Source organism: Fluviirhizobium alvei (assembly GCF_030551875.1).
GTDB lineage: Bacteria > Pseudomonadota > Alphaproteobacteria > Rhizobiales > Rhizobiaceae > Rhizobium_E > Rhizobium_E alvei.
Genome location: NZ_JAUOZU010000014.1, coordinates 56,211 through 165,607, shown reverse-complemented (window position 1 = coordinate 165,607; position 109,397 = coordinate 56,211). Strand labels below are relative to the sequence as shown.

The window sequence follows — 109,397 nt, the reverse complement described above, 5'->3', positions numbered from 1 at the left end:
CCGGCCTCCTGCTCCTTCAATATCCCGATAATCTGTTCTTCCGTGAACCGTGAACGCTTCATGCCGTCCGTCTCCTGGTTATGACGGACTCTACCAAAATTTGGAGGAAGTTCAGGGGCTCAGGTCATTCGTTCTAACTGCATTGAGTCTATTTGGAGCGAATTCGGTAATTTAGAAAATCGTAATAAGCAATGAAAAGTTGTCCTGATTGCTCATAAGTTGTTTTAAATCGATTAAGTAGGTTAAGTTGAAAGAGCTCGCCCGGCTTTATCACGGAAGGTGGTGAATCCGGGCGCCCGGGACGATCCGTTCGGCAATGTCGCAGAGATGGCGGTGATGGGTCAGATAGATGACCTGGCCAATGCGGCTGACATCGCCCAGTAGCCGGAAAACCTGCTCCGAACGCGGATCGTCAAACGTTTCCATGATGTCGTCGGCGATGAAGGGCACAGGCGGGCGCACCTGGGCGAATTCTTCGTATCCCGCCAGCCGAAGCGCAAGATAGAGCTGGAAGCGGGTGCCGGTCGAAAGGCTGTCGGCGCTCTTGGAAGCGCCCTCGCGGCTGAGCCCGATCAGCGTTTCGCTCTCCTTCTCCAGCCGGGCCGCAAGGCCGGAATAGGCGCCGCCGGTGATGGTCTGGAACGCATCGGAAGCCCGCAGCATCATCGAACTGCGGTGGCTTTCCCGGTAGAGATGCAGCGCCTGCTCTGCAGCCATGACGCCGGCGCGGAGTTTGAGATAGGTCTCGGCCCGGTCGGCGATATCAAGGAAAATGGTCCGCCGCCGCGCCTCGATCCGTGCCACGGCATCGTCGCCACCCACTGCCGCCAGCCGGTCGGCCGCGCGCGTCATCTCGGCGAGCTGTTCCCGGCTGCGCTCGGCGAGCGCCTCGATTTCGTCTGTCAGCGCCAGCTGGTCGCGTTCGGTCGCTTCGATATCGAGATCCTGCAGCCGCGCGGCTGCGACTGCAAAATCGCTGACCCGCAGTGCGGCGGTGATCTGGGTTTCCAGTTCCGTCCGGCGCGCAACAAGCGCCTGCCTTTCGCGCACGGTTTCCAGATAGGCGGAGACCCCGGCAAGACTATCCTCACCGGCAAAGGCAAGAAGTTCCGCCTTGGTTCGTTCATGGTCGGCGAGATCGTTGATCAGGCGCCGTTCGGCCTCCCGGAGCTTGTCGCGCTCCGTTTCGAGATCACGACGGCGGGTGCGGTCGCGCAAGCCCGCCTCGCACAATCCGGTGAGCCGATCGGCGATGATGGCCGGATCCGCATCGGGGTCGGTATCGCCGAACTCCTGAGCAATCGTCCTGATGGCTTCGGCGAACAGGGCCTGGTCGCGTTCCATCGTCGCGACGCGCTGGGCGAGCTGGTCGCGTTCGTTCAGAATGATCCGAAGTTCTGCAAGTGCTTCCAACAGGCCCCGGATAGCCGCGGGACTGTCAGCCCGATCGGAAAACCAGGTACCGGCGAGCGCTTTCTCCCAGGCCATGGTCCAGTCGGTGAGCGCTTGTCGGGCACGCGACTGATGGTCAAGGCGGAGTTGGTGGTCCCGTTGCGCTTCCTCGCGCTCGCGCCGCTTGCGTTCGGCATCAGTGCTCTGTTCCCGCGCCAGGCGAATGGCCTTCCGCGCGGTTTCGATACGGTCGGCGGCATCCGACCCTTCGGGGAGCCCTAGACCGGTTTCGGCCATCCGGCGGACCAGCAGCGTCTGTTCGGCCTCTCGCGCTTCCTCGAGTTCCGCAACATCCTGCCGGGCTGTTTCGTAAGCGGTGATCGCATCGAGCGCTTTGTCGCGACGCAGAAGCCATGCCTCCAGCCGCGCCAGGCTTTCACTGGCGCTTTCGTCCGGCGCGACCGGAATGGGGGAGAGCGCCGAGATCCGCGCTTTCAGCGCTTCGCATTCGCGTTTGCCCTCGCCATGCTGGCGTTCCGTTTCCCGCAATAGGGCTGCCTGCTCCGCGAGCGAATGGTCGAGTTCGCGCAGGCTCGCCAGCGCGCGCGATTGCAACAGCCGCAGGTCCGTCAGCCGGTCGTCTTCGCGCATTGCGCTCTCGAACCTGTCGGCGCTGGTTTGGTCGAGGCTCTGTCGATGATCCTGCCAGGCGCTGTCACGGCGGGTTCTGCTGGCGGCAGCCGTCTGATCATCGATGGTGCCCTCGCCGGTCAGGCTCTCCCGTCGGGCCTTGATCCGTGCCATTTCGCCGGCAAGGTCACTCTGCCGTCGGGTAAGATCCGTCAGACTGCGTTCGAGTTCGGCTGCGCGCTGGGCGAGCGGCGTCAGTTGCTGCGCGTCGAGCGCCCGGGTGTCTGTCAGCGCTTCGACACTGCCGTGCCAGGGAATGAGAGCGGCAAGGGCTGCCGCCTGTTCAGCCCGTCTGCGTTCGAGATTGCGTCGTTCGAGCGTGAGCCGACCGGCGAGATCGGCGCCGTCGATGCGGGCCAGCATCCGTTCCAGCGCCTCGATCGCCTCCCGGTCGGGAGCTGCGTCGGGGCTGCCCTGCTCCATTGCGTCGGCAAGAGACTGCAGGCGTTCAGCACTACGGACGGCTTCGGCTTCGGCACTGTCATGGCGAGCGACGATGCCGGAACGGCTCTCGATCAGCGCAGTGATTTCGGCGACCGTCGACGCCGGCAACAGAAGCCGTTCGGCCTGTGGTTCATCCGCCCGGCCAAGGTTGCGCAGGGCGGCGGCGAGCACTGCATTCTGTTCGGCAAAAGCAGCCCGGCGCTTCGGCAGATCGTTGCGCGCCGTGCGATCGCGCGCCCGCAAATCCTCGAGTGCCGCAAGCCGGATGCGGATCTCGTCAAGGCGCGGATCGATGCCGATCGAACCGATACTCTCTTCCAGCCTCGCAATCTCGGCACGGTTCCGCTCGATCAGGGCTTCAAGCCTTGTCTCGTCCTGCATCAGCCTGGGCAGAAGCGAAAACCATTCCGAAGGCGGGCGGGGAAGCTCTGGCTGATCGCCAAGCTCCATCAGCAAACGCCGATGTTCGAGCGCCAGGGGAACCGATCCTAAAAGCCGGTCCAGTTCGGCATGGCGCTGTCGCCGTTCGGCAAGCTGCGCCGAAACCTCTTCATAGGCAGACCGCGCCTGAACATGGGCTGCACTCAGGCTTGCATAGGTACCGGCATGGATATCGAGCGCATCGCGCTCCGCCTTCAAGGCCTGCAACTCGCGCTTCAACTCGGCGATCGCGGTGCTGGAAGCGCGCTTGCGATGAATGGCGCTGGCCTCGTCGGCTGCAGCCGCCAGAGCCTTGTTCAACCCGGAAAGACCGGAGCTGGCCGAGAACAACAGTTCGCCGAGCTCGCCGCGACTGCGGATGATTGCATCGCCGCCCTCTTTCAGCGACTGGTCATCGAGCGAGAACATCGTCCGGTAGGCGTCGCGCCCGATACCGCCGAGTGCGGACGAAAGAAGCGCCTCGTTGACCGGCTGGCCTTGCGGATCGAGAAGGCTTCCCATGCGTTTCTTGACGCGGATCAGCTCGTGGTCGCGTCCGTCGATCGAGAGCGCCGCCCCGATCTGCATCGTGCTGTAGGGATGCAGGAAGCCATAGGGACTTTCATTCCCGATGCCGTAGAGCAGATCGAGATAGGCCGCAAACGTCGTGGATTTGCCTGCCTCATTGAGCCCGTAGATGATGTGGAGATCCGGCGCGCCGGCGATCGGCTCGCCGAAATCGAGGCTGAGATCGGTAAATTTGCCGTAGCGGGTGAGATCCAGTCTTCTGAGTCGCATCAGCCGTCGCTCCGTTCGGCCGTCTTCATGCGGGCGATGATCGTTTCGGTCGCCTCCGTCGACAGCTGGTCGAGAAAGGCGGCAAACGCGCTTTCGTCGCTGCCGGCGAAACTGCGGCTTTCGGGTGGCAGATCATCGAGCAGCTCTTCGGTGAGCTGGCGCAGGCTTTCGCGATAGCCGGGCCCCGTCAGGATCCGGTCGCGCATGAGGGCGGCAAGCTCGGCCACCGGGTCGGCGCTTTGCGCCCCCTCCTCTTCACCGGAATGGGTCTCGAGCTCGATCTTCTCGATCCAGGCCGAGCCGATCTGCTCGGCGCGTTGCTCCGCTTCCGCTAAAAGCAGGTCGGGATCGCGGCGCAGCCGGAAAGAAAGCGGTGTCGCGCCCGTCAGCCTGAGGCGTGCAACCAGATGCGGGCTCACGATCCGGTCTCTTGCCGATGCGACAGCATCGCTAATCCGGCTTATCGCGTCTCTCCAGTCCTCGGTGCCGTTCAGGTCGACTGCGACCCGCTCGAACTGGGCGACCGCGACATGACGTTCTTCGATTGCGATCGTGCGGTCGTCCCGGACAGTTACGAGCGAGACGGATTTGGCACCATCCTCGTTGATATCGCGGCCCTGGGGGATGCCGGCCATGACGATATGGCCGTTGCCATTATGATGCGAACGCTTGTGGATATGGCCGAGCGCCCAGTAATCGAAGCCGTAAGCCTGCAGGTCGGCAACCGAACAGGGCGCATAGGCATCGTGGCCCGGGGCGCCCGCAAGGCTCGTATGCATGAGGCCGATATTGATGAGGCCGGGAACGGGGCTCTTGTAGCGTGGCAGGAGCGATTCCGGCGCCTGCGACTTGGCAAAACTCAGGCCATGAATGGCTATGCCAAGACTGCCGAAACGACGCTCCACAACCTCTGCCTGCCGATCGAACACCATGACCGATGGCGGCAGCAACAGTTCGCGGGTGATCTTGGAAAGCGCATCATGGTTGCCGCGGATGATGAAGGTCTCGATCCCCGCGCGATGCAGCCGTTCCAGTTCGGTTGCCAGGAACCGGGCGGTTTTCATCGAGGTCTGATCGCCATCATAGAGATCGCCGGCGATCAGCACCGCATCGACGCGCTCCTCAAGCGCAAGCTCGACGATTGCCGTCAGCGCCTGACGGCTGGCATCGCCCACGAGTGCGGCAAGCTCAGCATTGCGCAGCGACAGCGAACGCAGCGGCGAATCGAGATGCAGATCGGCAGTGTGAATGAAGCGAAAGGCCATGCGCCTGCTTGCCATGACCGGGGGCGGCAATCAAGCGAAACGGCGGAGCTGTGCGACCCCGCCGTGCATCCCGGTTTTAAGGTCAGGCGGCGACGCTTTCGTTCAGTTCCCGAAGAAAGCGGTCAACCGCACCGGCCTGCTCCTTGCTGAGGTGAAGGCCGAGCTTGGTGCGCCGCCAGAGAATGTCCTCGGCGGATCCCGCCCATTCATGGTCGACGAGATAGCGGATTTCCGCTTCGGTCAGGTCATGGCCGAAATTGCGACCGAGATCGCTCATCGCGCGGGCGGAACCCAGAATCATTCGCGCCCTTGTTCCGTAAAGACGCAGCAGCCTGAGGGACGTGGCGGGCGTCAGGAACGGATAGTCCTTCCGGAAGGACGCAAGCAGAGGTTCAAAATCCTTCTTGTCGAAATCGCCGCCGGGCAGTTTGGCGCCTGCGGTCCAGGGTTTGCCGCGGGTGCCAAGGATTTCCTCGATCTTTTCGAGCATCGATTCCGCCAGCCTGCGGTAGGTGGTGATCTTGCCGCCGAACACGTTGAGAAGCTGCGGCTCTCCGGGTTGCCCGGACGCCTTCAGCACATAGTCACGCGTTGCTTCCTGAGCCATCGAAGCGCCGTCATCATAGAGCGGGCGGACACCGGAATAGGTCCAGACAATATCGTCACGGCCAATCGGTTCGCGGAAATACGCGCTGGCGCCGGCACAGAGATAATCGATTTCCTGTGCGGTGATCTCTACCCGACCCGGATCGCCCTGATAGTCCTGATCCGTGGTGCCGATCAGGGTGAAATCCTGCTCATAGGGAATGGCAAAGAAGATGCGGCCGTCATTGTTCTGGAAGAAATAGGCGCGCGGATCCACGAACTTGCGGCGCACGACGATGTGGCTGCCCTGAACCAGCCGGACATTCTTTGCATTGCTGCCGGCGACAGTGCCGAGCAGATGATCGACCCAGGGGCCTGCCGCATTGACGAGCAGTTTCGCATGCACCAGCTGGCGCTCGCCGCTGTCGACATTCTCCACGGTGATGACCCAGTGACCATCCTTGCGATCGGCGGTCAGGACACGCATGCGGGTTTTGATCGTGGCGCCACGGTCGGCCGCATCGCGGGCGTTGAGAACCACAAGCCGCGCATCGTTGACCCAGCCGTCGGAATATTCGAAGGCTTTGCGGAAGACTGGCTTCAACGGCTCGCCGGCCGGGTCGCGTTCGAGATCGAGCACACGGGTCGCCGGCAGGTCCTTGCGACCGCCGATATGGTCATAGAGAAACAGGCCGAGCCGGATCAGCCAGCCGGGGCGCATGTCCTTGTGCAGCGGCAGAATGAAGCGCATCGGCCAGATGATGTGCGGCGCCATCGACCAGAGCACTTCGCGCTCCATCAGCGCCTCGCGCACCAGACGGAACTCGTAATGTTCGAGATAGCGAAGACCGCCGTGAATGAGCTTGGTGGATGCCGAGGAGGTTCCGGCCGCGAGATCCTTCATTTCGGCGAGATAGACCGAATAGCCGCGTCCAACCGCATCGCGCGCGATGCCGCAGCCATTGATGCCGCCGCCGACAATGAAAATGTCGAAAACCTGTTCGTCGCTCATGGCGCCGCTCCTCAATTATTTCATCTTTGAATGAAAATGATCAAATACGAAAACAATACGAATGTCAATCGAATGAAAACGAAAGTTCACTTTGGTTTCGGTTTTCGATCGAGTGTGACTGGCTTGTCATCGGCTTTCGCCCGTTGCATGAAGGCGGGCTTGAACGATGGGAGGCCGGATGTGGCAGCGCAAATCGCGATCGTCGGTGGAGGGCCTGCCGGTCTGATGGCCGCAGAACGGCTGTCGGCGGCCGGTCATCAGGTCACCGTCTATGATGCGATGCCGACCGTCGGGCGCAAGTTCCTGCTGGCCGGCAAGTCCGGGCTCAACATCACCCATTCCGAAGCCTATGAACTGTTTGCCGAACGGTTCGGATCGGCTTCGCGGCGCCTCAAGCCGGCGCTTGACAGGCTGATGCCGGAAGACATCCGCGCCTGGGCGAAAGAGCACGGCACCGAAACCTTCGTCGGCTCTTCCGGGCGGGTTTTCCCTGAGGTTATGAAGGCTTCGCCGCTGTTGCGGGCCTGGCTAAGGCGGCTGGACGAGCAGGGTGTGACCTTCAAGCTTCGCCATCGCTGGGTCGGCTTTGCGGAAACGGGCGCCCTTCGCTTCGAGACTCCGGATGGCGAGACGTGTTTTCAGGCGGACGCGACGCTTCTGGCGCTTGGCGGCGCGAGCTGGCCGAAGCTCGGCTCCGATGCGGCCTGGACCGCCATTCTGGAAGCTGAAGGTATCGCGTTGGCGCCGTTGTTACCGGCCAATTGCGGTTTCGATTGCGACTGGTCGCTGCATTTCCGTGAACGGTTTGCCGGCGCGCCGGTCAAGTCGGTTCTGGCCCATTCGGATGCCGGCAGCAGCCAGGGCGAATTCGTGATTTCCCGGCATGGGATCGAGGGCAGTCTTGTCTATGCCCATGCCGCGGCACTGCGGGATCGGCTGGCGGAAACGGGCTCGGCGGTTCTGACGCTGGATCTGGCACCGGGCCGCGATGTTGCGCGCATGATCCGGGATCTTGGCCGGCAGGATGGGAAAGCGAGTTTTTCGACCCGATTGCGCAAGGCGACGGGGCTCGATGCGGTAAAGGTGGCTTTGTTGCGGGAAGTTGTGCCGGAGAGTGTCCGCTATGCGCCGGAAGCGTTGGCAGGCATCATCAAGGCGCTGCCATTACGGGTGGTGCGGCCGCGTCCGATTGCAGAGGCGATTTCGACGGCAGGCGGCATTCGTTGGGACGAGATTGATGACAGCTTCATGGTGAAGGCCAGACCGGGCCTGTTCGTCGCCGGCGAGATGATCGATTGGGAAGCACCCACCGGCGGCTATCTGCTCACCGCCTGTATGGCCACCGGCCGCGCCGCGGCCGATGGTATTCTGGACTGGTTGAACCGCAACGGATAACGCCGCGATGCGAAGCGCCGGAAGGGTTCAGGCGTGGCCCTCAAGGTTATGGGCCATCTTGCTCATGACCCGGAAGGCGACTTCGAGTTCATCAGGCTCGATGTCGCGAAGCAGCGTCTCGCTGAAGCGTCCCGCCACTTCGGCCACTTCCGCGGCACGACATCGTCCTGTGTCTGTCAGGACGATCTGCTTGGTGCGCCGATCACCTTCCACGGGCACACGCTTGATGCAACCGGCCTGCTCGAGATGATCGAGCAGCCGCACCAAGGTCGGTCCTTCGATTTCAAGCTCTTCTGCAAGAGCCTTCTGGCTCGCACCGCACCGTCCCAGTCCGAGCTTGCGCAAAATATGCGCACGAGCAAGGGTCATGCCGCGCTCCTTCACCATGCCGTCAAACACGGTGCGCATTCGGCGCGTGACATTCACCACTTCCTCTATGAAGTTTGGCGAACTGCTCAAGGTAGCTCCTTTTCGTTTCTCTTGCCCTATATGTAGGTAAAATCGAACGAAGTGCAAATAACGCGCAGAATCCCACGGTGTTCCGTTTCGGATACCTAGCTTGAATATCGATTGTCCCCTACCGAACAAGATAGCCGCGACCCAGCTTTCGCGCAAGCAGACTTCTGCCTGCCTCTTCAGCCTCATTGAGGCTTGCCGCGACATCGATCTTCATCTGTCCATTTGTGCCGATCCGGCCCCAACGCCGGATGAGGACGGGATTGCAAAAGAGATCGTAGCCCACCTCGATTTCATAGAAGCGCGCCATGTTGCGCGCCGTGTCGACGCGGCTGATCAGGATCGGTTTTGTGAGGTCTTGATACGTCATGGCCCATTGTCAGGGCCGGGCATTGGAAGGTCCAACGCAGAGTTTGAATCGGTTGACGGCAATCGATTCACGTTCGGAATGGGTCGGCTGCGGGCCGAAATGCCGCCGCCCTTGCGAGCGGCGGCAAGGAATGATCAATCGCCGTAGCCGACGATACCCTTGGTCTCGAGGAAGTCGTGAATGCCGAAATCGGCATATTCGCGGCCGTTGCCCGACTGTTTGTAACCGCCGAACGGCGCCATCGTGTCCCAATCCGGATAGTTGAGATAGACCGAACCGGCCCGCATTTCGAGGGCGACCGCGCGCGCATGTTCGATGTTCTGCGACTGAACATAGGCCGCAAGACCATAGACGGTATCGTTGGCGATGCGGATCGCCTCTTCTTCGCTGTCATAGGGCAGGATCGACAGAACCGGTCCGAAGATCTCTTCGCGGGCGATCGTCATGTCGTTGGTGACATTGCCGAACACGGTCGGGCGTACATAATAGCCGCGGTTGAGCCCTTCCGGACGGCCGAGACCGCCGGTGACGAGTGTTGCACCTTCCTTGATGCCGGCTTCGATCAGGCGCTGGATCTTGTCGAACTGCAGCTGGCTGACGACCGGGCCGAGAACCGTATCTTCCGCGGTCGGATTGCCGACCTTGTGGGCCTCGGCAGCCACCTTGGCGATTTCGAGCGCTTCATCATGGCGATCACGCGGCACCAGCATGCGGGTCGGTGCATCGCAGGACTGGCCGGAATTGCCGAAGCAGCCCTGGACGCCGCTGGTGACGGCCGATTGCAGATCGGCATCCGGAAGAATGATGTTGGCGGATTTGCCACCCAGTTCCTGGGCAACGCGCTTGACCGTATCGGCGGCCGTCTTGGCGACGATGATGCCGGCGCGGGTCGAACCGGTAAACGAGACCATGTCGACATCCGGATGACCGGCCATGACCTGGCCGACATCCGGGCCCGTGCCGTTGACGAGGTTGAAGACGCCCTTGGGAACGCCGGCCTCATCCAGGATTTCGGCCCAGACGATGCCCGAGATCGGTGCGATTTCCGACGGCTTGAGCACCACCGTGCAGCCTGCGGCGATGGCGGGTGCGACCTTGCAGACGATCTGGTTGAGCGGCCAGTTCCACGGCGTGATCAGCGCGCAAACGCCGATGGCTTCCTTGACCACGGTGGTGGTGCCGCGCTTTTCGCTGAAGGAATAGGTTTCGAGCGCTGCGATGGTCGATTCCATATGCGCGCGTCCAGCCCAGGCCTGCGCTTCGCGGGCGAAGGAAAGCGGGGCGCCCATTTCGTTCGAAACGGCCTGGGCAATGTCTTCAAAGCGCTTGTTATAGACTTCAAGGATCTTCTTCAAAAGGGCCAGACGCTCGGCAACCGGCTTGCGCGAGAAGGCAGGAAAGGCAGCCTTTGCGGCGGCCACGGCTTTGTCGACATCGGCTTTGGCGCCAAGCGAAATCTGGGTATAGGCCTCTTCGGTCGCCGGATTGATGACGTCGAGCGCGGCAGGGGTGACCGGATCGACCCAGGCACCATCGATATAGAATTTGAGATTGTTGGACATTCGGGTTCGCTCCCGCAGAATGAATGACGTTAATGCGCTTGGCGTCAGGCCGTCGCATAATGAAGGTCTAGCGCATCGGCTGGCGGGTCAGAAGCACTTTCCGCGACAGTCGATGCGCTGGTTTGAACGATCAGGGCAGATAATCCATGTAACGTTCGTGATCCCAGTTGGTCACTTCCTTGAGGAAGCGCTTCCAGTCGTCGCGCTTCATCATGTCGTAGAGTTCATAGAGGCGGCCCGGCATGGCCTCGAGAACGAGATCGTCATCCTTCAGCGCATTGAGCGCATCATTGAGGTTGAGCGGGATAAGATCGACATGACCGCCCTCGCGCATGACTTCAACGACATTGCGATCTTCCGGCGCGCCGGGATCGATCTTGTTGGAAATGCCGTCATCAAGTGCCTTGATGAGGGCGGCGCAGAACAGATGCTGGTTGACCATGGCATCGACGGCGCGGAACTCGAACCGGTCTGGGGCGGAAATGCGGATGGTGCAGGAACGGTTCTGCAGGCCCCAGTTGGCACCGATCGGAGCCCAGAGGCCGACATCGGCAAAGCGGCGGTAGGAGTTGACGGTCGAGGCACCGATGGCGGTCAGGGCACCGATATGCTTGAGGGCGCCGCCAAGCGCATGGTGGCCAAGTTCGGTCGGCAGCCAGCCATCGTCCTTGTTCTCGAATTCGTTGACGCCGCCCTTGGTGTAGGTGAAGACCTCTTCCATGCCGGGCAGCTCGCCGGGAACCAGCGCCTGCACTTCCGGTGCGCCACCGATCCAGATCGAGCAATTGTGGTGGCAGCCATTGGCGGGCACGCCCATCATCGGCTTGGCCATGAAGCAGGCGATCAGCCCGTGCTGGCGCGCCACCTCGTTGCAGATCTGGCGATAGGTGGTGAGGCGGTCGCAGGTCTTCAGCGCATCGTCGAAGGCGAAGTTGAGTTCGAGCAAGCCCGGTGCATCCTCGACATCGCCCTGGATCATGTCGAGACCCATGGCCTGGCCATATTCATAGACCTGTTTCCAGATGTGGCGGGCACTTTCGAACTGGCCGATGTGATAGGCGTAAGGTTCGGTAATGCCGGAATAGGGTGTGGCAGAACCTTCCGGATTCTTCTTGAGCCACAGCATTTCCGGTTCCATGCCGACGCGCAGATGCAGGCCGTTATGCTTTTCGCGGAATTCGCGGTCGAAACGCTTGAGGTTGCCGCGTACGTCGCATTCGAAATAGCCGCCCGGCTTCTTGGCATCTTCGAGACCATAGAACAGGGTGCAGAACACGCGGCCGATCGACTTGTCCCAGGGCAACTGGCAGAAGGTTTCCGGATCCGGCAGCGCCAGCACTTCGCCGTCATTGGCCGAAAAACCGTAAAGGCTGCCGTTCATGTCTGTATCGACATTGGTCACGCCACCCATCCAGGTCTGCACGCCCTTGCGGGCATTGGTCAGCCAGTGGCGGGCCGGGACGGATTTGCCGAGCACGCGGCCGGTGATCGAGACATATTGGTAATAGATATACTGGACACCGAGTGACTTGATCTTCTCCGCCACGCGGGCGACGCGTTCCTGACGCACCGGATCATTGAGTTCGCGGAACAGGTCGCAGTTTTCATTCTTTGCCATAAGGCGTTCTCCTCTTTGATTATTGTTGGGGTTGTTCCGTCAGCCTTCGAGATAGCGGGCAAGCTCGGCGGCGCTGACCGCCTTGGCGAGGCTCGCATGCTCGACATCGCAGGCATGGGCGAAATGGTCTGTGAAAGCGTCGCCGAAAGCCTTGCGGGCCAGCGTGCTCGCTTTCAGCCGGTCGGCGGCATCCTTGAGGTCGCGCGGCAACTTCGTGGCGCCGGGCGGAATGTCGTCGGGGCCGCCGAACGGGGTCGCTTCGGGGGGCTCGATCTTGCCTTCGATCCCGTCGAGACCGCCGGCCAGCATCAGCGCAAGCGCCAGATGCGGGTTGCAATCGGCACCCGGCAAGCGGAATTCGAGACGTGCGCTCTCGGCCGCCGATGGCACCGAGCGGATGGCGGTGGTGAAGGTATATTCGGCCCAGGTGACCGATTTCGGCGCCCAGGAGCCCGGAGCGAAGCGGCGATAGGCATTGACCGTGTGGGCGGCGAGCGCAAAGGCTTCCGGCACCAGCTTGCCCATGCCGCCGATGAAGTTTTTCGCCAGCGCATTGGTGCTGGCCGACGGATCGGAAAACAGGTTGCGGCCGGTGTTGCGATCGATCAGCGACAGGGTCACATGGCCTCCAATGCCCGGGAACGGGCTGCCCATATGGGCCATGAAGCTTGCGGTCATGTTCTGCCGGCGGGCGAAGCTGCGGGCCGCCTGGCGGAAGAAGCAGGCATCATCGGCTGCCTTCATCGGCGTTTCGGCGGCAAGCGTCGCCTCGAAGCAGCCGGGTCCCAGTTCGCCGGCCACCGCAAACAGCGACACGCCGTGATCGAGGATCGCCGCTTCGAGATCGGTGACGAATTCGGCCTGATCGGCGGCGGTCTGCCCGGACCAGCACTTGTTCTCCGGCACGAATGTGCCGAGATCGGCATAGCCCTTGTCGCGCAGGCTGGTCGCATTCTCATCGAGGAAAATGACTTCGAACTCGAAGGCGGCACGAATATCAAAACCCATCGCCCGGGCGCGTTCGACCTGGCGGGCAAGCACCGCGCGCGGCATCAGATCGCGGTTGGGTCCGGCATAGCCGGCCACGATGGCAGCCGAGTTGGCTTCAAACCCCCAGGGCCGGTAGGATTGGAGATCGAGGCTCAGTGCCTCGGTCAGATAGGGGCTGCCGCCGAACAGATTGTCGGCCGAATCCCAGTGCGGAAGCGTGTTCGAAAAGCGCGGATCCTTCGCCCATTCGAGAAACTGTTCGCGGCGAAGCCGGCGTTCGCGGAACATGCTGGCATAGTCGAAAAGGCCGACATGGACGATATCGATACCGTCCTCTTCCAGGCGCTGGGCAAGCTCCTTCAGGTCTTTCATGCGTCTCTCCTGTTGCAGACGGCCCCTCGCCGTCCGGTTCGTTTGTTATGGGTGGTTCAGTAGACGTCGCGCAGGTAGCGCTTCTCGCGCCGCAAGCGTTCGAGATAGAGATCGGCGGCCTCGGCACTCATGGCGCCCTCGCGCTGCAGAATTTCGGAGAGCGCTTCCTCGACATCGGCCGCCATGCGGGTGGCATCGCCGCAGACATAGAGATAGCCGCCCTCCTCCAGCCAGGCGAAGAGATCGCGGCCGTTTTCGCGCATGCGATGCTGGACGTAGATCTTTTCGGCCTGGTCGCGGGAGAAGGCGAGATCCATGCGGGTCAGCAGGCCATCATCCTGCATGCGCTGGAATTCCTCTCCATAGAGGAAGTCATGGGCGCGGCTTCGTTCGCCGAAGAACAGCCAGTTGCGGCCACTTGCGCCCGTGGCGCGACGTTCCTGCAGAAAGGCGCGGAAAGGAGCGACACCGGTGCCCGGACCGATCATGATCATCGGCGCCGCATTGTCCTCCGGAACCCGAAAGGCGCGGTTGGGCGACAGGAAAATCGGCGCCGGATGGCCCTCGCCCACCCGGTCGGCAAGGTAGGTCGAGGCAACACCCTTGCGGGCACGGCCATGCGAAGGATAGCGGATGGTCGCCACCGTCAGATGAAGGCTGTCGGGATACTCCTTCGGGCTCGAGGAGATCGAGTAGGCGCGGTGCTGCAGCGGCTTGAGAAGGCCGATGAACTCGCCGGCCGTGAGCTCCCCGTTCGGCAGCATCTGCAACAGGTCGAGACAATCGCGGCCATAGAGCCAGCTGTCGAGCGCCTGCCGGTCACCATGTTCGAGAATATGGTTGAGCTCGGCATTGCCCGAACGGCGCCCAACCTCGGCGACCAGTTCGCGCGAGGGCACGGCGATCTCGAACTGTTCGGAAAGCAGCGTGCCGAGCGGCTTGTCATGGCCTGCGACCGGAACATGCGCGCAGAGACCGAAATGGCTCATCACCGCATCGACGAGTGCCGGATCGTTGGTGGGGATGACGCCGATGCAATCGCCGGCTTCGTAAGTGAAGCCACTGTCGGTGAGTGCGATTTCGATATGGCGGGTGTCCTTGGAGGAGCCGGATCCCGACAGGCGCCGATTGGTCGCAAGCGTTGCCATCAGCGGGTTGCGGCGGTTCCAGCGGCTGCGGGCGGCTGTGTCCGGGGCGCTGGTCGCGACCTCGTCTTCCGTGCCTTCGACCTTGCGGATTTCACCAAGCGCCCGGTCGACCCAGGCAAAGGCTGTGGCGGCATAGTTGGTGTCGCAATCGACCCGAGCCTCGACCGGACGGGCACCGAGGGCTGCGAGCCGACGGTCGACATCCTGACCGGCCTGGCAGAAGGTTTCGTAGCCGGAATCACCCATGGCCATCACGGAATAGGAAAGTCCGGCAAGATCCGGAGCCTCATCAGAGGCGAGCGCTTCCCAGAAGCCCCGGGCCGTATCCGGCATCTCGCCCTGTCCATAGGTGGAGGTGACGATGAGCAGGCGCTTCAGCCGTGCGAGATCCGCCATTGCCATGGAATCCAGCGGTGCGACGCGCGGCGCAAAACCGCGTGTTTTCGCAATGCCGGCAATGTCGCTGGCCATCTGCTCGGCATTGCCCGTCTGGGTGCCATAGAGAATGGTCAGAGACAGGCTCGGGCCGCTCTGGTTTGCCGATGGCTCGCCATCGGCGGGTGCTGCCGAACTCGGCGGGATGAAGGCCTTGCGCTCGCCACGATCAAAGGCGATCGGCAGCGTGATCGGTCCGGTATTGCCGCTGTCGGGCAGGAAGCGGGCAACACCATCGACGCGCGGATTGCGCATCCGGTGCGCGAGGATGGCGAGTGCTTCGGTCATGTCGCCGCGGGCGATGAAGTGGCCGAGGCAGAAATGGGCGCCGCCGCCGAAGCCGAAATGCGGCTTGCGTTCGAGCGTGATGTTGAAAGACGGATCGGGATAGGCCCGCGGATCGGACGCAGCCGACTGGCCGAACAGGTGAATGGTGGTGCCGCGTTTGATCTCCAGGCCCTGATAGGTGAAATCCTCGACCGCCTCGCGCGTGACCCAGGTAATGGTCGGGCGCATGCGCATCACTTCCTCGACAGCGGATTTGCCGAGTTCCGGATTGTCGCCCAGAAGCGCCCACTGGTCCGGATGGTTCATGAACACATCCATGGCCAGTCCAAGCTGGTTGCGTGTCGTATCGATGCCGCCGAAGATGGCGAGCATGATCATGTCGTAGAGTTCCTGTTCGGAAAGCGCTTCATCGCTTTCGAGATTGGTGCGCACGAGCATGGAGAGGAAATCCTCGCCCAGCGTCTGGCCGCGCAATTCGTTGACGAGCCCCATCACATAGTCGAACAGTTTGGTCGTAGCGGTATCGACGGTATCGAGGTCCTGCTTGAAGGTGACGCCGAGTGCCAGGCCCATGTCGGCGGCAAGATCGGCCAGCTCGCGCCATTTCTCGTGCGGCAGCCCGAGCAACATGCAGATGACGCGGGTCGCATAGGGTTCGGCAAAATCGGCCATGAATTCGCAGGAGCCCTTCTCGACGAACTTGTCGATCAGTTCGTTGGCGAGCTTGGCGAATTCGGGCCTGAGGCTGATCACCAGCTTCGGCGAAAAGGCAGGGTTGGCGAGCCGTCGCAGGCGGGCATGGTTCGGACCCTCCTGGCTCAGAAGCATCCGCTCCCACCAGCCGGCAAAGACGCCGGAGACGCCGTTGAGCTTCGGCCAGGCATAGCTGCCCTGCCGCAGCCGGGCATCGCGCATCAGTTTGTGGACTTCGTCGTAGCGCAGAACGGCCAGGCCATAATTGGTGCGGGCGCACCAGCTCTTTTCGCGGGCTGCATTCACTTCCGCCGAACGAATGGAAAAGTTCGGGTCGGTCATGTCGAGATAGGGGAGGTCCCGCACATCCATCAGGTCATCGGCAATCATGGTTCCCTCATGTGTTTATTTTTCCAAGGGAGCAGCAAAAGCCGTGCCATCTTGATGAAAACGACTAAGTTGCTGGGAAAAATGAGGAAAAATTTCCGTCAAATTCGCTTTTGCCAATTTCGACCGGCTTGTGATGCGATTTCGCCATGGCCTGTTCCTGCATTCCCGCAGCAGGCAGGGCCGGATCGCCGTTCGTCTCCAAGCAGGAGTCAAACAGAGGCGGTTCCAGTCGGTCGTATCGGGTCTCGCTGGATCTCAAGGCAGCCGGTGACGTTGCTTGCAGGTGTGCTGCGCAAACGGCACTTCAGCCAATGCACAACTGCATCACCCGCACCGCATGAAAAAACTATGGTATTGAAAGAAATAGATATTTTCTATGGCATGAAAATTGCTGATTTCCCTATAAACAGCAAGGAATCCCGGCATGCCACGCAAGAAGCTCCTGTTCATCTCCCAGTTTGCCGAACCCGGCACCTATGACAAGTCGGTCTGGCGTCGGCTGCAGGGCGGTGAAGATGAAACGATTGCTATCGATGCGCTGCTCGACAGTGTCGGGCTGCGTTCAGCCATCGATTATCAGGGCATCAAGGCCCATGAAGGCGAAGCGCTGCCGGACGATCCCGCCGCCTTCGACGCCGTCATTCTCGGTGGCAGTTTTGCCTCCGTCGCCGATGGCTATGAATGGCAGTTGCGTATCGCCGATTGGCTCGGCCGCTACCGCCAGACCGGTAAACCCCTGATGGGCATCTGCGGCGGTCATCAGCTGATGTCGAAGACCCTCGGTGGCCGGGTGGAAAAGATCCCGACCGGACCGGAAGTGGGCTCGTTGCCACTTGATGTCAGCGATGCCGGACGCAGCCATTATCTCTTTGATGGTTTCGATCCGGATGCGCCCTTCTTCTTCGGCAATTCCGACCGCGTGGTGGATCTGCCGGAGGGGACCGTTGTGCTGGCGACCCGCCCCAACCTGCCGGCGGCTGCCGTCGATCATGGCGGCAACTGGGTTTCGGTGCAGTTCCATCCCGAGACGACCTGCGACCGCATGGCGACCTGCTGGATGGATCGCGACCCGTCGCAAAGCGCAAAATACCATTTCATTCCGGGCTGCGAACGCATGGTTGCCAATTATCTCAGGGCTGCCGGGTTCGGTGCGTGAGGATGATGCGGAAATGCAGCTCTTGTTTACAATGCCATCGGCCAGCGATATCGGTGTTTGATCAATGATCTGGAGTTTCGACAGTATGGCGGACAGGCAAGAGGTGCGGGAGGCACAGGCGGTCTCGGCAGCCGATGCCGATCCGACATTGTCTGCGGATCTCTTGATCGATATCGTTTCGCAGGATGGTCGCATCCTTTGGGCCAACGAAACCCAGGCCGAACTGCTCGGCATCTATGACGGGCCGATCTCCGGTCTTGATGCTTCGGCATTCTATGCGCCGGATTCCTATGCCCGCATCCAGCAGGCAAGCCGCAATTCCGGTCGTTCCGACCATGCGACGACCTTCGAGCTGACGCTTCTGGCGCGCAGCGGCCGCTCGTTCCGCACGCTTGCCCGCGCCCGTCCGGTCCGCTTCGATGGTCAGGCTGCGCTGCGTCTGGTCAAGATGGATCTCGCCGCCGTCGGAAATGCCTATCGGCGGCTGGAGGAAGATCTCAACACGCTGCAAAGCATGCTCGAGACCGCCAACGAAGCTCATTGGGGCATCCATTTTCTCGAACCTGTCGATACGACCCTGCCGAAAGAGGAAGTGATCCGGCAGGTGTTCGAAAACCAGTCGGTCTGGCGCATGTGCAACCCCGCCATGGCGCGCATCTACCAGCTCCCCGAAACAGTCGATTTCAACGAGCAGGATGTGCGCCTCTATTGGCCGCGCAGTGCGGCCAACGAACGGTTCGTCGACGAGATCATCAATTCCGGCTATGCGATCAACGATGCGCTCAGCGTCGACCGGCGTCATGACGGCACGCTGCAATACATTCTCAACGACGTGCGCGGCGAGATTGTCGATGGCTATCTCAAGCGGCTCTGGGGCAATTGCCGCGACGTGACGGAAAAGCACAATGCCGACGATGAAGCGGCCAATGCGCTGAAACTGACGATGCGCGCCTTCGACGGATTGCCGGATCCGGTGCTGGTTCTCGATGGTGACGGCAAGGTCCTGAGCCGCAACAAGGCCTATGCCGCAGCCTATGCGGCGAGCCGCACGTTCGAAACCCAGCTTCTTGCCTTCATCCGTACCCGCAAGAAGTTCGAAGGCTGGACGGTGTTCAACCATGCTGGCGGCACATCGCAATCGATCCTTCTCGACCTGCATTTGCGACGGATCTCGGGCCTCAACGACGAGGCCTGGACCGTGGCGATGCTGCGCGAACGCCAGAAGCCGGCACCGCGACAGAAAAAACGGACAGGCACATGAAGTCACCGGGCGATATTCCGCAATTCTATCTCGGCATGAGAGGTGCGGAAGCGCTGCCCCGGAATGTCTGGGAAGACAACTTTGCCTCCGCTGGCTTCCAGACCTTCGCTAATCTGTTGACCGATGGTCTCGTCATCGTCGATCCGGATGATGTGGTGATCTTCCTCAATCTGGCTGCTGAGCGAGCCGCCCGGTTGTCGTCGCCGTTCAAGAGCCAGGCGCTTTCCTCCTTCCTCCGGTTTTCCGATTTCGACATGGACGATTTTCTCGCTTCGGTCGAACGCGGCCAGAGCGAGGGTTCGGTCAGGGCGCGCACAACGGGCAAGGTCTATCAGGCCGCTCGCAAGGTTCTGGTCACGTCGGGTGGCGGCGGCAGTTTCAATCTCTATTTCCTGCGCGATCCCGAAAACCAGGACCGCGCCAAACGCGGCGCGACCGCGCGCTCGATTTCGGCCGGCGACCAGCGCGAGAGCGCCAAACTTCTGTTTCCGGAGGATCTTCGTGCGCGCCTCGATCAGGCAAGCCGGGCCTATGCGCGCAATTTCCGCATCCTGCTGCTCGGCGAATCCGGTGTCGGCAAGACAGCAATCGCCAAACATATCCACCTGAGCGGCGGCGATCGCGGCCGTCCGTTCATTCATGTCAATTGCGGCTCGATCCCCGAAACGCTGTTTGAATCCGAGATGTTCGGCTACGAGCGCGGCGCCTTCACCGGCGCGCTGCAGGCCGGCAAGCGCGGCTATATCGAAAGTGCGGCGGGCGGCACGTTGTTTCTCGATGAGGTCGGTGAAATCCCGCTGTCATCGCAGCCCAAGCTCCTGAAATTCCTCGAAGACGGGACAATCCAGCCTGTCGGATCCTCGGTGTCGAAAAAGATCGAGACCCGCGTCATCACCGCCACCAACCGCGACCTGCAGCAGATGACGCGCGAGGGTGCCTTCCGCAAGGATCTGCTCTATCGGCTGTCGACATTCCCGGTCGAGATTCCGCTGCTGCGGAACCGCACCGACAAGGAATTGATCCTCGACATGATGCTCGAACGGGCAAGCCAGGAGCGCGGATCGACGTTGAAACTGTCGGCGGCCTGCCGCGCGATCCTGCTCCGGCACCCATTTCCGGGCAACCTGCGCGAAATGAAGAGCGTGGTGGATTATCTCGATATCGTCGCCACCGATATCGCTACCCCGGAGCATCTGCCGCCGGCTCTCATGCTGCAGGGGCCAGCGGCGGCGATAGCCGAGCCGTCTCTCGCCTCCCCGTCTCTGCCCGCGATCGAGAGTGCCGGCCTGTCGCTCAAAGACATGACGCGCGCCTTTGAGGAAAAGGTGATCAACGAAGCGCTCGACCGTCTCGGTTCCAAGCGTGCGGCTGCCAAGGAGCTTGGCGTCGATATTGCAACGATCGTGCGCAAGACCAACCGCAGCGATAGTTAACCAAAGGTTAATGCATTTCGAGGAGGGGATTTCTCCCCTCCTCTCATCTCATTTCTTCTCACGCAGCATCGAGACGGATGCGAAGATGATCACCAGCGACACCAGCACGATCAGCGCGCCGATGGCGTTGATTTCCGGCGTAATCCCCCGCCTGAGCGTCGAGTAGATATACATCGGCAGGGTAATGTCGCGCCCGGTGAGGAAGTAGGTCACCGGGATTTCATCGAAGGACAGCGTGAAACACAGAAGCCCCGAACCGATGATCGCGGTCTTGATGTTCGGCAGGATCACCCGGAAGAAGGTCTCGAACCCGTCGGCGCCCAAATCGGAGCTTGCCTCGGCGAGGTTGCGATTGACCTTTTCGAGGCGGGCCAGCACCTGGCTGACCACGATGCCGACAAGTGCGGTCGCATGGCCGATCACCACCGCAGTCAGGCTTTGCGGCAGGCCGATCTGCTTGTAGAAGTTCAGCATCGCGATACCGGTAACGATGCCCGGCAGGGAGAGCGGCAACAGGATCGTGTTGCGGAAGATGCTCTTGCCGATGAAGGGATAGCGATCGAGCGCAAGGGCCGCCGGAACCCCGATCACGATGGTGAGGGCTGTTGCCGACACCGCCACGATGAGACTGTTGACCAGCGCCTTCAAGAGATCCTCGTTGGCGAAGACCTTTTCATACCAGCCCCAGGTGAAGCCCGAGAGCGGAAAGGACGTCACCGGACTGTCGTTGAAGGAGAAGAGGATGAGGATGGCGACCGGAACATAGAGGAAGAGCAAGGTTCCGATCGCCACGCCAACCAGGCTTTTCTGCCACCAGAGAAGTTTGTGCATCTCGGTTCTCCTCAACCCATGCTCACCCGACCGGCGCGGTCGAGACGGTTGGATATCTGCAACACCACCAGAACGAGGGTGAAGATGATGACGGCCAGTGCCGAGCCGAGCGGCCAGTTGAGCGCTGCACCGAACTGGCTTTGCAGCACGGTGGCCACCATGGTGCCGCTCGGACCGCCAACCAGCACCGGAGCGACAAAATCGCCGAAGGAAAGGCAGAAGGTCATGGTCGCGCCGGCCACCACGCCGGCTGTGGAAAGCGGCATGATGACCCGGAAGAAGGTTTCGAACGGCCCTGCCCCGAGATCCTGCGAGGCTTCGATGAGAGCTGGCGGAATCCGCTCGAGCGCGGTGAAGATCGGCATCACCATGAAGGGGACGAAGATGTAGGTGAGCGTGATGACCATGGCCGCCTGGTTGTAGAGGAAGATATCGAGCGGCTCGTTGATGATGCCGAGCCAGAGCAGCGCCGAATTGAGGGCGCCATCGGTGCCGAGGATGATTTTCCAGGTATAGGCGCGCAGCAGGTAGGAAACCCAGAGCGGCACCACCACGCCCATATAGAGCAGGGTTCTGAGCCGGGTCGAGCGGATGGTGAAAACCAGGAAGTAGGCAAGCGGGTAACCGAGAGCGACCGAATAAAGCGTCACCAACCCTGCGATTTTCAGCGTCCGGAAGATGACGGTGGAATATTGCGGATCCGAGAACAGCTGGACATAGTTGCCGAACTGGAAATCCGGCACGAACAGCGGGAACTGCCGCGACCAGAAGCTGATCACGCCCATCACACCATAGGGCAGGATCAGGAAGACGAGGGTCCAGAGGAGCGGCAGCGAGAACAGCAGCCAGAAGCCGGCAGCGTGGCGCGTCTTGGCCTTCATGCGTTGGCCTCCGCAGGATAGACCAGAACATCGACGGGAGCGACATAAAGTGCGATCTGGCTGCCGGGTTGCGGCACAGAGCCATCCGCAGCCATGGAACGACGCTGAACCTCGACGAAAACCGGCTCGTCGCGACCGGAAATGCGCGTTTCGAGCTGGAAGCGACCGCCATGGAACAGCTGGTCGACCACCGTTGCCTGTATCTTGGTACTGCCATCCATCGGCACCAACTGGAGCCGTTCCGGGCGGATGGCAATCTGCACGGGCTTGCCTTCGCGAAGACCGGCATCGGTCCGTATCGCCGTGCCGCCGATCAGGGTGCCATCGGGAAGCCGTACCTTGACATGGCTTCCCTCACTGCCGGCGCTGGTTCCGGAAATCAGGTTGGCGGCGCCGATGAAATCGGCGACATAGGGCGTGGCCGGGCGATCATAGAGTTCGGAGGGCGAACCGATCTGGGCGATCCTGCCGCCCTGCATCACCGCGATGCGATTGGACAGCACCAGCGCCTCCTCCTGGTCGTGGGTGACCATGAGGAAGGTGATGCCGAGTTTCTGATGCAGATGTTTCAGTTCCACCTGCATGGCTTCGCGCAATTTCACATCCAGTGCCGAAAGCGGCTCATCAAGCAGCAGCACCTTGGGCTCGCGCACCAGGGCGCGGGCCATGGCGACGCGCTGGCGTTGCCCGCCCGACAGTTGCTGCGGCATGCGGCCGGCCTTGTCGGAGAGCCCGACAAGCTGCAGCGCTTCGGCGACCTTGCGATCGCGCTCGTCGCGGGGGCGGCGGTTGGAGCGGACTGTCAGGCCATAGGCCACGTTTTCCGCCACGGTCATATGCGGAAAGAGCGCATAGTCCTGAAAGACGGTGTTGACGTCGCGCCTGTAGGGCGGCAGTTCGGTGACATCCTTGCCGGCAATGGTGATCGTGCCGCGGTCGGCGGTTTCAAAGCCGCCGATTAGCCGCAGCGTCGTGGTCTTGCCACAGCCGGAGGGGCCGAGGAGGGTTACGAACTCCCCGGCGCCAATTTCGAGATTGATGTCATGAAGTGCTGTGAATGTCCCATAGGACTTCGCCGCACCTTTAAGGGTGACGATCGGTTGCAACGCCATCAGGTATTCCTTGGTCTAGTCGGCAGAAAACGGCAAATGTCACCGCCGGTTTTCCCGGCGGTGATGGAAACGTTCCTCGGACGCCTTACTGGGCGGCCTTCACAGCGTTCCAGACTTCGAGATACTTGTCCAGCCGGGCCGGCATCTGCCACATGACCAGGCTCTTGACGAACTCGATGTTGTTGACCTTCTTGGCTTCCGCTTCCTCGCCCTTCAGGCAGCCCGCAACCGCCTTCGGATTGACCGGGAAATAGCCGGTCGAACCGACAATGCCGCACTGCCCATCCGCCGAGAGCATGAAGGAGAAGAACTTGTAGGCGCAATCCACATTCGGGCTGCCCTTGACCAGCTGCATGGAGTCCATCCAGCCCTCGGCCTTTTCCTTCGGCGTGAATTCGACAACCTCGAAACCCTTCTTGAGATTGTTGATTTCCTTGCTCTGCAGACCGGTCCAGGTGTTGGAGAGCCAGACTTCCTGGTTGGCATAGAGCTCGGTCAGTTCGCCGGCCGTGGCCCAGTATTTGCGGATCAGCGGCTTCTGTTCGATCAGTTTCGCCTGAACGGTTGCGAGCTGTTCATCGGTCAGATCATAGACATTTTCAAAGCCGAGCAGACGGGCGGCCCAATAGATGGACGACTTGTCATCCCACATCGAGACCTTGCCCTTGTACTTCGGATCGAAGAGCGCACCGATGGAATCGGGCTTTGGGTCGACCTTGTCAGGGCGATACATCAGCGAAATCGAGCCCCAGACCAACGGAACCGACCAGGTTTCACCATCGACTGCGACATCGTTGGCCGCGGAGAATTCCGGATAGACATCGGCCCAGCCTTCGATCTTGGACGTATCGATCGGATCGACAAAGTCGGCCTGGCGCATCAGGCCGATCGTGTCGATCGACGGGACGATGATGTCATAGACGCCGCCGCCGGCTGCGAGCTTCGGGGCGAAATCGTCGTTGGAGCCGACATAGGTGGAGTTGGTCTTGCAGCCCGATGCCGCTTCGAACTTGGAAATGAAGGAGGCGTCGGCATAGCCCTCCCAGGTCAGGATATTAAGTTCAGCAGCATTGGCAAAAGCTGGCAGGGCAACCGAAATTGCCGTGGTGATGGCGAGAAGGGTTCTGGCGGACGTCTGAGCTATCTTCATTGTGTTCCCTTTCTGAAGATTGGTCGATGCTTTGCGCCGCTTCTGTTGGCGGCTCTTCGCTCGGGCCCTCGACCCAAGACGATTCAGGGTAAGCAAGAGCCGTGCCATCCCTGCGGATCGATAAAGCCGTTTTGATTCAATGCCCTTTTTTCCGATACATTGCTGCATTGCGGCGTTGATGCTGCATTTCTGCAGCGCAAACCCCGATTTTGTCGACGTTGGAGTGAGAAAACGCATCGCATCGGGCGCTTGCCAGCCTCGGTGAAAATGGCCTAGGACTAGGGATATTGCCGCCCCTGCCCTTTCCTTTCATCGAGTTTCATCATGCCAGACCGCCTCCCGATCGCAGCCATTCTCGCGTTCGGCATCACACAAATCATCGGCTATGGAACGCTCTATTACAGCTTCTCCATTCTGGCGCCCGACATGGCGGCGGACTTCGGCTGGAGCAAGGACAGGATCTTCGGTCTGTTCTCTGCCTCGCTTCTGATCGGCGGCCTGGTGGCTCCGTTCATCGGCCGGGCGATGGATCGACATGGTGCCGGGCGCATCATGGCACTCGGTTCGGCGCTGTCGGCGCTTAGCCTGCTCGCAACCGCGCTTTCGACATCCGACCTTTCCTTCATTGTCTCGGTCGTGGTCATGCAGGTGGTCGCGGCAATGGTGCTCTATCAGGCCGCCTTTGCCACGCTGGTGGAGCTTTCGCCGCTGACCGCCAACCGGAGCATCACATATCTGACGTTGATTGCCGGGTTTGCCTCGACGATCTTCTGGCCGGTCACGAGCCGGTTGCACGAGATCTGGACCTGGCGCGAAGTCTATTATGGCTTTGCCGCTGCCAATGCCCTTCTCTGTTTGCCGCTGCATATTTTGGTCATGCGTTGGCAGAGGACGGCCGCCACCGGCATCGAGCGGTCGGATGAGAACCGGCGTGTGGTTGGGCGCGTGCCGCAGCACCAGCAGATGGGCAGTTTCATCATCATGGCCGCCGGTTTTTCACTGCAGGGCTTTGCACTTTCAGCGATGCTGGTTCACATGGTGCCGATGCTGACCGCGCTTGGGCTTGGTGCGACGGCGGTGACGGTGGGCGCGCTTTTTGGCCCTTCACAGGTCTTCAGCCGTTTCATCAACATGGTGTTCGGCACCGGGCTTGCGCCGGTTCTTCTGGCGGTCGTCTCATCGGGCTTCATCTTCGCTGCGATCCTGCTGTTGCTGCTCGCCGGCACCTGGGTTCCGGGTGCGCTCTCTTTCGTTCTCCTGCTGGGGCTTGGGTCGGGCATATCGAGCATCGTGCAAGGGTCGTTACCGCTCTATCTGTTCGGGTCTGACGGTTATGGCGCACTGACCGGAAAACTTTCGGCGATCCGGTTGACGGCCGGTGCGGCATCGCCTTTCGCCTTTTCGCTTCTGATGGAACGAGCGGGTCTGGATGTCGCCCTCTTCGTGACCGCGCTCTTGGCAGCGGCAGGCGTGGTGGCGTTCGGCATGCTGCGCCATCATCGTTGACAGCTGTCAACAGCTCCACGCCCTGGTGAAGAGAGTGATCGGCACGCGATCTAACCGTCGCGGACGCCCACGCGGCTGCGCCTTATGTTAAGATTTTGTTAACCAAAAAACGCTTGACCCGACTCGTGGAATGCCCCACCGTCTTTACGGAAAATGTTGAACAAAGTTCCGTTCGCCGTAAATGCCCCCGATTTCTGTTAGTTTTTCGGCAGAGCGTATTTCCGTGGGGGATAGAATCGTGAAAGTGGTAACCAATCTGCCGCTCCCGTAGCAGATTTACTCCTTTTATGCGGGAACGGACAGGCATGGAGAATTATGGATGGCGGCTGCATCCGAAAAGAAACTGGATCTGACAGGCGGCGGGCTTCCCCCGGCGGATGAAACGATCGCGGCAGATGCGCGGGCGCTTTCGGCCCAGCTCAAGGCGATGCGCGAACGGCTGTTTCCGCCGGCATCGCAGAAAAGCCTGCGCTCCTTTTCATCTGGTGAGGCCGCACGTCTCATCGGCGTGTCGGATGGATATCTGCGGCAATTGTCGCTTGCCGGCGAAGGGCCGCAGCCGCAGATCGGGGCCGGTGGCCGCCGCTACTATTCGCTCAAGGATATCGATGCGCTCCGGCATTATCTCGCCGACCAGGCGCTTGCCAAAGGCAACGAGGCGAAAGCGCGTTCCTATGTGAAATGGCGTGATCCCGCGCGCGGCGAACATCTGCAGGTCATTTCGGTGACCAACTTCAAGGGTGGTTCGGGTAAGACGACATCGGCTGTTCATCTCGCACAATATCTTGCGATGACCGGCCATCGCGTGCTGGCGGTCGATCTCGATCCGCAGGCTTCGCTTTCGGCCCTGTTCGGCTATCAGCCGGAACTCGATCTGATCGGCAACGATACGCTCTATGGAGCGATCCGCTACGATTCCGAAATCCGCCCGCTGAAGGATATCATCCGCCAGACCTATTTCCATGGGCTCGATCTCGTCGCCGGAAATCTGGAGCTGCAGGAATTCGAACATGCGACGCCGCGGGCGTTGTCCGCCCGGGAACCCGGCGATCTGGGTTCGCTCTTCTTTGCTCGGGTGCAGACTGCACTTCAAAGCGTCGCCGATGATTATGACGTAGTGGTGCTCGATTGCCCGCCGCAGCTCGGTTACCTGACCTTGTCGGCGCTTTGTGCTTCGACTTCTGTTGTCGTGACCGTGCATCCGCAGATGCTCGATGTCGCCTCCATGAGCCAGTTCCTGTTCATGACCTCGGACCTCCTCAACGTGGTGCGGGAAGCGGGCGGCTCGTTGAATTTCGATTTCCTGCGCTATCTCGTCACGCGCTTCGAGCCGCATGATGGCCCGCAGACGCAGATCGTCGGCTTTCTTCGCTCGTTGTTCGGCGAACGCGTGCTGACGTCACCGATGTTGAAATCAACCGCGATCTCGGACGCCGGCCTGACCAAGCAGACGCTCTATGAGGTTGGCCGCGAGAATTTCAGCCGTGGCACCTATGATCGTGCGATGGAATCCCTCGATGCGGTGAATGCCGAGATCGAGAAACTCATCCACACGGCCTGGGGTCGGCCATCATGAATCCACGCGACCGCAAGAACTCGATCAAGGCACTTTTCGGCGATGCGCTGACGCCGGCACCGGAGACGAAATCCGAGTTGCCAGCTGTCAACTCGTCATCGGATGCGGCCAACCCCGGCGCGGCATCGGTTCCCCGGGCAGCCTCCGGCGCGGTCAAGGCGATGGGTCTTTCGCTCTCTTCGATCGCCCGTGAGGCGGAAGAGGCGCGCGTTCTCAAGCAGGCTCTGGAGGAGGGAGAAAGGATCGTGTCGCTGGACACGACGGCGATCGACATCTCCTTCATTTCCGATCGCCTGAGCGATGCCGAGAAGGATGATCCCGATTTCCTGGCGCTCGTCGAGAGCATTCGCGACAGCGGCCAGCACGCGCCGATCCTGGTGCGGCCGCATCCGGAACAGAAGGGGCGCTATCAGGTAGCCTATGGCCACCGGCGCCTCAAAGCCGCGCGGCGGCTCGAGATTGCTGTCAAGGCCATCGTCCGGCCTCTGACCGATGATGAGCTTGTCGTCGCGCAGGGCAAGGAAAATGCCGAACGCCGTAACCTGAGCTTCATCGAACGCGCCCTGTTTGCCAAGGCGCTCGTCGGACGCCAGTTCGATCGCAAGCTGATCGGCGAAGCGCTCGCGGTGCAGAAGAGCGAACTGTCGCGCCTGCTCCAGGTGGCCGATGCGGTTCCGGACGAATTCGTGCGTGCGATCGGCCCAGCGCCGAAAGCCGGACGCGACCGCTGGATGGCGTTGGGCCAGTTGTTCGACAGTCAGGCGGCGCGGGTCAAGGCGATCGACGAGATCCATAGCGAACGGTTTCGCAAGTCCGCCACCGATGAGCGCTTTCAGCTGCTTTTCGACCGGCTGACGCGCAAACAGCAAACGGAGAAGGCCAAGCCCGAGGATCTGACTGGTCCGGATGGCAAGGTCTTCGCTCGCGTACAGCGGCAGGGCAGGGGGGTGAAGATCGATTTCGCCGCCAATGCCGACAGCGCTTTCATTGAAAGCGTAGCAGAGCGACTGCGCGAAGATTACGCCCGATTCGTCAGCGGATCGAGCGAATGAGTTGATGATGCCTGGCGGCGAAAGCCGCTGGGTCGCCTGAGTGAAGTGAGAAAGGACGACATCGAGACAAGAAAAAAGGCCCCCAAAACGTTACCATTTCGGAAGCCCTCTTCAATGTAGCAATTCGAGAGAATCACTTCCGCACAGCAAAGTCAAGAGTCGACGGCGAATATCCATTCGCTGAAGTATATCTTTTGTCCAAATGAGAACGTCTGAGGGTCCGCTTGCCTCTTTTGACAGGGGACGGATGATGGAGACGATTGGAACGACGCCCTTTGGGCAGCGGTCGATGACGCTCGCCATGCTATCACATCAGGTAGCGGGGCGGGATCTCGATGACGAGAAGTCGACCGACAAATGGAAACTTTACCGAGCGGTCTGCGAAGCAAGACCGAAACTCGGCGTGACGGACCGTGCACTGGCGCTGCTTAATGCGCTTCTGAGCTTCTATCCGCATACGGAACTCTCGGTTCAGAATGGGCTGGTGGTTTTCCCGTCCAATGCCCAGCTATCGGTAAGGGCGCATGGGATGGCCGAGCAGACGATCCGACGGCATCTGGCCGTGCTGGTCGAAGCCGGGCTGATCAGCCGCAAGGATAGCGCCAACGGCAAGCGCTTTGCACGGCGCGGCTCCTCCGGCGATATTGATGAGGCCTACGGCTTTTCGCTGGCGCCGCTTCTGGCGCGTGCAGAAGAGATCGAAGCCATGGCAGCGGTGATTGCCCAGGAACGGGTGGACCTGCAGCGGCTGCGCGAACGCATCACCATCTGCCGGCGCGACATTGCCAAGCTGATCGGCGTCGCCGTGGAGGAGGCGATCGAAGGCGACTGGCCGATGTTCCTCGAACAGTTCCGCGCGATCGTCGAACGCTTTCCGCGCCAATGGAACAAGGCCGCCGCCGAAGCGAGCCTCGAAGCGCTCGAACATTTGCGGCAAAGGATCGTCAATCATCTGGAATTGATGATGAATTCAGAAAATATGAGCGGCAATGCCCATGATTCTGAGCGTCACACACAGAATTCAAAATCCGACTCTAAATCTGTATCTGAACCGCGCTATGAAAAAGCGACGGGCGAAAATCCGGTTCGGGAAGAGCGAGGGGTTGCGCCAGAGATAAAATCCTTCCCGCTCGGCATGGTTCTGCAAGCCTGCCCGGAAATTACCGCCTATGGGCCCGCCGGCCGGATCGAGACCTGGCGCGAGCTGATGTCGGCAGCCGTCGTGGTGCGGTCGATGCTGGGCGTTAGTCCGAGCGCCTATCAGGAAGCCTGCGAGGTGATGGGGCCTGAAAATGCGGCGACCGTGGTGGCCTGTATCCTCGAGCGCGCCGGGCATATCAATTCGGCTGGCGGCTATCTCCGCAGCCTGACCACAAAGGCGCGAGAGGGCGAATTCGGGCTTGGACCGATGCTGATGGCCTTGATGCGGACCCATGTCGGCACGTTGCGGAAAACCGGGTGATGCGCGCTTTATCCTCGCCGCGATCAGCCGTCCGGTTCGGCGACCAGGCGTGCCGCCCGGCTCAGGCGCCGTTCGGAATTGTTGTAGTAGGCGGCGGCCTGGATCACCGATCGGTGTTGCGATTGCTGCATGGCTTCCTGCAACGGAATGCCGCGATTGGCGGCCTCGGTGAGATAGCCCGATCGCAGCCCATGCGCGGAAAATTGTGCAGGATCGAGGCCGGCCTTTTGGCAGCGCGATTTGAGGATGAGATTGACCGATTGTGCGTTCAGGGCACGGCGGTCGATGTTGCCCCATTGGTCGATCCGGCGGAAGATTGCCCCGCTTTCGATCCCGGCTTCGGCGAGCCATTGTCTGAGCGCGGTCACGGGATAGCCGATCAGGTAAGCTTTGGCACCATGATCGGCGGCGGTCGTCTTCGTCCGGCCGAGATGAAGCGACAGGCAGGGCAGGGGAGGCGACTGCGGATCGGACGGGTTGGCCGGTACCGGATCTTCTTCGGCGAGATCCTCCAGCCGGAGCGCGACCAGCTCGGACCGGCGGCGGCCACCGGAGGCAAAGGCGCCTTGCAACCCACACCATTGGGTGAGTGTGGACCAACTGTTCAGACGCCGCCGCACCGTAGCCGGCGAATGTGGTCCGAAACTGCGCAGAAGGCCCACGTCCCGCAATGTGCTCGAGACAGCGTCCGGTATGCCGTTATCTGGTCAGCAGAGCGGCAATCGTTTCGCGCCGCTCGATCTGCAGAATTGAGGCGATCGCGTCGAGTTGGAGTGAGCGTTGTTCGCTTTCGGATAGGTTTGGAACTGTCATCGAGCCTCTTGAAACCGGCCGAATTGCCCGGTCTTGGCACCAGAATCGTGATTTGCGCCCTCAAATCTAAAACATGTGATAAATTATAGTTATCGTATGTGAAGGATATCAAATCATAGAGTTTGAACTGGCGAACTTTATAGGCGCAAAAATGTTCGTTTAATATAATATTAACTATAAAAACAATTGGTTAATTTAGTGAGAATCCGATCGCGAAGCAACGGACCAACGACCAGGCGCTCTGACCCATAACGTTTGTCGATCGAGGAAAGGCTTATCCTTTCCTCGATCTCTACAGTTTGCCTTGGGCCAGCGCTTGGAGACGTATCTCGAACCAAACTCCAGCGACATCAGAGAGCGGGAAGGCCCGCCGCTCTGTCGTGTTTGGCGGAGCGCCTAGATCAACAAGAAATCGCTTTGCGACAATGTCGAGATATTGTCGAGCGTAGCGAGAAGAAGCGCTTCCTCATCACCCCCCTTGCCGTCTGCATCGAACCAGAGCCTGTGGGCGTCGCCTTCGAACAGGAAGGTCGGCGCGGCGCCGGAGAACGAAACCTCGTTGGAGTTGACGAGATTGAACCCGGTCTTTTTATCGATGCCGAAGGCAATTTTGTCGATTGAAAGCCGGTCCTGGCCGCGCTTGAAATCAACGATCTCGTCGCCGGCGTCGAATGTGCTGCTGAAAGCGAATAGATCCTTGCCCGCGCCGCCGCTGATCCAGTCCGCATCGCCTCCACCCGAAAGAGTGTCGTTGCCGTCCCGGCCAGCAAGGATATCGTCGCCTGCGCTGCCAAACAGATCCTCGCCAACGTCGGTACCCTTGATATCGTCGTCTTTACTCGTACCGATGACGCGTTCGATGCCGATCACAGAGATTCCGTTGACCAGTCCGTCGTTCTGTCGGAAATCGGCAAGATCTAGTTTGACAGAGCTGTCGCCTGAAAAGTCGAACCTGATCGTATCGGTACCTGCGCCGCCATCGAAGACGTCGTTGCCGAAATAAACGTCATGGATAAAGAAATCATCGCCATCGCCGCCGTAGAGCGTGTCATTTCCAGCGCCATCATAGAATGTATCGGCTCCCCCCATACCCTTCAACACGTCGTTGCCGGTATTGCCGCGCAGAATGTCCGAGGCGGACCCTGCTTTGACGATGTCTCCACCCGCGGTGCCCATGAAATCGAGAGCTTCCATGCCGGACACCTTTGTTGCTCCATTCACGTTGACCACGCCCGATGAAAAGGTGAAATTCACGCCCGTTGTTAGCGCCGAGAGATCGATGGTGACCCGATCGAAACCTTCGCCACCATCCGCGCGATCGCCGGAGTTGATATAGAGTTCGTCATTCCCTGCGCCTGCATTCAAAACATCGCTATCGGCTTCCGTAGACTGATTGCTGGCGTAGAGGTGGTCGTTTCCATCGCCAGCCTCGAGAGTGTCGGATCCAGAGCCGCCATGCAGCCAGTCATCACCTGCCTGTCCTCTCAGGGTATCGGCTCCATCATAGCCGTTTAGCTGATCTGCAAGCTTGCCGCCGGTGAAAATGTCTGCGCCGGAGCCGCCACTGATCTTGACCCGTTCAAAATTCTTAACGATAGCATCGCCATTCACCAAACGGGCATTCGCCGACAGGACAAACGTCAGCGAGGCGGTGGTTAGGCTACGATCGATTTGTACGAAATCAACGCCGTTTCCGCCATTTGCTTCAAGCGCGCCATAGACCCCGCCCTGGCTGTCATTCAACTTGACGATGTCGTTGCCGGCGCCGAGATCGACGATGCTCAATCCATCATCGCTCGCGTCCATGACGGACACCGAGATCTCGTCATTGCCTTCTCCACCCAGCAGCGTGTTGTTGCCACCCATGTCGATGATTTGATCGTTTCCCGCGCCGCCATCGATGAAATCGCTGCCGACGCCTGCATCCAATAAGTCAGCGCCCTTGCCGCCATAGAGCTTGTCATTGCCTTCTCCGGTCTTGAACCAAACCTGAAGCGCGTCTCCCGCATACAGGCTGTCGGATCCAGAACCCGTGAAGATATTGAAGATTTCGGTATTTGCCGCTGTCGTGCCGTTTGAGAGCGTGCCCCTGCCGTTGGAGGCGCGAAACGTCAGATTTTGGGTATAGAGGTCGACATAGAAATAGGCTGTATCTCGGCCATCGCCGCCGTCGAGCGTGTCCTTCTCGCCCCCGACCATCATGATATCGTTACCGGCCTCGCCAAAAAGCGTATCGAGGCCGTGTCCGGCATCCAGGAAATCATCTCCGGCGCCGGAGCGCAGAACGTCATTGCCGCTATAGGCTGTAAGAGTATCGTCGCCACCGAGTGTGACGAATGTATTTGCGTCGCTTGTTCCGAACAGTCGGTAGGCTTCGACGTGCTGAATTGTCGTTCCATCAGCAAGTGTATTGACCTTTGATTCATCCATGGCTGTGAAATTGCCATCGATATAGCCGTAGGTGATTGTATCAGTGCCTGAGCCGCCATTGATGCTCTTTTTGCCGGAATTCGGCGACAGGATAATCAGATCGTCGCCGCTGCCAGTCGATACCAGATCATCACCTCCTCCCAGAAAAACATAATCGTCCCCCGATCCGCCCTTCAGAATATCTGCGCCCGCGCCGTCGATGATATAATCATTACCAGCACCAGCGGAGATAACGTCGTTGCCGTCATAGCCGGTAAGCTCATCATCACCCTTGCCTCCGTAAAGACTGTCATTGCCGAACCCGCCCTGGAGCCTGTCTTTGCCAAAGCCACCGATGAGACGATCGTCGCCTTCATCGCCTTCGACTGTATCGTTTCCCTGACCGCCGATGACAGTGTCGTTGCCAGATCCGCCGCTCAGATAATCGAAACCGCCACCGCCTTGGAGCGTGTCGTCGCCGCCTTTGCCCTCGAAGCGGTCGCTCCACCGGCCACCGGTCATGGTGTCTGCGGCTTGATCGGAACCTATGATGAAATACTGCTCGATGTCGTGAAGTTGCGCGCCGACGAGCGTGACTGTATTCAAAGGGTCAGATGCTTCGAACGTGACACCTTCCGCCGAATTCGCCAGGGAGACGAGAATGGTATCGATGCCCAAACCGCCATCGATAACATCGCCAACATAATCGCTGACATCTGTTTCGCTGAAAAGATCGTTGCCGAGACCGCCGATCATGATATCCGCGCCCGCCCCGCCGGAAAGACCGTCGTTTCCAGACCCTCCGTTCAGCCTGTCCTGTCCAAGGCCGCCGGCGAAGGAATCATCCTGGAAGCCGCCTTCCATCAGGTCATTTCCGTCACCGCCGATCATCTGGTCGCTGCCGAAAAGCCCGATCAACCTGTCGTCGCCGCCCATCCCGAGAAAGAAGTCCGCCTCGTTTCCGCCGGTCAGTGTTTCGCTTGCATCGGTTCCATATCTTACTGTCATGTTGATGTTCCTGAATGGGCGCAGGCCGAGACATTGCCCAGGCTGTTCAGCGCCGATTGTGGTGAAAATGAACCTGGCAGAAGGGCGCAAGGATGCGCGTCGTTGGGCCGTTTCCGGCGCAACATCGTGTCAAGGTTCGTTGCATGTCTGCGTTTAGGGCGTGCGCGTCCTATTGGACGATCGCATGCTAATAGCCGGGCGAGCCGCACTCATTTGAAAGTGACGGCAAAGATTTTGTCTTGGCCAGACTAAACATTATCGCGAGGCGGCCTCCATAGCCATCACACAGCCGATGGCGGGATGGTCATAAAGCCGCCTCTTGTGTTTTGAGAGCCGCCATTGTGGCGGGCGCATTCACGCGCCTCGCACAAGATGTCCGACTGATGATGGACGGACCGATTTGAGGCGATGAGGCGCGCACAAAGCCGCGGCCACCATCAGTCCGCCGATTACGGATATGTGCTCGAAGACGAACATCATCTCCAGGAATGCCATTTCGCCGCTCATAGTCCAGAATGCGTGAGCGATAGGAATGGTCAGCGCGGTGAATACGCCGAGCGCGCCAGCCCCCAGCCATGCGTAACGGCCATGAATGACGAGCGCAGATCCGCCCAACTGCACGATGATGACGAGGATCGCCACGGGTGCCGCGGGCGCGAGGCCAAATCGCTGCATTTCCGCCATCGCGGTTGGGAAATCGAGAAGCTTTGCAAGGCCGCTCGACCAAAACATGAAGGTCAGCACGGTCCGGGCGACGAAGCCGAAAGAGCGTGTTGTCACCAAGCGTTCGATGAAACTGTTCATGGAAAGATCCTCAAGCGTGTGCGGGAAGGGGAATTGTGATGCCGAATTGGGCCGCAGTCTCCACGATTTTCGGCACATCCGGCGGCGTCATCGGTGGAAATTCCGTCTGCCCGGGAGACAGTTCTTCGCCCACAGCGAGGAAGAAGGCTTCGTGCAAATCGCCCGGAAAGTTGATCAACAGCATTCGTGACGGCGTGGACGCGATATTGCGGAATGTGTGCATTTCGCCGGGAGGAACATGAACGAAGTCGCCGGGAACGCATTTGCGCACGGTGTCGCCAATGGTGATTTCGTACTGTCCTTCCAGAACCAGAAAGGCCTCCTGATCCGTCTGCGTGTGCGGCGGCGGACCAGCTTCTGGCGCCGTCAAAACCTCAATCACCGTGAAGCTTTCACTGGTGTCCGAATACCGTGCGCGGAAGGTGAGGATATTGCCGAGAAAATGGAGCGTGAGCGGCGATGGGCGGCTCACTGAAGCATGAAAACTGGAATTCATATCTTGCGCCTTTGTTTTGTTGTGATACTTTATTCTCTTGATGAGATACATGTCTCATAACGAGGTTGGAATGAACAGTCAAGAGAGAAGTTTTGAACGCGTGAACCAAAAGCGCAGAACGCGGGCCGAACTCCTGCGGGCGGCGCGGGAGATTCTTGAGAAAGGCGGGCGGCCTTCTGTGGCAGAAGCTGCTGACCAGGCCGGGATTTCCCGTGCTACCGCCTATCGCTATTTCTCGACGCCCGAAGATATGATCAACGAGGCGGCCCTGGACGGCGTGGCGACGGCCATTCATATCGCCCCGTCGCGCGCGGATATGGATACGACCGAGGTGGGCGAGCGGGTGGATAAACTCGTCGGAGACGTCTTCAGCATGATCGCCGATAATGAAACCGTTTTCCGCGCTCTTTATGGCGGAGCATCTTCAGGCAGAAGCGAGAACAGGCGAGCCGGACGTCGCATAGGCTGGCTGAATGAAGCGATGGCGCCGATCCGGGAAAAACTGCCTCCCGAACATTTCAAGCGGCTTGTGAATGCCCTGTCGCTGACGATGGGCATCGAGGCCCTGGTTGTCATGCGTGACGTCTGTGAGTTGGAACTGGAGGAGGCTGAAAAAGTGCTCCGCTGGACTGCCCAGGCTTTGATGCGCGCAGCTTTGCAGGAGGATGGTGTCAGCGATCGTTAGCCCATCGGAGCACGACCGACCGAGCCGCCGCCGCAACTGATTGCATCGCCTATGACGTTGACATCAGTGGGTTGAGACCCCTTGAGGCGCCTTCGTGAAAGCATGTCATCCGACTTCCAGGACGCGGACTTACAATGTGTCGGGGCTTGGAGGCCATGCATGTGGTTAAGCGAGGCGGAGCGCTTCTGATGCTCCGCTCTTGCTTGCCAGGCGGCTCCGAGTTTTTGTCTCAACGTCTCCGCTCTAATCGGCGGTCCAGCCGCCATCGACCAGCAGCGATGTTCCGGTCACCATCAGGGAGGCATCGGAGGCAAGGTAGGCAACTGCGCCGATGAGGTCCTCGACCAGTGCGACACGACCGAGTTTGATCTTCTCCTTGATCCAGCGCATCCGTTCAGGATTGCTAAAGGTCGGTTCGGTCAGGGGGGTACGGACAAAGGTCGGGCAGATCGTGTTGATACGGATCCCATGCGGGCCCCATTCGATCGCCATGGATTTGGTAAAACCCTCGACCGCATGTTTTGTGGCGGAATAGACCGCGCGATCGATGCCGCCGACATGGGCCATCTGCGACGAGATCGTGATCAGCGAACCGGGTTTGCCGGCTTCGATCAACGATCGGGCAACCGCCTGGGCAAGGAAGAATGCGCCTTTGACATTGATGTCGAACACGGCATCGAAATCAGCAACCCTGGTTTCGGTCGCGGGAGAATGTCGGGCAAGGCCGGCACTGTTGACGAGAATGTCGAAAGGCTGGACCTGCGCGACGAAGTCGGCGGTCTGGTCGATGTCGGCGATATCGAGCTTTACGCCCTCCGCCGACATGCCCTTTGCCCGCATCGCCTCCACGGCTTCCGCCAGGCGGTCAAGGCCGCGTGCGGCCATGACCACATGCGCACCCGCTTCGGCAAGGGCGACGGCAGCACCCAGACCGATGCCGGACGAGGCACCCGTTACGAGCGCGCGGCGCCCGTCAAGCCGGAAGGATGGCGTTTTGGGCAGTTCCATGATTGTCCTCCATCGCAAACAGGCAGGCGGAAGGCTTTGCGCCGGTTATTCCGCTGCTGTACCATAGGGCACGTTGCGCCCGCCATAGCGCCGCACCCGCACATTGGCCTGTTCGGCATGGCCGACAAAACCTTCCAGCATGCAGAGGCGCGAACAATAGGCGCCGATTTCCGTGGCCGCCGCATCTGTCGTCACGCGCTGGTAGGAATGGGTCTTGAGGAACTTCCCGACCCAGAGCCCGCCGGTATAGCGCCCGGCCTTCTTGGTGGGCAGCGTGTGGTTGGTGCCGATGACCTTGTCGCCATTGGCGACATTGGTGCGCGGTCCGAGAAACAGTGCACCGTAGGAATGCATGTTCTCGAGGAACCAGTCGTCCCGATCGGTCATGACCTGCACATGTTCGGAGGCGATGTCGTTGGCAACATCGAGCATTTCCTCGTAGCTGTCGCAGACGATCACTTCACCATAGTCACGCCAGGAGACCGATGCCGTGTCGCGGGTCGGCAGGATGGCGAGCAGCCGGTCGATTTCCGCGAGCGTTTCGCGCGCCAGCTTTTCGGAATTGGTCACGAGAACCGCCGGCGAATTGTAGCCATGTTCGGCCTGGCCGAGCAGGTCGGTGGCGCAGAGTTCGGCATCAACCGTCTGGTCGGCGATCACCATCGTCTCGGTCGGGCCGGCAAAGAGATCGATCCCGACACGGCCATAAAGCTGGCGCTTGGCTTCGGCAACAAAGGCATTGCCCGGGCCGACCAGCATGTCGACCGGCTTGATCGTTTCGGTGCCAAGCGCCATGGCGCCAACGGCCTGCATGCCGCCGAGCACGTAGATCTCATGGGCGCCGGCCATATGCATGGCTGCAACGATTGCCGGATGCGGCTCGCCCTTCTGCGGCGGCGCCGAGGCGATGATGCGCGGAACGCCTGCCACCGAGGCGGTGAGCACCGACATATGCGCCGATGCAACCATGGGGAATTTGCCGCCCGGGACATAGCAGCCGACGGACTGGACCGGAATATTGCGATGACCGAGAATGACGCCGGGCAAGGTTTCGATCTCGATATCCTGCATCGAGGCCTTCTGCGCTTCGGCAAAGCGGCGGATCTGCGCCTGGGCGAAGCGGATGTCGGCCATGTCGCGTTCGGACACCTTATTCATCGCGGCTTCGATTTCCGATGCCGTCAGCAGGAAGCTCGGCGGCGAATAGGAATCGAATTTTTCCGACAGGTCGCGCACAGCCGCATCGCCACGCGTCTCGATATCCTTGAGCGTCGTTTCGACGATGGCACGGACTTTGGCGTCATCCTCTGCCCGTTCGGCCTGCGGCTTGCCACGTTTCAGATATTGAATGGTCATGAGGGCACTCCTCGAAATCAGGTTGGCCTGGCGATCGGGAAACCACGCAGAGCATAGAAATCTCCGATCGCTTCAAATTTTATTCGTCTAGCGGGTCCGGCAGGTCCTGCTTCATGCGACGCAGGGCCAGAATGCGCGAATCGCGCCACTGTTGACGGCTGGCAACTTCCGAAAGCGGAATTTTGCCCGTCATAACCCTGTGTGCTTCTGCAATCTGTTCCGGCGTCCAGTCATAGTCGGTGCGTGCCGAGCGTCCAAGATGGCGCATCATCGGCCCCAGCCGGTCGATAAAGCCCTGGATCCCATCCGGAGCATTGAGATGAGCCACTTCGAACGGTCCGATCGAAGCCCAGCGCAGCGCGAGCCCATCGGTCAGCACCGCATCGATATCCTCCGGCGTGCAATAGCCTTCGCCGACCAGATGCAGCGCTTCGGCAACGAGCGTAAACTGCAGCCGGTTGAGCAGGAACCCGTCGATTTCCTTTTTCAGCACCACCGGTCGCATGCCGGCCGAGAGCATGAATTCCTTCGTGCGAGCGATTGTCTCGGGGCTGGTCCAGCGGGTGCCGCAGAGTTCCACCAATGGGATGAGCGATGGCGGATTGACGGGATGGACGACAAGTGCGCGTTCCGGATGTTCGATGGCACTAAGAAAATCCGAACCGGGCAGGGCGGAGGTCGAAGAGGCCAGAATGGCATCGGCCGGCGCATGAAGGGCAATCTCGGCGAAGACGGCGCGCTTGACGTCGAGGTCCTCGCGCACGCTTTCCTGAACATAGCCCGCGCCGCGCACGGCCTCAGCAATACTCTCGACCGGCTTGATGCGGGCAAGCACCGTCTCGACGCTCTCGTCAAGAAGACCGCTTTCGCTGAACAGGTCGAGCGTCTTGCGCGCTCCATCCATTGCGCGACCGGCGGCTTCGCCTTCCATCGCATCATAGAGATGGACGTCATGACCGGCACGGGCGAAAACAACCGCCCATGCCCGACCGACGGTGCCGGCTCCGATACAGGCAACCTGCATCATTCTGCGGCAGCCTTTCCATCGCGTGCCCAACGCTTTTCGAACTCCCAGACTTCGCTGAAGCCGATCAGCGTGTTGAATTCGGAGAAGTTGAACAGTTTGGAGTTGGGCGAGTCGGATGTGCCTTCGGTCTTCAGCACATTGAGGGCATTTTCGGCGGCGGCAGCAGCGGCGAGGCCGGTTGCCGAGGGGAAGATCGCCATGTTGTAGCCGATGTCGCTCAACTGTGCGGCCGAACGGATGGGCGTCCTGCCGCCATCGGCCATGTTTGCCATCATCGGCTGCGGCACCCGGCGGCAGGCATCGCGCATTTCCTCTTCGCTTTCCAACGCCTCGAGGAAGACAATGTCGGCACCGGCTTCACCATAGGCGAGACCGCGCTTCAGGGCCGCCTCATAACCTTCCGGCTGCCGGGCGTCGGTGCGGGCAATGATCAGCGTTTCGGGGTTGCGGCGTGCTTCCACCGCCACCTTGATCTTCTCGACCATGTCGATCATCGGCACCACGCGCTTGAAGGGCGTGTGGCCGCATTTCTTGGGGAATTCCTGGTCCTCGATCTGGATGGCGGCAACGCCGGCCTCTTCATAGCCGCGCACCGTGTGGTGGACATTAAGAAGCCCGCCATAACCGGTATCGGCATCGGCGATTACGCCGGCATTCACCGTCCGGCACAAGGTCGCGACGCGGTCGAGCATCTGCGAATAGGTGGCGATGCCGGCATCCGGCAGGCCGTAGGCCGAAGCCGTCATCCAGTAGCCGGATGCATAGACGAAATCGAAGCCCACCTTGTTGGAGACCACCGCGGTGATCATGTCATGGATTCCCGGTGCGACGACGAACTGACCCGAGGCCAGGGCTGCCTTGAGGCTGCGCTTGCTCATGAAACTTTTCCTATATTCTTGAGATATTCAATGACTTCCGCTTCGCGCACGACATCGCCGTACTTGGCGTCCATATCGAAGAGATTGGCCTCGTGCGGTGCGGGATGACGATCGCCGACCGCATCGCGGACAATGATCGGGATGAAGCCGTGCGAACAGCAATCGACACAGGTGGCGCGCACGCAGCCTGATGTCGAAACGCCGGTGTGGATGACCGTATCGATGCCCAACGTGGTGAGTGTTGACGCAAGCGAGGTGCCGAAAAAGGCCGATGGATACTGCTTGGAAATCACCAGCTCGTCTTCGCGCGGCACGAGGCCTTTCGGCCAGGCGCCCATCGGGCTGCCCTCGACGAAATTATGGAGGGTCATCGACTTCTGATAGAAGCGGCCGCCGTTGAGGACCGATTTGTTATAGACGACGTTGGTGTAGATGACCGGCACATCGGCAGCCCTGGCCGCCGCCTGAAGCCTGAGGGCGGAGGCGAGAGCATCCTCGACATCGGCAAACAGGGCGCAGCCACGATCGAAATAGGCTTCGACGAAATCGATCATCAGCAGCACCGGTTTCTTGCCGAAGCCGATGCGCTTGCCGAAGGCGCCCTGGTAATTGCTGGAAAGATCCTGATCAGTCATTCCGTTCTCCCTGTGCGAGAAATTTTTCAAGGCGGCCGTCATCGAGAAACAGCCAGGGCTGCTGGGTGCGATGGCGCTGTTCGAACGCAGCGATATCCGTCTCGTCATCAGCAAGGATGGTGCCGATCTCGTCGAGACCTTCCAGCAGGGCGCGCTTGCGCCACGGATCGATATCGAACCGGATCGAAGGCCCGTTCGGCAGAAGGACGGTTTGCGCTTCGAGATCGACGGTGAAAGGCTCGCCGCTGCGCGCTGCCGCCATCACATTGGCATGGGTATCGCCGGTGACGACAATCGGCAGAACGCCATTCTTGAAGCAGTTGGCGAAAAAGATCTCGCCGAAGCTGGGCGCGATGACGCAGCGGATACCGAAATCGGTAAGCGACCAGACCGCCTGTTCGCGGCTTGAGCCGGAACCGAAATTGGCATCGGCAACAAGAATTTTCGCCTGGTCGAACGGTGCCCGGTTGAGAACGAAATCGGTGGCCGAACCGTCCGCAGCATGTCTGCGCTCATGGAAGAGGTGCTTGCCGAGTCCGGCCTTGTCGAGAAGCAGCAGGAAACGGGCCGGGAAGATGATGTCGGTGTCGACATCCGCTTCGGGCAGGGGGGCTGCGACCGAGGTCAGGGTTGTGAACTTTTCCATGATCAGATCGCTTCCAGCTTGCGGACATCGGTGAGATGCCCGGTCACGGCCGCTGCCGCCGCCATGATCGGGCTCATCAGATGCGTGCGGCCCCCGAGACCCTGGCGACCTTCGAAATTGCGGTTGGAGGTGGAGGCGCAGCGCTCGCCGGGCTTGAGCCGGTCGTCATTCATCGCCACGCACATCGAACAGCCCGAATCGCGCCACTCGAAACCGGCATCGCGAAACAGCCGGTCAAGACCTTCCGCCTCGGCCTGAAGCCGCACGGTGGCCGAACCGGGAACCACGATCGCCACGACATTGTCGGCGACCTTGCGGCCCTTGACCACGGACGCCGCCAGCCTCAGATCCTCGATGCGGCCATTTGTGCAGGAGCCAATGAAGACCCGATCGATTGGGATCTCTTCGAAAGGCGTGCCGGGCGTCAGATCCATATAGGCGAGGCTGCGCTGCATCTTCTGCCGCTTGACCGGGTCGGTTTCGACCGAAGGATCCGGAACCGCACCGCTCACGGGCGCGGTCTCGCCCGGGTTAGTGCCCCAGGAAACCTGCGGCGAAAGCGAAGAGACGTCGAGATCGACCTCGCGATCGAATTTGGCATCCGCGTCGGAGGCAAGCGTCCGCCAATAGGCCTCTGCCTTGGCGAGCAACGCGCCCTCCGGCGCGAGCGGCCGGCCACGCACATAAGCGATGGTCGTTTCATCCGGGGCGATCATGCCGACACGGCTTCCCGCCTCGATCGACATATTGCAGAGCGTCATCCGGGCTTCCATCGACAGCGATGCGATCACGGGCCCTGCATATTCGATTGCATAACCGACGCCGCCATTGGTGCCGATCTTGGCGATCAGACCTAGGATGATGTCCTTTACGGTGACGCCAGGATGCAGTTCACCCAGAAGATTGACGCGCATGGTGCGCTGTTTCTTCTGCCGCAGAACCTGCGTCGCGAATACGCATTCACACTCGCTCGCGCCGATGCCGAAGGCGATGGCTCCGAAGGCACCATGCGTGGATGTGTGACTGTCGCCGCAGACGAGAGTTGCGCCCGGCAGGGTGAAGCCCAGTTCGGGGCCGATGACATGGACGATACCATGCCGGCGATCGTTGATGTCGATATAGCCGATGCCGAAAGACTGACAGTTTTCCTTGAGGCGGGCAACCTGGCGCGCCGCCAGTCCGTCCGGCAGCCCGAGATGGCGCAAACGGGTGGGAACCGCGTGGTCGGCCACGGCAATATGCGCATCAGGCCGGCGAAAACGGCGGTTCTGGGCGGCAAGCCCGGCAAAGGCCTGCGGGCTCGAAACTTCCTGGACCAGATGGCGATCGATGTAGAGAAGCGACGTACCGTCATCAAAATCCTTGATAACGTGGCTTTGCCAAACCTTGTCGTATAGCGTTTTTGCGTTCATTGCGTAGGCGATGTCCGGTGGCCATTGAGGGAGGCATTGGGTGGCTATGCGGTGAAGAATGAAAAACTGGAGGCTCCAGTCATCTTTCCTCTTGCAGAACCACTGGAACCGAATCTATGCTGAAATGAATACGCATGCAATACTCATTTGGATGCGGCGAAGAAAAAGGAGCTAACGATGCGTGTAGGGGATTTGATATGAGACTCGGTGTCGATGTCGGTGGAACGTTCACCGACCTTTTGTTGCACGATGAAAAAACGGGACGTACGTTCCAGGCCAAGACGCCTTCAACGCCCGAAGACCAGTCGATCGGCGTTGCCGCTGGCGTCAAGCTGATCTGTGAGAAGGCGGGGATCTCGCCCTCCGATCTCGATCTGATCCTGCATGGCACCACGGTTGCCACCAATGCGGTGCTGGAAGGCAAGGGCGCGCGCGTCGGCCTCCTGGTCAGCGAAGGGTTCGAATATACGCTGCATCTCGCCAAGGCCTGGACGCCCGGCCCGCTGTTTGGCTGGATCAACATGGACAAGCCCGATCCGCTTGCCTCGCTTGCCGATACGCGCGGCATCCCCGAGCGCATGAATGCACGCGGCGAAGTGGTCAAGGAACTCGACCTTGCCAAGGCGACCGCGCTGATCGACGACCTCTGCTCGTCGGGCATCGAGGCGCTGACGATCTCGCTCATGCATTCCTATGCAAACCCGGCCCACGAACGCGCGCTCCGCGATATCGTGGCGGCCCGCTTCCCGCAGATTCCGGTATCGCTGTCGTCCGACATCCTGCCGGAATTCCGCGAATATGACCGTGCCATCACCACGGTGATGAACGATTATGTCCGTCCGATCATGAAGCGCTACCTGTCGCGAATCGAAGATCGTCTGGCTGCGGACGGCGTCACGGCCCGCCTGCATATCGTGCGTTCCGACGGCGGTCTGATGAGTGCTGCCGCTGCTTCCGAGCGGCCGGTGCACACGGTTCTTTCCGGTCCGGCCGGTGGCGTGACCTCGACAGTCATGCTGTCACGTCGCTCGGGCTTTTCCAAGTTGCTCGCTTTCGACATGGGCGGCACCTCGACCGACGTGGCGGTGATCATCGATGGCGAAGCAACGATCTCGCGTTCGACCGAAGTCGGCATGTTCCCGGCCAAGGTCCCGACGCTCGATGTCCGTTCGGTCGGTGCAGGTGGCGGCTCGATCGCCGATGTGTCGGAACTGACCGGTTCGCTCCGCGTCGGCCCCCGTTCGGCAGGTGCGCGTCCCGGTCCGGTTTCCTATGGCCGCGGCGGCACCGAACCCGCTGTCTCCGACGCCAATGTGGTGCTCGGCTATCTGCCACCGGTGCTTCTCGGCGGCGATATGACGCTTGATGTGGACGGCGCCCGCGAAGCGGTGGCCCGTGTCGGCAGCCAGCTCGGTCTGACGCCGGAAGATGCCGCAAAGGGCATCATCGACATCGCCAACGAAGTCATGCTCGGTGCGCTCCGCGTCATCACCGTCCAGCGCGGTCTCGATCCGCGTGAATTCGGCATCGTTGCTTTCGGCGGCGCCGGCCCGTTGCATGCCAATGCCATGGCCGAACTGCTCGGCTGCTATCCGGTTCTCGTGCCGACCAATCCGGGCGTGCTCTGCGCACTCGGCTTCCTCGAAGCCGATTTCCGCAACGAATTCGTCCAGACCTATATCCGCTCGACGGTGGGTCTCAATCCGGCCGAAATCTGGTCGCGGTTCGACGAACTCGAAGCCAAGGCGCAGGAATGGCTGAAGGAGCAGGAAGTCAGCGAGGCTGACGCTTCGATCTCCTTCTCGCTCGACCTTCGTTACGAGCAGCAGGGCTTCGAAGTGGCCGTGCCGGTTTCCGCGGCGGATGTGCATGCCAAGGGCGACATTGCCCAGACGCTGGCCGATTTCCACGACATCCACGAACGGCTCTATGGCGTTCGCTTCCATGTTCCGGTGGAACTGGTGGCACTGCGCGTCGTCGCCCGCGGCGCGACGCCGCCGGTCGAAGAGGTTCATCTCGTGTCTTCTGGCAGTGACGTCAAGGATGCGATCATCGAAACCAGACCCGCCTATTTCGATGGCAAATGGGTCGATACCCATCACTATGACCGGGCCAAGCTCGGGGTCGGCGCGCGCGTGGAAGGCCCGGCGATCATTCGGCAATATGACACCACCACCGTGCTGCTCCCGGCTCACTATGCCGAGATCGACAAGCACGGCAATATCCTGATCTGGCCCGTTTCGAAGGGAAAGTGAGCGCCATGACCGTCAAAGTCGATCCTATTACACTCGATATCATCGAAAACGCCCTCAAGAATGCCCGCTTCGAAATGGACGGCGTCGTCGTCCGCATTTCGCTGTCGCCGGTCATTCGCGAACAGCACGACGAATTCCCGATGATCTGCAATCATCGCGGCCAGATGATCGTCGGCCAGTTCGGCTCCTACATCCCGTCCGTCGTGGAGAAATTCCAGGGCGACATCAACGAAGGCGATATCTTCGTCTGGAACGATCCCTATGCCTGCAAGGGCTCGATCTCGCACAACAACGACTGGTGCGTGATGATGCCGATCTTCCATGAAGGGGTCCATGTCGGCTTCTCCTCGATCTTCGGCCACATGGTCGATGTCGGCGGCACCGTGCCGGGTTCGATGCCGGCGAACGCCCGCACGATCTGGGAAGAGGGGCTGCGCATTCCGCCGGTCCGGATCTATTCCAAGGGCGTGCTCAACGAAGGTGTTCTCGACATCATGTTGAACAACACCCGCACGCCGGACATGAACCGCGCCGACCTGATGGCGCTGATCGCCGGCTGCCGCACCGCCGCAACGCGCGTGAAGGAACTCTGCGACCGTTTCGGCCGCGAGACCTACATGACCGCCTGCGACATGCTGCTCGATCGCACCCGCGAAGCCATGCGCGTCGTCATCCGGAAGTATATTCCGGAAGAGCCGGTCAGCTTCACCGACTATGTCGATGATGACGGTCTCGGCAATGGTCCGTTCCGCATGACGCTGACGATCTCGCGTCGTGGCGATATCGCCGTGTTCGACTTCACCGGCACGGACGACCAGGCGGAAGGTCCGATCAACTTCCACATCCACGAAGGGCTGTGCAAACTGTTCTTCGGCGTCTACATGATCATGTCCTTCGATCCGTCGGTGCTGTTCAACGAAGGGTTCTACGACCTGTTCGAGATCGTGCTGCCGGAAGGAAGCCTGCTCAACCCGCGCTTCCCGGCGGCCCTTTCGAACCGTCTCAACACCCACACCCGCTTCTTCGATTGCCAGGCCGGCGCGCTCGGCAAGTTCGTGCCGCAGCTTTCGATGGCGGCCGGCTACGGCACCAGCCCGCACTTCATCTTCTCCGGTCACGACAAGGACAAGAAGTATTTCCAGCTCATGGAACTGCTGTTCGGTGGCGTGCCGGGTCGTCCGAAGGGCGACGGGTTCGACGGTCACGCCTGGTGGCCGCTCTTCTCGGCAACCCCGATCGAATATATCGAAAACTACTATCCGGTTCTGGTCGAGCGTTACCTGCCGATCCAGGATTCGGGCGGTCCTGGTCTGCATCGCGGCGGTGCGGGTATCGAGAAGGTCTATCGCGTTCTCGAGCCCGGCCAGGTTTCCATCCATGACGACCGCGAAGTGGTGCCGCCCTGGGGCATCAATGGCGGTCTGCATGGCGGCACCTCCAGCAAGTGGATGATCAAGGCCGGTTCGGACGAGCCGACCCGCATCCCCTCCAAGGTCGACAATCTCAAGGTCAATCCGGGCGACCGCATCGTCTTCAAGACGGCGGGCTCCGGTGGCTGGGGCGATCCGCTCGATCGTTCCGCCGAGATCGTGGCGCGCGACGTGCGCTACGGGCTGGTCTCGCGCGAGCAGGCCAAGGATGGCTACGGTGTGGTGCTGACCGACGACAATCAGGTCGATGTCGCGGCAACGGATGCGCTGCGGGCGAAGGTTCGCGAGGTGCGCGGTGCGCCGCCGCCGTTCGACTTCGGCTTCACGCCGCCGGAACGTCAGGCTGCAGAATGAAGGAAGGGGCCCGAAAGGGCCCCTTTTCATATCCGGAACAATGAAATCCTGTTCATTCCGCGTTCGGTTCGGCCTCGCGCGTGGTGCCTGCCGGCCATTGATAGGCCGGTGGCACGGGGATCGTGCCGCGCCAGATCAATCTGCCGGCGATCGGGTGATCGAGGCCCCGTTCGATCGGCAGGCTCGGTTCATCGAGATGCAGCATGTCCAGAGCCTCATCGACCATCTGGTTGATCGGCTGGCGCACCGTCGTCAACTGGTAGGGTGCTCGGCGGCCTTCGGGAATATCGTCAAACCCGGCAAGCATCAGGTCCTCGGGGATTTTCAGGCCCAGCCGGAACCGCAGCGCATCCATGGCGCCCATGGCCATGATGTCGTTGATGCCGAAGATCGCTTCCGGCCGCGTGCGGTTCTTGTCGCCGAAATGGCGCAGGACTGCACTATAGGCGCCCTCATAGGAGGAACTGCCCTCGATTTCGGCAATGTCGCTGCGGCGCACGCCTTCCTCGAGCAGGCGTTCGACGAAACCGCGAGCGCGATCCTGGCTCGTCGTGCCCTTGGGATCGCCGGTGATCATCAGGAAACTGCGCGCCCCGGCGGCCAGGAACGCTTCGGCGATCAGGCGCCCGCCGCCGGCATTGTCGCAGCGAACGCCGGATGCATCCGAGCCGGGAATGTAGCGGTTGAACAGCACGATCGGGATGCCGCGGTCATGGCAAATGCTGGTCATGCGCGTCGAAAGCTGCGCGGCGGTGAGAATCACGCCATCCACCTGGTATTTCAAGAGATGCAGGATCGCCTCATCGCTTTCCGCCCCCGGATCGACCGTAAAGATCAGAACCTGCCTGCCTTGCTCCTGCAGGCGCTGGGAGAAGGTGTGCAGAACATGGACGTAGAAAGGGTTGCCAAGATTGCCGAGAATGAGCGCCACGATGTTCGTGCGCTTTGTGGTGAGCGAACTGGCAATCGAGTTGGGAACGTAGTTGAGCTTCTTGGCAGCTTCGAGTACTTTCTGGCGCGTTTCCTCCGCAATGCTGGATCCGGGCGTGAAGGCCCGCGATACGGCCGATTGCGAGACACCGGCCAGGGCCGCGACATCGAAAGAGGTTGTTCTGGTCGTGTTCCGCGTCATTGCTGCTACTTTCCGATCCTGACTTTCGAATGCGCATTCATTTTTTCGGTGGATCGCCTGCAGAGTAGCGCCCAAACCCTCAGGTTTCAATAGGTTCATTGCGCGCAATCTGTGGGCAGACAAGCCACCGCAGCTGCGTTTTCTTGCATTCCTATGCAAGATTTCGATTTTCGACGATTGACTTGCCGACGACTTTACGCAAACAATGCATACGCATTCATAGAAGCGGTCCGCCGAGGGGGTGAGACCGCGCAATGTGGTCTGGGAGACTGACATGAACAAACGCGTCCTGCTCGCATCTATCACTTCTTTTGCCGCTCTTCTGTGCCTGGCGGGCCCGTCCCATGCCGATGAGGCCGCAGACGGACTGGCGCGTGCCAAGGCCAACCTGGCAAAATATCAGGCCAAGCCGGAATTCGTTGCTCCGGGCGAGCCTTTCGATGCCATGGCCTGCGCCAAGGGCAAGAAGATGCTTTCGATCCCGAACAATTCGGGCAACCCGTTCCTCAAGGGCATCATCGACCGCATGAAGACCGCCGGCGCCGAAGTCGGTCTCGAAGTGCGCGAATGGGAAAACCAGGGTCAGCCGAGCCAGTGGGTTCAGGGCGTCGAAATGGCGATCCGCGAGAAGTATGACATCATCGATTTGATTTCGGGTATCGATCCCGGCACCATCGAGCCGCAGCTCAAGGCTGCCAAGGAAGCCGGCGTCAAGGTCATGACCTCGCATTTCTACGATCCGAGCTTCGAGCAGAACCCGGTCGTCTCTTCGTCGCTGACCATCGGCTTCGGCGAAATCGGCACCATCCTGGCTGACTGGTCGACCGTTGCGACCGAAGGCAAGGCAAACATTGCCATCGTCGTCTCCAACGAAGTGCCGCCGACCATTCCGCTGGTTGCCAACTTCAAGAAACAGCTTGCCGAAAACTGCCCGAACTGCAAGATCGTGCAGGAAATCAATGTCGGCGTGACCGAATGGGGCACCAAGATCCAGCCGGCCGTCCAGTCTGCCGTACAGGCCAATCCGGAGATCAATGTCGTGATCCCGATCTATGACTCGATGTCGCAGTTCGTCGTCCCGGCATTGCGCCTGGCCGGCAAGACCGGCGAAGTGAAGCTTGCAACCTTCAATGGTACGCCCTTCGTGCTCGATTACATCCAGCAGGGCCTGGCCGACATGGATATCGGCGAGAGCCTCGACTGGATCGCCTACGCCACGATCGACGGCCATCTGCGCGATGCCTGCGGCATGAAGAGCCCGACGGCGCTCAACGTTCCGTTCTACATCTTCGACAAGAACAACGCGCATGAAGCCGGCACCCCGGCCCAGTTCGACACCGGCTACGGTGACGCCTACAAGGCTGGTTTCCGCAAGCTCTGGGGCATCGAATAATGGCATTGCAGTCGGGTCAGACAGGGCATGATCCGGCGATCAACCCGGGAGCGTCACAAGCGCTCCCGGTCCTGTCGGTGAAGAACATATCCAAGTCGTTCGGCGGAGCCAAAGCGCTGCGCAACGTCTCCTTCGATGTGATGCCGGGCGAAGTTCATGGCCTGCTCGGCAAGAACGGCTCGGGAAAATCCACGCTCGTCAAGATTTTGGCCGGCTTTCACGCGCCGGATGACGGCGGTTCGCTGTTCTTCAACGGCGAAAAGGTTTCACTTCCAGTGCGGGCAGGCGATGCGAGACGTCTCGGCATGGCCTTCGTGCACCAGAATCTCGGTCTGGTGCCATCGCTGACGGTGCTTGAAAACCTGCGTGTCGTGCAACTGACCCATGGTGGTCGCGCCTTCATCAACTGGGTTGAGGAGGAGAAGGCGGCCCGTCATGCGCTTGAGCGTTTCGGTCTCGACATCGATCCGCATGAGCGTGTGGACCGGCTGAGCCCCGTGCAGCGGGCGCTGCTTGCTATTGTCCGCGCCTTCGAGGATATCGAGGCGGCCCGTGCCGTAACCGGCAAACCGGGTCTGGTTCTGCTTGACGAACCCACACCATTCCTGCCGGCGAGCGGCGTCGCACAGCTTTTCGAACTGGTGCGATCCATCACCAAGGCCGGTTGCAGCGTCATCTTCATCTCGCATGATATCGACGAGGTGATGGACATTACCGACCGGATCACCGTGCTGCGCGATGGCATCCAGTCCGGCGAACTCGATCGTAAGGATGCGACCCACGAGAAGATCGTGGAAATGATCGTCGGCCAGAGCATCAGCCGCGGCGGCCACGCCAAGCGGGATCCGGAAAGCCTCAAGCCCTTTGCTACATTCCGCAATCTCGCCGGCCGCATGCTGCAGCCATCCGATTTTCATGTCGGCAAGGGCGAAATTCTCGGCCTCACCGGGCTGATCGGCTCGGGCTATGAAGAGGTTCCCTATCTGGCTTTCGGGGCAAAGCCAGCCGCAAGCGGCACGATCGCGATTGGACAGAACGAGCCGTTCGAACAGGTGACGCTGTCGCCGAAGGCCGCGATCGAGAAGGGCTTTGCGCTTCTGCCCGGCGATCGCCAGGGCGCGAGCGGTGTCGATAGCCTGCCGATCGTCGACAATATGTTCCTGCCCGATGTCGGGCGTTTCTTCCGCGGCGGCTTCCTGCGCAATCGTGCCATGATTGATGAGGCCCACGTGCTGGGAACCCAGTTCGAGGTGCGGCCCAACGATCCCTACCTCAAGCTTTCCGCCCTTTCCGGCGGCAATGCCCAGAAGGTGCTGATTGCCCGCTGGATGAACCGTTCGCCGGCGCTCCTGCTTCTCGATGAACCCACCCAGGGTGTCGATGTCGGCACGCGCCAGCAGATTTTCGCCGCCCTGCGCAAGGCGGCGGCCGAAGGCATGTCGATCATCTGCGCGAGCTCGGAAGCCGAGCAGCTGGCCGATATCTGCGACCGGGTTCTCGTCTTCGCCAAGGGACGGATCTGTCACGAACTGACCGGCGACAGCCTGACCAAGGAGGGAATTTCCGAGGCTTGCTACGCGACCGCCCCCACCTATCACACGACAAACCGACCGATGCGAGCCGCACAATGACAGACCTTGCCACGACCGCTCCCCAGAACCGTTCCCGGAAGAACCTGACCCGGCAGTTCGAACGTTATGCCCTGCTTCTGGTCTGGGTCCTGATCATCGCGGCCTTCAGCATTGCCATGCCGAATTCGTTCTTCAGCTGGGGCAATTTCTCGATCATGTTCGCCTCCTACGCGCCGGCCGCACTTCTGGCTCTGGCGATCATCGTGCCGCTGACGGCCGGCGACTACGACCTGTCGGTGGGTGCGACGCTGACGCTGTCGGCCTCTACCATCGGCGTGCTGAATGTCTGGCACCAGATGCCGATCCTGCTCGTGCTGCTGATCGTTCTGGCCATGGGCGTGGTGGTCGGTCTGATCCACTCGCTCTTCATCATCTATTTCCGGGTCCCGTCGCTGGTGGTGACGCTCGGTTCGACCTCGCTGATGAGCGGCATCGTGCAGTGGATGACCAATTCTTCCACCATCGGCGGCATCGACAACAGCCTGATCATGGCCGCCGTCGGCTACCGGCTGTTCGGCATTCCCTATGCGTTCTACTATGCCATCGCAGCGGCGCTGGTCATGTGGTACATCTTCGATTACATGCCGCTCGGCCGCCGGCTGCTGTTCGTCGGACGGGGTCGTGAAGTGGCCCGCCTCAACGGCATTTCGGTCGACAAGGTGCGCGTCGGTGCGCTCGTCATGTCAGCCGTCCTCGCCTCGGCCGCCGGTATTCTCTATGCGGGCGTTCTCGGATCGGCCGATCCCTATTCGGGTCTCAACTTCCTGCTGCCGGCCTTTGCCGCAGCGTTTCTCGGTGCGACGACGATCCAGCCGGGCCGGTTCAACCCCTGGGGCGCCATCGTTGCGGTCTATTTCCTCGCCACCGGCATTACCGGCCTGTCCATGCTCGGCATTCCGCTCTGGGTTACCAATGTTTTCAACGGCGGTGCGCTGATCCTGGCGGTCACGATTTCCCAGATCACCCGCGGACGCGAAGCCTCCGACATCGGCTGATGTTTCCCAAAGCCGGTGAGGCGTGCACCGGACATGAGCGCGCGGCAACTTCGGTTGCTGCGCGTTTGTTCTTCTTGAAGATTGCATTTCTTCGAACGACATGTCATAGCGATTGCACTCCGTATTGCCGCGGCTGCTGAACCCAGGCTTTTACGGAGTTCATATTGTGACCAACAAACCATCCATTCTTTGCTCGAGCGATGTCGCCGGGCACAGCGTCCGGTCAGTCGTTGCGCGCGACGAACCGGAACGACATTTTGCGCATGCGCTTTTGGACCTTGCCAGCGCCCTTCCGACGCCCGATGCTCTCGCGAAAGACGATGCGACGATCAAGGCGATTGTGACGACGCCTGATTTTCATCCGGGCAAACCGGTGCCCGTTGGCGTCGTTGCCGATGTGGAAGGAGCCGTCCTACCGCATCTGATCGGTTCGGATATCGGGTGCGGCATGCGGATGCTCGTGCTTCACGGCATCACCGAAGAGGACTTGAAAGATCCGCAACTCGACCATCAACTCCGCCATCTCTTTTTTCAGGGTGGACGCGATGTTGCTTTGACGGGATATGATCGCTACGCCATCTTGCGAGATGGTTTGCCGGGCCTTCTCGATCGTCTCGGACATGACCGTACCGGCCTTCTGTCCAAGCTGGATCTCGATCAGGCCTGGGCGGATCTAGAGCGCCAGTCAGACCATGGTGTCTTCGCCTGTGACGACATTGATCCCGACTTTGCCGACTATACACAGATCGATGATCGTCATCGGCGCGATGCGATCCTTGGCACGATTGGCGGCGGAAATCATTTCGTCGAATTCGGTTGCGTCGATCAGGTCGCGGATGGTGCATTCGCCAGGGCGGCCGGGCTCAAATCTGGCAGTGTTGTTGTCGTCGTCCATTCCGGCTCGCTCGATTTCGGGCAACGGATCGGGACGGCGACAAAGGAGAGAATGCGAACGAGCTCCAAGGTTCGGCTTGATTGGCGGATCGTTTCCAAGGATCGGCAGCCGGCCCTCTACCGGCGGTTCATGAATGGCCATGCGAATGCGGCCAATGCTGCCTTTGCCAACCGTTTCCTGCTTGGTCTCACAGCGGTGGAAGCGGTGTCACGGATCCTGGGTCGCCAGATCGATCATCATCTTGTCTACGATGCGCCACATAACACCGTTTGGGAGGATGGCGAAGTCGTACGCCATCGCAAGGGAGCCTGCCCGGCGAAAGGTGCAGACGCGATGAGCGCCGGTCCCTATTCTTGGCTCGGTGAACCGGTCATTCTTCCCGGATCCATGGGGGACGGCACATGGTTGCTCAGAGGATGCGGTTCTGGCGATCTCCTGTCGTCGTCGGCGCATGGTGCGGGGCGCAGGCTTTCGCGTCAGGAAGCGCGATCCAACGCGATGATCGGTGGTGGTCTGCGCGTTATCGGTCCCGTCGATCCGCTCAGCCCGGCCCTGCACGGGAGGCGGGATATTGCAGCGGAAATCCGGGCGCGCCTCAACGAAGAGGCGCCGGATGCCTACAAGCCGATCGACAGCGTCGTGGAGCCGATGGTCGAAGCCGGAATGGTAGCGAAGGTTGCGAAGATCCGTCCGTTGCTGACAGTGAAAGGTTAGGTTCCGAACCCGCCTTAAAAACCCGCCTTCATGTTCGACCGCTCGCCACGCAGGTGGCAGGCGGCGGCAACCCTGGCGACCGAGGCTTGGAATGAGAACGACTTCACCTTTTCATGCCTTTGAATTCAGGCGCTGCTGGGCCCAAGTGCGGTAATGGTCGGCGATCGTTTCCGAAATGGGGCGGTAGGCAATGCCGAGTTCGTCGCGGCTGCGGCGATTGTCCAGTGCAAAGCGAATGCCGAGGTGATTGGTCATGTAGGATTGCGTCAGGCCGAACAGCGGCCCGACAAGCCGAACGACAGCATTTGGAATCTGCCAGGTGGGCAACAGGTAGGGCTTGGGATGAATACGTCTTGCGACCGACGCTATCTCCAGGAAAGTTCGCGTATGATCTTCCGAGACGATGTAGCGACCCTTGGCAGCCGGATTCTGTGCAGCGCGAATGTGCGCAGTTGCAACCTCGCGGACATCCACGCAGGCCAGACTCAGGTCCGGCATACCGTAGAAGAAGTAGCCCTTGAACATTTCATCAAGCAGGAAAAGTGAGCCGGACTCCGAGGCCGGTGTCAGCGAAGGCCCCAGAATCATGCCTGGATTTATGGTGACGAGGCTCCAGCGATCCTGTTCGCCGGCTTTGGCCCACGCAGCCTTTTCAGCCAAGACCTTCGAATAGTGGTACGGGTTATTGCTGACATTGCTGGAGGTATTGAAATAGTCCTCCGAGACTGTGTTGTTCTTCATCCTTCTGACATCGGCATAATCGCCGAAAATGGCACCGATCGTCGAGGTCATCACAACGCGGCTGACACTCTGGGTCCGCTCGACGCTGGCGAGCACATTATGTGTGCCGCGAAGGGCGGGTTCGACCATTTCAGTCTGTCCGTCCCGGATCTTCTCGGGCAGTTTGAAAGGGGAGGCGACGTGGAAAACGATCGAACAGTTTTCCATCGCACTATCGAAGGAGCCTTCCTTGAGAAGATCGGCTTCGAAGAGATGAAGACGGCCCGGATAGCGCTCAGACAGATCGGTGAGTGGCTGCATCTTTGCGATGTTGCCGAAGCTCCGGACAGTTGTATGAACATTATAGCCAGCTTCGAGCAGCTGCATGATGAGATGGCTGGCGACAAAACCGCTCCCGCCTGTGACGAGTACTGTCTCGAGCATAAAAGTTCCTTCCCGTTACTTCTGATGAAAAGACAAGTATTCGTAGCATCAAGGCGGGATGCACCAGCCCGCCTCAATAGCCCGCCTTCATGATCGACCGCTCGCCGCGCAGGTGGCGGGCGGCGGCGTCCTTGCGGTCCTTGACCAGCCTGCCGTTGGCGATGAACCGGATCAGCCAGGGAATAGTCTTGACGCGTCGGGCAGCGGCCTGGGCCAGCACGAAACATTCGGCGCATTTTTCGAGGATCTCGATATTGAGGAGCAACCGCTCGAGCCCCATGCCGAAACAGAGCGACAGATCATCCAGGCAATAGGCATTGGCGCCATTGGCAAAGAGCGAGGCCTGCAGATCGTCGGTCGAGCGCATGCCGATGCGTTTGCCCTCGACGCCAAGATGACGCACCTGTTCATCGAAGACCGGTGGCAACGACATGTCGAGCCGACGTAGGGCAGACATCCAGGTGAAGCTACCGGCTGCAATGGAACCGACATCGGGGCGGGCCGCATAGATGCGGTGGTGAAGGCCCTGCGGCGTGCCCGACAGGCTCGCCCAGGCGAAGAGATCCGGCACATCCTGACCGGCCCGGATCGTGACGGTCACGAAAGCATTTTCCTCGGGAATGCGCTGGGAAAGCGTATCGCCCGGCTTCAGCAGCCCCTTGCCATTGAGCCTTGCCGCGGCAAGGCCGAGGGAGGCTTCGATCGATGCCTTGTCCACCGGATTGCCCATGTCACACCAGCTTGAAGACGTCTTCGAAACGGTTGAGCGCATCGTCGATCACCTCGTCGGTGTCGGCCATGCTCGTGTAAATGCGGCTGCCGGCCAGCGTCAGCACGCCATGCGCCAGATAGGCGGCCCCCATCTCTTCCATCAGATGCTTGCGGGCATTGGCCTCGCGCATCAGCTTGATCGGGTTGCGCATGCTCATCAGGAGCACTGCCGAGGTCTGCAGATGCACGATCGAACCCATATTATAGACGACATAGGGCAGGCCGAGCCGATCGATGATGCCCTTCAGCCCCTTGGTGAGCCGGTCGCCGGCGCGGCCGGCCAGCACCGGCGCATTGGTCTTCGCCATTTCCTCTATGGCGTAATAACCTGCCACGCAGGAGAGCGGATTGGCCGACAGCGTGCCGCCCACAAAGGCCCGCTTGCTCGACGTGCCGATACCGCCCACCAGCGACATCATCACATCCTTGCGGCCACCGATGCCGCCCGCCATCAGATAACCGCCGGTCAGGCACTTGCCGAACACGGTGAGATCGGGATCGACGTTAAAATAGCCCTGGGCACCGCCCATGCCGACGCGGAAACCGGTGACGACTTCATCGAAGATCAGGAGTGCGCCGAACTCGTCGCACAGCTTGCGAACTTCGCGGTTATATTCCGGCGTCACCGGGCGGGTGCCGCTTTCCGGCCCGAGCGGTTCGAGAATGACGGCGGCGGTGCCGCCCCTGAGCCGGTTCAGCATCAGCTTGCGGCGCAGCGTGGAAAGCTCGTTGGGGAAGACCTCCTGGGTATATTTGGTGGCACCCTTGGGAATGCCGGTGGCCTCGCGGCGGCCGGTGCCGGGCACGCGCATGCCATAGACCATCTGGTCGCTCCAGCCGTGATAATCGCCGCCGACCTTGATCACCCACTTCTTGCCCGTATGCGCGCGCGCTAGCCGGATCGCGCCCATGCAGGCCTCGGTGCCCGAACCCAGCATGCGGAACATTTCGACGCCCGGCATGTGCTGGCGGATGATTTCGGCAAGCTTGAATTCATATTCGTGCAGCAGGCCGGTCACCGGGCCGCATTCATCGATGATCGCATGCGCCTTCTGGCGAACCGGCAGGTAGTTGGAGCCGAGCAGGGTGGGGCCGCCAGCCTGCAGGAAATCGATGTAGCGATTGCCATCCGCATCCCACATATAGGCGCCATCGACCTTGGCAGCGGCGATCGCGAACGGATAGTTGAAGGCAAGATTATGCTGGACGCCGCCTGGAATGACCTCGGCCGCTCGTGCGGCCCAGGCCTTGGAAGTCTGGCACTTCTGTTCGAAATACTCGAGCACCTTCGGCATGTTGGCCTTGGAAATGCCGCGCGGCGGCTGTTTCAAGAGCGCGTTCAGCCGGTCCATCAGGTCCTTGTTGTCGGGCCAGGCGCTGATGCCATAGGCTTCCGGTGTGGCAGGGCGGGTTGCCATATTCATGTCAGGCTCCTTTGGTCTCGGCCTTTTCCAGCACATTCAGAAGGAAGGTGCGGAGTTCGCTATCGAGGTTGGTGCGTTTTTCGATGCTTGTCTTGAGATGGATGGCGGCGGCGGCTTCGACCTTGCGGATCATGTCGACGGCCACCGCCAGGTTTTCGCCGGCGCAGATGACGCCGTGGCTCGCCAGAAGGTAGGCGTAGATATCGGCTTTCAGCGATTTTGCGAACAGTTTGGCCAGCATGCCGGTGCCGGACGGTCGGTAGCCGACCAGGGCCACATGGGCACCGAGTGCGCTGAAATCGCTTCCGGTCGGCCATGGCAACTGTTCGTGCAGCAGCGCCACGGCACTCGCAATCGGCTGGTGGGTATGGATGCTGGCGCGGCGGGTCGGGTGCTTGCGCAGCATTGCGGCATGCAAACTGCGCTCGATCGTCGGCACCGTCGTGCCTTCGACAACCTCCATCGTGTCCAGCGACAGCAACGGCACATCCTCGGCCGTCATCGTGTAATAATCGGTCGCTGAAGGGGTCACCGCCATCAACCTGTCATCGACGCGCAGGCCGATATTGCCGCCGGTGCCGGCAACATAGCCGTTGTCGGCAAGATAACGGCAGGTCTCGACGATTTCCTGTCGCGCTTCCTTAAACCTGACCATGTGCCCTGCCTTTCGAGCCGTTGAGTTTGCGGTAAAGCGGTGCCAGCCGCTTGTGCAATTCCTTGAAGACGCCGAAACGCTCGTCGTAGAGGCCGCGATTGGCGCGGTTCGGCTCATAGACACGGTCGATCGTCACGAGCGCCGGCACATCCTCGAGCCGCATCAGGCCGAGCCCGACCGCACCGATGAAGGCAGCGCCGCGGGCATTGGCCTTGACCGGATCCTCGGGCTGGCGGATCCGCACATTCAGCACATCGGCAAAGATCTGGCACCAGGAATTCGACATGGCACCGCCGCCGATTAGCGTCAGTTCCTCGACCGGGCGGCCCATGAAACGCCCGACGGGGGTCATCATCCAGCGCGTGTTGAGCGCCACGCCTTCGAAAACCGCCCGCACCAGGGTTTCGCGGTTATGTTCCATGCTGAGATTGATGATGCCGGCCCGGAGCGACGGATCATCGACGGGCGAACGTTCGCCGAACAGCCAGGGCAGATAGACCGCACCCTCAGCACCTGCCGGCACACGGGCGGCAATCTCATCGAGAACCCGGTAGGTGTCGACCGATGGTTCGGCGTCGATCAAGCCGTCCTTGTGAAAGACGATCCGGTCCTTGAGAAAGGCGATATTGGCGGCGCCGCTCGATTGCATCGCCATCATCAGGTAGCGGGTATCGGAGGCGCAGGGTAGCGATGCGATCTGGTTGAAGACGTTGACCTTCTTGAAGGGCACATGGGCGGCGATCCAAGAGGAGGAGCCCATATAGAGATGGGTGTCATAATCGGCACAGGTGCCGGCCCCGATCGCTGCTGCGGTATTGTCGATTGCGCCCGCCACCACCGGCGTTCTGGCGGAAAGACCGAGGCTCTCGGCGACTGCGGGCAGGAGCGTACCGATCACATCGGTGCAGCGCACGAGATCGGGAAACTTGTCGCGGTCGATGCCGCTGGTTGCAATCAGGCCGCTATCGTAGCGGATATGGGCAGGGTCGCGATTGTCCGTTACCCAGGAGGTGAGGATCGAATCCTGCGTGGCGCAGAAGCGGCCGGTGAGGCGCAGGTTGAAATAATCGAGCACATTGAGGAATTTGTGGGTGCGCTTGTAGATTTCGGGAAACGCGTTGCGGATCAGCAGCATATGGCCGGCAGGGTCCTTGCCGGACAGGGCCGGTGCGCCACCGCAGAGCCTGAGCCATTTCTGCAGTTTCACCGCGTCATAGCCTGCGACCTTCAGCGAACCGCGCATCTGTTGTTTCAGGTGGCGCGCGCCGCGCATGTCGAGCCAGATGACGGCATTCATCAGCGGTTTGCCATCGCGGTCGACCGCAATGGTGCCTTCGCCCTGCGTCGAGCAGCAGATGGCGACAATCCTCTCGCGCGGGACGAGCTCAAGCGCCAGAACCTGCCGGGCAGCGGCAATGAAGGCGGCCCACCAATCATCCGGCCTTTGTTCGGCGCCGATCGCATCCACCACCATCATCTGTACGGGTTCGAAGGCCCAGCCAACCACCTGGCCACGCGTCGAAACCAAACCGACCTTGCAGCCGCTGGTGCCGAGATCGACCGCCAGAATGTATTGGTTCGCTTTTGCCGTGGGCGTCATGGCCTCTTCCCCTTGCGGCCTTTGCTCCTTGCCGCTTGCATAGAAGATAACGGCAACCGGCCGGACCACGAAAGCGGTTGAGCTGACCTATTGAGGGTCTATTCCGGCCAAATTGCTGACAGGTCACTGCGCATTGCCCCGGGCGTCGTGCCGGTCCAGCGCCGGAAGGCACGGCGAAAATTATGGGGGTCCGTAAAGCCGACGGCGTGGGCGATCTGCTCGATCGACATATGCGGATTGGCCAGCAGCTCCAGCGCCCGGTTCTTGCGCAGGCCGTCGATCAGGCTTTGGAAGGACACATTGTTTTCCGCCAGCCGGCGCCGCAGCGTCCGCTCGCTCATGCCGAGCGCGCGCGCGACCTTGCCGATCGTCGCGCTGTCCTGCAGCGTCTGGCGGAGCACCCGTTCGACGGATTCGGTGATTTCGGTCGCCTCGCGGGTGCGGGCGCGATTGTAGGCCATGAATTCCGTGAGTTGACGGTGCGAGAAGGCGTCAGCCGTGGCCAGCGGCCTGGTATAGTCGGCCGGATCGGACAGAAAGGCATTCTCGACCTGGCCGAACCGCACCTCGCAGCCGAAAACCCGTCGATAGACATCGGCATGTTTCGGCGCCGGATAGGCGAGGTCGACGCGGATCGGCCGGAATTCGGGTCCGATCAGCTCGATGCCGATCCGCATGAAGCTTGCGAAGGCCTCCTCGACCAGGAAGGCATAGATGTCGGGATCGTGGAAACGGCTTGCCGCTGTCACCACAAGACCTTCGTCCGAAGCGCGCATGTCGAATTCGAGCATGCTGCCGGTATCCTTTTGCAGCTCTATGCCCAACCGCACCGCGTCACCCACCGTTGGCGCCGTCAGCATGGCATAACCGACGAGGCCGACCGAAGTGACCTTCTCGCGGATGCCGGTTTCGAGCCCGAGCGCGCGGTCACCGGCCATCTGCATGGCCCGGACGATCATTTCCCGGCCCTGCCGGAAGGAGACGCGGCAGGTCGGATCATCGAGATCGTGCAGGCTCAAACCCAGCCCGACGAACAGACGCGATGGATCGAGGCCGAAATCCGTCAGGGCCGCGATCAGGCTTCGAATGAGAAGGGCCGGGATATTGGCGGTGACATAGCGTGCATCGACTGGCTTCATGGCTTTCCTTTAAGCCCATCGGGTCAGGTTCAGGCCGGAGACGGCAACAATATGGCCGCAAAAGACCCTTATCAGATGGAAGGGCACCTGTCGTGCGAAAGCGCAATGAGCGCGGCGCCACGATGACGACCTATCCGATGGCAAGGACAGTGAGCCGGTGCTAGAGTGGTCAAAGCATGGCGAAAGGTGAGGAGGACCCGATGGACGAACCGGATCGTTGGAGACATATGCGCAGCGCGCCAAAGGATGGCACGCGTATCCTGATCACCATTCATCCTTCGGAACAGGGGCCGGCGGCCGTCGATCTGGCCTATTGGTCCAATGGCGATCTTCATGGCGGCGAAGGATGGCGCGCAGCCGATTCCTCGCCGGGCTGCATCGTTCAATATGCCGAACCCGAACTCAAATGCTGGATGCCGCTGCCGACCGCAGCTTTCGGGCGCCCCGCGATGCCGGCGCCCTGGCAGGGCAAGGATGCGCCGGAGCTGGACGGATCGGGGATCTGATCCCGCCAGACTTCGTGTGAAAGCAGTTCCTTAGCCGCAAGGCCGTTGCGGCTAAGGTCAGTTTATTGGATCTCGTTTCAGGAGATCAGAGGAAATAGCGCTGCCATTCGAAATCGGTGATCCGCTGGGTCTTCCAGGTCTCGTAGGCGGCGACCTCGTTGAACCGGCTTGCGGCATAGTGGTCGCGGAATTCCTTTCCGAAGGCTTCGGCGCAGAATTTCGACGAGGCAAACGCTTCCGTGGCATCCGTCAGGTTCGATTGCAGCCGCACCGCACTGCCATCCGGTGCCAAACCGGCGTCGGCTGCCCGCGGTACGAGCCCCTTTTCGATCCCTTCGGCGCCGGCGGCGATCATGGCAGCCACGGTGAGATAAGGATTGACATCGGCGCCCGGCACCCGGTTTTCGAACCGGCAGGCAGACGGTGTCGGCGTGGTGATGGTGCGAATGGCAGCCGTTCGGTTCTCGTAACCCCAGCTGACATCTTCCGGCGACCAGGCGCCACGATCAAGCCGGCGATAGGAATTGATCGTCGGACGGAAGAACACATGCGTTTCGGCCAGCCGATTGAGCATGCCGGCAAGAAATTGCTGGCCGACTTGCGAGAGCGCGTTGGTGCCGGCTGCCAGAACCGGCTTGTCATCCTGCCAGAGGCTCAGGTGATGGTGTGCCCCGCAGGCGCTTTCCTTGCCCGGCGGCTGGAAACGGGCCATGAAGGTGGCGACAAGGCCACGTTCGGCGCAGAGTTCGCGCAGATGCAGCTTGGCGCGCACGGCATCGTCGGCGGCTTCCACGGCGTCCTTCGGCGTCAGCGCGAATTCATACATGCCGTGGCCATATTCGGTGACGAAGGAGGCAACGCCGATCCCGAGCGATTCCATCCGCTTCATGAATTCCAGCACCAGATCCTGATAGTCGCCGGTGCGGGCGATGTCATAGTTGACGAGCGACTGGCCCCAGGGCTTGAGTTCGCGGAAGCGACCCTGCTGCATCAGTTCCTCATCGGCATGGAAGATGCCGAATTCGTATTCGAGCGCCACTTTTGCCGTATAGCCGAGCGATCGCAGCCGGGCATCGACCTTGGAGAGCACATAGCGCGGGTCGACAAGGCAGGGCGAACCGTCGAGCATGTAGCCGGTGGAGATGACCGAGGCCATCTCCGGCCGCCAGCCATGTTGGCGCACGGAGGCCGGATCGGCCACGCACTGGATGTTGGGGAAACCGTTGTCACCCGATGCCATGTAGGATTCGAAGGCGGTATCGCCGATCGGCTGGCCGTCCCCATGCGATACACAATAGAGAATGCCGTTGAGGGCGTCGCCGCTGGCAGACAGCTTGAAGGGCGAGATCTTGGTGCGCAGCGTGCCGGCCATGTCGACCATATGGCTCTGGATATAGCGGACGCCAGCGGCCTTCAGGCGCTGGTATTCGGCTTCGTATGACGGTGCGTAGGCTGCCGCCTGTTCGACGAAGTTCATTTTTGGTCTCCTGTCGTGGATATGTCTGTCTTGCGCTTGCCGAGCCCGACGGCAAGCGCCTCGTCGAGTTCATAGCGGCTACTCAGTCCCTGTGGCCGCAGGATCATGCAGAATACGATCACGGCGCCAAGGGCCACGCCCGAAAGGCCGAGCATTTCGGGCAGATGGATCGGGCCGAGATCGACGCCGGATTCAATCGAGCGGATGAGTTCCAGGCTGATCGAGAGGATGAGGGTGCCGATGACCGCACCGGTCACGGTTCCCAGACCGCCGAGGATCAGCATGGCGAGCGTCATCAGCACCTGCTGGAAATAGAAGAGGCGCGGGCTGATCGTGCCGGTGAAGCTGGCATAGAGCACGCCGGCGAGGCCGCAGACGAGTGCGGAAAGCAGCCAGGCCTTGCGGCGGAGCGCACGCGCATCGATGGCCAGTGCTTCGGCTGCGCGAGGATTGTCGGCGGTTGCGCGCAACTGCATTCCGCTCGGGCTCTCGCGGAACAGCCGCGCAATGAGGATGGTGAAGACAGCAAAGGCAATCAGCGCCGGCAGGCTGACGGTTTTGGGAATGCCGAAGAATGCCTGGTTGCCCTTGAACAGGGCCGGCCATTGCAGAAACACCGAATGGCAGATGATGAGCAGCGCAAGCGTAACGATAGTGGTCGCTTCGCCCGAAAGCCGCGAAATGATTCGACCGGTGAAAACCGCAATCACCGCAACGACCGCAAGCGCGATCACAGCCGCCAGCGCCGGATGAAGCTCGACCTGGGCAAGTCCGAAGGGCGCGTTGGGAATCGAGAGCTTTTTCATCATCACCGGGGTGGCGAGGATTGCCATCCCATAGGCGCCGAGGCCGACGAAGACGCTGTGGCCGAAATTGGCAAGGCCCGAATTGCCCATGAAGATCTGCAGCCCGACGACAATGATGAGGTTGAGCACCGCAGCGGCAGCGAGGTTCTGGTAATAGTTGGGGGCAAAGAGCATCATGCCGACGCCGATGAGGATCACGGGAACAGCCGTGACGGCTCCACCCTTGAGCGCGCGTCGCACCCAGCCAAAATCGGAGCTGCCAGTCTTGGTCTTGGACATGTCAGAATTCCTTGTCGCCGAGTTCGCGCCGCGATCCGAGCAGACCTTCCGGGCGGTAAACGAGAATCGCGATGACGATGGCATAGGTCAGGGCATCCTTGAGGCCACCATATTCCTGCGGAAGCGCCACCAGCAGGCCGACCTCGATGAAGCCGAGCAGCATGCCGCCGACGGCGGCGCCGGCCAGCGATCCGAAGCCGCCGATGACGCAGGCAACGAAGGGCTTGAGCACCAGGACGAAGCCCATGTCGGGAGCGACACCGCCGCGACGCGCCAGGATGAAGACGGTCGCCACGCCGGCAAGGATGCCCGAAATCGCAAAGGCAATCGCGATGACCCGGTTCGCCCGAATGCCCATCAGGCGCACGGTGGCGAAATCGCGCGAGGCGGCGCGCATGGCGATGCCGAGATTGGAGTGATTGAGAAAGAGAACGAGTGCGCCGATGCAGAGGATGGCGGCGACAAGTTCGAGGATCTGCAACGAGGAGACCGCGTAGGGACCGAGATACCAGGTGGTGCTGAGACCATTGAGAAGCGGCATGGCTTGCGGCCTTGCCGAGACCATAAGCTGCAGCAGGTTCTGCATCATGATGCTGACGCCAAAGGCGGTTAGCATCCCGGTCGTCGCCGGCGCGTTGCGCACCGGACGGAACGCGACACGTTCGAGGATGACGGAGATGACACCTGCCGCAACGATCGGCACGAGAACGGCGATCCACGGCGAGGTGAAGCCGAGCGACATGGCAAGCAGAACCGCATAGCCCGCTGTGCTAATGACTTCGCCATGGGCGAAATTCATGAGCCGCATGATCGAGTAGATGACGGCGAGGCCAAGCGCGAGAAGCGCATATTCGGCACCGAAAGCCACGGCGTTGACAAACTGCTGGACGAAATACTCCACCGCTCAGCCTCCCACATAGACGGACATGAGATCGGTCCCTTCAAGATCGGCCGGCGTGCCGACAAACCGCACTTCGCCGGTCGATAGAATATAGACGCGATCGGCAAACCGCATGGCCTGGGCGGCATTCTGCTCGACGACGAGCAGGGTGAGGCCGCTCGCCTTCAGTTCGCCGATGAAATCGAAAATCTTGGTCACGATCAGTGGCGCCAGACCAAGAGACGGCTCGTCGAGAAGCAGAAGGCGTGGTCGCGACATCAGCGCCCGGGCGATCGCCAGCATCTGCTGCTCGCCGCCGGAGAGCGTGCCGGCGGGCTGGGCGAACCGTTCGCGCAGCACCGGAAACATGTCGAGGAAACGTTCGGTATCGTCGCGGACGCCGGCGCGGTCCCGTCTGAGCGCCGCGCCCATGCGGAAGTTCTCGCCAACGGTGAGGTTGGCGAAAACGCGACGGCCTTCCGGCGAGATCGCCAGTCCCTTCGCAATGCGGGATTCCGCGGGCAGCATGCTGATATCGGTGCCGCCGAGCAGGACCCGGCCCTTTGAGGGAACCAGACCGGTGATCGCGCCGATGGTCGAGGATTTTCCGGCGCCGTTCGGTCCGAGGAGGGCAACGAGTTCTCCCTCCCCGACCGTCAGGTCGAGGGACCGTACCGCCTGTACGGCCCCGTAAGACACCTGGAGCTTCTCCAAGCTCAGCATGCTGGGCATGGGCTTACTGCCAGGCCGGAACGAAGGATGGCATCTCGTTGGAGATGACCATGCGCTTGCCGTCCTTGAAGCCGATCACCGGAACGGCCTTGACCGGATAGCCACCATGTTCCGCATAGGAGGCGATCGGTGCAGTAACAGCCGGGTTGCCGCCTTCGGCTCGGAGCGCTTCCAGGATCGCCTTGGCATCGGTCGAACCGGCCTTGACGGCGGCGGCATGGGTTTCGCGGACCATATCGGCGCCCAGCGCATCGAAAATGCCCTGAACCTTGAAGCCGGCCTTGCGGCAATCATCAAGGAACTTGTCGATATCCGAACCGACACCGGTAGCGCCGTGGGTGGCAAACATCACCTTGTCGAGGGCGGCTGCATCGCCGACGGCGCCTTCGAGCGACGGATCGTCAAAACCGTCGGAGCCGACGATAAAGCCCGTAAAGCCGTTCGAACGCAGCTGGCGGATGAGGATGCCGACATCCGGAAGCATCGAGGAGATGTGAATGACGTCGGGCGCCGGGTTCATGCCCTTGATCTGGGCGATCTGCGGCGACCAGTCAGTGACGCCGAACGAATAATTGAGCGTACCGACCACCTTGCCGCCATGATGCTCGAAAGCTTCGCCGAACCAGACCGGCAGCTTTTCCGACCAGGAACCATTGTCGGCAGAGACAAGCAGCAGCGCATTGCGGCCGCCGGCCTTGTAGACGGCTTCAGCCGTGGCCGCACCATTGACCGGATCGGGAACCGCACCGGCGACGAAATTCGTGAGACCCGTGACCTGCATTTCGACCTGGGTGTTCGGCGCCGAGAAAACGATCGCGCCATAGGGCTCGGCGGCCTGGGCAATCGGAATGAGGGAATCGGGGAAGGGAATGCCGGTCACGACCTGCACGCCTTCATCGAGGAACTTCTGGGCCAGGGTCACCGACAGCGGCGGATCGGAGCGGGAATCTTCCACGAGCAACGTCATTTTCGGGCCAACGCCGGCCGCATTGAGGCGGGCCGCTTCGCAACGGGCGCCCTCGACTTCGACATAGGGGGCAAAGGCGCCGGTGAGCGACGCGGCCATGCCGATCTTGACTTCGTCGGCAGATGCCAGGGCCGGCAGCCCAAGCGCGGCCGTTACGGCAAGGCTTATCCCGGTTGTCTTGATGCGCATAAGTTACCCTCCAATTTGCCTAGGTTCTTCAGTTGACACTGGTTGTGACCGGCGCGCTGGCGCCGACATAGACTTCAATGACGCGGGGATCGGACCAGACGGTTTCGGGAGCGCCACTCGCGATCAGGCTGCCCTGATCGAAAACGAAAAGACGCTTGCAGATCCGGTTGATGAAATGCAGGTCATGGTCGATCACCAGAATACCGGTTCCCATCGTGTGCCGCACCCCATCAATGACGGTGCCGAGGCGCGATGTTTCCTCGTCGTTGAGACCGGCTGCCGGTTCATCGAGCATGAGAAAATCCGGAACGGTGGCCATCGCGCGGGCGATCTCGAGCCAGCGCTGGCTGCCATAGGGCAACTCGCTGGCGAGGGCGCCGGCAACGGAAGTCAGGCCAAATGTCGCAAGCAGGCTGTCCGGATCGACGCGCGCCGCCTTCTGCGGGTTCAGTTGCCGGCAGCGGGAATGGGCGACCTCGACATTCTGTCGAACCGTCATGCTGCCGAAGACGCGCAGGTTCTGGAATGTTCGGGCGATGCCGGCAGCGGAAATCGCGCGCGCATCGAGACCGGTAATCTCCCGCGCGCCGAGTTTCACCGTACCGCGGTCGGGGCGCAGAAAACCGGTCACGACATTGACGAGGGTCGATTTGCCGGCGCCGTTCGGACCGATCAGGCCAACGATCTCGCCGGGTGCGCAGTCGAGGCTGGCGTCAGAAAGAGCGCGAACGCCTCCAAAGGATTTTCCGATTGCCGTGACGGCCAACATGAGCAAGTCCCCCTGGTCCGATGCGATGTCGGACCGTGTTATGGGGAAAGGTTATGTGCCGAAACGCCGCATGACAATAGAAAATTTTCGATTTTAGAAAAAAATAACTCCTGAGGAAATTTTCGCGACAAAACAGTCAGAGATTGCGCCGGTCGGGGAGGGCGCCGGAACGCCTCTGGCGCCAATCCAGACGCAGTCCGATCGGTCGGACGAGCGGCCGAATTGCCGAGTGGCTCAGGCAGGTCGCCGTGCCCGGCGCGGGCCAGCGGGTCTGACGGGCGCAAGTTCAGGCAGGTCGGGGATCGGGTTGCGCATCATGGTGTTGGACATGAAAAGCCGTGTCGGCTCTTCGCTGTGGCACACATAGGCATGTTCCATTTCACCATCGAAGAGGATGCTGTCGCCCGGAGCCATGATGAGCGGCTCATAGTGGCGGCTGTGCAATTCGAGGATGCCGGACAGGACCTGGATGAATTCCTCGCCCGAATGCCGTCGCCAGCCGCCGGTTTCCTCGATCGTGCGGCCGGAGATGGTGACATTCCAGAAGATGTTGCTCTTGTCGCGGAAATCGCTGCAGAGAACCTCGAAAATCACGCCTTCGGTCTGATGCTGGGTACCGGTACCGGCGCGCGTGATCGAGCGCCGGCCGAGAGGCATCTGGCGCGGAGCCGCCAGCAGTGAGGTGACGGGCACGCGCAGGACACCGGCGATCTTGAGTGCGACATCGACGGAAATGCGCTGCTTTCCATTCTCCAATTTGGAAAGTTGGGAAACTGTCAGGCCAGACCGTTCCCCCAGTTCGCGCAGGGTCAGTTTCAACTGCTTACGTGTCTGACGGATCGTCTCGCCAAGCTCGTTGGTCATACCTGCCCCGATCACCCTCTTGAAGTCGCTGATTTCATCGGCAAAGCCGGCCCATGCAATCTGTCATGCTGCTATGCAAAATCCCATTCCGACTGACGGCGTAACACAGCGTTCAGGGTTTCGTCCAGCAAGGCAATCGCCCGATCCGAAGTTTCCGGATTGGAAAAAAGGCCGTTGTTCACCTCGACATAGAAATAGGGGAGCCCGTGATCGGCCGCGTGGGTTTTGAGACTGCGCGCCCCCACCTTGCGCAGATCGTAGGGAGCATTGTCGCCGGGTCGCAAATCGAACAGGGGCGCAAGGCGCATCAGTTCTTCAAGAGCGATCCTGACGAAGGCGTTGTCCTCATCCCAAAGAAGCCCGACATCGACGGTGCGCAATTCCCCGGCCATCACGGGGGTAAAGCTGTGAACCGATATGACAGCCCGAGCATTGCCGCGTGCCGTTTCGATCGCCGCGCGGACGGGTAGAACTGCCAGCGCTTCCCGGCGCTCACGATCCTCGGCCTCGATGGAAAGATTGCCTGGCACCGGAATGCCGCCGAGATCGGGGCGGATATAGTCCCAATCATCGGCGAAGCGATTGTAATCGAGGAAGATGCGGGAATAGCGCGCCAGCACGCCGCGGGCATTTTGCGATTGTGCGAGCCGGCGGGTCACGAGGGCCGCGCCGGGGTCGTAGGCATAGTGGGTGGACAGGAAGGCCGGATCGAGGCCGAGACCGTCCCAACCGGGCGGGATCTCGGCGCCGGCATGTTCGCAGACGAGAAGGAACGGGCTCGTTCCCTCCGGCGTCAAAAGTTCCACGGCGCCGCTCGAGGGCGCCGTGAGAGAGGATCTGTCCGCCATGATCAGCCGATCTTCCGGCGAATGTGGAAGGCCTTGGGTGCCGTGGTTTCCACCAGTCCGACACGACCGTTCGTGCGGCCGAGGCCCGAATTCTTGATGCCGCCCCAGGGCAGATAGAGGTCGGCATGGTCGCAGCGGTTGAGATAGACCGTGCCGGCTTCCACCTCATCGAGCAGATCCAGCCCCTTGTCGATATCCTGGGTCCAGATGCTGGCCGAGAGGCCGAAAGTGCTGTCGTTCATGAGCGCAATGGCTTCGGCATCGCCATCGACGCCCTGGATGCAGGCAACCGGTCCGAACAGTTCGTCGCGCATGATCGACATCGAATGGTCGACATCCACAAGCACTTGGGCGGGAACGTAGGTGGCGCCGAGACTGGTCTCGCTACCATGCAGGAGGCGTGCACCACCGGCGACCGCGCTGGCGACCTGTCCCCGGATGCGGTCAGCGGCAATCGCCGTCACCACCGGGCCAATCATCGCCTTGTCGTTGATCGGATGACCGATCGTCCATTTCTTGGCCTCCTCGACAAGCGCCTCATTGAAGCGGCCGAGAACGCTGCGATCGACATAGATGCGCTCCACCGAGCAGCAGCTCTGGCCGGCATTGGAGAAGCAGCCTTCGGCAATATCGGGGATCAGCGCTTCGATATCAGCATCGGCACGAATATAGGCCGGATCCTTGCCGCCGAGTTCGAGATGAACCTGCGTCATGGTTCCGCCGGCTGCGGCATGCACCCGCTTTCCGCCATTGACCGAACCGATGAAATTGACGGCATCGAACGTGCCGGCCGCAATCAGCCGTTCCGCATCGGGGTGGCTGAGATGCAGCGTCTGGAACACGCCGTCCGGTCCGCCCGCTGCCTTCCATGCTTCGATTGCAATTTCGGCGATCAAAGGTGTCTGCGGCGAATGTTTGAGAATGACGACATTGCCGGAAATCAGCGGCTGGCTGACGAGATAGCCCAGCATGGCGGTCGGGTAGTTCCAGGCGCAGATCGACAGGTGCAGGCCGCCCGGGACGGCGCGGGTGAAGCGGCGGATATTGTCATCGCTCTCGAAATCGCGATCGCCGAGGGCTGTAGCTGCATCCTTGGCCAGGAGTTCGCCAACGAGCGCCAGACGGCCGGTTTCATCTGCCTGCCAGCGCGGCCGGCCGATTTCCCAGGAGACGGCATCGGCAAGCTGGTCGGCGCGGCGTTTCATTTCTTCGCCGAAGGCGGCAACGAGGGCTGCGCGCTCGGCGACGGGAACCCGGCGCCAGCGCGATACGGCGGCACGGGCGGCTTCGACCGTCCGGGTGATCTCGGCGGCCCCGGCATAGGGGCGCGTCAGATAGACCGAGCCATCGATCGGCGAAACAACATTGAAGGTGGATTGCGACATGGGTTCCCTTTCTGAATTTCGAATATGGAGACCAAGCTACATAATTTTTCGATTCTAGCAACTTTTTTCCAAATGGGCTTGATGGCCGTGAAAATCGCATTAAGCTGGCAGCCATTGGAGACTCTGTCTGGCAGGAAGGACGACTATGATCACCTATGACTTCACAGGACGCCACGCGGTTGTGACCGGGGCAGGCGGCGGGATGGGCGAAGCGATCGCCAGCAAGCTGCTGGCCGCCGGCGCCACCGTCACTGCGCTCGACATCAAGCCGATGCCGGAAACGCTCTCGGCAGCGGGCGACCGGCTCGACTATTACCAGGGCGATCTCGCCGATGCCGCGTTCATCGCTTCTGCAATCGAAGCAGCTGGCGCCAAGCGCGGCAGCATCGACTATCTCGTCAATGTCGCCGGCGTGCTCTGGTTCGGGCGCGACAAGTCCGTGCTCGAGATGGACATGGATGTCTGGGACCAGGTCTTCGACATCAATCTCAAGGCCATGGCATTGACCGCGCGATCGGCGGTTCCCTTCATGCGCAAGACCGAGCGCGGCGGCGCAATGGTGCATTTCTCGACCATCCAGTGGTATCGCGGCGATCCCAAGCCGCAGGATGCCTATCAGGCCTCCAAGGCCGGCGTCTGCGCGCTGTCGAAATCGCTCGCCATGCAGCTTGCCGCCGAAGGCATCCGTTCGAATGCCATCTGCCCCGGCATGGCGCACACGCCGCTGCAGGCCCGTTGGGATGCCGATACGCTCAAGGCAATCGCCAACTATGCCCCGCTCGGCCGCGTCGGCACCGCTGACGACATGGCCAATGCGGCTCTCTTCCTGCTTTCGGATGCATCGAGCTACATCACCGGTGTCGAACTTGCCGTCGATGGCGGCCTGCTGATGCGGATGTAATCGATCCGGCATGACCTGACCATTCGCGCCCTTTGGGCGCGAATGGCGAAAGGGATGCAGCCTTTTTGGCCCTATCCCCAGGAGACGGATAGCTTTCGTTTGACGAGTCATCTACCATCTTTTCAATGGTTTATGAACTCGGCAAACTTCCGCTAAAAAGTCTTCTAGGGCCGGTTGCCGATGCGACCGCGCTCTGGGCCCGGCTTGACGAGCGGATCGCCCGCTCCCCGATCGGGCCGGGATGGATCGAACGGCTGCATTTTTCCGATGCCTGTGCGTCGCTGTGGATCGATGGCGAACTCGTCCATCTGGAAGATCTCGTTCTGCATGATGCGGAACATGACATCCGTACCCCCACCCATGAACTGACGATGGCGCGCGATGTTCTGAAAACACGCCGGCGCATTGCGCTGCAGCCAGCGGGCTGGGCGCTCAAGGCGGAGAATATCCGCAATCTCCAGGGCCTGGAGACATCCGCTCCCACCCCTCCCCAGAGTGATCGTGCCGAAGACAGCCAGGAAGCGCTGCAACCCGATGCCGCCGACGATGGCGAGGCGCCCGATCCGGGTGATCCCCTGGCCGCAGAACTGGCGGCGATCGATGCCCTCCTGATCCGGTCGGAAGCGGCGATTGCCGAGGCCAGGGCGCCTGACCGCCGCGACAGGCGCGATCGGGATCCGCTGGTTTACGATCTTGATTGGGATGAGGATGAGCGCATCGCCGAATGGCAGTCCGTGCTCAGGGAAACGGAGGGCCTGCCGCCGCTTCTGCGGGCGGTGCTCTGCCTCGATGCCTGGAACAGCCTGGAAGTGCTGCAGCATATGAACTGGCTTGGCCGGCTGCTGGCCGCTGCGATCCTGCGACAGGCAGGGATCACCACCGCGGGGCATCTTGCTGCGATCAATTACGGGCTGAAAGCGATTCCCGTCGATCGGCGGCGGCACCGCGATCGCAACATCCGCCTTCTCAGCCTGCTGGAAGGAATTTCGGCCGGTGCGGCGCAGGGGCTCAAGGATCACGATCGTCTGCTGCTCGCCCGTCAGGTGATGGAACGCAAACTCATCGATCGCCGGACATCATCCCGCCTGCCGCAATTGATTGATCTCGTCATTGCCCGCCCGCTTGTGTCGGCCAGCATGGTGGCTTCGACGCTGGATGTGACCCCGCAGGCGGCACGGCGCATCGTTGCCGAACTCGGTCTGCGGGAAATGACCGGGCGTGGCCGTTTCCGTGCCTGGGGCGTGCTCTGAAGGTCCGGCGCAAAACTGTCTGCCTTAGGGGCTGCAATGAGGGCTGGATCGTTGTGGCCTCTTCTCCCCAGCGGGGAGAAGGTGGCGCGTTAGCGCCGGATGAGGGGGCCGAAGCAACAGGTTCCAAAGGAGGGCTGGGCATATCCCCCTCATCTGTCCTTCGGACATCTTCTCCCCAAGGGGAGAAGAGCTTGCGCACCGTATGCTCCTGCCAAACCAGCCATCCCCCCAGGTTTGCAGCAGCTTGATCAATGATCCGAAGGTGTCGCCGGCGCGTATCCTTCAGGAAATCTGAAGCACTCATCTCCAGCCTGTCAGGACAACCGCCATGGCGGTCGAGCAATGCCGCAATCTGATCCTTGTCCTGGGCGACCAGCTGTCGCCTGCGCTTTCCAGTCTTGCAGGCTGTGACCCCGCTCGCGATATCGTGCTGATGTGTGAAGTGGCCGAGGAGACGGGCTATGTCCGTCACCACCAGAAGAAGCTCGTCCTCATCCTGTCGGCCATGCGCCATTTTGCCGAAGAGTTGCGCGCTCTCGGCCATCGGGTTTGCTATCGCCAGCTCGACGCGCCCGACAACCGGGGGTCCTTCACCGGCGAACTGATCCGGGCCGTCGAAGCGTTTGAGCCTGAGCGCATCATCGTCACGGAACCGGGCGAATATCGCGTGCTTGAAGCGATGCGGGAGTGGGCAACGCAAACCGGACGCCCGGTCGAGATCCGCCCCGACGACCGTTTCCTCTGCAGCCACGAGACGTTCCAGGTCTGGGCGACAGGCCGGCGGGAAATGGTGATGGAATTCTTCTATCGCGACATGCGGCGCAGAACCGGTCTCCTGATGGAGGGCGACAAGCCCGTCGGCGGTCGCTGGAATTTCGACAGTGAAAACCGCAAGCCAGCCAAACCCGATCTCTTCCGCCCGAAACGTCCGCGCTTTTCTCCTGATGCCATCACGCGCGCTGTCATGGATCTGGTCACGAACCGGTTCGGCGACCATATGGGGACGGTCGATGGCTTCTTCTTTCCGGTGACGCGGCAGCAGGCCGAAGAGGCCGCTGATCGATTCCTTGATGATTTCCTGCCGCATTTCGGAGACACGCAGGATGCAATGTTGAGAGGCGATCCGTTCCTCAATCATTCGCTCCTGTCCTTTTCGATCAATATCGGACTTCTCGAACCAATGGCGCTCTGTCGTGCCGCCGAACGCGCCTATCTTGAAGGACGGGCGCCGATCAATGCGGTCGAAGGGTTCATCCGCCAGATCATCGGTTGGCGGGAATATGTGCGCGGCATCTACTGGCTGCATATGCCGGATTATGTGTCGATGAATTTCCTAGCCGCCGGGCGGCCGCTGCCATCCTTCTTCTGGACCGGCGAGACGAACATGAACTGTCTCGCCACGGTGATCCGCGAAACGATCGACAATGCTTATGCGCACCACATCCAGCGACTGATGGTGACCGGAAATTTTGCCATGCTGGCCGGACTGGATCCGCATGCGCTGCATGAATGGTATCTCGAAGTCTATGCGGATGCGTTTGAATGGGTGGAAGTGCCGAATGTGATCGGCATGAGCCAGTTTGCCGATGGCGGCATCATGGGCAGCAAGCCCTATGCGGCGAGCGGCGCCTATATCTCGAAAATGTCCGACTATTGCGAGAGTTGCGCCTACGATGTCCGTCGGAAGACAGGCGAGGGCGCCTGTCCCTTCAACGCGCTCTATTGGGATTTCCTCGATCGCAACGCGGAAAAGCTCTCGCGCAACCATCGACTGGCGCAGCCTTACGCCGCGTGGCGGCGGATGGATGACAGCCAGCGTGACAGTTACCGCAGAAGCGCCCGTCTTTTTCTCGAACAGCTGGATGCCGGATCAGATGTTTGAAGGAGCATGAAATGCGAATGACATCCTTATCGCCCGGCTACCGGGCCATCGTGATCGGCGCCAGCGGCGGGATCGGTTCGGCAATCGCAGAGGCGCTCGCGGCCGACACCAACTGTGGCGAACTTATTCGCCTGTCGCGTCGCGACGATGGGCTTGATGTGACGGACGAGCTTTCTGTGGCTCAGGCTGCCGAAAGGCTTGAGGGCCCTTTCCAGCTCGTCTTTTGCGCGACCGGGGGCCTGACGATTGACGGGGTCGGGCCTGAAAAAGCGTTGCGGCAGATTTCTGCTGACGCGATGATGAAACAGTTCGCGCTCAATGCCGTGGGCACAGCGCTGGTTCTCAAGCATTTTTCGCCAAAGCTCGATCGGCGCAATCGCAGCCTGATGGGCTTTCTGTCCGCCCGCGTCGGCTCGATCGGCGACAACAGGCTCGGCGGCTGGATCTCCTACCGCGCCGCCAAGGCCGCCCTGAACCAGATCGTGCGCACCGCCGCGGTCGAACTTGCCCGCACGCATCCGGAAACCGTGCTGGCGGCGCTGCATCCCGGGACGGTGGCGACACCATTGACGGAAGGCTATGCCGCTGGCCATAGCCGCATGCCGCCTGCGGAGAGTGCCGAAGCGCTGCTTTCCGTGCTCGACGGTCTTAAAAGCGGTCTTTCGGGTGGCTTCTTTGCCTATGACGGCAGTGCGATTGAATGGTGATCGCCGGCTTCCGGTTCGGCCCGTCGGCGGGGACCAAGGTTGACCGCCTTCGATCGAGATGCGACATTCACCGCCGATGTTTACCGGCATGCCCAGATCCGAATCACCGATGACGCTGCTGTGGCTGCAGGCCGGCAGCTGTGGCGGTTGCACCATGTCCGTGCTCGACAATGGCGCGCAAGGCTGGGCGCGAGAACTCAAATCCTTCGGCATCGAGCTGCTCTGGCATCCGTCGCTCAGCGAGGAAAGTGGCACCGAAGCGATCGATATCCTGAAACGCGTCGAGGATGGCAGCACTCCGCTCGATTTCCTCTGTATCGAAGGCTCCGTCCTGCGGGGGCCCAATGGAAGCGGCCTCTTCAACCGGCTGGCCGGCACAGGCAGCACCATGCTGGATTGGGTCAGACGGCTTGCGCCGCGCGCGCATCACTGTCTGGCTGTCGGCACCTGCGCCTCCTATGGCGGCATTCATGCCATCGCGCCCGATCCGACCGAGGCTTCGGGACTGCAATATGAAGGCGGCGAGGCCGGCGGCGTGCTCGGGCAGGATTACCGCTCGCTGTCGGGTCTGCCGGTGATCAATATCGCCGGCTGCGCCCCGCATCCCGGCTGGATCATGGAAACGATCATCGCGCTCCAGATGGGCGATTTCGACGAACGCGATCTCGATCGTCTCGGCCGACCGAAATTCTATGCCAAGACGCTTGCCCATCACGGTTGCGAGCGCAACGAATATTACGAATTCAAGGCGAGTGCGGAAAAGTTTTCCGATCTTGGCTGCATGATGGAGCATCTCGGCTGCAAGGCGACCCAGGCTGCAGGCGACTGCAACCAGCGCGGCTGGAACGGTGGCGGTTCCTGCACCCATGGCGGCTTTTCCTGCATTGCCTGCACCGAACCCGGTTTTGAAGGTGCGACGGATTTTCTCAAGACGGCCAAGGTCGGTGGCATTCCGGTCGGCCTGCCGCGCGACATGCCCAAGGCCTGGTTCGTGGCGCTCGCAGCCTTGTCCAAGTCCGCCACGCCGGAACGGGTGCGCGAAAATGCGACGTCAGATCGTGTCGTCCTCGGATCGCCGCGCAACAAGGGTCCGAACGAATGAACCGCGTCATTGCCGGCCCCTTCAACCGCGTCGAAGGCGACCTCGAAGTCAGCCTTGATATTGAGGATGGCATCATCGAGCGCGCCGAGGTGACGACGACGCTCTATCGTGGATTCGAGCAGATGCTGGCCGGTCGGCCGGGGCTGGATGCGCTGGTCATCGCCCCGCGCATCTGCGGCATCTGTTCGGTGTCGCAATCGATTGCTGCGGCCAGCGCCTTGCGCAATCTCGCCGGTGGTCGCGCCGCACCCAATGGTTATATCGCGGCCAATCTCGCCCACGCGGCGGAAAACATTGCCGATCACCTCACCCACTTCTATCTCTTCTTCATGCCGGATTTCGCTCGCGACGAATATCGCGGCCGATCATGGTTCGATGGCGTCGTTTCGCGCTTCAAGGCGGTGAGTGGCGGCGGTTCTGCCCAGTTCCTGCCAATGCGCAAGCGGCTCCTGGAGGTCATGGGCGTGATTGCCGGCAAATGGCCGCATTCGCTGGCTTTCCAGCCCGGCGGTACCACGCGCGCCATCGATGTCGGCGAGCGGGTGCAGCTCTTGACCCTGCTTGGTGAGTTTCAGGTCTTTCTCGAACAGGCGCTCTACGGCGCATCTCTCGATACGATCCTGTCACTCGAGACCGAGGAGGAACTGACGGCCTATGCGGAAGCCGGCACAGCCGATTTCTGCCAGTTCCTGCGGCTTGCCGATGATCTCTCGCTCGCCGAACTGGGCAAGGGGCCGGGCCGACTCTTGTCCTTCGGCGCCTATCATACGGCCGATGGTTCGCTGTTGCCATCCGGTGTCTTTCTTGCCGATGGCACGCTCACGGCACTTGATGTCGGCGGCATTTCCGAAGATGTTGCCCATTCCTGGTTTCTGCCATCTGGCGACCGCCCCTGGAATTCCGAAACGGTTCCGAGTGCCGAAAAGGAGCGCGCCTATTCCTGGGCAAAGGCGCCGCGGCTCGGCAAGATGCCGGCCGAAGCCGGTGCCGTTGCACGTCTTGCCGTGGCCGGCCATCCGCTGATCCGTGCCCTGATTGCGCGGACCGGAGCGACCTCGGTCAGAACCCGCATCGTCGCGCGGCTGATCGAGACGGCCCTTCTGGTTCATTCCATGCGCGGTTGGCTGCGCGAGCTGCGGCTGAAAGATGAGTTCTGCCGCCATTTCGCGCTGCCGGACACGGCAACAGGGTCAGGATTGGTGGAAGCCGCCCGCGGTGCGCTCGGCCATTGGGTCAGCATCCGCGACGACCGGATCGAGCGTTACCAGATCATCGCACCGACGACCTGGAACTTCTCCCCGCGCGATGCCGATGGCGTGCCGGGACCGCTCGAAAGCGCGCTGGCCGGGCTCGACACCGGTGGACTCGGAGCAAAATCTGCCGCGCTGCAGCATGTGATCCGCTCCTTCGATCCCTGCATGGTCTGCACTGCTCACTGAACCGGATGGCAGGCGATAAGCCGGTTTTCACCGCTGCAAGGCTTCTTTCCGCCCAAGCTTCCGACCGGCTCTGTCCCTTGTTTTGTCATATTCGAAAATAGCTATAAATTTCAAAGAAATAAAAGGAAACTCCACAGCCTGATCGCTCTTGGCCCGCTTCTTGCAAACCCTCCTCCTACAACGCCCGGGTGTCATTCGGGCGACATGTTGGGGATGGATTGCTGGAGGACCATATGGCAACTGCTGAAACCTTCTATGACGTCATTCGCCGCCAGGGGATTACCCGGCGCAGTTTCACGAAATTCTGCAGCCTGACTGCGGCAAGCCTCGGCTTTGGCCCCGGTGCGGCGACGGCCATGGCGCAGGCGCTGGAAACCAACGAGCGGGTGCCGGTCATCTGGATGCACGGGCTTGAATGCACCTGCTGTTCGGAAAGCTTCATCCGCTCGGCGCATCCGCTTGTGAAGGATGTGGTTCTGTCGATGATCTCGCTCGATTACGACGACACAATCATGGCGGCAGCCGGCCATCAGGCCGAGGCGATCCTTGAAGAGACCAAGCAGAAGTACAAGGGCAAATATATCCTCGCCGTCGAGGGCAATCCGCCGCTCAACGAGGATGGCATGTTCTGCATCGACGGCGGCAAGCCGTTCGTCGAGAAGCTGAAATGGATGGCCGAGGACGCGATGGCGGTCATCGCGTGGGGCGCCTGTGCTTCCTGGGGCTGCGTGCAGGCCGCCAAGCCCAACCCGACCCAGGCGACGCCCATCGACAAGGTCATTCTCGACAAGCCGATCATCAAGGTCCCGGGCTGTCCGCCCATCGCGGAGGTGATGACCGGCGTCGTCACCTTCATCACCACCTTCGGCAAACTGCCCGAACTCGACCGCCAGGGCCGGCCGAAGATGTTCTATTCGCAGCGCATCCACGACAAGTGCTACCGCCGGCCGCATTTCGATGCCGGCCAGTTCGTCGAGGAATGGGACGACGAGGGCGCACGCAAGGGCTACTGTCTCTACAAGATGGGCTGCAAGGGCCCGACCACCTACAATGCCTGTTCCACCGTGCGCTGGAACGAGGGCGTGTCCTTCCCGATCCAGTCGGGCCATGGCTGCATCGGCTGCTCGGAAGACGGTTTCTGGGACAAGGGCAGCTTCTATGATCGGCTGACCACCATCAACCAGTTCGGCATCGAAGCAAACGCCGACAAGATCGGCATGACGGCAGCCGGCGTCGTCGGCGGCGCCATCGCTGCGCATGCGGCCGTGACCGCTGTCAAACGCGTGACCAGCAAGCGCGAAAAAGCCGACGCATAAGAGATTTGGGTAGGAACACCATCATGACCATTCAGACACCGAACGGCTTCACGCTCGACAATTCCGGCAAACGCATCGTCGTCGATCCGGTCACCCGCATCGAGGGACATATGCGGGTCGAGGTCAATGTCGACGAGAACAACATCATCCGCAATGCCGTCTCCACCGGCACCATGTGGCGCGGGATCGAGGTGATCCTCAAGAACCGCGATCCGCGCGATGCCTGGGCCTTCACCGAACGGATCTGCGGCGTCTGCACCGGCACGCATGCGCTCACCTCGGTGCGTGCGGTGGAAAATGCGCTCGGCATCACCATTCCGGAGAATGCCAACTCCATCCGCAACCTGATGCAGCTGGCCCTGCAGGTGCATGACCATGTCGTGCATTTCTATCACCTGCATGCGCTCGACTGGGTTGATGTGGTCTCCGCACTCTCGGCCGATCCGAAGGCGACGTCGGCGCTGGCGCAATCGATTTCCAGCTGGCCGCTCTCCTCGCCGGGCTATTTCAAGGACATCCAGACCCGGCTCAAGAAGTTCGTCGAGTCCGGCCAGCTCGGCCCGTTCAAGAACGGCTACTGGGGCAACGCTTCCTATAAATTGCCGCCCGAAGCCAACCTGATGGCGGTAGCGCATTATCTCGAAGCGCTCGATTTCCAGAAGGAGATCGTCAAGATCCACACGATCTTCGGCGGCAAGAACCCGCATCCGAACTGGCTGGTCGGCGGCGTGCCCTGTCCGATCAACATCGACGGTACCGGCGGCGTCGGCGCGATCAACATGGAACGGCTGAACATGGTCACCTCGATCATCGATCGGCTGATCGAGTTCAACGACATGGTCTATGTTCCGGATGTCATGGCGATCGGTTCCTTCTACAAGGACTGGCTCTATGGCGGCGGGCTGTCGAGCAAGAATGTCATGTCCTATGGCGACATTCCCGAACATGCCAACGATTACTCGGAAGCCAGCCTCAAGCTGCCGCGCGGTGCGATCATCAACGGCAATCTCGCCGAGATCCACCCGATCGACCATGCCGATCCGGAACAGATCCAGGAATTCGTCACCCACTCCTGGTACAAGTATCCCGACGAAACCAAGGGCCTTCATCCCTGGGACGGCGTCACCGAGCCGCATTACGAGCTCGGGCCCAATGCCAAGGGCACCAAGACCAACATCATCGAGCTCGATGAATCGGCAAAATATTCCTGGATCAAGTCGCCGCGCTGGCGGGGCAATGCCATGGAAGTCGGTCCGCTCGCCCGCTGGATCATCGGTTACGCCCAGAACAAGGCCGAATTCAAGGATCCGGTCGACAAGCTGCTCAAGGATCTCGGCCTGCCGGTCACCGCACTCTTCTCGACGCTCGGCCGCACCGCGGCGCGCGCGCTGGAATCGCAGTGGGCCGGTTACCAGATGCGGCATTTCCAGAACAAGCTGATCGCCACCATCAAGGCCGGCGATTCTTCGACAGCCCATGTCGACAAGTGGAAGCCGGAAACCTGGCCGAAGGAGGTCAAGGGCGTCGGCTTTACCGAAGCACCGCGCGGCGCGCTTGCCCACTGGATCAAGATCAAGGACGGCAAGATCGATAATTACCAGTGCGTCGTGCCGACGACCTGGAACGGCAGCCCGCGCGATCCCGAAGGCAATATCGGCGCTTTCGAAGCCTCGCTGATGGATACGCCGATGTCCAATCCCGAGCAGCCGCTCGAGATTCTCCGCACGCTCCATTCCTTCGATCCGTGCCTGGCATGCTCGACCCATGTCATGAGCCCGGATGGACAGGAAATGGCCAAGGTCACCGTTCGCTAGGGAGGCGGTCATGACAGTCCAAGACACGCTTGCCGCAGCCGATTCCCACGGCGAAAAGGCCGTGGAACGCCAGAGCGTCTATGTCTATGAGGCGCCGGTGCGCATCTGGCACTGGATCAATGCCTTCGCGATCCTGACACTGGCGCTGACCGGCTATTTCATTGGTTCGCCGCTGCCCTCGGTTCCGGGGGAGGCGAGCGCCAACTTCCTGATGGGCTATATCCGCTTTGCCCATTTCGCGGCGGGGCAGATCCTCGCCGTCTTCCTGATCCTCAGGGTCTACTGGGCCTTTGTCGGCAATGTCCATGCGCGGCAGATCTTCTATGTGCCGTTCTGGAGTGGCCGGTTCTGGAAGGAATGGCTGCATGAGGTGGGCTGGTATGCCTTCCTCGTGCGCCAGCCGAAGAAATATGTCGGCCATAACCCGCTGGCGCAGTTTGCCATGTTCCTGGGTTTCACCCTGCCGCTCTTCTTCATGGTGATCACCGGCTTTGCGCTCTACAGCGAAGGTGCCGGCCGCGACAGCTGGGAATACGCCCTGTTCGGCTGGGTCTTCTCGATCTGGCCCAACAGCCAGGACATCCATACCTGGCACCATCTCGGCATGTGGCTGATCCTGCTCTTCGTGATGATCCACATCTATGTCGCCGTTCGCGAAGACATCATGAGCCGCCAGAGCATCATTTCGTCGATGATCTCGGGTGAGCGGCTGTTCAAGGACCGGGAGGACGATTGAATGGCGAGCGTTCCCCAATCGCAATCCGAACCCCGGGTGCTCGTGCTCGGGATCGGCAACATTCTCTGGGCCGACGAAGGTTTTGGCGTCCGCGCCGTTGAAGCCTTCCACAAGGCCTATTCGGTACCGGAAAACGTCACCATTCTCGATGGCGGTACCCAGGGTCTCTATCTGGTGCAGTTCGTCAACGAACATGACCGGCTGATCGTTTTCGATGCCATCGATTATGGTCTCGAGCCAGGCACGATGAAGCTGGTTGAAGACGACGAGGTGCCCAAGTTCACCGGCGCCAAGAAGATGAGCCTGCACCAGACCGGCTTTCAGGAAGTCCTGAGCGCTGCCGATCTCATGGGCCATTATCCCGAGCGGCTTGCGCTGATCGGTTGCCAGCCGCTCGATCTCGAGGATTGGGGCGGGCCGCTGACCGAGCCGGTCAAGGCCGTCCTGCCGGCTGCCGTCGAGGCGGCGGTCGAGATCCTGCGCGGATGGGGCATCGCGGTAAAAGCGCGGGCGGCGGACGAGGATGTTCCGCCCCTGCTCGAAAATGACATCGATTATGAGAGTTACGAGCGCCGTCTTCCGATGGCCGAACTCAGCTTTTAGGAGGAAACCATGAATTATCGCACAATCGCGGCGGCTGCCGCCCTCCTGGCGCTGCCGGGTCTCGCCGAAGCTCATCCGGGCCTGCATGCCGATGGCGCCTTTTCCGGCTTCAGCCATCCTTTCAGCGGGCTGGATCATATCCTTGCCATGGTCGCGGTCGGCTTCTGGGCCTCGACGCTTGGCGGCTCTGCCCGCATCATCGTGCCGTCCGCCTTCGTTGCCGTGATGGCACTGGGCGGTGTCATGGGCATTTATGGCATCGAACTGCCGATGGTGGAGACGGGCATCGCGCTCACCGTCGCCATGCTCGGGCTGCTGGTGGCCTTCGAGGTTCGGGTTCCGACCATGGCCGCCGCCGCCATCGTCGGCATCTGTGCCCTCTTCCACGGCCATGCCCATGGGACCGAACTGCCCGGCATGTCGAGCGCTGCAGGCTATGTTGCTGGCTTCATGATGGCGACCGTCATCCTGCATGCCGTCGGTCTCGGTCTGGCTGCGCTCCGTTTCGGACGCACGGGCCAGATCGTCGGACGGTTTGCCGGTGCCCTTGTGGCGCTGTCGGGCGCTGCCCTTCTCGCTGGCTGATGGCTCTTCCAAGGCCGCACCGGGCCGTCGGCGATGTCCGGCGGCCCTTCCGACATTTCCAAAGGAAGACATCATGTGCATCGGCATCCCCATGCAGGTCGTCACCGGCAATGATTGCGTGGCCCAGTGCGAACGCCACGGCAACATCGTTGCGATTTCCATGATGCTGGTCGGCGAGCAGGCGCCCGGCACCCATGTTCTTACCCATCTCGGCTCGGCGATCCGCGTGCTCGATGCGGAAGAAGCCCGCGCCATCGACAATGCGCTCTCGGGCCTTGCCGAAGCCGTAGCGGGACGCGATTTCGATGCGCTCTTTGCCGATCTCGTCAATCGCGAACCGGAATTGCCGGCGCATTTGCGCGACATGTGAAAAGTAATTTTCCACACTGGAAATTGACTTTCCAGTTTCATCCGTAAAATATTCCTTCCGAGCGAAAATTTCCCTTCCAGATCAATGGAATCCAACTTTCCTCAATCTGGCATGCGCTTTGCAGACTGTTCCTTGAGCAGATTGATCAACGACAAGAATCTGCAGAGTGAAAGTGGAGGAGACTATGCCATCTTTTCTGGTCCGCGCGCTGAGCGAGCGGCATCGACTTCCTGTGGTGGACGAGACAAGCATCGACGCCTTCCTGGCGCCCGCCGCCGGCGAGCCTGATCATGCGCTTCTGTTTTTCAGCGGCGATCCGGCACAACGCCCGGAGGCCGATGATGTTGCCGTCGTGCTTCCCGAGCTTTTGCATGCCTTTGACGGCCGCCTGCGCGGTGCCGTCGTCCGTCGCAACACCGAAGACAAGCTCAAGGCCCGCTTCAATGTGGTTGTGATGCCGAGCCTTGTCGTCACACGGCGCGATCAGCCGGTCGGTGTGATCGGCAAGATCCGCGACTGGTCCGAATATATGGAAAAGATCAGCGGCTTTCTGTCGCCGGATGCGCCCGTCATGGTGGCCTCCGGTGGGCCGCAGGTCACCATCACCCATGCCGGCAAGGAGATTGTGCGATGAAGGCGGGTTTCTGGGTCGCCCCGGAGGGCGAGGATACGGCCATGACCGTGATGCCGATCGGCGCCGAACCGCCGCTCAGGGCGCGAAAGCTCAATTTTCTGGCCACCAGCACGGCAGAGGAAATGATCCGGCGTTGCAATCATACCGCTCGGCTGCTGCCGGAGATTGCCGATGCGCTGGCTATCCAGAAGGCGAATGAGCCGGGGCGCCTGTTCGATATTACCGATTTTCCCGAGGATGACCGCACGCTGATCACCGAAACGCTCGGCGAAGGCGAGGTTGCGGGTGTTGCGGCTCTCGCCAATGGCGTCACCGCCCAGATGCAGGAAGCGGTGATGGCCGGGGTCTGGCGCATCCGTTTCACCGATGCCGAGGGCCGGCTGATTGCCGACTATGTCGAGGTGGCCAGCATTCCGGCGGCGGTCCGCCAGGCCTGTTCGGCATTGCCGACGACAATCGTTCATGGTCCTGCGCCTGCCGGTGCCATGAATGTCATGCCGGTGCTGACGGAAATCGCCGATCGTACGGCGCGCTATCGTGATGGCGATCCGGCCCATGTCATCACCTTTTCGCTCTTTCCGATGAGCCCGGAAGACATGGGTTTCCTGCAGACGACGCTCGGTGCCGGCCCGGTGCAGCTCACCTCGCGCGGTTATGGCACCTGTCGCGTCGTTGCCACTGGCGCCCGCAACGTCTGGTCGGTGCAGTTCTTCAATGCCATGGACACGATCATTCTCGACACGCTCGAGATCTGCGACATTCCCTCGGTCGCGATTGCGGCCGAAGAAGATTTCCGTGATTCCGCGGTGCGTCTGAGGGAAATCGAGGAGGCCTATTTCAAATGAGTGCCTTCGAGAATTTCGGCAAGCGCGAGACCGACAGCCAGGATCGCATGGAATGCGGCATCTGCTGGCATGTCTATGATCCGGCCGAGGGCGACCCCGTCTGGCAGATCCCGCCAGGAACGCCCTTTTCGGAGCTTCCGGAAGACTGGCGCTGTCCCAACTGCGATGCACTGCAATCGAAGTTCATGAGGCTCGGCGATGGCGGTTGATGCGCTCGGGATTGCAGATCCGGCGTCGGTCATCGGCCAGCGGCTTGAAGACCGTTACCGGCATGTTCACGCCACCGCCATGGCGGACGTGCCGATCTGCAATTCCGTGCTCTCGGTCGCGGCAACCGGCTTTCGCAGCCATGGTGGCCGCGCGATCGGCATTATCACCACCCCCTGGTTCATGAACCTGGTGGCTGTCGACCTGCCGGATGGTCCGGGTTCCGATCCGGTGCCGCCCGGCTCGACGGTCCGGATGGGCCTGCCAGCGGGCGAGGTCGAGTTCATCGCCGGAGAGCTCGAGACGATCGGCCGGGTGGATTCCTGTTCGCTCTTTTCGCCGGTCTTTGAGTTTGCCGATATGGAAACGGCCCTTCAGACCGCCGAGGAAGCGATGCGCGCCTTCTTCGATCCGATGGCGCTTGAACCGCCCCCGGCTCCGCTGGCACCGGTCAACCGGCGCGATCTGTTGCGGGGCAACTTCCGCAAGCGGGAAGAGGCCTGACCCATGACCTACCTTCTCGGCGCAGGCACGATCCGGATCGAGGTGACCCTGTCGCGGGCGCTCGCCTGTTCCGTCGCGGTCGCTGGCAGCCGGCCGCGGGGGTTGAACCGCATGTTCGTCGGGCGCCAGCCGGAAGAGGCACCGGCGCTTGCCGCTCAGGTCTTCTCGCTCTGCGGCTTTGCACAATCCGTCGCGGCGCGGATGGCCGTCCTCAATGCGGCCGATCTCCCAATCGGTGAAAGCGAAATCCGCGCCGCAAGTGCGGGTCTGCTGGCAGAACGGATATTCGAGACGCTCCGGGCGCTCGTCCTGCATTGGCCGGTAGCGCTGCCGCAGCCGATGGCCGCGAGTGCGGGCCTGCAGCTGCGTTCGGCACTTCAGGCCTCGCAGGCAATCGTTGCGCGTGCCCGGACCGGTTCGGTCGCGGGGCCGGAATTTGCCGTGGATGTCGCGCGGCTTGCCGATGCCGCCCGCGCGCTCGGCGTTCCGGCGGATGGCGACCGGTCGCTGGCCGGATCGGTTCTCGACAGGATGGAAGAGACGCTTGTTGCCGTCGCGGCCTTTCCATCGACAAGGCCCGATCCGCTTCTGCCCGACGATGATGATGCGGTCATCGAGCTTCTATGCGGCGATCCCGATTATGCCGCCATGCCGCATCTGCCGGGACGCGTCATCGAGACGGGCGCCTATGCCCGGAAGGCCGGAGCATATTCGATTACGGAACCGCATCTTGTCCGGCGCCTGCGGGCGCGCATTGCCGATGTGGCCACCTGCCTTTCAGACCTTGCGGCTTTGGCCGCCGGCCGCCAGCCGGACTGGACAGCACTTGCCGCTGGCGGGCCGACGCCCGGCACCGGCGGCTATGGCAGCGTTGAATGCGCGCGCGGCCGGCTCTATCATCAGGCCGAGATCGGTGATGATGGCAGGCTTTCGGCCTACCGGATTCTGGCGCCGACCGAGTGGAACTTCCATCCGGCCGGTCCCTTCGTCGAAACGCTCCTGTCCTCGCCGATCGGAGCGAAGGAGGAGGCCGCACGCGCCGTGGCGCTTCTGGCCGTGTTGTTCGATCCGTGCGTGGCATTCGAGGTCGATGTGCGGGAGGATGCCGATGCATGAAATGTCGCTGATGGAAAGCGTCATCGATATCGTTTGCGAAACGGCGCGCAAGAATGGCGCGAGCCGGGTCAAATCGGTGCGGCTCGATGTCGGCGTGCTCAGCCATGTCGATCCCGAGGCGCTTCTCTTTTGCTATGAGGCGGTCCGTCACGGCACGATTGCTGACGGCGCCGAACTCGAAATCAACCGGATTGCCGGCGAGGGCTGGTGCCTCGATTGCGGCAAGACGGTGCCTTTGCAGGAACGGTTCGGGGCCTGCCCCGAATGTGGTCGTCATCGCGTTCAGATGACGGCCGGCGATGAATTGAAGATCAGGGACATGGAGGTGATCTGATGTGCACGGTATGCGGTTGCGGAACGGCATCCATCGAAGGCCACAAGCATGAGGGCGGCGGCCACCACCATAATCATGGTCACGATCATCATCATCATCATGATCATGATGGCGAGCACCACCATCATCACCACCATGGCGAGGGGCACGATCATCACCATGCCCATCCCCATGATCACCACCACCATGACCATACGCATGACGATCACGGTCATGATCATGGCCATCACCATGGCGACAAGGGCGATGTTCATTACGGCAAGGGTATCGCGGGCGTTCATGTTCCCGGCATGAGCCAGGAGCGGATCATCCAGGTCGAGCGTGACATTCTCTCCAAGAACGATGCCTATGCCGACGAGAACCGTCGCCATTTCGATCGCAATGGCATCTTCGCGCTGAACTTCGTGTCCAGTCCCGGCTCGGGCAAGACCAGCCTGCTGGTCCGTACCATCAAAGATCTCAAGGATCGCGTCACGATCAGCGTCATCGAGGGTGACCAGCAGACATCGAACGATGCGGCCCGTATCCGCGAGACCGGTGCGGCTGCGATCCAGATCAATACCGGCAAGGGCTGTCATCTCGATGCCCATATGGTGGGCCATGCGGTCGAAGACCTGGCGCCGGTGGCCGGCTCGACGCTGTTCATCGAAAATGTCGGCAATCTCGTCTGTCCGTCTGCCTTCGATCTCGGCGAAGCCCACAAGGTGGTGGTGCTCTCGGTGACGGAAGGGGAAGACAAGCCGCTCAAATATCCCGACATGTTCGCCGCGGCCGATCTGATGATCCTCAACAAGTCCGACCTGCTGCCGCATCTCGATTTCAATGTCGGCCTCTGCATCGCCAATGCCTTGCGCGTCAATCCGCGTCTACAGACGCTGATCGTCTCGGCCCGCACCGGCGAGGGCATGGAGGCCTTCTATGCCTGGCTCGAAGCCTCCGCCGCCCAGCGGGCCGCACGCGCCAAGGTGGCCTGAACCATGGTACCGGCGCTCGCCCAACCGACGGAAGCTCTGCCCCGGCGCCTCAGGCTCCGGGTGCGCGGCGCCGTTCAGGGCGTCGGTTTCCGGCCGTTCGTCTATCGGCTGGCGCGGTCCATGGATCTTTCCGGCTTCGTTTTGAATGACAGCGCCGGCGTGCTGATCGAAATCGAAGGCGGAGCGGCCGATCGTTTTGCCGACGCAATCCGGCCACAGGCGCCGCCACTTGCCCGCATCGATGCGATCGACGTGCTGGAGCTGGCACCGACCGGTGGTGAACGCTTCGAGATCCTCGACAGCCAGTCCGGACGCACGGCCACCCGCATCGGCGCCGATGCGGCGATCTGTGCCGATTGCCGGAGCGAGCTTGTTGACCCTCAAAGCCGCTTCTTTGGCTATCCGTTCGTCAACTGCACCCATTGCGGTCCGCGTTTCACCATCACGCGCGCGCTGCCCTATGATCGCGCCCAGACCTCTATGGCGTCATTTCCGATGTGCCAGGCCTGCGCTGCGGATTACGTTGATCCGGACAACCGCCGCTTCCATGCCGAGCCGGTCGCCTGTCCGGCCTGCGGGCCCGGCCTCAGCCATTCGGTCGATGCGATTGCGGCGATGATCCTCGAAGGCGGCATCGTCGCGCTCAAGGGCATCGGCGGCTTTCATCTGCTCTGCGATGCGCGCAACGAGCAGGCGATCGCCAATCTGCGGGAAAGAAAGGGCCGCGACGAAAAGCCGTTCGCGCTCATGCTGCAGGATCTCGAGACGGTGCGGCAATTCGGCCGACCGACCGCAGCCGAGGAAGCGTTGCTTGCCTCGCCCGCGAGCCCGATCGTGCTCATCGAGGCTCGCGCCGGACTGTTGCCGGCATCCATCGCTCCGGGTCTGCGCCGGATCGGCGTCATGCTCGCCTATGCGCCGCTGCACCATCTCATTTTCGATGAGATCGCCCGGCAAAATCCAAACTGTCCCGCCGCGCTGGTCGCCACCAGCGCCAATCCCGGTGGCGAACCACTGGTGGCTGACAATGCGGATGCCGAACGCCGCCTGATGGCAATTGCCGACCTGATCGTCACCCACAACCGCGACATTGCCGTCCGCGCCGATGATTCCGTCCTGCAGGTGATCGATGGCGCGCCCGCCTTCATCCGCCGCGCCCGCGGCTTCGTGCCGGAGCCGGTCGATCTCGGCATTGACGGCCCCTCGATCATCGCCACCGGTGCCGATCTCAAGAACACCGTCTGCGTCACCCGCGGTCGCGAGGCCTTTCTGTCGCAACATATCGGCGGGCTCGACAATGCCGAGGCGATCCGATTCCAGAGGGAGGCGATCGCCCATCTCTGTTCGATCCTCGATGTGAGGCCGGAATATGCCGCCTGCGATCTGCATCCGGATTTCCGCTCGGTGCGGATGGCGGAAGCGCTCAACCTGCCGATCGTAACGGCCCAGCATCACCTGGCCCATGTCGCGGCTGTCACGGCCGAGCATCGTCTTTCGGGTCCGGTTCTCGGTCTGGCGCTCGACGGTCACGGCTATGGCACCGATGGAACGGGATGGGGCGGCGAAATGCTGCTGCTCGACGGTGCCCGATGGCAGCGCCTCGGCTCGCTTTTGCCGCTGCCGCTGCCCGGCGGTGATCGGGCAGCGCGCGAACCCTGGCGGATGGCGGTGGCTCTGCTGCAGGCCTCAGGCCGGCTTGAGGATGTCGAAAGGCTATGGCCGGATCATACCGGCGCCACCCAGTTGGCTTCGATGTTGGCCCGCGGCATGCGTGCGCCGCTGACCAGCAGTCTCGGCCGTCTTTTCGATGCGGCCGCGACCCTCGCCGGTCTTCGCCTTACCCAGTCCTATGAGGGTCAGGCGGCGATGGAACTGGAAGCGCAGGTCGATATGGTCTCGACCATGGCTGGTGGTTTTTCGATTGCCGATGGACGGCTCGATTTCCGCCCACTGCTGTTGCGGCTTGCCGAACGGCAGCTGTCGATGACGGAAGCGGCAGGCCTCTTTCACGGTACGCTGATTGCCGGCTTCACCGAGTGGGTGGCGAGAGCAACTGCCGGGACCGGTATCAGGCAGGTGGTGCTCGGCGGCGGTTGCGTGATGAACCGCGTGCTGGCCGAGGGGTTGGCGCAAGCGCTTCGCGAGTGCGGGCTTACGCCGTTCCTGCCTCGACTTGCGCCCGCCAATGACGGCGGCATTGCGCTCGGCCAGGCCGCCTGCGCGCGCTCGGTGATCATGAATGAGAAGAATGCAATGGAGGAGATGCCAACATGTGCCTAGCCATTCCTGTCCAGGTCAAGGAAGTGCTGCCCGATGATATGGCCAAGGTCACGCTCGACGGCGTGTCGAAGATTGTTTCGACGGCCCTCGTCGATGATGTGAAGGTGGGTGACTATCTCGTGCTGCATGTCGGTTATGCGCTCGCCAAGATCGATCCGGAGGAGGCGGAGAGGACGCTGGCCCTGATCCGTGAAGCTGCCATGGGAGATGCGGCATGAAATATATCGACGAATATCGCGACGGAAGGCTCGCCAAGGATATTGCCCGACAGATCGCCGCCCAGGCCGATCCTGCCCGCTCCTACCATTTCATGGAATTTTGCGGCGGCCATACGCATGCCATTTCACGCTATGGTCTCGAAGACCTGCTGCCATCGAACGTGAAGATGATCCATGGACCCGGCTGTCCGGTCTGCGTTCTGCCGATCGGCCGCATCGATGCGGCGATCGCGCTGGCGCTGCGGCCCGAAATCACGCTCTGCACCTACGGTGACCTGATGCGCGTGCCGGGTTCTGACGGTTCGAGCCTGCTCAAGGCCAAGGCAGCGGGCGCCGATATCCGGATGGTCTATTCGACGCTCGATGCATTGCGGATTGCCGAAGCCGAGCCGGACCGCGAAGTGGTGTTCTTCGCCATCGGTTTCGAAACCACGACGCCGCCCACCGCGCTCGCACTGAAGGCGGCGATTGCCAGGGACCTCAAGAATTTCTCGATATTCTGCAACCATGTGCTGACGCCGGCTGCGATCCAGAACATTCTCGAAAGCCCGGATGTGCGCAAGCTCGGTACCATCAAGATCGACGGCTTCATCGGTCCCGCCCATGTCTCGACCGTCATCGGCACCGAGCCATACGAATTCTTCGCCGAAGAATTCCGCAAGCCGGTGGTGGTGGCCGGTTTTGAACCGCTCGATGTCATCCAGGCGATCCTGATGCTGGTGCAGCAGGTCAATGACGGCCGCCATGTGGTGGAGAACCAGTATATCCGCGCCGTCACCGCACTTGGCAACGAGAAGGCCCAGGCGGAAGTGGCCAACTTCTTCGAACTGCGCGAAAGTTTCGAATGGCGCGGTCTCGGCGAAGTGCCCTATGGCGCCCTCAGGCTCCGCCCGCAATATGCCGCCTACGATGCCGAAAAGCGGTTCTCGATGGTGACGCCGGCGGCGAAAGACAATCCGGCCTGCGAATGCGGCGCCATTCTGCGCGGCGTCAAGAAGCCGGCCGATTGCAAGCTGTTCGGCACGGTCTGCACGCCCGATACTCCGATGGGTTCTTGCATGGTCTCGTCGGAAGGCGCCTGCGCGGCACACTGGACCTATGGCCGTTTCCGCGAAAAGGCGCGTCAGGTCGATGCCGGGAGGGCCGTGGCATGAATGTGATGCTCAAGGCCTACAAGCGCAAGCTCGATATCGCCCATGGCCGCGTCGATCTCTCCCATGGTGCGGGTGGTCGCGCCATGGGGCAATTGATCGAGGGCATATTCCATAAGGCCTTCGACAATGACTGGCTGCGAGCCGGCAATGATCAATCGGCCTTTTCGGTGCCAGCCGGCCGCATGGTCATGACGACGGACGGCTATGTCGTGTCGCCGCTCTTCTTCCCCGGCGGCAATATAGGCACGCTCGCCGCCCATGGCACGATCAACGATATCGCCATGGCGGGTGCGGTGCCGCTTTATCTCTCGGCCAGCTTCATCATCGAAGAAGGCTTTCCGCTCGCCGATCTCGAACGGATCGCACAGAGCATGGGCGAAGCCTCGCGCGAAGCCGGCGTGCCGATCATCACCGGCGATACCAAGGTGGTGGAGCGCGGCAAGGCCGATGGCGTCTTCATCTCGACGGCGGGCGTCGGTTGCGTTCCCGACGGGCTCGATCTGCGCTCGGATGCCGCCCGTCCCGGCGATGCAGTCATCGTCTCCGGCTCGATCGGCGATCATGGCGTGGCAGTGATGTCGAAGCGCGAAAATCTCGAATTCGATACCGCGATCGTCTCCGACAGCGCGGCGCTGCACGGGCTCGTGGCCGACATGGTGGCAGCGGGCGGAGCCCATATCCGCCTGATGCGCGATCCGACGCGCGGTGGCATCGCCGCGACGCTCAACGAAATCGCCAGCCAGTCCAGAGTCGGTTTCCGGATCGATGAGGAGGCCATTCCGCTCAAGCCGGAGGTCGCGGCGGCGTGCGAGTTTCTGGGGCTCGATCCGCTCAATGTCGCCAATGAGGGCAAGCTCGTGGTTGTCGTTGCGCCAGAGGGTTCCGACGCGGTTCTGGCGGCGATGCAGGCCCATCCGCTTGGTCAGGAAGCGGCTCTGATCGGCCATGTTGTGGCGGATGACAATTGCTTCGTGCAGATGGCGACCTCTTTCGGTGGCGGCCGCATCGTCGATTGGCTGTCGGGCGAACAGTTGCCCCGGATCTGTTGAGGCGGCGATGCGCATCCTGCTTCTCTGCCACAGCTTCAACTCGCTTTCGCAGCGGCTGCATGTCGATCTCCGGCGGGCGGGACATGTCGTCTCGGTCGAGCTCGATATCCATGACGATCTGACGCGGGAGGCCGTGGCGCTGTTTGCGCCGGATCTCATCCTTGCTCCTTTCCTCAAGCGGCCGATCCCGGCCGATATCTGGCGCAAGACACGGTCGCTGATCGTCCATCCCGGTATTCGGGGTGATCGCGGACCGCATGCGCTCGACTGGGCTATTCTCGAAGGCGAAAGCCAATGGGGCGTGACGCTGATCGAAGCGCGCGAGGAGATGGATGCCGGGCCGGTCTGGGCCTGGCGCGAGTTCCCGATGCGTTTGGCGCGCAAATCCAGCCTCTATCGGCACGAAGTCACCGAAGCGGCCGTCGCCTGCACGTTCGAAGCCATCGAGCGGATCGGATCCGGGCAGGGTCCGGCGATGGAAGCAAACTGGGGCCAGGGCCGTGAGCGACGTGCCTGCCGGCGTTCCGATCGGACGCTTGATCCGGCCCGCCAGACGATTGCCGAGGCACTTCACGTCGTTCACGCCTCGGATGGCGATCCGGGTGCTGCGCTGGTCATTGGCGGCGAGGATTATCTGGTCTTCGATGCCAGCGAGGCCGAAGGCCTGTCGGGCGAGCCAGGCGCATTGCTTGCAAGATCGGGCGGTTCCCTGGCTATGGCCTTTCGCGACGGCGCGCTCTGGATCGGCCATCTTCGCAGGCCGCAGAGGAGCAGCCTCAAATTACCGGCGATCCGGCTTCTCGGCGCTGAGGCCAAGGACCTGCCGGAGCTTCCGGGTCCCGAGCCCTGCCGGTACCAAGAGGTGGCGGGTGTCGGCTTCCTCGATTTCCGTTTTCACAATGGCGCGATGTCGACGGCCGACTGCAATGCTCTACGCGCGGCAATCCTGGCGGCACGTCAGCGCCCCACCTCCGTTCTCGTCCTCAGGGGCGACGCCGATTGCTGGTCGAACGGCATCCATCTCGGCATCATCGAAAGCGCGGACAGTGCGGCGGATGAATCCTGGGCCAATATCAACGCGATGAACGATCTCGTTCAGGCGATCATCGAAACCGATGATCGGCTGGTGATTGCGGCTGTTACCGGCAATGCAGGTGCCGGTGGGGTATTCCTGTCGCTGGCCGCCGACGAGGTGTGGATGCGGGAAGGGGTGATCCTCAATCCGCACTACAAGGATATGGGCAATCTCTATGGTTCGGAATACTGGACCTATCTGTTGCCGGCCCGCATCGGCGCCGAACGCGCGGGTATCGTGACACAGGCGCGCTTGCCGATGGGGATCGATGAAGCGATCGAACTCGGGCTCGCAACGCGCCGGTTACCCGGTATAATCGTTGCGGCGGATCGGGACCTGCTTCAGGCGGCAACCGAGCTCGCTGCATCCGGGGAGATCGCCGAACGGATTGCCGCCAAGCGCGCGCGCCGGGCGCGTGATGAGGCCGAAAAGCCGCTTGCGGCCTATCGGGAGGAGGAACTGAAACGCATGCGGCGCAATTTCTATGGCTTTGATCCGAGCTACCATGTTGCCCGCTACAATTTCATTCGCAAGACGCCCAAATCACGGACGCCGGCAACGCTGGCGCTCCACCGGGCAGGCGGCGATATCGGCATGAGGAGGACCATGGGATGAGCAATCCGCACGCGACCGTTCTGGTTGTCGATGACGAAATCCGCTCGATCGAGGCGATCCAGCGCGTCCTGTCGGACGAGTTCGAGGTCATCGGTGCCCGCAATGCCCGCGAGGCCGAGGAAGTTCTCGAAGGCGAGATGGTGCAGGTCATTCTCTGCGATCAGCGCATGCCCGGCGAATCCGGCGTCGAATTTCTCAAGCGGGTACGGGAACTCTGGCCCGATACGATCCGCATCATCATTTCGGGCTACACCGATTCCGCCGATATAATCGAAGGCGTCAACAATGCGGGCATTTACCAGTATATCACCAAGCCCTGGAGCCCCGACAAGCTGATCGATTGCGTTCGCGAGAGTGCCAATCTCTGGCGGCTCCAGCATGAAGTCACCGATATGCGCATAGAGGTGAAGCCGGCCAGCGAGGCGCTGCAGAAGGTCATCAGCGACCGCCGTCGCAGCCAGAGCCAGTCCTTCGGTTTCGATCGCATCATCCATCGCAATGACAGCCCGCTGGTCGATGCGATTTCGCTCGCCCGTCGGGCGGCGCGTTACGATGTGTCGGTCCTGGTCACTGGCGCCTCCGGTACCGGCAAGGAGCTTCTGGCGCGCGCGATCCATCAGGAATCGTCGCGGGCGGAAAAGTCTTTCGTCGTCGAGAATTGCGGCGCGCTTCCCGATGATCTGCTCGAAAGCGAATTGTTCGGTTGCAAGAAGGGCGCCTATACCGGCGCCTACCAGGACCGGATCGGCCTGTTCGAGCTTGCCGACAATGGCACGATCTTTCTCGACGAAATCGGCGAAACCTCGCCGGCCTTTCAGGTCAAACTCCTGCGCGTGCTGCAGGAAGGCGAGATCCGTCCGCTGGGCGCGCAGCGGCCCCGCAAGGTCAATGTCCGCGTCATTGCCGCCACCAACCGCGATCTTCTGGCCGAGGTTGCCGCCGGCCGCTTCCGCCGCGATCTCTATTATCGTCTGGCGGCCTTCCCGATCCACATGCCGGCTCTGCGCGATCGGGTGCAGGATATTCCCGCGATCGCGGCCCGCATCCTCACCCAGATCAACCAGTCCTTCAACCGCCAGGTCAGTGGCTTTCATCCCCGCACGCTCGACCTGATGGCGGCCTATGGCTGGCCGGGTAACGTGCGCGAACTGCACAACGAGATCCAGCGGATGACGGTGCTCTCGGAGGGCAATGCGCCGCTGGCGCCCGATCTTCTGTCGCCGGCGATCCGCAATGGCGAGACGGCTGCTGTGGTTCCGGCCGGGGAGGCACGGCAGCTCAAGGATATCGTGGCGGAGGTGGAAAAGGCGGCCATCGAGGCGGCGCTGATGCGTCATGACGGCAATATCAGCCGTAGTGCCGACGAACTGGGCTTGTCGCGCGTCGGTTTGCGGAGCAAGATCGAGCGCTATGACCTGAGGCGCTATCGGGATGACGAAACTGACTGACAAGACCGAACGAGGCGCCGGCGCGGACCTGATCAGCAAGGTCTCGCTGCCGGGCATGTTCGCGCTCGACGGTTCGAGCGAATCCATGTGGGTGGATGTGATCCACCGCATGGACGAGGTCTATTCCGAACTGTTGCGCAACGAGACCGATCTCGAGCGCAAGAATGCCGAGCTCGAGGAGGCACAGACCTTCATTTCGAGCGTCATAGCCTCTGTTTCCGACATTCTGATTGCCTGCGGCAGCGATGGCGTCATCCGCAAGGTCAATCCGGCCTTTCTCAGCCTGGTGGGGCTGGACGAGGCCAGGGTCATCGGCACCCGCATCTTCGACTATGTCATCGAGGCCGACCGCAAGGAGGCCGAACGGCTGATGAGTGCCGGCCAGCAGGGCAGGGTGCTCGAGGGCGATCTGCATTTCAGGACGGCGCAAGCGCGCGAAGAATGCCTCGCCATGCGCTGTGCAGCCCTGTTCGATGGCCGCCGCCGCCGGTCGGGGGCCGTGCTCACCGGCCGGCCGATCAGCGAATTGCGGCAGGCCTATCAGGATCTCCACCAGGCCCATCTCGAACTGCAGCAGGCCCAGCGGCGCCTGATCGAGCAGGAAAAGATGGCAAGCCTTGGCCGGCTCGTCGCCGGCGTCGCCCACGAACTCAACAACCCGATTTCCTTCGTTTATGCCAACATCTATACGCTCGATCGCTACCGCAAGAATCTGGTCACCTACCTGAATTCGGTTCATGCGGGTGCGGGTGACGACGCGATCGCCGAACAGCGCAAGCGGCTGAAGATCGATGCCATTCTCGCCGATATTGCGCCGCTTCTCGAAGGAACGATCGAGGGGGCGGACAGGGTCAGCGATATCGTCAAGAACCTGCGCCGGCTCTCCTTCAGTGAGAGCGGCGAGCGCCATACGGTCGATCTCGATCGTGTGCTGCGAAATTCGGTCCAGCTCGCCATCCGCGCCAAGAATTCGCGAGCTGAGGTGACGATCGACAGCGAGCCCGGCCTTTTCGTCGAGGCTCATGAGGGACGCATTCACCAGGTGGTGGTCAATCTGATCGACAATGCGCTTTTTGCCGTTGCCGACCGGACCGACGGGCGGGTGCATCTGCGCGCCAAATCGACCGGGGCGATGGTGGAATTGCTGGTCTCGGACAATGGGCCGGGTATTTCGGACGAAGAGCGCAGCAAGATCTTCGAACCCTTCTTCACCACCAAGCCGGTCGGCGAGGGTACCGGGCTCGGTCTCTGGATCACCTTCACCATCATACAGGATTATGATGGAGAGATCAGCGTTCGCAATCGTGCCGGCGGAGGGGCGGAGTTTCAGGTTCTGCTGCCGGCGTCTCCTTCCGCTGTCTGATCCGACCTCTTTGAAAATCTCGGAATGGCGATCTCCTGTCGCGAGGCGCGCCTGAAAAGAGAACGGGCCACCCGATGGATGGCCCGTTCGCGGTTTTGATCGAAAGAGCGCCGCGCCGATGCGTGCTGCCTCCCGGACCTGTCTTAGAACTCTTCCCAGCTCTGGGATGCGCTGGTGCCGTTCGCGACCCGGCGGGCAGGTTGGGCTGAATGCGTCTTTGCTGCCGGGGCGTGGCTCGGCCGGGCCATGGTGCGGGCGACCTGGCGCAGCGTTTCGGCTGGCTGCATCGCCGCCCGCTGGTCGAGCTTGAACTGGTTGACCAGTTCCTTGAGGTGCTGCGCTTCGCTGGCGAGCGTTGCCGAAGCTGCGGTGGATTCCTCGACCATGGCCGCATTCTGCTGCGTGGTCTGGTCCATGGAGTTGACGGCGTGGTTGACCTCGGAAAGGCCGGTGGCCTGTTCCTTGGCGGAGACGGCGATGGCATCCATATGGACATTCATCTCGGAAATATAGCTGCCGATGGTGCGCAGCGCGTCGCTGGCCTTGCGAACGAGATCGACACCGCCTGCCACTTCCGTCGACGAGTTCTGGATCAAGGCCTTGATTTCCTTGGCGGCATTGGCCGAACGCTGGGCGAGTTCACGCACTTCCTGAGCAACGACTGCAAAGCCCTTGCCGGCTTCACCGGCGCGCGCCGCTTCAACGCCGGCATTCAACGCCAGCAGGTTGGTCTGGAAGGCGATCTCGTCGATCACGCCGATGATGTTGGAGATCTGCTGCGAGCTCGTCTCGATCCGGCGCATCGCTTCTTCGGCATGGCTGACCACTTCCGAAGACTGGTTGGCCGCCGTATTGGCGCGCGAGGCAACGCCTCGGGCTTCTTCGGTCCGCTTGGTCGAGTTCGCCACGTTGGACGTGATTTCCTCAACGGCTGCTGCAGTTTCCTCGAGCGCTGCCGCCTGCTGCTCGGTGCGACGCGACAGGTCGTTGGCGCTGGTTGCGATTTCCTGCGAACCGTTCTCGATGTTGGAGATACTGCTGATGACGTTCGACAGAGTGGTGTTCAGCTGCTCGACAGAGAGATTGAAGTCGTTGCGCAGCGCTTCGAACTCGGGAGAGAAGGGCTCGGTGAGCTGGAAGGACAGATCGCCCGAGGCCAGACGCTTGAGGCCGGCGGCGAGCCCCGATGTCGCAGCTCGCAGGCGCTCTCCGGCCTCCTGTTCGGCCCGTTCCTGGGCCGCGATGCGATCGGCCTCGGCCTTCCGGCGGTTTTCCTCGGCCTCGCTTTCGAGACGCTTGTTGGCGATAGCCGCTTCGCGGAACACCTTGACGGTTTCGGCCATGCGGCCAATCTCGTCCTTGCCGAGTTCAAGATGGGGAACGTTGGTGTCACCGGCAGCCAGTCGCGAAAGGATGTCGGAGATCTTGCCGAGGGGACGCGACACGAGGCTGAAATTGAGAATGCCCATCAGCGTTGCGGCCAGAACCGCCGCAAGCGCCGCGATCAGGTTGATTGTTTCCATGCTCGTGAGTGCGGATGCCTGGGTCTCGGATGCAGCCGTGGCTCGGCTGTTGAGCGCTGCCTTGACCTCGCCGAGCTTGGCCGCGAACGTATCGAGCTTCTGCTTGCCTTCGCCTGTCAGTTCAAGAGCGCGGGCGAGTTCGACGGTCGAAGGATCGCGCATGGCGAGGAACTGACGGGCGATGACGCCCTTGCGCCATTCGTCGATGGCGCCGCGGGCTTCAGAGAATGTGGCACTCTGATCCGACAGGTTGTCGGCGAGCATCTTGGAAAGCGCATCGGCCTCGGTGTCGAAACGGGCCGCGGTTTCTTCATAGGCTTTCACGTAATCGCGGTCGCCGGTCAGAAGGAAGTTCTTGGCCGCAAGATTGGCGCCGGTCACGACATCGGCAAGTTCGCCGCTCTTGTCGACGATGCTGTTGACCAGAAGATTGTTGTCCACGGCTTGCTCGGCGTTGAGCGCCTGCAGGTAGACCAGCGAATTCGAGCCGATGGCGAGCAGTGCCAGAATGCCGAAGGCGGCGAAGCCCTTAACGCTGACGGAGATGTTCTTGAGCATGGATCTGTCCGAATGTTGGGTTGTTCACGCGAAACGGGGACTTTGACCCCATCCCGTCAGCTCAGGAAGAAGCGCGTCTGGCAAGCTCGGTGAGGTTAAGCTCGACGGTCGCCGCGCCGATCGGGGTCGCGCCACTCGGATCTGTCAGCGTGAAATTGACCTGCGCGCGCCAGATCTTTGCCTCGTCGTCCCATTCCGCCTCATCGATGAAGATCGCGTCTTTGCTCACCTGGAAGGTCTTCTGGAACTTGTCTTCGTCACCCTGCCAGAAATCCTTGGTAATCGAGCTCTGGCCTACATTGAGACCGTTCTGGTCCATGATGAAGATTTCGGCGTAAAGTCCGAGCGACCGGCCCTGGATGCGGTTGAGATAGACCGAGAGCGGATTGGACAAAGTCGCGGCGATCAGAGGCTTGTCGTCTGCCTCACGCTCTTCGACCCATTGTTTGTCCGCAGCATCGATTTCGGCCTGGGTCAGTTTCGATAGGCGCTTGTTCTGCGCATCGATCGCAACTGTCACAATGTCATTCTTCAGGAACCCCTGAATGTCCTTGATCACAGCCTCGGTTATCAGTGCCTTGACGTCCGGCTTCGGCGGTTCCGCCATGGCGGAAGTCATCATGAGCGTTGAAAATGCCAAGGCGGCGGAAAGCGAAAGAAGTGGTTTCATGAGCATCTCCTATTACAGCTCATGAACTCAGGACTTTCATAAAGATCGGTTAAAATGCCGGAATTTCGACGAGAAAAGCTGCATTTTTCGGCAATCTGGTGTGATTATATGCAGGCATTCCGCGCTTTCGCTTTACGGTGACGCCTTAAGCGTGTGCTTTCGCCTAAAGCTTGTACACATGACGTCGCCGCAAGGGTGCCTAGATTTGTTCCATGCTTTTTCTGTCGGTGAAAGAAGGCCTGTTTCTGGAAAACAGGCCTTCTTGACAGGATCAGCCGATGCGCTCCACCGCGATGGCAGTGGCTTCGCCGCCGCCGATGCAGATGCTGGCCATGCCGCGTGTGAACGACCGGGCTTTAAGCGCCGCCAACAGCGTCACGAGAATACGGGCGCCGGATGCTCCGATCGGATGGCCGAGCGCGCAGGCGCCGCCATTGACGTTGACCCGTTCATGATCGAGGCCCAGCACCTTCATCGTTGCCATGGTGACGACGGCAAAGGCTTCATTGATTTCGTAGAGGTCGAAATCGTCTCGGCCCAATCCGGTTTTGGCGTAGAGCTTTTCCATCGCGCCGATCGGGGCGGTGGGGAAGCGGCCGGGCTCTGCCGCATGGCTGGAATGACCGAGAATCCGGGCGAGGGGATTGAGGCCACGACGTTCGGCTTCGGAGGCGCGCATCAGGACCAAAGCCGCAGCGCCATCCGAGATCGAGGAGGAATTGGCGGCCGTGACCGTGCCGCCGGTGCGGAAGGCGGGCTTCAGAGTGGGAATCTTCTCCGGTCGGGCCTTACCCGGCTGCTCGTCGATATCGACAAGCCCGTTGCGGGTTTCGACGCCGACGATTTCGGAGGCAAACCGGCCTTCGGCGATGGCCGAGCGGGCGCGCTCCAGCGACGACAGCGCAAAGGCATCCTGGCTTTCGCGGCTGAAGCCCATTTCGGCGGCGCAATCTTCGGCGAAGGTTCCCATCAGGCGGCCGCGATCGTAAGCGTCTTCGAGCCCATCGAGGAACATGTGATCGATCACCTGGCCATGGCCCATCCGGTAGCCGGACCGGGCCTTGGGCAGCAGGTAGGGCGCGCCGGTCATCGATTCCATGCCACCGGCAACGGCGATTTCGACCGAGCCGGCGCGGATCATGTCATGGGCGAACATCACGGCCTTCATGCCGGAGCCGCACATCTTGTTGATGGTGGTGGCACCGGCGGCGAGTGGCAGACCAGCGGCGATCAGTGCCTGTCGGGCGGGCGCCTGGCCTTGTCCGGCGGGCAGAACGCAGCCCATCACCACTTCTTCTATCGTCTCGGGGGCAAGGCCGGCCCGGTTGACGGCGGCGCGAATGGCTGCCGCACCAAGGGTGGAGGCGGTGAGATCGGCAAAGGCGCCCTGCAGCCCACCCATGGGGGTGCGGACCGCCGAGACGATAACGATCGGATCGAGAGACTGGGTCATGGTTTTTCCTTACTTGGCCGCCATGCGCAGGGCGCCGTCGAGGCGGATCACCTCGCCATTGAGATAGGGATTGGAAAAGATGTGGCCGACAAGGGCTGCATATTCGTTTGGTCGTCCGAGCCGGGCCGGGAAGGGCACCGTCGCGCCGAGACTATCCTGAACGGCCTGCGGCATCGCCGCCATCATCGGCGTTTCGAAGATACCGGGTGCGATTGCCAGCACGCGAATGCCCGCGCGTGCCAGTTCGCGGGCGGCTGGCAGTGTCAGCGATGCGATGCCGCCCTTGGAGGCTGCGTAACCGGCCTGACCGATCTGGCCATCGAAAGCCGCAACGGAGGCCGTGTTGACGATCACACCGCGTTCACCGTTCTCATCCGCATCGTTGGCCTGCATCGCTTCGGCTGCAAGCCTGAGCATGTTGAAGCTACCGATGAGATTGATGTTGATGGTGCGGGCAAAATTCTGAAGATCATGGGCACCGGAGCGGCCAACAATCCGCTCCGAAGGTGCGATGCCGGCGCAATTGACGAGCCCGTGCACGGCTCCGAAGCTGGATTTCGCCGCCGATATTGCACCCGCCGCATCCTCCGGCGAGGTCACGTCGGTCCGGGCGAAGATGGCCCCTGCCGGCATCGTTTCCGGTGCCTTGAGATCGGCGATGGTAATCTGCGCGCCATGGTCGATCAGCCATTGGGCGGTGGCGGCGCCGAGGCCTGACCCGGCGCCGGTGACGATGATGCTTTTGCCTTGAATATTCATTGGAGCTCCGGATTAACGTCGAAAATTCTGGTTGAGACAGGCGTAGGTGGCGTCGATCAGCGTTTGGCCGCGCGGATTGACCAGGAAGCCAGGCCCCATTCGGTTCATTGTATAGGCCATTGACAGGTCGAGGTCAGGATCCCGGAAGCCGAACGAGCCGCCGGCGCCAACGTGCCCGAATGCTTGTGGTCCGATCCTGAAACTGTCGCCCCTTGGCGGTGTGCCGTCGTTGTCCATCGAAAGCATGAAGCCGGGACCAAAGCGGGTGGGTTGCAACAACATGCCATCGCAATGGGTCGCCGATGTCGCCTGCGAAAAACCGGTAATCTGTCGCTCGCCAAGGCCAAGCGAACCGTCCGGCCGCATGGCATCATAGAGCCCGGCGAGACCGCGTGCATTGGTGATGCCAGAGGCGGCACCGATTTCGGCTGCTCTGCCCGCCCTTGTATTGACGCCGGATGCCATCCAGTCGCCGTGATTGAAGAAGAACAGGTTTTGCAGGGAGCCGGTTTCGCGGACGGCGGTTCCGAAAGCGGTTGGCGCCCCACCCCTCATCGGTCGGAAATGTTCGATCGGGGCCACCCTTGGCTCGATCGCCTCGGGCAAGCCGATCCAGAAATCGATGCCGAGCGGGCCAGCGATTTCCTCGGCAAAGAACCGGCCGAGGCTGCGGCCGTCGATCCGCCGGACAAGTTCGGCTAGAATGTATCCGCCGGTGACCGGATGATAGGCGGTGCGGCTGCCGGGTGAAAAGAACGGCGTCTCTGCCGCGATGGCTGCGGCCATCAGATCATGATCGGTCAGGGCATGGGCCGGCAGCGGCGCCCGAATGGCAGGAACGCCCGCCGAATGGTCGAGCACCATCCGGATCGTGGTTGCTTCCTTGCCATGCACGCCATAATTCGGCCAGTGATCCGCGACCCGTCCATCGAGATCGAGCTTGCCGCGGGCATGGAGGAGATGGATGCAGAGCGCGGTGGCCGCCTTTGTCGCCGAAAAGATGATGCCGACCGTTTCCTCGGTCCATGGCCGGCCAGCATCCGCCCATCCTCCGTGAAGATCGACGATCGTCTGGCCGCGATGCCGGATATGGAGCGAGGCGCCACGCTCATTGCGGCACGCGAAATTGTCGGCAAACGTCTCGGCGATCGCTTCATAGCCGGGCGCCACCGTGCCGCTGACAACAAGCCTCGCTTCCTGTTCAGACGGCTGACCGTCGCCGGCTACCTCTATGGTCCGACGCCATTCTTGCGCGTTCTGTGTCAGGTTCGATCCTCCCTTTCGAGCCTTGCGGGTAAACCGGTTGGGTCCGCCCGCCTTCCCCAAGCAATGTAGCTGACTTGCCCTTTGTTAAAAGCGGGTTGCAAGAAGCGCGTCTCGCTGCTAAGTCATTTGCTTGAGGTGCTTGACTTGTTTTTAGCCAGCTGTTTGCATTTCGTCAATCGGCAAGGCGTGGAGGAGGAAAATTGATGACCGCAGCAACCGGAGCGAGGAAGCTTCCGACCGACGATGACGCAGCGCTCCTGCGTGAGGGGATCAGGCTCGCCAACATTCCCTCCCTGCTCAGCGTGCTCTATCAGATGACCGGGGAAAGTCGCTGGCTCGAGCCGCCCTATTGCCCGGCGCGTGGCAAGGGACTGGATGACAATGACGATGGCGGACTGCCCGAAAACATCCAGGACGAGGTTCGTTCGGCCGCCGAAGAGGCGATCCTCGCCTGGAAACAGGGCCGTCCGGTTGCGATTCCCGCGCCTGACTCGGCCCAGCTGGCGCGCATGCTCTCCGTTTCGATGGCGGAACCGGTGCCGGAGAATTACGGCGAGATCATCGCCGAAGATATGGGGCTGACGGCCCATCGCAAGACCCCGGAAGTTCCGATGCCGGCTGGTCTCAAGGTGCTCGTCATCGGCGCCGGCGTCTCCGGCATCTGCGCCGGCTGGAACCTCAAGCGTCTCGGGGTCGATTTCCGCATTCTCGAGAAGAATGACGATTTCGGCGGCACCTGGTACGAGAACCGCTATCCGGGCGCCGGGGTCGATACGCCGAACCACATCTACACCTTTTCATTCGCCAAGAATGACTGGTCGCGCTATTTCGCGCTGCAGGGCGAACTGCTCGATTATTTCCGCGGCGTTGCCGACCAGATCGGCCTGCGTCCGCATACGGAGTTCGGCGTGCGTGTCACGGCGGCGCGTTGGGATGCCGAGACAAGCCAGTGGGTTGTTTCGGTAACGGGCGCCGATGGAAAGGCGCGGGAAGAGCGGGCCGATATCCTTTTGTCCGCCGTCGGCATTCTCAACCTGCCGCAGATTCCCGAGATTGCCGGTGCCGAGACGTTCACGGGTGTCGCAACCCACACCGCCACCTGGCCCGAAGGGCTCGATGTGACGGGAAAGCGCGTGGCGCTGGTGGGCAATGGCGCTTCGGGCATGCAGGTGGCGCCGGCGATTGCCGCCAAGGTCAAGTCGCTCACCATCTTCGCCCGATCCAAGCAGTGGGCCGCACCGTTTCCGCAATTCGGCAAGGTGGTGCCGGATCCGGTCCGCTATCTGCTGCAGACCGTGCCGCTCTATCACGAATGGTATCGCATCCGGCAGTTCTGGACCTTCAACGATCGCATCCATGCGTCCTTGCAGAAGGATCCGGACTGGCCGGAGCCGAAGCTGTCGCTCAATGCGATCAACGATCGTCACCGCCAGCATTTCACCGACTATGTGAAGGCCGAGCTCGATGATCGTCAGGATCTGCTCGATCTCGTGCTGCCCAACTTCCCGCCCTATGGCAAACGTATCCTGCTCGACAATGGCTGGTACCGGACCCTGCGTCGGCCCAATGTGACGCTTGTGCCGCAACGGTTGGCGAAGATTGAAGGTTCGACGCTGATTGCCGGCGACGGCACCCGGGTCGACGCCGATGTGCTGGTCTATGCGACCGGGTTCAAGGCTGCGGAAATGCAGTCCTCCTACAGCATCACCGGCAAGGAAGGACAGCAGTTGCGCGATGTCTGGGAGGGCGACAATCCGCGCGCCTATATCGGCTCCACCGTTCCCGGCTTCCCGAACTTTTTCACCATTCTGGGGCCGAATGTCGGGCTCGGCCATGGCGGCAGCATGATCAAGGCCATCGAGTTGCAGACATCCTACATCTTCAGCGTGATTGCACGGATGGTGGAGGCCGGCGCGCGCACCGTCGAAGTGCGGGAGGAGACCTACGAGGACTATAATCGCCGGATCGACGAAGCGCATGGGAGGATGGTCTGGACCCATGAGGGGACGGAGAACTGGTACCGCAATTCGCGTGGGCGGGTTGTCGCGATCTCGCCCTGGCGGAACGACGACTTCTGGCGGATGACGCGCGACGCCGATCCGGCAGACTATATTTTTTCCAGCTGACAAGATACCGGCCGTCTCGACAGCGGTCGGCCTACACGCCAATGTTCAATGGGAGGATTGACATGTTTGACGCTATTGCGATGCCGGAAGGCACGCCTATTCACGACAGCCGCATTCCCGCACCGGACCGGCTGGTCACACGGCCGCTGCTCGACCGGCTGGCAAGCGAACAACCCGAGGCGGTGTTCGTGAAATTTGACGACAATGGCGAGGAATGGACCTACGGCGCCTTTCAGCATCTCGTCCGCCAGACGGCGGTCGGACTGCAGGCCCAGGGTGTCGCCATGGGCGACAATGTAATGGTCTGGATGCCGAACAATCGTGACCAGATCCGCATCTTCTTCGCGCTCAACTATATCGGCGCCGTCTATGTGCCGATGAACACTGCCTACCGGGGTGGTCTGCTCGAACATGTGGTGGCGCTTTCGGATGCGAAACTTGCGATCGTTCACGCAAGTCTGGCCGATCGGCTCCTCGACATTTCCACCGCAGCACTTGACCATGTCATCATCCAGGGTGGCGAGCCGATTGCTATCGGCAGCCTGAAGGTCAGCCGCTATGAGGACGTGCTGTTGCCGGCATCGGGTTCGGTGCAGGCGTCGCCGCGGGCCATCGAGCCCTGGGACCCGATGGCGATCGTCTTCACTTCCGGCACGACAGGCCCATCCAAGGCCGTGCTGATCTCCTATCTGCAGCTCTTCTCCAATGCCGGACCAGAGACCTGGACCTTCGTGGATTCCACCGATCGATACCTCATCAATGCGCCGATGTTCCATATCGGCGGCATGGGGCCGATGTATGTGATGATGGCGCGCGGCGCCTCCTTCGCACTGGTCGACCGGTTCGACACCAAGACCTTCTGGTCTTCGGTGCGCAAGAATGGCGTCACCGTCGCCTTCCTGCTCGGCGTCATGGCCACCTTCCTCGAAAAGCAGGATCCTTCGGAAGAAGACCGCGGCCACGGGCTAAAGAAGGCGATCGTGGTTCCGGTCACGCCGGAACTCGAACGCTTCCGGCAGCGCTTCGGCATCGATCTATACACGATCTTCAACATGACCGAGATTTCCTCGCCCTGCGTGTCGGAAAAGAACCCGACCAAGCGCGGCACCTGCGGTCGTGTACGCCCCGGCGTCGAGGTTCGCCTGGTCGATGCCAATGATTGCGAAGTGCCGGTGGGGCAGGTGGGTGAGATGATCATCCGCACGGATCGGCCCTGGGCGATGAATTCGGGCTACTACAAGAATCCCGAAGCCACCGCCAAGGCCTGGCGCAACGGCTGGTTCCATACCGGCGATGCGTTCCGGCGCGATGCGGATGGCGATTTCTTCTTCGTCGACCGGACCAAGGATTCCATTCGTCGCCGTGGCGAGAACATTTCCTCGCTCGAACTCGAAGGGCTGATCCTGCGTCATCCGGCCATTCTGGAAGCGGCCATCATCGGCGTCCCTTCCGAGGTCACCGAGGATGACGTGATGCTGTGCCTTGCACCCAAGGCAGGGCAGACGATCGATCTTATCGAACTGACCGAGTTCATGCGCCACGAACTGCCCTATTTCATGGTCCCGCGCTATGTCCGCGTCATGAGCGAATTGCCCAAGACACCGAGCGCCAAGATCATGAAGGAGGAGTTGCGCCGCGAGGGCGTGACCGCCGACACCTGGGATCGCGAAAAGGCCGGCATTCGCATCACGGCGGAACGCTTCGCCTCCTGACAGGATCTACAAAGGGGCACCGGATCCACCCGGTGCCCTTTTGCAATGACGGCATGAGAGCGCTTACGTCGCGGATGGCGATTTGCACAGGGTCGCGAATTTGCTATCCAACCCGGCAGGCGCAGGAAAAGGCAAGGCAATGAATGGAATTTCCGAGGATGATGGCACGCGCGAGCGACTGAAGGCGACCGCGATACGGCTGTTTGCCCAGCACGGCATCGATGGTGTTTCGATCCGCAGCATCCTGACCGGCGCCGGCGTCAAGAATTCGGCCGGAATCCATTATTACTTCCGGACAAAGGACGATCTGATCCGCGAACTGGTTGTCGATGCCTTACGTCGCACCCGTCGGGCACGCCATGCGGCGCTCGATGCGCTGGAAATGCGCAAGACAGGAATCGGCGTGCGCGACATCGTCGATGTCATCGTTCGCGTCGAGACGACCGGTACCGGCGATGCCGAGCAGATTGCCGAGCCGCCCATCGGCTTCGGCCATATGCGCTTCATTTCCGCCATGCAGCTCAATCATCGCGACAAGTTCATGGCTGCAGTGGGTGATGAGGGCGATCCGAGCTTCCAGCGCTGCATCGACCACATCGTGCGCGCGCTTCCGGCCCTGCCGCGCGCGGTGCTCAACCAGCGCATCGCCTTCTTCTATCAGTTTGCCCAGGCAAGCCTGTCGGCGCGCGAAGCAGCCTTCATCGCGTCCTCTTCGGGCGGTCGCCTCTGGGGCCAGGCCGATGCACTCGACAACCTCATCGACAGCCTCACGGCGAGCCTGATTGGCCCTGCCGATTGAGGGTGCTCAAAGTTTGATCCCGACCTAAGGGACCAAGGAAGGGGCCAGGACGGCCCCTTCTGATTTTATAGGATCACACAGCCGCGCGCAGGATTTCCATAACGTCGGAGGGCTGGCTGATGGTGCGCGGATTGGTCCGGCCCCAGATATCCTGCATCGTGTATTCGGCAATCGACTGCAGCTTGTCCTCGGTAACGCCGACCGCCGAAAGGCTGCGCGGCATGCCGAGCTTTGTGATGAACTCGTCGACCACATCGCCGGCGGATTCGCCGGGCCGTCCGAAAGCCGCCGCAATGCGGGCCTGCCGGGCAGCATTGACCGACACGTTGTAACGCAGGACGAAGGGCGACATGACGCAGGACGTATAGCCGTGCGGAACATCGCAGAGCCCGCCGAGAACGTGGCCGATCGCATGGCTCGCCCCCATCGGAACGCCACCGATGATCGGCAGCATCGACTGCCAGACGCCGATCTGGCACTTCAGGCGTGCCTCGAGATCGTTCGGATTGGCCTTCACGCGCGCAAGACCTTCGGTCAGAAGATGCAATGCGCTTTCGGCCAGGCCATCGCAGAAATCATTCGACTGGAAGCTCTGCAGGGTTTCGATCGCATGGTCGAGGGCGCGAACGCCGGTCGAGAAGAACAGCCATTCCGGCGTATGCACGGTCAGCCGCGGGTCGAGAACGACGGCGATCGGCGCCATCAGCGGCTTGTTGTAGCCCTGCTTGTGGCGCGTCACCGGATCGGTCGAGCCGGAGAGCGGATTGAACTCGCCGCCGGAAAGGGTTGTCGGCACGCAGATGGTGCGAATGTCCTGGGTCTTGAAATCCGGATTGACGAGCGCGCCCTCAGGCGTGACATAAACATGGTAGCCGCCCATCTCTTCGGCGGTACGGACATCGTTGGCGAGCATGATCGGCACGATCTTGGCGACGTCGGTCACCGAACCACCGCCAACCGAAACGATCAGATCGGCCTTGGCGGCACGCGCGGCTTCCGTGGCGGCGATGACATCGGTCCGGGGACCATGAGGCGCAACACCCGTGAAGGTGGCGGCATGGCGGTCACCGAGCAGGGTTTCGATCTTGCGGATCTCGTCGGTCTTTTTGGCCAGCGTATCGCTGGCGACGATCAGCACGCGGCGAGCGCCCAGCTGTTCGGCCTCGTTGCGCAAGGCTTCCCCTGCCGGAATGCCGGTGTGGACGCGTTCGGTGTGGGTGAGCGTGATGACGCCCTGTTTCAACTCGGTCATGTTTCCTCCTCGGTGCCATACGGCTTTTAAAGCGTTCTGCCGGTCACTGGACCCGCAACTCTCTCCCGATGCTGCGATCTAAAGCAAACGCCTTAGCTAGATAGCTTGATTTTTGCCCATTTTGTCAAGTCGTTTGCATGAAGCAAATGACTTATTTTGTTTTCGTCATGTCCACTGCCATCGTGGCGGTCTCCAAACAGCCATGTCGGGGTCGCTTTGATGTTTCGAAGATGACGGTCGACTCCGCTGAAGGGTACCCACAGCTCGAAGGACTAAATGCGTAACCCTTAGAGATTTCCCGGCTTTTTTGCGGGATAATTGATGCTTTTCGGCGGTCAGAGAAAGCATCGCTTCGGCTCTGTACAGGTCAATAAGTATGATGGATTCCGGTATCAGGATTTGGCCCTCACCGGGCACATTCTCGTCATCCAACCGTCGCGGCGAGTTTTAAAACCACCTTGCGATCGAACTTTTCGCTGCGCTCGAACATCCAGTTCAGCGCATCCTGTGTCGTCCAGGGCTTCTTGTAGGGCCGAAGCGAGGTGAGCGCATCGAAGACGTCGCACACCGTTGCGATGCGTACC

Annotated in this window: 91 protein-coding genes and 1 pseudogene (1 of these 92 only partly in view); 45 read left to right on the top strand and 47 right to left on the bottom strand. The window is 61.3% G+C overall.

What is annotated here, in order from left to right; translation table 11 throughout:
- Nucleotides 1-270 precede the first annotated feature (270 nt).
- The 3 genes from Q4481_RS18900 to glpD form a co-directional block, all read right to left on the bottom strand.
- The gene (locus Q4481_RS18900) at nucleotides 271-3,744 is read right to left on the bottom strand and encodes an ATP-binding protein (protein ID WP_304377961.1); all 3,474 of its coding nucleotides are present in this window, start codon (nucleotides 3,742-3,744) and stop codon (nucleotides 271-273) included.
- Entirely contained in the window at nucleotides 3,744-5,009 is a 1,266-nt protein-coding gene (locus tag Q4481_RS18895) for a metallophosphoesterase family protein (RefSeq protein WP_304377960.1), read from the bottom strand. The genes Q4481_RS18900 and Q4481_RS18895 overlap by 1 nt, the downstream gene beginning before the upstream one ends.
- 82 nt (nucleotides 5,010-5,091) lie before the next feature.
- Complete coding sequence (glpD, locus tag Q4481_RS18890) at nucleotides 5,092-6,606, bottom strand: glycerol-3-phosphate dehydrogenase (RefSeq protein ID WP_304377959.1); 1,515 nt, start codon at nucleotides 6,604-6,606, stop codon at nucleotides 5,092-5,094.
- A gap of 180 nt (nucleotides 6,607-6,786) precedes the next feature.
- On the opposite strand from glpD, the gene Q4481_RS18885 reads away from it, so the two are divergent.
- Nucleotides 6,787-8,001, top strand: coding sequence for a TIGR03862 family flavoprotein (locus Q4481_RS18885; RefSeq protein ID WP_304377958.1), 1,215 nt, complete (start codon nucleotides 6,787-6,789; stop codon nucleotides 7,999-8,001).
- Between the two features lie 27 nt (nucleotides 8,002-8,028).
- On the opposite strand, the gene Q4481_RS18880 is transcribed toward Q4481_RS18885, so the two are convergent.
- The 6 genes from Q4481_RS18880 to Q4481_RS18855 all read right to left on the bottom strand — a co-directional run bounded on the left by Q4481_RS18880 (nucleotide 8,029) and on the right by Q4481_RS18855 (nucleotide 16,323).
- A complete protein-coding gene (locus Q4481_RS18880) occupies nucleotides 8,029-8,460 on the bottom strand; it encodes a MarR family winged helix-turn-helix transcriptional regulator (protein ID WP_304377957.1) in 432 nt (143 codons plus the stop codon).
- Nucleotides 8,461-8,578: 118 nt separating this feature from the next.
- Nucleotides 8,579-8,827: a WGR domain-containing protein gene (locus tag Q4481_RS18875; RefSeq protein ID WP_304377956.1), complete on the bottom strand. Its 249-nt coding sequence runs from the start codon at nucleotides 8,825-8,827 to the stop codon at nucleotides 8,579-8,581.
- Nucleotides 8,828-8,961: 134 nt separating this feature from the next.
- Entirely contained in the window at nucleotides 8,962-10,389 is a 1,428-nt protein-coding gene (locus Q4481_RS18870) for an aldehyde dehydrogenase family protein (protein WP_304377955.1), read from the bottom strand.
- 130 nt (nucleotides 10,390-10,519) lie between these two features.
- The gene (locus tag Q4481_RS18865) at nucleotides 10,520-12,007 is read right to left on the bottom strand and encodes a glutamine synthetase family protein (RefSeq protein WP_304377954.1); all 1,488 of its coding nucleotides are present in this window, start codon (nucleotides 12,005-12,007) and stop codon (nucleotides 10,520-10,522) included.
- A 39-nt stretch (nucleotides 12,008-12,046) separates the two neighbouring features.
- The gene (locus Q4481_RS18860) at nucleotides 12,047-13,369 is read right to left on the bottom strand and encodes a type I glutamate--ammonia ligase (RefSeq protein ID WP_304377953.1); all 1,323 of its coding nucleotides are present in this window, start codon (nucleotides 13,367-13,369) and stop codon (nucleotides 12,047-12,049) included.
- Between the two features lie 56 nt (nucleotides 13,370-13,425).
- Nucleotides 13,426-16,323: a sulfite reductase subunit alpha gene (locus Q4481_RS18855; RefSeq protein ID WP_304377952.1), complete on the bottom strand. Its 2,898-nt coding sequence runs from the start codon at nucleotides 16,321-16,323 to the stop codon at nucleotides 13,426-13,428.
- 424 nt (nucleotides 16,324-16,747) lie between these two features.
- On the opposite strand from Q4481_RS18855, the gene Q4481_RS18850 reads away from it, so the two are divergent.
- The 3 genes from Q4481_RS18850 to Q4481_RS18840 all read left to right on the top strand — a co-directional run bounded on the left by Q4481_RS18850 (nucleotide 16,748) and on the right by Q4481_RS18840 (nucleotide 20,173).
- Nucleotides 16,748-17,479 (top strand): type 1 glutamine amidotransferase, encoded by a 732-nt coding sequence (locus Q4481_RS18850; protein ID WP_304377951.1) that lies wholly within the window; start codon nucleotides 16,748-16,750, stop codon nucleotides 17,477-17,479.
- Between the two features lie 85 nt (nucleotides 17,480-17,564).
- A complete protein-coding gene (locus Q4481_RS18845; RefSeq protein WP_304377950.1) occupies nucleotides 17,565-18,740 on the top strand; it encodes a PAS domain-containing protein in 1,176 nt (391 codons plus the stop codon).
- Nucleotides 18,737-20,173, top strand: a complete 1,437-nt coding sequence (locus Q4481_RS18840) for a sigma 54-interacting transcriptional regulator (protein WP_304377949.1) — start codon at nucleotides 18,737-18,739, stop codon at nucleotides 20,171-20,173. Before Q4481_RS18845 ends, Q4481_RS18840 begins: the two co-directional genes overlap by 4 nt.
- A gap of 48 nt (nucleotides 20,174-20,221) precedes the next feature.
- Here the strand turns inward: Q4481_RS18840 and Q4481_RS18835 are convergent, their stop codons facing one another.
- The 4 genes from Q4481_RS18835 to Q4481_RS18820 form a co-directional block, all read right to left on the bottom strand.
- Nucleotides 20,222-21,004, bottom strand: coding sequence for an ABC transporter permease (locus Q4481_RS18835; RefSeq protein ID WP_304377948.1), 783 nt, complete (start codon nucleotides 21,002-21,004; stop codon nucleotides 20,222-20,224).
- Nucleotides 21,005-21,015: 11 nt separating this feature from the next.
- Nucleotides 21,016-21,885, bottom strand: a complete 870-nt coding sequence (locus Q4481_RS18830) for an ABC transporter permease (protein WP_304377947.1) — start codon at nucleotides 21,883-21,885, stop codon at nucleotides 21,016-21,018.
- Nucleotides 21,882-22,997, bottom strand: a complete 1,116-nt coding sequence (locus Q4481_RS18825; protein WP_304377946.1) for an ABC transporter ATP-binding protein — start codon at nucleotides 22,995-22,997, stop codon at nucleotides 21,882-21,884. The genes Q4481_RS18830 and Q4481_RS18825 overlap by 4 nt, the downstream gene beginning before the upstream one ends.
- A gap of 85 nt (nucleotides 22,998-23,082) precedes the next feature.
- Nucleotides 23,083-24,147 (bottom strand): ABC transporter substrate-binding protein, encoded by a 1,065-nt coding sequence (locus Q4481_RS18820; protein WP_304377945.1) that lies wholly within the window; start codon nucleotides 24,145-24,147, stop codon nucleotides 23,083-23,085.
- A 324-nt stretch (nucleotides 24,148-24,471) separates the two neighbouring features.
- On the opposite strand from Q4481_RS18820, the gene arsK reads away from it, so the two are divergent.
- From arsK to repC, 4 genes are all read left to right on the top strand, one after another.
- Nucleotides 24,472-25,653, top strand: coding sequence for an arsenite efflux MFS transporter ArsK (arsK, locus tag Q4481_RS18815; RefSeq protein ID WP_304377944.1), 1,182 nt, complete (start codon nucleotides 24,472-24,474; stop codon nucleotides 25,651-25,653).
- A 319-nt stretch (nucleotides 25,654-25,972) separates the two neighbouring features.
- Complete coding sequence (gene repA / locus Q4481_RS18810; RefSeq protein ID WP_304377943.1) at nucleotides 25,973-27,229, top strand: plasmid partitioning protein RepA; 1,257 nt, start codon at nucleotides 25,973-25,975, stop codon at nucleotides 27,227-27,229.
- Nucleotides 27,226-28,281, top strand: coding sequence for a plasmid partitioning protein RepB (repB, locus tag Q4481_RS18805; protein ID WP_304377942.1), 1,056 nt, complete (start codon nucleotides 27,226-27,228; stop codon nucleotides 28,279-28,281). The genes repA and repB overlap by 4 nt, the downstream gene beginning before the upstream one ends.
- A 250-nt stretch (nucleotides 28,282-28,531) precedes the next feature.
- On the top strand, nucleotides 28,532-29,743 hold the full coding sequence (repC, locus tag Q4481_RS18800) for a plasmid replication protein RepC (protein WP_304377941.1): 1,212 nt from the start codon (nucleotides 28,532-28,534) through the stop codon (nucleotides 29,741-29,743).
- A gap of 23 nt (nucleotides 29,744-29,766) precedes the next feature.
- Here repC and Q4481_RS18795 read toward each other — a convergent pair.
- From Q4481_RS18795 to Q4481_RS18780, 4 genes and pseudogenes are all read right to left on the bottom strand, one after another.
- Nucleotides 29,767-30,444: pseudogene (locus Q4481_RS18795) on the bottom strand (tyrosine-type recombinase/integrase); the annotation flags it as partial.
- Between the two features lie 508 nt (nucleotides 30,445-30,952).
- A complete protein-coding gene (locus tag Q4481_RS18790; RefSeq protein ID WP_304377940.1) occupies nucleotides 30,953-33,973 on the bottom strand; it encodes a calcium-binding protein in 3,021 nt (1,006 codons plus the stop codon).
- A 354-nt stretch (nucleotides 33,974-34,327) separates the two neighbouring features.
- On the bottom strand, nucleotides 34,328-34,777 hold the full coding sequence (locus tag Q4481_RS18785) for a DoxX family protein (RefSeq protein ID WP_304377939.1): 450 nt from the start codon (nucleotides 34,775-34,777) through the stop codon (nucleotides 34,328-34,330).
- Nucleotides 34,778-34,787: 10 nt separating this feature from the next.
- Nucleotides 34,788-35,324 carry a cupin domain-containing protein gene (locus Q4481_RS18780; protein WP_304377938.1) on the bottom strand — a complete coding sequence of 179 codons (537 nt, stop codon included), beginning with the start codon at nucleotides 35,322-35,324 and terminating at the stop codon, nucleotides 34,788-34,790.
- 19 nt (nucleotides 35,325-35,343) lie between these two features.
- Between Q4481_RS18780 and Q4481_RS18775 the strand changes: the two genes are divergently transcribed.
- Complete coding sequence (locus Q4481_RS18775; protein ID WP_304377937.1) at nucleotides 35,344-35,958, top strand: TetR/AcrR family transcriptional regulator; 615 nt, start codon at nucleotides 35,344-35,346, stop codon at nucleotides 35,956-35,958.
- A 243-nt stretch (nucleotides 35,959-36,201) separates the two neighbouring features.
- On the opposite strand, the gene Q4481_RS18770 is transcribed toward Q4481_RS18775, so the two are convergent.
- The 7 genes from Q4481_RS18770 to leuC all read right to left on the bottom strand — a co-directional run bounded on the left by Q4481_RS18770 (nucleotide 36,202) and on the right by leuC (nucleotide 42,920).
- Nucleotides 36,202-36,966: an SDR family NAD(P)-dependent oxidoreductase gene (locus Q4481_RS18770; protein ID WP_304377936.1), complete on the bottom strand. Its 765-nt coding sequence runs from the start codon at nucleotides 36,964-36,966 to the stop codon at nucleotides 36,202-36,204.
- 45 nt (nucleotides 36,967-37,011) lie between these two features.
- Entirely contained in the window at nucleotides 37,012-38,322 is a 1,311-nt protein-coding gene (gene hisD / locus Q4481_RS18765; RefSeq protein WP_304377935.1) for a histidinol dehydrogenase, read from the bottom strand.
- A gap of 79 nt (nucleotides 38,323-38,401) precedes the next feature.
- Nucleotides 38,402-39,349 (bottom strand): 3-hydroxyacyl-CoA dehydrogenase, encoded by a 948-nt coding sequence (locus Q4481_RS18760; RefSeq protein WP_304377934.1) that lies wholly within the window; start codon nucleotides 39,347-39,349, stop codon nucleotides 38,402-38,404.
- Entirely contained in the window at nucleotides 39,346-40,227 is an 882-nt protein-coding gene (locus Q4481_RS18755) for an isocitrate lyase/PEP mutase family protein (protein ID WP_304377933.1), read from the bottom strand. Before Q4481_RS18755 ends, Q4481_RS18760 begins: the two co-directional genes overlap by 4 nt.
- Entirely contained in the window at nucleotides 40,224-40,862 is a 639-nt protein-coding gene (locus Q4481_RS18750; protein ID WP_304377932.1) for an isochorismatase family protein, read from the bottom strand. The genes Q4481_RS18755 and Q4481_RS18750 overlap by 4 nt, the downstream gene beginning before the upstream one ends.
- The gene (gene leuD, locus Q4481_RS18745) at nucleotides 40,855-41,508 is read right to left on the bottom strand and encodes a 3-isopropylmalate dehydratase small subunit (RefSeq protein WP_304377931.1); all 654 of its coding nucleotides are present in this window, start codon (nucleotides 41,506-41,508) and stop codon (nucleotides 40,855-40,857) included. Before leuD ends, Q4481_RS18750 begins: the two co-directional genes overlap by 8 nt.
- 2 nt (nucleotides 41,509-41,510) lie before the next feature.
- Nucleotides 41,511-42,920 carry a 3-isopropylmalate dehydratase large subunit gene (gene leuC, locus Q4481_RS18740; RefSeq protein ID WP_304377930.1) on the bottom strand — a complete coding sequence of 470 codons (1,410 nt, stop codon included), beginning with the start codon at nucleotides 42,918-42,920 and terminating at the stop codon, nucleotides 41,511-41,513.
- Between the two features lie 197 nt (nucleotides 42,921-43,117).
- Between leuC and Q4481_RS18735 the strand changes: the two genes are divergently transcribed.
- Nucleotides 43,118-45,175: a hydantoinase/oxoprolinase family protein gene (locus tag Q4481_RS18735; RefSeq protein ID WP_304377929.1), complete on the top strand. Its 2,058-nt coding sequence runs from the start codon at nucleotides 43,118-43,120 to the stop codon at nucleotides 45,173-45,175.
- A gap of 5 nt (nucleotides 45,176-45,180) precedes the next feature.
- A complete protein-coding gene (locus Q4481_RS18730) occupies nucleotides 45,181-46,959 on the top strand; it encodes a hydantoinase B/oxoprolinase family protein (protein ID WP_304377928.1) in 1,779 nt (592 codons plus the stop codon).
- A 52-nt stretch (nucleotides 46,960-47,011) separates the two neighbouring features.
- Here Q4481_RS18730 and Q4481_RS18725 read toward each other — a convergent pair whose 3' ends face one another.
- Entirely contained in the window at nucleotides 47,012-48,091 is a 1,080-nt protein-coding gene (locus Q4481_RS18725; protein ID WP_304377927.1) for a LacI family DNA-binding transcriptional regulator, read from the bottom strand.
- Between the two features lie 274 nt (nucleotides 48,092-48,365).
- On the opposite strand from Q4481_RS18725, the gene Q4481_RS18720 reads away from it, so the two are divergent.
- The 4 genes from Q4481_RS18720 (at nucleotide 48,366) to Q4481_RS18705 (ending at nucleotide 53,719) form a co-directional block, all read left to right on the top strand.
- Complete coding sequence (locus Q4481_RS18720) at nucleotides 48,366-49,484, top strand: sugar ABC transporter substrate-binding protein (protein ID WP_304377926.1); 1,119 nt, start codon at nucleotides 48,366-48,368, stop codon at nucleotides 49,482-49,484.
- Complete coding sequence (locus Q4481_RS18715) at nucleotides 49,484-51,115, top strand: sugar ABC transporter ATP-binding protein (protein ID WP_304377925.1); 1,632 nt, start codon at nucleotides 49,484-49,486, stop codon at nucleotides 51,113-51,115. Before Q4481_RS18720 ends, Q4481_RS18715 begins: the two co-directional genes overlap by 1 nt.
- On the top strand, nucleotides 51,112-52,110 hold the full coding sequence (locus Q4481_RS18710; protein ID WP_304377924.1) for an ABC transporter permease: 999 nt from the start codon (nucleotides 51,112-51,114) through the stop codon (nucleotides 52,108-52,110). Before Q4481_RS18715 ends, Q4481_RS18710 begins: the two co-directional genes overlap by 4 nt.
- A 166-nt stretch (nucleotides 52,111-52,276) precedes the next feature.
- Nucleotides 52,277-53,719: an RtcB family protein gene (locus Q4481_RS18705; protein ID WP_304377923.1), complete on the top strand. Its 1,443-nt coding sequence runs from the start codon at nucleotides 52,277-52,279 to the stop codon at nucleotides 53,717-53,719.
- A 111-nt stretch (nucleotides 53,720-53,830) separates the two neighbouring features.
- On the opposite strand, the gene Q4481_RS18700 is transcribed toward Q4481_RS18705, so the two are convergent.
- The 6 genes from Q4481_RS18700 to Q4481_RS18675 form a co-directional block, all read right to left on the bottom strand.
- Complete coding sequence (locus Q4481_RS18700) at nucleotides 53,831-54,883, bottom strand: NAD-dependent epimerase/dehydratase family protein (protein ID WP_304377922.1); 1,053 nt, start codon at nucleotides 54,881-54,883, stop codon at nucleotides 53,831-53,833.
- Between the two features lie 73 nt (nucleotides 54,884-54,956).
- Nucleotides 54,957-55,655 (bottom strand): hypothetical protein, encoded by a 699-nt coding sequence (locus tag Q4481_RS18695; protein WP_304377921.1) that lies wholly within the window; start codon nucleotides 55,653-55,655, stop codon nucleotides 54,957-54,959.
- Entirely contained in the window at nucleotides 55,615-57,078 is a 1,464-nt protein-coding gene (locus Q4481_RS18690) for an aspartate aminotransferase family protein (RefSeq protein ID WP_304377920.1), read from the bottom strand. Before Q4481_RS18690 ends, Q4481_RS18695 begins: the two co-directional genes overlap by 41 nt.
- 1 nt (nucleotide 57,079) lies before the next feature.
- Nucleotides 57,080-57,733 carry a class II aldolase/adducin family protein gene (locus Q4481_RS18685; RefSeq protein ID WP_304377919.1) on the bottom strand — a complete coding sequence of 218 codons (654 nt, stop codon included), beginning with the start codon at nucleotides 57,731-57,733 and terminating at the stop codon, nucleotides 57,080-57,082.
- Nucleotides 57,720-59,333, bottom strand: a complete 1,614-nt coding sequence (locus Q4481_RS18680; RefSeq protein ID WP_304377918.1) for a xylulokinase — start codon at nucleotides 59,331-59,333, stop codon at nucleotides 57,720-57,722. The genes Q4481_RS18685 and Q4481_RS18680 overlap by 14 nt, the downstream gene beginning before the upstream one ends.
- A 98-nt stretch (nucleotides 59,334-59,431) precedes the next feature.
- A complete protein-coding gene (locus tag Q4481_RS18675; RefSeq protein ID WP_304377917.1) occupies nucleotides 59,432-60,472 on the bottom strand; it encodes an AraC family transcriptional regulator in 1,041 nt (346 codons plus the stop codon).
- Nucleotides 60,473-60,672: 200 nt separating this feature from the next.
- On the opposite strand from Q4481_RS18675, the gene Q4481_RS18670 reads away from it, so the two are divergent.
- The gene (locus Q4481_RS18670; RefSeq protein ID WP_304377916.1) at nucleotides 60,673-60,978 is read left to right on the top strand and encodes a hypothetical protein; all 306 of its coding nucleotides are present in this window, start codon (nucleotides 60,673-60,675) and stop codon (nucleotides 60,976-60,978) included.
- Nucleotides 60,979-61,063: 85 nt separating this feature from the next.
- Here the strand turns inward: Q4481_RS18670 and Q4481_RS18665 are convergent, their stop codons facing one another.
- From Q4481_RS18665 to Q4481_RS18625, 9 genes are all read right to left on the bottom strand, one after another.
- The gene (locus tag Q4481_RS18665; protein WP_304377915.1) at nucleotides 61,064-62,455 is read right to left on the bottom strand and encodes a glutamine synthetase family protein; all 1,392 of its coding nucleotides are present in this window, start codon (nucleotides 62,453-62,455) and stop codon (nucleotides 61,064-61,066) included.
- Complete coding sequence (locus Q4481_RS18660) at nucleotides 62,452-63,540, bottom strand: branched-chain amino acid ABC transporter permease (RefSeq protein ID WP_304377914.1); 1,089 nt, start codon at nucleotides 63,538-63,540, stop codon at nucleotides 62,452-62,454. Before Q4481_RS18660 ends, Q4481_RS18665 begins: the two co-directional genes overlap by 4 nt.
- Nucleotide 63,541: 1 nt before the next feature.
- Nucleotides 63,542-64,441, bottom strand: a complete 900-nt coding sequence (locus Q4481_RS18655; RefSeq protein WP_304377913.1) for a branched-chain amino acid ABC transporter permease — start codon at nucleotides 64,439-64,441, stop codon at nucleotides 63,542-63,544.
- A 3-nt stretch (nucleotides 64,442-64,444) separates the two neighbouring features.
- A complete protein-coding gene (locus Q4481_RS18650) occupies nucleotides 64,445-65,143 on the bottom strand; it encodes an ABC transporter ATP-binding protein (RefSeq protein WP_304377966.1) in 699 nt (232 codons plus the stop codon).
- A 13-nt stretch (nucleotides 65,144-65,156) separates the two neighbouring features.
- Nucleotides 65,157-66,308 (bottom strand): ABC transporter substrate-binding protein, encoded by a 1,152-nt coding sequence (locus Q4481_RS18645; RefSeq protein ID WP_304377912.1) that lies wholly within the window; start codon nucleotides 66,306-66,308, stop codon nucleotides 65,157-65,159.
- A 28-nt stretch (nucleotides 66,309-66,336) separates the two neighbouring features.
- Nucleotides 66,337-67,077, bottom strand: coding sequence for an ABC transporter ATP-binding protein (locus tag Q4481_RS18640; protein WP_304377911.1), 741 nt, complete (start codon nucleotides 67,075-67,077; stop codon nucleotides 66,337-66,339).
- Between the two features lie 234 nt (nucleotides 67,078-67,311).
- The gene (locus tag Q4481_RS18635) at nucleotides 67,312-67,941 is read right to left on the bottom strand and encodes a helix-turn-helix domain-containing protein (RefSeq protein WP_304377910.1); all 630 of its coding nucleotides are present in this window, start codon (nucleotides 67,939-67,941) and stop codon (nucleotides 67,312-67,314) included.
- A 71-nt stretch (nucleotides 67,942-68,012) separates the two neighbouring features.
- Nucleotides 68,013-68,789: an N-formylglutamate amidohydrolase gene (locus Q4481_RS18630; RefSeq protein ID WP_304377909.1), complete on the bottom strand. Its 777-nt coding sequence runs from the start codon at nucleotides 68,787-68,789 to the stop codon at nucleotides 68,013-68,015.
- A gap of 2 nt (nucleotides 68,790-68,791) precedes the next feature.
- Complete coding sequence (locus Q4481_RS18625) at nucleotides 68,792-70,174, bottom strand: aldehyde dehydrogenase family protein (protein WP_304377908.1); 1,383 nt, start codon at nucleotides 70,172-70,174, stop codon at nucleotides 68,792-68,794.
- A 145-nt stretch (nucleotides 70,175-70,319) separates the two neighbouring features.
- Here Q4481_RS18625 and Q4481_RS18620 point away from each other — a divergent pair, with 145 nt between their 5' ends.
- The 26 genes from Q4481_RS18620 (at nucleotide 70,320) to Q4481_RS18495 (ending at nucleotide 96,695) form a co-directional block, all read left to right on the top strand.
- Nucleotides 70,320-71,075 carry an SDR family NAD(P)-dependent oxidoreductase gene (locus Q4481_RS18620; protein ID WP_304377907.1) on the top strand — a complete coding sequence of 252 codons (756 nt, stop codon included), beginning with the start codon at nucleotides 70,320-70,322 and terminating at the stop codon, nucleotides 71,073-71,075.
- A gap of 116 nt (nucleotides 71,076-71,191) precedes the next feature.
- Nucleotides 71,192-72,325, top strand: coding sequence for an RHE_PE00001 family protein (locus Q4481_RS18615; protein ID WP_304377965.1), 1,134 nt, complete (start codon nucleotides 71,192-71,194; stop codon nucleotides 72,323-72,325).
- 328 nt (nucleotides 72,326-72,653) lie between these two features.
- Nucleotides 72,654-74,207 (top strand): cryptochrome/photolyase family protein, encoded by a 1,554-nt coding sequence (locus Q4481_RS18610; protein WP_304377906.1) that lies wholly within the window; start codon nucleotides 72,654-72,656, stop codon nucleotides 74,205-74,207.
- Nucleotides 74,208-74,224: 17 nt separating this feature from the next.
- A complete protein-coding gene (locus Q4481_RS18605) occupies nucleotides 74,225-74,914 on the top strand; it encodes an SDR family NAD(P)-dependent oxidoreductase (protein WP_304377964.1) in 690 nt (229 codons plus the stop codon).
- A gap of 88 nt (nucleotides 74,915-75,002) precedes the next feature.
- Nucleotides 75,003-76,016: an NADH-quinone oxidoreductase subunit B family protein gene (locus tag Q4481_RS18600; RefSeq protein ID WP_304377905.1), complete on the top strand. Its 1,014-nt coding sequence runs from the start codon at nucleotides 75,003-75,005 to the stop codon at nucleotides 76,014-76,016.
- Nucleotides 76,013-77,455 (top strand): nickel-dependent hydrogenase large subunit, encoded by a 1,443-nt coding sequence (locus tag Q4481_RS18595; RefSeq protein ID WP_304377904.1) that lies wholly within the window; start codon nucleotides 76,013-76,015, stop codon nucleotides 77,453-77,455. The genes Q4481_RS18600 and Q4481_RS18595 overlap by 4 nt, the downstream gene beginning before the upstream one ends.
- A gap of 233 nt (nucleotides 77,456-77,688) precedes the next feature.
- Nucleotides 77,689-78,771 (top strand): hydrogenase small subunit, encoded by a 1,083-nt coding sequence (locus Q4481_RS18590; protein ID WP_304377903.1) that lies wholly within the window; start codon nucleotides 77,689-77,691, stop codon nucleotides 78,769-78,771.
- A gap of 23 nt (nucleotides 78,772-78,794) precedes the next feature.
- Nucleotides 78,795-80,585: a nickel-dependent hydrogenase large subunit gene (locus Q4481_RS18585; RefSeq protein WP_304377902.1), complete on the top strand. Its 1,791-nt coding sequence runs from the start codon at nucleotides 78,795-78,797 to the stop codon at nucleotides 80,583-80,585.
- A gap of 10 nt (nucleotides 80,586-80,595) precedes the next feature.
- Nucleotides 80,596-81,321 carry a Ni/Fe-hydrogenase, b-type cytochrome subunit gene (gene cybH / locus Q4481_RS18580; RefSeq protein ID WP_304377901.1) on the top strand — a complete coding sequence of 242 codons (726 nt, stop codon included), beginning with the start codon at nucleotides 80,596-80,598 and terminating at the stop codon, nucleotides 81,319-81,321.
- Nucleotides 81,322-81,924, top strand: a complete 603-nt coding sequence (locus tag Q4481_RS18575; RefSeq protein ID WP_304377900.1) for a HyaD/HybD family hydrogenase maturation endopeptidase — start codon at nucleotides 81,322-81,324, stop codon at nucleotides 81,922-81,924.
- 9 nt (nucleotides 81,925-81,933) lie between these two features.
- Entirely contained in the window at nucleotides 81,934-82,509 is a 576-nt protein-coding gene (hupE, locus tag Q4481_RS18570) for a nickel permease HupE (RefSeq protein ID WP_304377899.1), read from the top strand.
- Nucleotides 82,510-82,582: 73 nt separating this feature from the next.
- Entirely contained in the window at nucleotides 82,583-82,879 is a 297-nt protein-coding gene (hypC, locus tag Q4481_RS18565; protein WP_304377898.1) for a HypC/HybG/HupF family hydrogenase formation chaperone, read from the top strand.
- Between the two features lie 184 nt (nucleotides 82,880-83,063).
- Nucleotides 83,064-83,513, top strand: a complete 450-nt coding sequence (locus tag Q4481_RS18560; RefSeq protein ID WP_304377897.1) for a thioredoxin domain-containing protein — start codon at nucleotides 83,064-83,066, stop codon at nucleotides 83,511-83,513.
- Nucleotides 83,510-84,358, top strand: coding sequence for a hydrogenase expression/formation protein (locus Q4481_RS18555; RefSeq protein WP_304377896.1), 849 nt, complete (start codon nucleotides 83,510-83,512; stop codon nucleotides 84,356-84,358). The genes Q4481_RS18560 and Q4481_RS18555 overlap by 4 nt, the downstream gene beginning before the upstream one ends.
- Nucleotides 84,355-84,567 carry a rubredoxin gene (locus Q4481_RS18550; RefSeq protein WP_304377895.1) on the top strand — a complete coding sequence of 71 codons (213 nt, stop codon included), beginning with the start codon at nucleotides 84,355-84,357 and terminating at the stop codon, nucleotides 84,565-84,567. Before Q4481_RS18555 ends, Q4481_RS18550 begins: the two co-directional genes overlap by 4 nt.
- Nucleotides 84,557-85,069 carry a [NiFe]-hydrogenase assembly chaperone HybE gene (hybE, locus tag Q4481_RS18545; protein WP_304377894.1) on the top strand — a complete coding sequence of 171 codons (513 nt, stop codon included), beginning with the start codon at nucleotides 84,557-84,559 and terminating at the stop codon, nucleotides 85,067-85,069. The genes Q4481_RS18550 and hybE overlap by 11 nt, the downstream gene beginning before the upstream one ends.
- Before the next feature lie 3 nt (nucleotides 85,070-85,072).
- Entirely contained in the window at nucleotides 85,073-86,185 is a 1,113-nt protein-coding gene (locus Q4481_RS18540) for a nickel-dependent hydrogenase large subunit (protein WP_304377893.1), read from the top strand.
- Nucleotides 86,178-86,519 (top strand): hydrogenase maturation nickel metallochaperone HypA, encoded by a 342-nt coding sequence (gene hypA, locus Q4481_RS18535; protein WP_304377892.1) that lies wholly within the window; start codon nucleotides 86,178-86,180, stop codon nucleotides 86,517-86,519. Before Q4481_RS18540 ends, hypA begins: the two co-directional genes overlap by 8 nt.
- The gene (gene hypB / locus Q4481_RS18530; RefSeq protein WP_304377891.1) at nucleotides 86,519-87,493 is read left to right on the top strand and encodes a hydrogenase nickel incorporation protein HypB; all 975 of its coding nucleotides are present in this window, start codon (nucleotides 86,519-86,521) and stop codon (nucleotides 87,491-87,493) included. Before hypA ends, hypB begins: the two co-directional genes overlap by 1 nt.
- A 3-nt stretch (nucleotides 87,494-87,496) precedes the next feature.
- A complete protein-coding gene (gene hypF / locus Q4481_RS18525; RefSeq protein ID WP_304377890.1) occupies nucleotides 87,497-89,773 on the top strand; it encodes a carbamoyltransferase HypF in 2,277 nt (758 codons plus the stop codon).
- A complete protein-coding gene (locus tag Q4481_RS18520) occupies nucleotides 89,764-89,991 on the top strand; it encodes a HypC/HybG/HupF family hydrogenase formation chaperone (protein WP_304377889.1) in 228 nt (75 codons plus the stop codon). The genes hypF and Q4481_RS18520 overlap by 10 nt, the downstream gene beginning before the upstream one ends.
- The gene (gene hypD, locus Q4481_RS18515) at nucleotides 89,988-91,145 is read left to right on the top strand and encodes a hydrogenase formation protein HypD (protein WP_304377888.1); all 1,158 of its coding nucleotides are present in this window, start codon (nucleotides 89,988-89,990) and stop codon (nucleotides 91,143-91,145) included. Before Q4481_RS18520 ends, hypD begins: the two co-directional genes overlap by 4 nt.
- Nucleotides 91,142-92,194, top strand: coding sequence for a hydrogenase expression/formation protein HypE (gene hypE / locus Q4481_RS18510; protein WP_304377887.1), 1,053 nt, complete (start codon nucleotides 91,142-91,144; stop codon nucleotides 92,192-92,194). Before hypD ends, hypE begins: the two co-directional genes overlap by 4 nt.
- Nucleotides 92,195-92,201: 7 nt before the next feature.
- Nucleotides 92,202-93,884, top strand: a complete 1,683-nt coding sequence (locus Q4481_RS18505; protein WP_304377886.1) for an enoyl-CoA hydratase-related protein — start codon at nucleotides 92,202-92,204, stop codon at nucleotides 93,882-93,884.
- The gene (locus Q4481_RS18500; protein WP_304377885.1) at nucleotides 93,881-95,332 is read left to right on the top strand and encodes a sigma-54-dependent transcriptional regulator; all 1,452 of its coding nucleotides are present in this window, start codon (nucleotides 93,881-93,883) and stop codon (nucleotides 95,330-95,332) included. The genes Q4481_RS18505 and Q4481_RS18500 overlap by 4 nt, the downstream gene beginning before the upstream one ends.
- Entirely contained in the window at nucleotides 95,316-96,695 is a 1,380-nt protein-coding gene (locus Q4481_RS18495) for a sensor histidine kinase (protein WP_304377884.1), read from the top strand. The genes Q4481_RS18500 and Q4481_RS18495 overlap by 17 nt, the downstream gene beginning before the upstream one ends.
- 143 nt (nucleotides 96,696-96,838) lie before the next feature.
- On the opposite strand, the gene Q4481_RS18490 is transcribed toward Q4481_RS18495, so the two are convergent.
- The 5 genes from Q4481_RS18490 to Q4481_RS18470 all read right to left on the bottom strand — a co-directional run bounded on the left by Q4481_RS18490 (nucleotide 96,839) and on the right by Q4481_RS18470 (nucleotide 102,984).
- Complete coding sequence (locus tag Q4481_RS18490; RefSeq protein WP_304377883.1) at nucleotides 96,839-98,776, bottom strand: methyl-accepting chemotaxis protein; 1,938 nt, start codon at nucleotides 98,774-98,776, stop codon at nucleotides 96,839-96,841.
- A gap of 61 nt (nucleotides 98,777-98,837) precedes the next feature.
- The gene (locus Q4481_RS18485; RefSeq protein ID WP_304377882.1) at nucleotides 98,838-99,446 is read right to left on the bottom strand and encodes a hypothetical protein; all 609 of its coding nucleotides are present in this window, start codon (nucleotides 99,444-99,446) and stop codon (nucleotides 98,838-98,840) included.
- A 271-nt stretch (nucleotides 99,447-99,717) separates the two neighbouring features.
- Nucleotides 99,718-100,899 (bottom strand): acetyl-CoA C-acyltransferase, encoded by a 1,182-nt coding sequence (locus tag Q4481_RS18480; protein ID WP_304377881.1) that lies wholly within the window; start codon nucleotides 100,897-100,899, stop codon nucleotides 99,718-99,720.
- Between the two features lie 9 nt (nucleotides 100,900-100,908).
- Nucleotides 100,909-101,658 (bottom strand): SDR family NAD(P)-dependent oxidoreductase, encoded by a 750-nt coding sequence (locus tag Q4481_RS18475; RefSeq protein WP_304377880.1) that lies wholly within the window; start codon nucleotides 101,656-101,658, stop codon nucleotides 100,909-100,911.
- A gap of 12 nt (nucleotides 101,659-101,670) precedes the next feature.
- Nucleotides 101,671-102,984 (bottom strand): serine hydrolase domain-containing protein, encoded by a 1,314-nt coding sequence (locus tag Q4481_RS18470; protein ID WP_304377879.1) that lies wholly within the window; start codon nucleotides 102,982-102,984, stop codon nucleotides 101,671-101,673.
- A gap of 143 nt (nucleotides 102,985-103,127) precedes the next feature.
- On the opposite strand from Q4481_RS18470, the gene Q4481_RS18465 reads away from it, so the two are divergent.
- The 3 genes from Q4481_RS18465 (at nucleotide 103,128) to Q4481_RS18455 (ending at nucleotide 107,561) form a co-directional block, all read left to right on the top strand.
- Nucleotides 103,128-105,050, top strand: coding sequence for a flavin-containing monooxygenase (locus Q4481_RS18465; protein WP_304377878.1), 1,923 nt, complete (start codon nucleotides 103,128-103,130; stop codon nucleotides 105,048-105,050).
- Between the two features lie 62 nt (nucleotides 105,051-105,112).
- Entirely contained in the window at nucleotides 105,113-106,762 is a 1,650-nt protein-coding gene (locus Q4481_RS18460; RefSeq protein ID WP_304377877.1) for an AMP-binding protein, read from the top strand.
- Nucleotides 106,763-106,901: 139 nt separating this feature from the next.
- The gene (locus Q4481_RS18455) at nucleotides 106,902-107,561 is read left to right on the top strand and encodes a TetR/AcrR family transcriptional regulator (protein WP_304377876.1); all 660 of its coding nucleotides are present in this window, start codon (nucleotides 106,902-106,904) and stop codon (nucleotides 107,559-107,561) included.
- A 73-nt stretch (nucleotides 107,562-107,634) separates the two neighbouring features.
- Here Q4481_RS18455 and Q4481_RS18450 read toward each other — a convergent pair whose 3' ends face one another.
- Nucleotides 107,635-108,813: an iron-containing alcohol dehydrogenase gene (locus tag Q4481_RS18450; RefSeq protein WP_304377875.1), complete on the bottom strand. Its 1,179-nt coding sequence runs from the start codon at nucleotides 108,811-108,813 to the stop codon at nucleotides 107,635-107,637.
- Nucleotides 108,814-109,237: 424 nt separating this feature from the next.
- Nucleotides 109,238-109,397: the final stretch of an HD-GYP domain-containing protein gene (locus Q4481_RS18445; RefSeq protein ID WP_304377874.1), read on the bottom strand. 749 nt of this gene lie beyond the right edge of the window; 160 of the gene's 909 nt are visible here — the last part of the coding sequence; its start codon lies beyond the right edge, outside the window; the stop codon is at nucleotides 109,238-109,240.

What these genes read in the sequence shown, in the direction of transcription:
- Q4481_RS18900 (WP_304377961.1), bottom strand. Translation starts at nt 3,744, where the DNA reads ATGCGACTCAGAAGACTGGATCTCACCCGCTACGGCAAATTTACCGAT.
- Q4481_RS18895 (WP_304377960.1), bottom strand. Translation starts at nt 5,009, where the DNA reads ATGGCCTTTCGCTTCATTCACACTGCCGATCTGCATCTCGATTCGCCG.
- glpD (WP_304377959.1), bottom strand. Translation starts at nt 6,606, where the DNA reads ATGAGCGACGAACAGGTTTTCGACATTTTCATTGTCGGCGGCGGCATC.
- Q4481_RS18875 (WP_304377956.1), bottom strand. Translation starts at nt 8,827, where the DNA reads ATGACGTATCAAGACCTCACAAAACCGATCCTGATCAGCCGCGTCGAC.
- Q4481_RS18870 (WP_304377955.1), bottom strand. Translation starts at nt 10,389, where the DNA reads ATGTCCAACAATCTCAAATTCTATATCGATGGTGCCTGGGTCGATCCG.
- Q4481_RS18865 (WP_304377954.1), bottom strand. Translation starts at nt 12,007, where the DNA reads ATGGCAAAGAATGAAAACTGCGACCTGTTCCGCGAACTCAATGATCCG.
- Q4481_RS18860 (WP_304377953.1), bottom strand. Translation starts at nt 13,369, where the DNA reads ATGAAAGACCTGAAGGAGCTTGCCCAGCGCCTGGAAGAGGACGGTATC.
- Q4481_RS18855 (WP_304377952.1), bottom strand. Translation starts at nt 16,323, where the DNA reads ATGATTGCCGATGACCTGATGGATGTGCGGGACCTCCCCTATCTCGAC.
- Q4481_RS18850 (WP_304377951.1), top strand. Translation starts at nt 16,748, where the DNA reads ATGCCACGCAAGAAGCTCCTGTTCATCTCCCAGTTTGCCGAACCCGGC.
- Q4481_RS18845 (WP_304377950.1), top strand. Translation starts at nt 17,565, where the DNA reads ATGGCGGACAGGCAAGAGGTGCGGGAGGCACAGGCGGTCTCGGCAGCC.
- Q4481_RS18840 (WP_304377949.1), top strand. Translation starts at nt 18,737, where the DNA reads ATGAAGTCACCGGGCGATATTCCGCAATTCTATCTCGGCATGAGAGGT.
- Q4481_RS18835 (WP_304377948.1), bottom strand. Translation starts at nt 21,004, where the DNA reads ATGCACAAACTTCTCTGGTGGCAGAAAAGCCTGGTTGGCGTGGCGATC.
- Q4481_RS18830 (WP_304377947.1), bottom strand. Translation starts at nt 21,885, where the DNA reads ATGAAGGCCAAGACGCGCCACGCTGCCGGCTTCTGGCTGCTGTTCTCG.
- Q4481_RS18825 (WP_304377946.1), bottom strand. Translation starts at nt 22,997, where the DNA reads ATGGCGTTGCAACCGATCGTCACCCTTAAAGGTGCGGCGAAGTCCTAT.
- Q4481_RS18820 (WP_304377945.1), bottom strand. Translation starts at nt 24,147, where the DNA reads ATGAAGATAGCTCAGACGTCCGCCAGAACCCTTCTCGCCATCACCACG.
- arsK (WP_304377944.1), top strand. Translation starts at nt 24,472, where the DNA reads ATGCCAGACCGCCTCCCGATCGCAGCCATTCTCGCGTTCGGCATCACA.
- repA (WP_304377943.1), top strand. Translation starts at nt 25,973, where the DNA reads ATGGCGGCTGCATCCGAAAAGAAACTGGATCTGACAGGCGGCGGGCTT.
- repB (WP_304377942.1), top strand. Translation starts at nt 27,226, where the DNA reads ATGAATCCACGCGACCGCAAGAACTCGATCAAGGCACTTTTCGGCGAT.
- repC (WP_304377941.1), top strand. Translation starts at nt 28,532, where the DNA reads ATGGAGACGATTGGAACGACGCCCTTTGGGCAGCGGTCGATGACGCTC.
- Q4481_RS18790 (WP_304377940.1), bottom strand. Translation starts at nt 33,973, where the DNA reads ATGACAGTAAGATATGGAACCGATGCAAGCGAAACACTGACCGGCGGA.
- Q4481_RS18785 (WP_304377939.1), bottom strand. Translation starts at nt 34,777, where the DNA reads ATGAACAGTTTCATCGAACGCTTGGTGACAACACGCTCTTTCGGCTTC.
- Q4481_RS18780 (WP_304377938.1), bottom strand. Translation starts at nt 35,324, where the DNA reads ATGTATCTCATCAAGAGAATAAAGTATCACAACAAAACAAAGGCGCAA.
- Q4481_RS18775 (WP_304377937.1), top strand. Translation starts at nt 35,344, where the DNA reads ATGAACAGTCAAGAGAGAAGTTTTGAACGCGTGAACCAAAAGCGCAGA.
- Q4481_RS18770 (WP_304377936.1), bottom strand. Translation starts at nt 36,966, where the DNA reads ATGGAACTGCCCAAAACGCCATCCTTCCGGCTTGACGGGCGCCGCGCG.
- hisD (WP_304377935.1), bottom strand. Translation starts at nt 38,322, where the DNA reads ATGACCATTCAATATCTGAAACGTGGCAAGCCGCAGGCCGAACGGGCA.
- Q4481_RS18760 (WP_304377934.1), bottom strand. Translation starts at nt 39,349, where the DNA reads ATGATGCAGGTTGCCTGTATCGGAGCCGGCACCGTCGGTCGGGCATGG.
- Q4481_RS18755 (WP_304377933.1), bottom strand. Translation starts at nt 40,227, where the DNA reads ATGAGCAAGCGCAGCCTCAAGGCAGCCCTGGCCTCGGGTCAGTTCGTC.
- Q4481_RS18750 (WP_304377932.1), bottom strand. Translation starts at nt 40,862, where the DNA reads ATGACTGATCAGGATCTTTCCAGCAATTACCAGGGCGCCTTCGGCAAG.
- leuD (WP_304377931.1), bottom strand. Translation starts at nt 41,508, where the DNA reads ATGGAAAAGTTCACAACCCTGACCTCGGTCGCAGCCCCCCTGCCCGAA.
- leuC (WP_304377930.1), bottom strand. Translation starts at nt 42,920, where the DNA reads ATGAACGCAAAAACGCTATACGACAAGGTTTGGCAAAGCCACGTTATC.
- Q4481_RS18735 (WP_304377929.1), top strand. Translation starts at nt 43,118, where the DNA reads ATGAGACTCGGTGTCGATGTCGGTGGAACGTTCACCGACCTTTTGTTG.
- Q4481_RS18730 (WP_304377928.1), top strand. Translation starts at nt 45,181, where the DNA reads ATGACCGTCAAAGTCGATCCTATTACACTCGATATCATCGAAAACGCC.
- Q4481_RS18725 (WP_304377927.1), bottom strand. Translation starts at nt 48,091, where the DNA reads ATGACGCGGAACACGACCAGAACAACCTCTTTCGATGTCGCGGCCCTG.
- Q4481_RS18720 (WP_304377926.1), top strand. Translation starts at nt 48,366, where the DNA reads ATGAACAAACGCGTCCTGCTCGCATCTATCACTTCTTTTGCCGCTCTT.
- Q4481_RS18715 (WP_304377925.1), top strand. Translation starts at nt 49,484, where the DNA reads ATGGCATTGCAGTCGGGTCAGACAGGGCATGATCCGGCGATCAACCCG.
- Q4481_RS18710 (WP_304377924.1), top strand. Translation starts at nt 51,112, where the DNA reads ATGACAGACCTTGCCACGACCGCTCCCCAGAACCGTTCCCGGAAGAAC.
- Q4481_RS18700 (WP_304377922.1), bottom strand. Translation starts at nt 54,883, where the DNA reads ATGCTCGAGACAGTACTCGTCACAGGCGGGAGCGGTTTTGTCGCCAGC.
- Q4481_RS18695 (WP_304377921.1), bottom strand. Translation starts at nt 55,655, where the DNA reads ATGCGCTCAACCGTTTCGAAGACGTCTTCAAGCTGGTGTGACATGGGC.
- Q4481_RS18690 (WP_304377920.1), bottom strand. Translation starts at nt 57,078, where the DNA reads ATGAATATGGCAACCCGCCCTGCCACACCGGAAGCCTATGGCATCAGC.
- Q4481_RS18685 (WP_304377919.1), bottom strand. Translation starts at nt 57,733, where the DNA reads ATGGTCAGGTTTAAGGAAGCGCGACAGGAAATCGTCGAGACCTGCCGT.
- Q4481_RS18680 (WP_304377918.1), bottom strand. Translation starts at nt 59,333, where the DNA reads ATGACGCCCACGGCAAAAGCGAACCAATACATTCTGGCGGTCGATCTC.
- Q4481_RS18675 (WP_304377917.1), bottom strand. Translation starts at nt 60,472, where the DNA reads ATGAAGCCAGTCGATGCACGCTATGTCACCGCCAATATCCCGGCCCTT.
- Q4481_RS18670 (WP_304377916.1), top strand. Translation starts at nt 60,673, where the DNA reads ATGGACGAACCGGATCGTTGGAGACATATGCGCAGCGCGCCAAAGGAT.
- Q4481_RS18665 (WP_304377915.1), bottom strand. Translation starts at nt 62,455, where the DNA reads ATGAACTTCGTCGAACAGGCGGCAGCCTACGCACCGTCATACGAAGCC.
- Q4481_RS18660 (WP_304377914.1), bottom strand. Translation starts at nt 63,540, where the DNA reads ATGTCCAAGACCAAGACTGGCAGCTCCGATTTTGGCTGGGTGCGACGC.
- Q4481_RS18650 (WP_304377966.1), bottom strand. Translation starts at nt 65,143, where the DNA reads ATGCTGAGCTTGGAGAAGCTCCAGGTGTCTTACGGGGCCGTACAGGCG.
- Q4481_RS18645 (WP_304377912.1), bottom strand. Translation starts at nt 66,308, where the DNA reads ATGCGCATCAAGACAACCGGGATAAGCCTTGCCGTAACGGCCGCGCTT.
- Q4481_RS18640 (WP_304377911.1), bottom strand. Translation starts at nt 67,077, where the DNA reads ATGTTGGCCGTCACGGCAATCGGAAAATCCTTTGGAGGCGTTCGCGCT.
- Q4481_RS18635 (WP_304377910.1), bottom strand. Translation starts at nt 67,941, where the DNA reads ATGACCAACGAGCTTGGCGAGACGATCCGTCAGACACGTAAGCAGTTG.
- Q4481_RS18630 (WP_304377909.1), bottom strand. Translation starts at nt 68,789, where the DNA reads ATGGCGGACAGATCCTCTCTCACGGCGCCCTCGAGCGGCGCCGTGGAA.
- Q4481_RS18625 (WP_304377908.1), bottom strand. Translation starts at nt 70,174, where the DNA reads ATGTCGCAATCCACCTTCAATGTTGTTTCGCCGATCGATGGCTCGGTC.
- Q4481_RS18620 (WP_304377907.1), top strand. Translation starts at nt 70,320, where the DNA reads ATGATCACCTATGACTTCACAGGACGCCACGCGGTTGTGACCGGGGCA.
- Q4481_RS18610 (WP_304377906.1), top strand. Translation starts at nt 72,654, where the DNA reads ATGGCGGTCGAGCAATGCCGCAATCTGATCCTTGTCCTGGGCGACCAG.
- Q4481_RS18605 (WP_304377964.1), top strand. Translation starts at nt 74,225, where the DNA reads ATGACATCCTTATCGCCCGGCTACCGGGCCATCGTGATCGGCGCCAGC.
- Q4481_RS18600 (WP_304377905.1), top strand. Translation starts at nt 75,003, where the DNA reads ATGCCCAGATCCGAATCACCGATGACGCTGCTGTGGCTGCAGGCCGGC.
- Q4481_RS18595 (WP_304377904.1), top strand. Translation starts at nt 76,013, where the DNA reads ATGAACCGCGTCATTGCCGGCCCCTTCAACCGCGTCGAAGGCGACCTC.
- Q4481_RS18590 (WP_304377903.1), top strand. Translation starts at nt 77,689, where the DNA reads ATGGCAACTGCTGAAACCTTCTATGACGTCATTCGCCGCCAGGGGATT.
- Q4481_RS18585 (WP_304377902.1), top strand. Translation starts at nt 78,795, where the DNA reads ATGACCATTCAGACACCGAACGGCTTCACGCTCGACAATTCCGGCAAA.
- cybH (WP_304377901.1), top strand. Translation starts at nt 80,596, where the DNA reads ATGACAGTCCAAGACACGCTTGCCGCAGCCGATTCCCACGGCGAAAAG.
- Q4481_RS18575 (WP_304377900.1), top strand. Translation starts at nt 81,322, where the DNA reads ATGGCGAGCGTTCCCCAATCGCAATCCGAACCCCGGGTGCTCGTGCTC.
- hupE (WP_304377899.1), top strand. Translation starts at nt 81,934, where the DNA reads ATGAATTATCGCACAATCGCGGCGGCTGCCGCCCTCCTGGCGCTGCCG.
- hypC (WP_304377898.1), top strand. Translation starts at nt 82,583, where the DNA reads ATGTGCATCGGCATCCCCATGCAGGTCGTCACCGGCAATGATTGCGTG.
- Q4481_RS18560 (WP_304377897.1), top strand. Translation starts at nt 83,064, where the DNA reads ATGCCATCTTTTCTGGTCCGCGCGCTGAGCGAGCGGCATCGACTTCCT.
- Q4481_RS18555 (WP_304377896.1), top strand. Translation starts at nt 83,510, where the DNA reads ATGAAGGCGGGTTTCTGGGTCGCCCCGGAGGGCGAGGATACGGCCATG.
- Q4481_RS18550 (WP_304377895.1), top strand. Translation starts at nt 84,355, where the DNA reads ATGAGTGCCTTCGAGAATTTCGGCAAGCGCGAGACCGACAGCCAGGAT.
- hybE (WP_304377894.1), top strand. Translation starts at nt 84,557, where the DNA reads ATGGCGGTTGATGCGCTCGGGATTGCAGATCCGGCGTCGGTCATCGGC.
- Q4481_RS18540 (WP_304377893.1), top strand. Translation starts at nt 85,073, where the DNA reads ATGACCTACCTTCTCGGCGCAGGCACGATCCGGATCGAGGTGACCCTG.
- hypA (WP_304377892.1), top strand. Translation starts at nt 86,178, where the DNA reads ATGCATGAAATGTCGCTGATGGAAAGCGTCATCGATATCGTTTGCGAA.
- hypB (WP_304377891.1), top strand. Translation starts at nt 86,519, where the DNA reads ATGTGCACGGTATGCGGTTGCGGAACGGCATCCATCGAAGGCCACAAG.
- hypF (WP_304377890.1), top strand. Translation starts at nt 87,497, where the DNA reads ATGGTACCGGCGCTCGCCCAACCGACGGAAGCTCTGCCCCGGCGCCTC.
- Q4481_RS18520 (WP_304377889.1), top strand. Translation starts at nt 89,764, where the DNA reads ATGTGCCTAGCCATTCCTGTCCAGGTCAAGGAAGTGCTGCCCGATGAT.
- hypD (WP_304377888.1), top strand. Translation starts at nt 89,988, where the DNA reads ATGAAATATATCGACGAATATCGCGACGGAAGGCTCGCCAAGGATATT.
- hypE (WP_304377887.1), top strand. Translation starts at nt 91,142, where the DNA reads ATGAATGTGATGCTCAAGGCCTACAAGCGCAAGCTCGATATCGCCCAT.
- Q4481_RS18505 (WP_304377886.1), top strand. Translation starts at nt 92,202, where the DNA reads ATGCGCATCCTGCTTCTCTGCCACAGCTTCAACTCGCTTTCGCAGCGG.
- Q4481_RS18500 (WP_304377885.1), top strand. Translation starts at nt 93,881, where the DNA reads ATGAGCAATCCGCACGCGACCGTTCTGGTTGTCGATGACGAAATCCGC.
- Q4481_RS18495 (WP_304377884.1), top strand. Translation starts at nt 95,316, where the DNA reads ATGACGAAACTGACTGACAAGACCGAACGAGGCGCCGGCGCGGACCTG.
- Q4481_RS18490 (WP_304377883.1), bottom strand. Translation starts at nt 98,776, where the DNA reads ATGCTCAAGAACATCTCCGTCAGCGTTAAGGGCTTCGCCGCCTTCGGC.
- Q4481_RS18485 (WP_304377882.1), bottom strand. Translation starts at nt 99,446, where the DNA reads ATGAAACCACTTCTTTCGCTTTCCGCCGCCTTGGCATTTTCAACGCTC.
- Q4481_RS18480 (WP_304377881.1), bottom strand. Translation starts at nt 100,899, where the DNA reads ATGACCCAGTCTCTCGATCCGATCGTTATCGTCTCGGCGGTCCGCACC.
- Q4481_RS18475 (WP_304377880.1), bottom strand. Translation starts at nt 101,658, where the DNA reads ATGAATATTCAAGGCAAAAGCATCATCGTCACCGGCGCCGGGTCAGGC.
- Q4481_RS18465 (WP_304377878.1), top strand. Translation starts at nt 103,128, where the DNA reads ATGACCGCAGCAACCGGAGCGAGGAAGCTTCCGACCGACGATGACGCA.
- Q4481_RS18460 (WP_304377877.1), top strand. Translation starts at nt 105,113, where the DNA reads ATGTTTGACGCTATTGCGATGCCGGAAGGCACGCCTATTCACGACAGC.
- Q4481_RS18455 (WP_304377876.1), top strand. Translation starts at nt 106,902, where the DNA reads ATGAATGGAATTTCCGAGGATGATGGCACGCGCGAGCGACTGAAGGCG.
- Q4481_RS18450 (WP_304377875.1), bottom strand. Translation starts at nt 108,813, where the DNA reads ATGACCGAGTTGAAACAGGGCGTCATCACGCTCACCCACACCGAACGC.